Below are 110,871 nucleotides of genomic sequence, written 5' to 3'. Positions count from 1 at the left end.
TCGTCATGGTCTACGGCACCACCTGGAAGGAGCTGATCCAGGAGGAGTTCGGTGATGGCATCATGTCGGCGATCGACTTCAACATGACGATGGAGCGCGAGCCCAACAACAAGGGCGACCGGGTGAAGCTGTCGATGTCGGGCAAGTTCCTGCCCTACAAGTACTACGGCAACGAGGAAGGCGTGCCGGAATACGGCTTCAAGGAGGCGTGAGATCGCGCACGGCGGCGTCTCGCCCGATTCTGCACCCTCCTGGTGAGACAGCCCCTCACGCAGGAGTGGACGAATGAGTGCCAAGACGACGCCGTGCAAGACGACGCAGTGCCTGATCGCCCTCGCGCTCGGCGTCACCGCCGCCGCCGCCATCCCGGCGCAGGCCCGGTCCGGGTCCTACGGCGGCCACGGTCAGGTGGGGGGCTGGACCGGGGGCGGCCATGGCGGTGTCCATCGCCCGGTCGAGTACGGCCGCGGCAGCGGCGGGAAGGTCTGCTACAACATCGTCGGCAAACCCTACGTCCTGAAGGGCCGCGGCCGCTGCCCGATCAGCTGACCTCCGTCGTCCGGAAAGATCCGGCACGGCGGAGCGTCGGCGAGCGGAAGCCCCGCCCGCCGCCGCGTCGGGCGGCCGTCAGGCCGCCTGCCCGGCCTGCAGCGCCGCGTCCTTCTCGCGCACCCGCGCCACCGCCGGGCGCTGCATGTGCCGGCCGACATAAGCCGTGATCTCCGGCGTCTCGGGCACCAGCTTGAACATCGTCGTCCAGGCGAGCGCCGCGCCCCACAGCACGTCGGCGGCGGTGAAACGCTCGCCGAGGAGGTAGGGGCCGCGCCGCAGCTGGGCGTTGACGAGGTCCATCACCGCCTCGTAGCTGCCGTAGGGCGACATCGCCTGCGGGGCGGGTTCGCCGCCGCGGGCCTTGTCCACCACCGCCGGCTCGAACGCGCTGCCGTAATAGACCATCCAGCGCAGGTAGGGGCCGCGCAGCGGATCGTCGATGGCCGGCGCGAGGCCGGCCTGCGGGAAGAGGTCGGCGAGGTAGAGGAACACCGCCGCCTGTTCGGTCACCAGCGCGTCGCCGTGGCGGATCGCCGGCACCTTCCCCATCGGGTTGACGGCGAGGTAGGCCGGGGCCCGGTTCTCGCCCGCCTTCATGTCGAGCACGTGCAAGTCGTAGGGCGCGCCGAGCTCCTCCAGCAGCAGCAGGGCGCTCGACGAGCGGGTATTCGGCGAGTGGTAGAGCGTGACGCGGTCCTGGCTCATGCGAGCGGCCTCCTGGCGCCCCGATTCGGGGCAGCGCCACGGTTGGACCGCCGCGGGGCGAGATCAAGGCCGGGTGCGCGCGAGGCGAGGGGCCGCCTTGCCATCCGGGGTCCGATCCGATAAAGCGCCCGCCATCCCACACGCGGAGCCGGCCTCATGCAGCAATGAGGCGTTTCCGGTGGCCGGCTCTCTGCCGGCTGCACCCTCCGCGGCGGATCGAACCGGAGAGAGTAAACGTCATGGCCCTTCCCGATTTCTCGATGCGTCAGCTCCTCGAAGCCGGCGCGCATTTCGGTCACCAGTCGCACCGCTGGAACCCGAAGATGCAGTCGTACATCTTCGGCACCCGCAACAACATCCACATCATCGACCTCGCCCAGACCGTGCCGGCGCTCTACCAGGCGCTGCAGGCGGTGAGCGACACGGTGGCCAAGGGCGGCCGCGTGCTGTTCGTCGGCACCAAGCGGCAGGCCGCGGACGTGGTGGCGGACTCGGCCCGGCGCTCGGCCCAGTACTTCGTGAACTCCCGCTGGCTCGGCGGTACGCTCACCAACTGGAAGACCATCTCGGGCTCGATCCAGCGCCTGCGCAAGGTGGACGAGATCCTGGCCGGCGGCGGCCAGGGCCTCACCAAGAAGGAGCGCCTGATGCTGGCGCGCGAGAAGGACAAGCTCGAGAAGGCGCTCGGCGGCATCAAGGACATGGGCGGCGTGCCCGACCTGCTGTTCGTGATCGACACCAACAAGGAGCAGCTGGCGATCAAGGAGGCCAAGCGCCTCGGGATCCCGGTGGCCGCCATCGTCGACACCAACTGCGATCCGGACGGGATCACCTACGTGGTGCCGGCCAACGACGACGCGGGCCGCGCCATCGCGCTCTACTGCGACCTCATCGCCCGGGCGGCGATCGACGGCATCTCGCGCGGCCAGGGCGCGATGGGCGTCGATGTCGGCGCCTCCGAGGAGCCGATGGCCGAGGAGCTGCCGGCGAACCTCAACGAGCCCGAGGTCGCGCCGGTCGACATCTCGGAGCCCTACGTGGGCGAGCCCTTCGAGCTGCTCGCCGCCCCGCGCGGCGCGCCCGACGACCTGACCAAGCTCACGGGCGTCGGCCCGCAGCTGGTGCAGAAGCTCAACGACGCGGGCATCTACCACTACTGGCAGGTGGCCGCGATGACCCCCGAGGACGTGGCCAAGGTCGATGCCGACCTGAAGCTCAACGGCCGCATCGACCGCGACGGCTGGCTCAACCAGGCCCGCGCCTTCGTCGAGGCCGCCGCGGCCGCGTAAGCGGCCGGCGCGCCGCGCGGGGCGCCTGCGCGCGCCCGACACGTTGACGGATTGACAGCCCGGCGCTGGCGCAGCGCCGGGCTCCCTTTATCGGTGGAGTGGAAAGGACGTCCCATGGCCAACATCACGGCTGCGATGGTCAAGGACCTGCGCGAGAAGACCGGCGCCGGCATGATGGACTGCAAGTCCGCCCTGAACGAGACGGCGGGCGACATCGAGGCCGCGGTCGACTGGCTGCGCAAGAAGGGTCTCGCCAAGGCCGCCAAGAAGGCCGGGCGCGTGGCCGCCGAGGGTCTGGTCGCGGTGGAATCCGCCGGCCGCCACGCGGCGGTGGTCGAGGTGAACTCCGAGACCGACTTCGTCGCCCGCAACGACGGCTTCCAGGCCTTCGTGCGCGAGGCCGCCAAGATCGCGCTCAACACCGAGGGCGGCGTCGAGGCGCTGGAGGCGGCGCACTTCCCCGGCTCGCAGACGACGGTCAAGGACCGCCTGCAGGAGCTCATCGCCACGATCGGCGAGAACATGACCCTGCGCCGGACCGCGCGGCTCGCGGTCGAGAAGGGCGTGATCGCCTCCTACGTGCACGGGCAGGTCAGCGAGGGCCTGGGCAAGATCGGCGTGCTGGTGGCGCTGGAATCGGCGGGTGATGTCGCCTTCCTGAGCACGCTCGGCCGCCAGATCGCCATGCACGTCGCGGCGACGAACCCGCTCGCCCTCGACGCCTCGGGCATCGACGCGGCCACGGTCGAGCGCGAGAGCAACATCCTGCGCGAGAAGAACGCCGGCAAGCCGGACCACGTGCTGGCCAAGATCGTCGAGAGCGGCCTGAAGAGCTACTACAAGGAGGTCACCCTTCTGGAGCAGCCCTTCGTGCACGACACCTCCAAGACCGTGGCGCAGGTGCTCAAGGAATCCGAGGGCAAGGCCGGCGGCCCGGTGAAGCTCGCGGCCTTCGTGCGCTACGCGCTCGGCGAGGGGATCGAGAAGGAAGAGGGACCGGACTTCGCCAGCGAGGTCGCGGCCGCCGTCAAGGGCTGAGGACCGGCGGGCGCCCCGGCGCCTCCGGCTCGTTCCATTCCGCATCGGGCAACGGCCCGGGACGTCCGCGTCCCGGGCCGTTGCCGTGATGGGCGCCTCGACGGGCCGGGACGGGCGGGGTAGAACCCCGCCGCACCCATACCGTGCCAGGAGGCTCCATGTCGGAAACGACGCCGATTCGCCGCGTGCTCGTGAAGCTGTCCGGCGAGGCGCTCGCGGCCCCGGATGGCTACTGGCTGCACCCGCCGACCCTCGCGGCGCTCGCCGACGACATCGCGCGCGCGATCGGGTCCGGCTTCCAGATCGCCCTGGTGGTGGGCGGCGGCAACGTCATCCGGGGGGCGCGGGTCTCGGCCGCGGGCTGGATCGACCGCGCCACCGGCGATTCGCTGGGCATGATCGCCACGGTAATGAACTCCCTGGCGCTGGAGACCGCGCTCAACGCCGCGGGCGTCACCGCCAGGACCATGTCGGCGGTGTCGATGCCGACCATCTGCGAGACCTACGCGCGCCAGCCCGCCCTGCACCATCTCGACAAGGGGCAGGTCGTGGTGCTGGCCGGCGGCACCGGCAACCCCTACTTCACCACGGACACCGCCGCGGTGCTGCGCGCCGCCGAGCTGAAATGCGATGCGGTGCTGAAGGCCACGCAGGTGGACGGGGTCTACTCGGCCGATCCCAAGCGCGACCCCGAGGCCGTGCGCTACGACCGCCTCACGCACGACGAGGCCATTGCCCGCGACCTCAAGGTAATGGACACGGCGGCGTTCGCGCTGGCGCGGGAGAGCCGGCTCTCCCTGGTGGTCGGCTCGGTCCACGCCCCGAGTTCGGTCACGGCGATCCTCACCGGTGCGGCGCCTTCGACCCGGGTGGTGCCGTAATCCCGGGTCGTCTCGCGGCCGGGGTTCCGGTGTGCTGCTGCGTCGAATGCCCCTGTGTTCGATCGCATTAAGCCTTCTGGCTGCTGCAGGATGGCCGCAGAAGGCTATGTCTGCCGCAACGGACGTGGTAGCGAGAGTGCGGGGGCACTCATCCATCGACCGAAGGGCGATCGACCGCTCGCGCATTGATCGCCATGCTGACCGAGCCGCCGTTTCGCCGTCCAAGGCGCCGGTGTGAGTCACGCGACGACGTCCGCGCCAGCGGACCGGATGTGAGGGGATTGGACATGCCGGCTGAGCCCAGGCGAAGCGATGCGATGCCGCTCGACCCCCTCCCCGATCTGGGACGATCCATGCGGTTCGAAGTGGAGCGGAAGTTCCTGGTGGCGAGTGACGACTGGCGCCGTGCGGCCACCGGGCGCCGGCGCCTGCGCGACGGCCTGATCGTCCAGGCCGGCGGGGGCAAGGTCCGGGTGCGGCTCGACGAGACGCGGGCGTGGCTGACCGTGAAGGGACCGCGCGACGGACTCGGACGGGCCGAGTTCGAGTACGAGATTCCGCCGTCCGACGCCGAGGCGATGATGGAGGCGGTCTGCCCCGGCGACCAGATCCAGAAGGTGCGCCACAGCGTGCCGCATGCCGGCCTCGTCTGGGAGGTCGACGTCTTCGAAGGTGATCTCGCCGGCCTGATCCTGGCCGAGGTCGAGGTGGCGCACGAGACGCAGCCGCTGCTGGTCCCGGGTTGGGCCGGCCCCGAAGTCTCGGCCGACCCCCGCTTCCGACAGAGCGCCCTGCTGCGCCTGCGGGCGGAAACCGGACGACCGCTGACGCTGGACGACGTCCTGGCCGGCACGCCGACGAAGGCCTGACCTGGCTCGGCCGAGGCCACCTGCGCGCGCGATAAGGCCCCCCGACCCCTCCGACGTCACGGCCCGACCCGCCACGCCCTGCGCCTGGGCGGCCGGGCCGATCCGGCTGCCTTGCATGATACCATCGCCCCAGGATGCTGACGCATCGATCTCGATCCCGGGCAAGCCCGGGATCGACGGGGCCGATGACCCATCTCACATTTTCGATGCCAAGCCAGAGGCTTGGCGAGACTTCGAGAACGGAACCAACGGTCGTCTTCAACGACCGTTGGTATGGGCCGGACGGCAGCCGACGCGGCGCGTGCCTCAATAGGGCACCTGCGGTGTGGGCGCCGGCTGGATCGGCAGAGGCTCGCGCGCCGGGGCGGGGCTCTGGCGGGGCGGCGCGGCCGGACGAGCACCCGGCGGCCCGGCGGGACCGCGTGGGCCTGGGGGGCCGGCCGGACCGCGCGCACCGGGCTTGCCTGCCGGACCCGCCGGGCCGGCCTCGCCTGACGGACCCGCAGGTCCGCGTGGACCTGCCGGGCCGGCCGCACCCGGCGGCCCGGGCGGGCCGACGGGGCCGGGCGGCCCGCTGTCACCGGGCTGGCCGATCGGGCCGGCAGGTCCCGGCTCGCCCGGGGATCCAGGCGGGCCGATCGGTCCGGGTTCGCCCTTCGGCCCGACCTCGCCAGCGGCACCGGTCGGGCCGGCGGCGCCCGTCTCTCCTCGCTCTCCGACCGGACCGGCGGGTCCGGTCTCGCCGCGCGGGCCCGGCGGTCCGGCCGGGCCGATCTCGCCCTTCGGTCCCGGCAGGCCGGACGGCCCGGTGTCACCCGGAGGGCCGGGCGGCCCGGCAGCCCCCTGCTGGCCAACTGGGCCCGCCGGGCCAGCCGGTCCCGGAGGCCCGGGCGGCCCGGGCGGGCCGGCGGCCCCCGCCTGCGCGGCGCTGCCGTCCTCGCCCTTCGGACCCGGCGGCCCTTGCGGCCCGGGTGCTCCGGCGGGTCCCTGCTGCCCGCACTCGCCGACCACGGCGCTGCGCTCCTGGCGCCGCGTGCGCAGGGTCACGATGCAGGTGGGCGGGTGGTAGACGATGCGGAACTCGAACTGGCCCCGGCCGTCCGTTCTCGCCGCGAAGCGCTCGTCCAGGGTGATCTCGGCATTCGGCTCATCGGCCGAGCCGAGGACCCAGAGTTCGCCGGCCGCGATCTTGGCCGCGAGGATCTGGATCTCCGCGCGGGCCGGCGGCGCGACGAGGCAGGCCGGCGCGGCTGCGACCAGCAGGAGCCGCTTGATCATCCAATCCGTCCCGACCGGCGCCCTCACGCGGGCGTCGTCCTCGCAGCTTGACGGGTTTCGCACGGGCAGGGAAGCGGGCCGACCTGCCCGCCAACAGCGCAATGGCGCGCGCCGACGGCGCACGGAGCCGGACGCCCGCCGATGCCGCTACGACACGCCCGCAGGGTCGCCGTGCGGGATGGCCGTAGACGCGGTGGCCGAGCCGCCCGCGCCGGCCCGTCTCTCCGCCGGGACCGGAAGGCTCGATGCCCAGGCCGCAAGCAACGCCGCGCGACGTCCCGATGTCGCGGCAGTCTCGGCGCCGAACCCGTGACGGCTCGGAGCGACGATGCTTGCGCCCGATTGGCCGCTGCCGGGACCGGTGCTTCCGCCCCCTTGCGGCACGGCCGGCGAGTTTCTATCAGGCTATACGGTATTTCCTTCTGCATTGTGCTGCCACAGACGCACAGAATGTTTGAATGTGCTGTGCGGAAATGCGCGAAAGAGTAGCAAAGCATTAGATTATCGGCGTCAAGCTGCAGCCTCCACAGCTAGGCAGGGATGGCGCATGTCCATCAGGACACGCATTTTCGGCGGCTTCGGCCTCTCTCTCTTGATGACGCTCGCGGTCGCACTGGTGGGCTGGCAGAGCCTCACGGGCTTCGCCCGTCGGGTCGATGCGGCCAGCGGGGCGCAGGTTCTCGCAGGCGAGATCGGCGAGCTGGCGCTCGCCGCCGATCGGGCCCTCAAGAGCGACGACGGCCGGCACGACGCCGCGCTCACGCGCACCATCGGGCAGGTGCGCGCCACCGCCCGCAGCGTCGCCGAGCGGCTCTCCGGAGAAGCCGGGGCGACCGGCATCGACGGGTCCTTGTCGGCCTTCGAGGAGGCGGTCGGAGCCTATGGCCGCCAGAAGGCCGAGAAGCATGACTTGCAGCAGAAGCACACGGTGCTGCTCGACGAACTGCGGGCCGCCGTTTCGGTGATCGGCGCCGGCCAGGAGCGCCAGCTCACCGAAGCCGGCCAGGCGCTTGAGCGCGGCCTCGCGGACCAGAAGGCGGCCGGCAGCACCGGCATCCTCGTCTCCTTCGCCATGCGCTCGGCGCTGGAGCTGCGGGCGCTGCAATACGGGCTGATGTCCGACCGCGCCGGCGTGACCCGGTCGCAGTTCGAGGCCAAGGCCTCCTCCGTCGGCATCCTGGTCAAGCGGCTCAGCGCCATGACGAGCGACCTCGACCTCGCCCAGGCCGCCGGCAGCCTGCTCGACCGCTATCGCGAGGCCGTGGAGGCCGCGGTGGGTGCGGGAGAGACGCCGGCCGAGCGCCTCACCGAGATCACCGCCGTGTTCGACGACCTCGTCATGACGCTGCGCAAGCTCGAGCAGGCGCAGAACAACGTGCAGTCCGGCGCGCAGACGAAGCTGCGCGAGCAGCAGGACCGCCTCGGCTACGGCATGGCGCTGCTGGCCGCGAGCCACAAGGCGATCGACGCCGTGCGCGACGCGCAGGCGCTCGAACTGCGCCTGCTCGCAGGCCGCGACGACGCGGCGGCGCCCGCCCTCGACGCGACGGCGGGCGTGCTGCTCGAACAGGCGCAGGCCATCCTGTACGGGATGAGCGACGAGGCCACCCAGGCCTCCCTGCGCACGTTGACCGGCAAGGTGCAGGTCTTCCGCGACAGCATCCCGGCCATCGTGGCGGCGAACACCGCGCAGGCCCGCATCCTGACCGACCTCGACCGCCGCGTGGCCGACCTCGTGAGCACGGCACGCCGTCTCGGCGCGGACGAATTGCAGCACCTCGCCACCGAGCGCCAGCGCGCCGTCCTGCTCCTCCTCGCCGGGGTCGCGCTCGCGGCCGCCTTCGGGGCGATGCTGGCGCTGCTGATCGGGCGCAGCGTGGCCGGGCCGGTGGTGGCGCTCGCCGGGGCGATGCGGGCGCTGGCGGGAGGGCATCTCGCCACGGCGGTGCCGGCTCAGGGGCGTCGGGACGAGATCGGCGTCATGGCCCATGCGGTCGAGGTGTTTCGCAACGCCCTCGTCGCCAAGGCGCAGGCCGACGAGGCGGCGGCGCGCGAGGCGGCCGTCAAGGCGCAGCGCGCCGAGCGCCTGAGCGCCGTCACCGATGCCTTCGAGGCCAAGGTCGTCACCCTGACGGAGGATCTGGGCCGCGCGGCCCAGGGCATGAAGGAGGCCGCCCGCACCATGACGGCGGCCGCCGAAACCACGAACGGACGCTCCGTCGAGGTGGCGGGCGCCGCCGCCCAGACGCTGGCCAACGTGCAGATGGTGGCCGCGGCCAGCGAGGAACTGTCCGTGTCGATCGGTGGCCTCTCCGGTCAGGTGGCGCAATCCGCCGACATCGCCCGCAGCGCCGTGGAGCAGGCGCGCCGGACCGACGCGGCGGTGCAGCGGCTGACCCGGTCCGCCGGGCAGATCAGCGACATCGTGGCGCTGATCAACGCGATCGCCGGCCAGACGAACCTGCTCGCGCTCAATGCCACCATCGAGGCGGCGCGCGCCGGCGAGGCGGGCCGCGGCTTCGCGGTGGTCGCCACCGAGGTCAAGGAACTCGCCGGCCAGACCGCGCGGGCGACCGAGGGCATCGCCCAGCAGATCCGGGAGATCCAGGACACCACCGGCGGCGTCGCCGTGGCGATCGGCGAGATCTCGGGGATCATCACCCAGATGGCGGGCATCACGGACGGCATCGCGCTGGCGATCGACCAGCAAGGCGCGGCCACGCAGGAGATCGCCCACAACGTCCAGCACGCCGCCGCCGGCACGCAGACCGTCACCACCGGCATCGGCGACGTGCAGCGGGAGGCGGACGGCACCGGCGCCACCGCGGCCCTCGTGCTCGACGCCGCCGACCGCCTCGGCCGCTACGCCGCGGATCTGGAGCAGCAGGTCGGGGAATTCCTGGCTGGCGTGAAGGCGGCCTGACGGGCGGTTCGGTTCCGGCGATCCAGCGAAGGGGCCGCGCCTGTTCTCAGGCGCGGCCCCTCGTCAGTTCGGGGACTCGACTTCGCTTCGGGACTCGAGTGCGGTTCGAAACTTGGCCGGGGACAATGACGTCAGCCGCCGCTCCGGTGCGGGCTGCGGTGTGGCGGACCGCGAAACCCATTCCGATAAGGACACCCATTGCTGGATCAGCGCGCTGCCCTCTCGGAGCGCGGCATATCCCTCCCCCGCTCGGGACCGGAAATCCTGCGCCTCTCCTGGGATCGGCCGGGCGTCATCGCACCGTCGCGACGATCCGGCTATCGCGTAACGATCTTGGCGCGGGCTCTACGTTGCGGGGTGTCGCGCCCTGCGTCAGGCCACCTTGCGCGGCACGAGGCGCTCGCTGCCCAGCGCCTCCTGCGCGCCGGACGGGCCGGCCTCGCTGTACTCGGCGTCTTCATTCACGCCCCAGACGTCGTAGAGGCGCCGGCCCGCCAGGATGTTCCGCACGGTCAGCATCGCGGTCATCATGGCGTGGTCCTGGTTGTTGTACTTGTGCATCCCGTTGCGGCCGACGAGGTGCAGGTTCGGGCAGTGCAGATCGAGGTCGCGCCGGATGGTCGCCACGGTGTCACGGTAGTGCTCGTCGTAGACCGGATAGGCCTTGGGCTGGCGCACCACGCAGGCATCGACAACGTCCTCGGGCCGGATCAGCCCGATCTTGGCGATCTCGCGCTTGGCGAGGTCGACGAGGTCGGCATCCGGCGCCGTCCACAGCCCGTCGCCCTCGAAGCAGAAATATTCGAGGCCGAGGCAGGTGTAGCCCGCGTCCGGCACCATCTCGGGCGACCACGAGCGGAAGTTCTGCACCCGGCCGACCTTCACGCTCGGATCGTGGATGTAGATCCAGTTGTCGGGAAAGTCCTCGGCCCCGCGGGCGATCAGCGCCACCGTGATGAAGTCGCGGTAGCCGAGCGAACGGGCGTGGAAGGTGCTGAGGGGCGCGGGGCGCAGCGCCCCGACGAGATCCTGGATCGGCGCGGACGAGATGACGTGCCGGGCCGTCACGGTCTCGCGGCGCCCGTCGCCGCGGCGGGCCCCGATCGTCCACAACCCGGTGCCCCGGTCGTAGGACAGGCTGTCGACGCCGTGGTCGAGCAGCACACGGCCTCCGTTGCGGCGCACCTTGGCGGCGGCGGCCTCCCACATCATGCCTGGGCCACGGCGCGGGTAGCGGAAGGACTCGATCAGGGTCTTGATCACCGGCTCGCCCGGTTTCGGCTTGGCCTTCAGGCGCAGCGAGCGCGCGAGCGCGTCGCGGATCGCCGCGCCGAGATCGAGCCCCTTGATGCGCTGGGCCGCCCAATCGGCCGAGATCGCGTCGCAGGACATGCCCCACACCTTCTCGGTGTAGGTCTTGAAGAAGATCGAGAACAGCCGCTCGCCGAACTGGTTGCGCACCCACTCGTGGAAGCTCTTCGGCTCCGGCACCGGCCGGGCGCGGGCGTAGAGATAGGAGGCGATGCAGGCCGCGCTCTGCAGCAGGCCGAGGTTGCGCAAGGCCTCGAACGCCTTGAGCGGATAGGCGTAGTAGCGGCCCTTGTAGTAGATCCGCGACAGGCGCGGCCGCTCGATGAAGTCGTGGGGCAGGATCTCGTCCCAGAGGTCCACCACCTCCTTCGACTTCGAGAAGAAGCGGTGACCGCCGATGTCGAACAGGAAGCCGTTGTGCTCCACGGTGCGGCTGATGCCGCCGACCCGCACCGGGTCGCGCTCCAGCACCACGACGTCGCGCCCCTCCTTGGCGAGGAGGTAGGCGGCGGTGAGACCGGCGGGGCCGGCGCCGATCACCAGCGTCTCGGTGTGAAGGCTCATCGGGGGAAAGCTCCGGGGACGACGGACGCCGCCGGGGCCGATCCTAGGCGCGGGAGGGTAAAGAAGGCTTCATTGCCGAACGCGTGCGCCGGTCTTGCGCTAACCGTGGGGTAAGGCCGGCATGCGACGCCTGGGCGTCAGCCCCGGGACCGTCATGATCGCCGCCTTCCAGGCCCTCGTCCGCCCGAACCCTTCCGCACGCTCGCTCCTCGACAACCCCCTGGTGCTCTGGGGCCTCGTCCTCGTCGGGATCGGCGGCATCTACGGCCAGGCCGCCATCCTGGGAATCGTCCGCGACCTGCGGCTGCCCGACACCGACGACGCCATGCGCCTCGTTCAGGTGCGCGACCTCCTGGCCGGGCAGGGCTGGTTCGACCTCGCCCAGCACCGGCTGCCGCCGGAGGGGGCCTCGATGCACTGGTCGCGCCTCGTGGATCTGCCGATCGCCGCCCTGATCCTTCTGCTCCAGCCCCTGGCCGGTGCGAAGGCCGAGGCCGTCGCGGCCGCCCTCTGGCCGGCCCTGGCCTTCGCCCTCTACGCGGCGATCCTGCATCGCGGCGTGCGCGACCTGTTCGGGCGCCGCGCCGCCCTGCTGGCCCTCTTCGCCGCCACGCAGACCATGCTGATCGGCGCCCTGTTCGCGCCCGGCCGCATCGACCACCACAACCTGCAGATCTGTGCGGTGCTCGGCGTCGCGCTGTGCCTGATGCAGCCCCGGCCGGGCCTGCGCGAAGGCCTCGCGGCGGGTGCGCTGTCCGCCCTCTCCCTGGCGATCGGACTCGAATCCCTGCCCTTCATCGTGGCGGCCGGCCTGTTCACCGCCGGTGCCTGGATCGTCTCGGGCGAGCCGGCGCGCCGCCTCCTCGCGGGATTCGCACTCGCCCTCGGCGGCGTCGCGCCCGCGCTGTTTGCTGTCCAGACCGCCCCCGCGGCGTGGGGCGCCACGGCCTGCGATGCGCTCTCGCCGCCCTGGCTGTGGCTCTGCGCGGCGGCTGGCCTGACCGGGGCTGCCGCTTGCCTGCTCGGGGACCGTCTGTCGCACCCGGCGTCGCGGCTCGCGCTCGCGGCCGGCGGCGGCGTGGTCGCGTCGGCGGGGTTCTGGCTGATCGCGCCGTCCTGCCTCGCGGGTCCGTTCCCGGACATGCCGGAGGCGGTGCGCCGGGGCTGGCTGGAGCAGGTGCGCGAGATGCAGCCGCTCTGGGCGCTGCTGCGGGAGCAGCCCGCCGTGGTGATGGGCACCTACCTGCCGACCGTCGCGGCGGCGGTGGCCGCGCTGGCACCCGCGGTCGCCGGGGGCGCCGAGCGCCGTCGGGCCTGGGGCCTTGCGGGCGGGTTCCTGTGCGTCGGCCTCGCGGTAGCGCTGCTCCAGTTCCGCGGCCTCTACGTGACGACCGCCTTCGTTCCCCTGGTGGCGGGTCCGCTCCTCGACCGGGCCGTGGCGCTGCTGCGCGAACCGGCCGCGACCACGCGGACGCGCCTCCTCGCGCTGCTCGCCGGCCTCGCCACCTTCGGCAAGATCTGGCTCGTCCTCGCTGCGGTGGCGCTTCCCGCCGACCGGAACGGGGCGTCCGACGATCTCGCCGCGTGGTCCGCCTGCACGGGCAGGCCGGCGATGCTGCGCCTCGCCGCGCTCGCCCCCGGCACGGTGCTCGCGCCGATCGATCTCGGCCCGAGCCTCCTCCTCAACACGCCGCACCGGGTGGTGGCGGCGCCCTACCACCGCAATGGCGTCGGGATCGCGGCGGGGCTCGCGGCATTCGGCAACGAGGAGAGCCTGCGCGGGGTGGCCGCGTCACGCGCCGCGGACTACATCGTGCTCTGCCAGGGTGCGGAGATCCCGGGCGGGGACGCGTCGGTCGTCGGACGGCTCCTCGACGGCCGCTTCGCGCCGTCCTGGCTCGAACCGGTGCCGATGCAGACCATGCTCCCGAAGCCGATCGACCTGAGGGTGTGGCGGGTGCGGCCCGACCGATGAGGCGCCGGGCGGCCGGCGCGGCGCTGGCGCTCGGGCTCCTGACGCTCGCGGGCGCGGTCGTGGTGGCGCGGGGGGAGGAGCCGGGCGGCATCGACGACCTCTGGGTGCGGCTCTTCGGCCCGCCCGATCTTGGGCCGGTGGATTTCGCGACCCTGCGGCGCTCCCCGCACGACGCGCTGGCCTGCCCGCCCGACATCTGCCCGAACACCCCGGCCGATCTCGTCGCGCCGGTCTACCCGGTGGCGGGCGCGGCGCTGCGCGAGATCGTGCGGGCGGTGGCGCAGCAGGAGCCGCGCACCGAACCCGTCTTCACCGACCGGTGGGGGGAGCAGGACCGCTACGTGGCGCGGTCCCGGCTGATGCGGTGTCCCGACACGATCACGGTCGAGATCATCGGCCGCGGCGAGGGCGCCTCCACCCTCGCCCTCCACTCCCGCAGCCAGATCGGCTACGGCGACTTCGGCGAGAACCGGGCGCGGCTGGCGCGCTGGCTCGCCGCGATCGGGACACGGACGCGATGAGACCAGCGAGACCCGATCACGCCCGCTTCAGGCCGAGCGTCAGCCCGCGGCTCGCGCCCCTGCCGCGCACACCGGACGTGGTGGTGGTGGGGGCGGGCGCCGCCGGCATCGCGGCGGCGCGCCGCCTTCTCGCCCGCGGCCTCGCGGTGGCCGTGGTGGAGGCGCGCGACCGGGTCGGCGGGCGCACCGTCACCACGCTGCTGCGCGGCCATCCGGTCGATCTCGGAGCGCATTGGCTGCATGCCGGGCCGATCAACCCGCTGGTGCGCCTTGGGCATTCCCGCGGCGAACCCCTGCGCCGGGCCGCGCAGGAGAGCCACCTGATGGTCGGGCGGCGTCGCGCGCGGCGCGACGAGGAGGCCGCCTACGGCCGCGCCTTCGCGGTGGCCGACCGGGCGATGACGGCCAGGGCCGGCAGCGGGCCGGACCGGCCGGCCGCCGCCGTCCTGCCGCCGGGGCTCGGGCCGTGGGGGCACCGGGTCGCGCTCGTGCACGGTCTGGTCTCGGGACGGCCCCTCGCGGAAGTGAGCCTGCACGACTTCCCGAGCATGGAATACGGCGACAACTACTTCATCGCGGGCGGCTACGGGGCCTATCTGGCGCGCCTCGCGCAGGGGCTGCCGATCGCGCTGTCCGCCCCCGTGCGGTCGATCGCGTGGTCGCAGGCCGGCGTCGCGATCGAGGCCGAGGGTTTGGGCCGCCTGCAGGCCCGGGCGGTGCTCCTCACCGTGCCCGTGATGGTGCTGCAGGACGAGGACGCGATCCGCTTCTCCCCTGCCCTGCCGGCGGCAACGGGCGCGGCGATCGACGGCTTCACCCAGGGCATCTACGAACACGTGGTGCTGCACTGGCCCTCTGCGCCGTTCCGCGGGCGCGACCGGCTCGCCGGCCTCACGGGCGGGCGGCTGCAGCCGCCGGGTCTCCTCACGCGGGTCGACGGCACGCCGTTCCACTTCTTCGAACTCGACGCGCCGCTCTGCGCGCGGCTCGATGCGGCGGGGGCGGGGCCGGACGGGGCGCGGCGCCTCGCCCGGGCGATCCTCGCCGAGTATGTCGGGGCGGGACGGCTTGCCGACCTCGCGGTGCCGGCCGTGAGCGAGTGGCGCCACGATCCCTGGTCGCGCGGGTCCTGGGCGGTGGTGCCGCCGGGCCATGCGGCCGCGCGCGACGCCCTCAAGGCGCCGGTGGCCGAGCGGATCTGGTTTGCCGGCGAGGCCCTGTCGCGCCTGCAATGGGGCACCGCGGGGGGCGCCTACGATGAGGGCGAGCGCGCCGCCGATGCGATCGCCGCCGTGCTGGCCGCCCCGCGCTGAGTGGGGGGCCTCAGCCGCGCAGCCGGTCGAGATGCTGGCGGATATGCGCGGCCTCCGCCGCCGTGGTGGCCAGCGCGATCGCCCGGTCGAAGGCGGTGCGGGCCTCGTCCGAGCGGCCGAGCTGGCTCAGCAGCGCGCCCTTCACGCCGAAGAAGTAGAAATAGCCGGAGAGCCGCGGTGCCAGCGGCTCGATCAGCGCGAGCGCCTCGGCCGGCCCGCGCAGCTTGGCCACCGCCACCGCCCGGTTGAGGGTGACGACCGGCGAGCCCTGCATGATCTCCAGCGTGGCGTAGAGCCGGTCGATCTGCGCCCAGTCGGTCTCCTCCGCCGCCGGGCTACGGGCGTGCAGGGCCGCGATCGCCGCCTGGACCTGATAGGGGCCGGGCGCGCGGTGGCGCATCGCCTTGTCGAGCAGCGCCAGCCCCTCGGCGATCATCCGCCCGTCCCACAGGCGTCGGTCCTGGGCGTCGAGGAGCACGACGCTGCCGTCGGGCGAGAAGCGCGCGGCCGCACGGGCGTGCTGGAGCAGCATCAGCGCCACGAGGCCCATGATCTCCGGCTCGGCCGGAAAGAGGCGCAGCAGCAGGCGTCCGAGGCGGATCGCCTCGTCGCAGAGCGGCGCCCGGGCCGGGCTCGACTCGCGATCGGCCGAGTAGCCCTCGTTGAAGACGAGGTAGAGCATGGCGGCGACGGCCGCCACGCGCTCGGCCCGCTCGACCGGACCCGGCGCCTCGAACGGCACGCGGGCCTGCGCCACCCGGGCCTTCGCGCGGGTGATGCGCTGCTCCATCGCAGTCTCGCCGACCAGGAAGGCGCGGGCGATCCGGCGCACGCTCAAGCCCGAGACGATGCGCAGCGCCAGTGCGATCTGCTGCGTCGCCGGCAGGTCGGGATGGCAGCAGATGAACAGGAGGCGCAGGATGTCGTCGCGGTAATGCGACTCGTCGAGCCGCTCCGTCAGGGCCGCCTCGGCGTCGTCGAGGTCGGAGAGGACCTCGTCCGGCGGCAGCGGGGTCTCGCGCCGGCTGCGGCGGCCGGCATCGAGCGCGACGTTGCGCCCGACCAGGATCAGCCACGCCGCCGGATCCCGCGGCGGTCCCTGCCGCGGCCAGTGCGTGAGGGCGCGCAGGCTCGCCTCCTGAAACGCCTCCTCGGCGGTGTCGAGGTCGCGGAAGTAGCGCAGCAGCGCGCCCACCGCCCGCGGCCGGGCGCCGGCGAGCGCCGCGTGCATCCAGTCGAGATCCGTCACGGCGTTCCGCCCCCGGGCTGGAAGTAGGCGATCGGCCGGATCTCGTAGGCGCCGCCCGGGTTGGCGCGGCCCAGCTCACGGGCGGTATCGAGGGCCTGCTCCAGGTTCTCGCACTCGACCACGTAGAAGCCGAGCAGCTGCTCCTTGGTCTCCGCGAACGGCCCGTCGAGGACGATCCCCGGCTCGCGGTCCTTGCGCAGGGTCGTGGCAGCGGTGGTGGGCAGCAGGCGCGCCACCGGCCCGAGCCGGCCGTCGCGGGCGAGCCGCTCCTGCACGACCGCGAGCTTCTCCATCACGGCCGCGTCCTCCTCCCGGCTCCAGGATCCGACGACCTCTTCCGCGTGGTAGCACAGGATGGCGTAGAGCATGCGGGCCCCTCCCCTTGCCGGACACGACGTCCGGACGCGGGCGCAGCCGACAGGCCCGCGGTGAAAAAACTGTGGCGAAGCGGGTCAGGGCCGCGCGGCCAGCGCAGCCCGGATCGCCGCGCGCACGCGCTCGGGTGCCTCGAAGGGCAGGAAATGCGTCGTGCCCGGCAGCGTCTCGACCGCGATCCCGGGCGGGCGGCTCTCCGTCAGGCCGCAGGTGCTGCCCCGCTCCGCGCGCAGGATCACCGCCGGCCGGGCGAGGCGGCGCAGGGCCCCCCAGCTGTCGTGACCCTGCGCGAGGTAGTTCGACGCCTCCCATTCGCCCGTGCAGGCGAGCTCCACCGTGCCGTCGGGACGCGCGCGGAAGCCGTCCGCCACGTAGTCGGCGAGCGGCGCCTCCGGCCACGTGCGAAAGGCCCCGCGCCCGCGATAGGCCGCGAGCGCCGCCTCGCGCGATGGAAACGACGCGCGCCGCCTGAGCGCGCCTTGCGCGAGGGGCGAGTGGCGCCGGTAGAGGCGGGCCAGGAGCGGAATCCGGGCGCCGAGCGCGTAGGCCCGGGACAGGATCACCGGATCGAGCAGCACGAGGTTGCGCACGCGGTCGGGCCGGCGCGCGGCGGCGAGCAGGGCGGCGGTGCCGCCCATCGAGTGTCCGACCAGGGTGAGCGGCGGGCCGTCGAGGCGGTCGAGCACCGCGATCAGGTCGGAGGCGACGTCGGTCCAGCTCCGGCGGCCCCGGGGCTCCGCCGGCAGGGTCGAGGCGCCGTGCCCGCGCTGGTCGTAGGCGACGATGCGGTATTCGCGGCCGAGCGGTTCAATGAGCGTGCGGTAGGCGCGCGCGTTGAAGCCATTGGCGTGGAGCATCAGGGCGTCCACCGGGCGGTCCGCCGGCCCGAAGGCCAGGGCCGCCACGCGGCCGCCCGGCAGATCGACGGTCTCCCGGGTCCAGGTCCGGCCCTCCGCAAGCGGGCTCGCCTCATGCTGCATGGAAACGCCTCTTGGGCCGCGCCGCCCAGGTGCCGACGGCGCCCGCCGCCATCAGGAGCGCGGTGCCGAGAAACACCGAGCGCATGCCGAAATGCCCGCCGGCGAATCCGCCGAGCAGCGGTCCCGCCACCTGCCCGGCATATTGCGACGAGGTCGAGTAGCCGAGCATGGTGCCGGCCACCCGGTCCGGGACGCTGTGGCGGATCACGCTGGCGATGCAGGGCAGGAGCCCGCCGAGGGCCAGCCCCATCAGGAACCGCAGGGCGACGAGCTGCCAGTCGGCGACGACGAGCGCCTGCGGCACGAGGAGCAGGGCCGAGACGGCGAGGCTGCCGGTGATGACCGGCCACGCGCCGATCCGGTCGGCGAGCCGCCCCAGCCGCGGGGCGGACAGGATGCTGCCGAGCGCGGTGGCCGACATGGCGAGGCCCGCCACCAGTGTGACCCGGGCGGGATCGCTCACGAGTTCGGCGACGTAGACCGTGATGATCGGCTCGATCGACATCACGGCGAGCATCAGCAGGAGACCGGTGGCCAGCATGGCGAGGGCCGGCCCCTTGTCGGGCACCTCCGCCCAGCCGCCCGAGGCCCTGCGCCCCTCGCGGGCTGGTCTCGGCGCCTCGCGGATCAGCGCCAGCGTGGCCAGGAAGGCGCCGAAGATCACCGCGCCTGCGGCGAAGAACGTCGCCCGGATGCCGATCAGCGGCGGCAGCACGCCCCCGACGAGCGGTCCGACGAGGTTGCCCGCCATGATGCCCGCCGACAGCACGCCGAGTGCCCAGGCGGAGCGGTCCTTCGGCGTCTGGGTGGCGACGAGCACCATCGAGCCCGAGGCGTAGCCGCCGAGCAGCCCCGCGAGGAGCCGCAGCCCGACGAGCTGCCAGACGTCCTGCGCGAGGCCGATCAGCGACATCGCCACCGCCATGCCGAGGCTCGCGCGCACCAGCATCAGCTTGCGCCCGTAGCGGTCCGCGAGCCGCCCCCAGAGCGGCGCCACCAGCGCGGCGGAGAAGAACGTCGCCCCGAAGGCGATGCCGGACCATTGCACGATCGCGGCCTCGTCCCTCACCCCGAGGTCCCGCACGTAGAGCGGCAGGAACGGCAGGAGCAGCGTCATCGCCACGATGGTGGTGAAGGAGCCGAACACGCAGACGACGAGGTTGCGCCGCCAGTGCGTCTCCGCCGCCATGCCTTCGCTCATCCCGCTCCTCCCCGGCCCTTCGTGTAGCGCGCCGCAGCCGGCGGGCGAAGCCGCCGAGGGGCGCGCACGGCATGTGCGCCGGACATGGCGGGCGGCGGAGGCGGATGTGGCGCAGGGAACCCCTCTCCCGAGTGGGAGAGGGGAGCCCGCGCACGTCCTTCGACGCGGGGGCCGACACGACCTGTGTGTGGCGCAGCGGGCGACGGTCCGCTTCGTCCGGGCGCCCCGTGTTGCCGGCGCGCAGCGCCGGCCGGGCAAGCGCGCCGCAGGCCCGCCGCGGCTCTTGCGCCCGGCGCGCCGCCGGTCCCAGGGTGCGCCGCATGGGCCTCGCGATTCCGCTCCGCCGCGGCCGGTGCGCCGCGGCGCTCGCCGGCCTCCTCGTCGTCCTGTCGGGCGCGGGCGCGCTCGCGCAGAGCGTGACGGTCGATCTGGGCCCGAGCGGCGGCGTCACCGAGCGGGCGCTGCAGCTCGTCGCGCTCATCACCGTGCTGGCGCTGGCGCCCTCCGTGCTGGTGATGGCGACCTCCTTCACCCGCATCGTGGTGGTGCTGTCGATCCTGCGCTCGGCGCTGGGCACCCAGACCGCCCCGCCCAACGCCGTGATCGTGAGCCTCGCGCTGTTCCTCACCGCCTTCGTGATGGCGCCGACCGCCCGCGAGGCCTACCGGGCCGGCATCGAGCCGCTGGTGGCCGGCCAGATCACGCAGGCGCAGGGCTTCGAGCGGGCGGCCGCGCCCTTCAAGACCTTCATGCTGCGCACCGTGCGCGAGAAGGACCTCCAGCTCTTCCTCGACCTGTCCAATGCGCCCCGCCCCGCCACCCCGGAGGCGGTCGGGCTCGAAATCCTCACCCCCGCCTTCATGATCTCGGAACTGCGCCGGGCCTTCGAGATCGGCTTCCTGCTGTTCATCCCGTTCCTGATCATCGACCTCGTGGTGGCCTCGATCCTGATGTCGGTCGGCATGATGATGATGCCGCCCGCGACCGTCGCGCTGCCCTTCAAGCTGATCTTCTTCGTCCTCGTGGACGGCTGGACGCTGGTGGCGGGCTCGCTGGTGCAGAGCTACGGCGGCTGATCCGGCTCACCCCGGCGGCGCGGCGCCGCCGGCCTGCGCGTTCGTGCCGGGCGCCGCCTCCGCGGGGGCTGCGGGGCGCTGCGGCACCGCGCTCTCCGGGTAGCGCTCGCGAAAGGCCTTCAGGAAGGCGGTGAGCGTCTCGGCGCTGATCGCCCGGCCGGCGAGGTCGCGGAAGGCGGCGGTCGCGGTGGCGCCCGGCGCCGAGAGGAGGCCGAAGGCCCGCGCATCGGCGCTCTCGGCCATCTTCGGCATGGTCTTGGTGCGCAGCCGGTCGAGGCTCAGGGACTCGTCGGCGAGCGCGTAGGCGATGGCCGCCCGCATCACGTCGGCGCGCTCGGCCTCCGTGAGCGGCCCAGGCTCGCGCCAGCGCGTGCCGAGCAGCGCCTCGTGCGCCTCCCCGGCCTCGCGCCAACGCCGCGCCCCCCACAGGATGTCGGCGCGCAGCCGCGCCGCGTCCGGCCCCTCCATGCCGTCGAGGAGTTCGAGCGCGAGATCGGTGCGCGACAGGTCGGAGAGCGCCCGCGCTTCGAGCAGCATGCGCGCGTCGCGGATGCGGGCGGGCAGTTCGGGCAGGCGCGTCGCGTGCAGCACCTGCAGGGCCTGGAGCGGGCGCTCGTCCATCAGGCGGATCGCGGCGAGCCGGGCCGCGACGCTCGCCCGGGCCGCCCCGGTGAGGCGCTTGTCGACCTGATGCTGGAGGAGTTCGCCCGCGGCGTCGAGGAGGTCGAGGCCGACCAGCCGGTCGACCAGACCGCGCACGATCTCGTCGCCCTGCCGGTTGACCGGCGTGAACTCCTTGAAGTCGAAGTAGAGCGCCAGGGCCTCGACCCGCCCGAGACTCCCGCCCTTGTCGGTGAGGAAGAGGTCGGCGAACAGGCCGACCATCTCGGGGTGCAGGGAGCGCGTCGCCGGGTGGTCGGGAAACAGGCGGTTGGCCTTGCGGGCGGCCACGAAGGCGTCGCGCCAACGCCCGGCCTCGGCGTAGAGGTGGCTCAGGCGCGCCAGGGTCTCGGCCTCAATGTCGCCGCCGTGCCACGCCACCGCGAGCTGCTCCAGCCGGTCGAGCGCCTCCGCCCGCGCCAGCGTGCCGGCGCCGCGGCCGAGATCGACGAGATGCAGGATCGCCTCGGCGGCGACCGGGCGCTCGCCCGCTTCCGCGAGGCGCTGGTACTCGCGCCGGGCCGCGCCGGTCTCGCCCAGGGCCCCGGCGAGGCGGGCATTGAGCAGCGCGACCTGATCGCGGGTGAGGGCCGAGTCGACGATCGGGGCCGCGGCGGCGAGCGCCTGCTGCGCCGTGGTGAGGTCGCGGGCGTCGAGCGCCACGCCGGCGGTCGTCAGCAGCAGCGGCAGCTGCAGCTCCTCCGGATAGGCCTCGATCACCGGCATCCCGGCCTTGAAGGCGGCGAGCGCCAGCGGGCCGGCGCCCGGCCGGCTGCGGGCATCGAGCATCGCCCGCCACAGCCGCGCTTCCGGGTCCTGCCCGAGCTTGGTGTCGCCGCCGAGAATCGCGGCCGCCTGGGCGTCGCGCCGCAGCCGTACCGCCGCGATCGCCGAGAGGATGCGCGTCGGCCGCTCCACCGCCGTCACCGCATCCTCCTTGGCGGCGAAGGCCAGCACCGTCGCGGCCTCCGCGTCGAAGCCGTTGGCGAGCAGCACCCGGGCGAGGTCGATCCGCGCGGCCGAGCGGCCGGGCCGGTCCGCCCGGGCGATGGCGTCCTGCGCAGCACGGATCCGGGCGCGGACGTCGCCGCGGCGGTCCTCGCGCCAGCGCTCGGGCTGCACCACCAGGCTCGCGCCCGCGAGCGGCGGCGCGGTGTCGGCCCCATCGGCCGGCACCGGGCTCACCGCGACGCCGCCCGGCCGCGAGATCACCACGGCGGCGAGGCCCGGGCGCACCACGAGGTCGTCGGCGAGGGCCAGCACGGCAACGCCCTGGCGGCTCGCCAACAGGTCGAAATCCACGAAGCGCCCCCGCTTGGGCACGCCAGCGATCCGCGGACCCTGGGCCGTCACCACGGCGATGCGCTCCCCGTCGCGGTCGAGCCAGAGCACCTGCCCGGGCCGCGCGAGCGGGAGCGCCACCGCGGGCCGACCCGCGCCGTCCGCGATCCGCCGCGGCGCGAGGAGGTCGCCCGCCGGCACGCCGCCGTCGCCGAAGACCAGCGTCCAGCCCTGCCCCTCCCCCACCGCGAGCTGCGCGAGCAGGCCGCCGTCGAGGGCGAAGCGCAGCACGGTGTGGCCTCCCTCGTGGCGCGGGGCTTCGGCGAGCCGCACGGCACCCGTCGCCAGCCCGGTGGGATCGAGGCGCAGCGGCGCGGTGCCCTCGAAGACCAGGGTGGCGATGCCGCCCCGCTCGAACAGGGCGGCGGCGGGGCGCTGGGCGAAGGGAAAGACGATCCGCACCGCCTCCCCGGCCCGGGTGATCCGCGCCTCGACCGGCCCGGACGGGAGCGGCGCGACCGGGGGTTCCATCCGAACCGGCTCGGGGCGGGCGGGTTCGGCCTTCGCCGGGGCGCCCGGCGTCTCCGCGACGGGTGCGCGCGCCGGCTCGGCCTTGGCGGCGGCCGGCAGCGGTTCGGGGGCGCGCCGCTCGCCGGGCTTGAGGATGTCGAGGGTATAGCCGTCCTCGTCGCGATAGCTCTCGGCCTCGTGGCCCTCCGCGAGGGTGAGGGCGAAGCGGGCGGCCTCCGGCGTCGTCTCGGCGCTCAGCGCCTCCACGGCCGGCTTCAGGCGGGCGCGGGCCTCGCCGATCTGCACCGCATAGGAGCCATCGACCCGCAGGCGCAGGTCGCGGCCGGCCCGCTCCAGCGCCACCTCGGCGCCCGGCGGCAGCCGCAGAGTGAAGCGCGTCAGCGTCGGCAGCTGCGCCACCTCCAGGGGCAGGGGCAGGACGGGCTTGGCGGCGCGGGCGGCCTCGCGGCGCAGCCGCGCCTCGGCCTCCTCGGCCCGGCGGGCGAGGTCGGCCACGACCTCGGGCGGCAAGGCCGGGAGCAGGCCGGTCCAGGATTCGGGCACGAGGTCGATGAACACCCGCTCGGCCGCCTCCAGCACGTTCACCCGGTAGGGCTTCTGCAGCGCGAGGCGCAGGCCGGTGCCGTCGGGGTCGCGGCGCACCTGGGCGATGTAGGCGGGCATCTCGGCGGCGAGGCGCTCGCGCAGGAGGCCGGTCGCCGGCTCGCGGAAGCCGATCAGCAGGACGGTGCCCGAGACCTTGGCGGTGACCTTGACGCTCTGGTCGAAGGTGAGCGCGATGCGCCCGTAGGCGCGCTGCTCGCGGCCCTCGACGGCGACGAGCTTCGCGGCCGCGGCGCCGACCGTGCCGGACAACAGCGCCGCGAGCGCGAGGAGGAGCCTCGCCCCCCGCCGGCCTGTGCCCGTCCGCCCCATCCGCAGCCAATCCCCCTGCCGGCTGCAGAGCGTGGCACGGGCGCGGCTAACGCGGCCTTAATCATGGCGGCAGTCTCGGGCCGCGAGGCCGCGGCACCGCCCGCCTCATGACCTAGCGGCCGAGCGCGCGGATGCCCCTCGCGCGGCCGGGTCACTCGGCCGGAACGTGGCCCGAGCCGTCCGGCGCCCGCGATGCGTGGCGCCGCCCGCGCCGCAGTGAGAGCACGAAGCGGCTCGTGCCGGTCGCGAGGCGGTCCATGTAGATGTAGAGGACGGGCGTGATGTAGAGCGTCAGCAGCTGCGACACGAGGAGGCCGCCCACCACCGCGACGCCGAGCGGCTGGCGCAGCTCCGCGCTGGCGCCGTGCCCGATGGCGATCGGCAGGGTGCCCATCACGGCGGCCGCGGTCGTCATCATGATCGGCCGGAAGCGCAGCGCGCAGGCCTCGCGGATCGCCGCGGCGGGTGTCCAGCCCTGCTCGCGCTGGAGCACCAGCGCCACGTCGATCATCATGATGGCGTTCTTCTTGACGATGCCGATCAGCATCAGGACGCCGATGATCGCGATGACCGAGAGGTCCATCCCGAAGAGTTCGAGGGCGCCGAGCGCGCCCACCGCCGCCGCCGGCAGCCCGGTCAGGATGGTGAGCGGGTGGATGAAGCTCTCGTACAGGATGCCGAGCACGAGATAGATCGTCAGCACCGCGGCGGCGAGCAGCAGGCCCTGGTTGGCGAGCGCGTCCTGGAACACCTGCGCGGTGCCCGCGAAGGTGGCCGTGATGGTGTTGGGCACGCCGAGCGAGGCCTTGATCTGCGCGATGCGGTCGACCGCCTGACCGAGCGCCACGCCGGGCGGCACGTCGAAGGAGATCGTCACGGCCGGCAGCAGGCCCGCTTGGTTGAGCGAGAGCGGCCCGGGCGTGCGGGTGATCGACGCGAAGGCCGACAGGGGCACGAGCTTGCCGTTCGACGAGCGCAGGCGCACGTCGTCGAGCCGGTCGGCCGTCCATTGCAGGCGCGGGTCGAACTCGGTGATGACCTGATAGCTGTCGGTCTGCCCGTAGATGGTCGAGATCTGGCGGGTGCCGAAGCCCGTGTAGAGCGTCTGGCGGATCTGGTCGGACGAGATGCCGATGGCCTGCGCCTTGTCGGTGTCGACCGTGATCCTGGCCTGGAGCGCGGCGTTCTGGAGATCGTTCGTCACCCCCGTGAAGGTGGCCCGGTCCTGCGCCATCGCGTCGGTGATCCGGATCACCCAGCGTTCGAGTTCCGCCCGGTCGAGACCCTGCACCACGTACTGGTACTGGCTCTTCGACTGGCGCCCACCGAGCCGCAGGTTCTGCACCGGCGTGATGAAGGCCGCGAGGCCCGGCAGCTCGCCGAGCTGCTGGCGCAGCTCCGCGATGGTCTTCTGCAGGGGCGGCCGTTCGCTGCGGTCCTTGAGCTCGACGAAGAAGGCGCCCTGGTTGAGCGTGCCCGTGAAGCCGTTCGAGCCCGCGCGGTTGACCACGTGGTCCACGGCCGGGTGGCGCGCCAGCACCTGCTCGGCCTCCGCCTGGAGCGCGGTCATCGCCTCGAACGAGATGTCCTGGCGCGCCTCGGTGGCGATCTGCAGCTGACCGATATCCTCGGAGGGGAAGAAGCCCTTCGGGATCGCGGCGAACATGTAGGCGGTGAGCCCCACCGAGACGAGGAAGGACATCAGCACCGAGATCTTGTGGCGCAGGCACCAGTCGAGGCCGCGCTCGTAGCCGGCTTGGAGGCGCGCGAAGCCGCGCTCGAACAGGTTCTTGTTCGCGCCGTGGCCGGCCGCGTCCGCGGGCAGGCGGGCAGCGAGCATGGGCGTGAGCGTGAGCGAGATCACCGCCGAGGCCACGATGGCGATCGACACCACGATCGCGAACTCGTTGAAGATGCGCCCGACCACCCCGCCCATCAGCAGCACGGGGATGAACACCGCGATCAGCGAGACCGTGATCGACAGGATGGTGAAGCCGATCTCGCCCGCCCCCTTGAGCGCCGCCTCGAAGGGCTTCATCCCCTCCTCGACGTGCCGGACGATGTTCTCCAGCATCACGATGGCGTCGTCGACCACGAGGCCGACCGCCAGCGTGAGGCCGAGCAGCGAGATGTTGTCGATCGAGAAGCCGAGCAGGTACATCGCCCCGAAGGTCGCGATGATCGAGATCGGCACCGCCACCGAGGGGATCAGCGTCGCGGCCAAGCGCCCCAGGAAGAGGTAGATCACCATCACCACGAGGCCGATGGTGAGGACGAGGGTGAACTGCACGTCCTCGACCGCCTCGCGGATCGAGACCGAGCGGTCGTTGACCACCGCGATCGTGCCGCTCGCCCCGAGCTGCTCCTGAAACTTCGGCAGCATGGCGCGCACGCGGTCCACCACCTCGACGGTGTTGGCGTCGGGCTGGCGCTGCACGGCGAGCACGAGCGCGCGCTTGCCGTCCTTCCACGAGGCGATGCGGGCGTTCTCGACCGAATCGATCACGCGCGCGACATCGCCGAGGCGCACCGGGCGGCCGTTGCGCACCGCCACGATGATGTCGCGGAACGCATCCGCGTTCATGAGCTGCGTGTTGGTCTGGATGGTGAGGTTCTGGCCCCGCCCCTCCACCACGCCGACCGGCGTCGAGGTGTTGGCGTTGGAGATCGCCTGCTGCACCTCGTCCACGCCGATGCCGCGGGCGGCCAGCACGTTCGGGTCGAGCTGCACCCGCACGGCGAATTTCTGGCTGCCGTAGACCAGCACCTGACCCACGCCCGTGATGGTGGAGAGCGAGGGCGAGATCACCGTCTGCGCGAAGGCGTCGAGGGTCGGCAGCGGGGTCGTCTCGCTCGACACGGCGAGCAGGATGACCGGCGCATCGGCCGGGTTGAGCTTGCGGAAGCTCGGCGGGATCGTGAGTTCGATCGGCAGGCGCCGCAGGGTCCGGGTGATCGCCGCCTGGATGTCGGCCGCCGCCTGATCGATGTTGCGCGACAGCTCGAACTCGATCGTGATCGAGGTGAAGCCCTGGTAGTTCGTGGCCGAGATCGTGGCGATGGCCGGAACGGTCGAGAATTCCTTGATCAGCGGCGTCGCCACGGAGGCCGCCATCGATTCCGGCGAGGCGCCGGGGAGCTGGGCGGTGACCGAGATGGTCGGGAAGTCGACGGTGGGCAGCGCCGCCACCGGCAGCAGCCGGTAGGCGAACAGGCCCGACAGGGTGAGCGCCAGCGACAGCAGGATCGTGGCGACCGGGCGGCGGATGAAGGGGGCCGAGATGTTCACCGTGCCGGTTCCCCTACTCGATCAGCGTGCGGCGCACCTGGGGACCGGCGGCCTGGGCCTCCGGTGCGCTCGACTGAGGGCGCTCGGTGACCGGCTGGCCGTGGCGCACCCGCACCTGCCCCTCCACCACCACGCGCTCGCCCGCCGCGATGCCGCGGGTGAGCGCGGCGCTGCCCGCGCTCGCGGACAGCACCTCGACGCTGCGGCGCTCCGCGATCCCGTCCGGCCGCACGACCCAGACGAAGCTGCCGTCCTGGCCTGGCTGCACCGCCACCTGGGGCACCGTCACGGTGTTCGGGCGGCGGCCGAGATCGACCTCGACGCGCACGTACTGGCCGGGCCACAGGCGCTCGTCCTCGTTGGGAAACAGCGCCCAGGCGGTGACGGTGCCGGAGGCCTGATCCACGCTCGAATCCACGAAGGAGAGCCGGCCCGACGCCAGAACCGTGTCGGTGCCGCTCGCCGAGACCCGCACGGTGGCCGGCTCCTTGCGGGCGAGCGCCGCGCGCAGGAGATCGAGTTCCCGCTCCGGCAGCGAGAAGGTGGCGCGCAGGGGCTTCATCTGCGTGATGGTGACGAGCCCGGTGCCGGTGGATTCATTGCCCTTGACGAGGTTGCCGGTGGTGACCCGCACGGTGCCGAGCCGGCCGGAGATCGGCGCCCGGATGGTCGTGTAGTCGAGCCGGACCCGGTCGGCCTCCAGCGTCGCCTGGGAGGCCGCCACGTTGGCGCTCGCCACCTTCGCCTCGGCGGTGGCGATGTCGAACTGCGCCTGCGAGGCGGCGCTGCGCGAGAGCAGCTCCGTCACGCGCCGCACGTCGTTCTGGGTCCGGGTCTGGGTGGCCTGGTCGCGGGCGAGCGCGGCCTCGTTGCGGGCGATCTGGGCGCGCAGCTCGCGGTCATCGAGCCGGTAGAGCACGTCGCCCGCCTGCACGGGCTGGCCGTCGCGGGCCATCTGCTCGGTGATCACCCCGTCGATGCGCGGGCGCACCACCACGGTGGCGATGGGCTCGATCCAGCCGACCGCCGTGCGGGTGATCGGCAGATCGGTGCTTCCTGCCGCGACGGTGCCGACCACCGGGCGGGGCGGCACCGCCGGCGCCTTGGGGGCGGCGGGCGCCGCGAGGGCGAGCGGCAGGTGCTCGGCAAGGCGCGGGGGCAGCGCCGAGCGGACCTCAGCCCAGGCGGCCTGCCGGTCGCCCGCATGGCGATGGAGGAGGTAGCCGGCCCCACCCGCGAGCACGGCCGCGACGAGGAGAAGGAGGCGGATCATGCGACGGCTCCGAGCCGCGGCGCCGCGCGGCGCGTCATCGCGCCGGCCCGCAGGCCGTTGAGGAAGAAGGCGGACATCGCCGCGGGCGAAGGAGCCTGCCGGCCGGTGCCGTGTGCGGCCATACGGATGCCGCCGAGGATCATCATCACGGCGAGGTCCACGTCGTCGACGTCGAAGCTGCCGGCCGCGACGCCGTCGCGCAGCAGGTCGGCGAGGGCCCCGCGCAGGCCGTCGAAACCCTCGCGCAGCACGCGCCGGCTGCGCTCGCCGCACTCGCTGCCGCGATTCTCGATCGCATGCAGCGCGGGCGAGAGGCGCCCGACCCGCTCGAGCACCAGCGCCACCGCGGCCTCGACCCGCGCGGCCGGGTCCCGGCGCGGCTCGCGCGTCGCGCCGATGGCCTCGCGCAGATCGGCGAGCGTCCAGGCCAAGCCCTCGATGAACAGGGCTTCCTTGGTGGGGAAGTAGCGGTAGAGGGTGGGCTTGGCCACGCCGGCCGCGGCCGCGACCGCGTCCATGTGGACGTCGGAATAGGGCAGCCCGGAGAACAGCCGCATCCCGGCCTCAAGGATGCGGCGGCGGCGCTTCGGATCGGGGGGACGGGCAGGATCGCTCATTCGCGCACGACTGAACTCGCCAGTTCAGTTGCGCGGATGCGGGAGGCCAATGCAAGCGATGCCAAATGCGGCAGGCTGCCGCATGCTTTGGTGCGGAGCCTCGCGAATTGTGGGTGCGCAACCGCGAATGCAACCATCGTCTGCAGCCGCGGGGCGGAAGGTTACGCCGGGTCCGGCCGCAGACTTGTCGGCCGCACCCTGACCGCAGAACCGGACTCACGCGGAAGGCGATCTGCGGCCCGATTCCTATCCGCGGCCGGCCACGACCACGAGGCGGCGCACCTCGCCCCGCAGGAAGGCCTGGAGGAAGCGGTTGTAGTCGCGGAACGACACGCAGCCGTTCGACTGGCCGCTCGGGCCGAGCATATAGGTGTGGGCGAGCAGGCCGGTCCGGCCGTGGATCGCGCCCGGGCCGCCCACCGGGTTGAGACGGATGGCGCGCACCCCGTGGAAGAGGGCCTCGCGCTCGGTGAGGTCGTAGATGCCGGGCGGCGTCGCGCCGTGCATCCGCACCTGCACGAAGCGGGGATCGTCCATCTTGGGGCCGAGGCCGGAATGGGCTTCGAGCCGCTCGCCGCTCGGCAGCGTCACGGTGCGGGCGGTGATGTCGTAGACCGCCGTGCCTCCGGCGAGGAACGGCGACGGGCTGATCGCGGGGCGCGGGGATTCGGCCAGGGTGCCGTTGCCGGTCGACGCGTAGGCCAGCGCCGGCTGCGGGTCGGCGGGCTGCCCGAAGAGCTTCTCGAAGAACGAGCGCGTATCGGCCATTGCGGTGGCGCTGTCGGCGGCGCGGGCACGCCGCGGCGACAGGCGCAGGGCGAGGCGCGGCGTCTCGGGTCCGCGCGCGAGGCGGAACTCGGTCGGGCGCGGAACCGGCAGCGGCACCGGCTGGATGACCGGCCGGGCGTCGAGGACGAGCGGCGCCGGGGCCTCCGCCAGCGCGGCGGGCGGCGCGGGTGCGGGGATGGGGGCGGGCTCCGCCGCGGCAAGCCGCGACGGCGCAGGCGCCTCGCGTCGCCACGTGAGCCGGGCCGGGTCCATCGACGGGGTGGGATCGAACAGCCACGCATGACGGGCGGGTTCGGCGGGAGCCGGGGCGGACGCGGCCGCCTGGGGCACCGGAGGGGCCGGCGGCGCGGCCGGCAGCAGGAGATCCCGGTTGGACCAGCCGAGCCAGACCGCGCCCGAGAGGGCGAGCAGGCTGCGGATCAGACCGCGGCGCGGCGCCGGCCAGCGCAGACGCGACGCCGGGCGAGCGGAGGGGTACGCAGACTCGGGCATGGGCACGCAACTCGGAGACGCGCTCCCCGCCTCGACGCCGCCGCGACCGCACCGGCGCGCGCCAGCACGGGCTGGCGCGGCACGGGTTCATGCCGCCGCGAAACGGTCGTTGACTGCGGGAAGTGCCGTTTTCGGCTGCGTCTTTTCTCGCAGGTCTTGGTTAAAACTCGCTGAAGGCCGCGTGGGACCTGCAAGAGAGGCTGTATTCAGCGCTGCGGGTCGAGGAGCGGCGACCATGTCGGGTCGGACGCGTAGGAGGGCGTCGGGACCGGCTGCTCGACGCGGCCGGTGATGTCGACCATGTAGAGCTTGCCGCCGGCCTGTCCGCCTGGATCGCGGAAGAACATCACGTACTGCCCGTTCGGCGCCCAGGTCGGCCCCTCGTTGTGGAAGCCCTCCGTCAGCACCCGTTCGCCCGAGCCGTCGGGCTTCATGATGCAGATCGCGAAGGAGCCCTTCCGCTGGCGCGTGAAGGCGATGTAGTCGCCCCGCGGCGACCATGCGGGCTGCGAGGCCGAGCCCTCGCCGAAGGAGATGCGGCGCGCATTGCCGCCGTCCGCGCCCATCACGTAGATCTGCTGCTGCCCGCCGCGGTCGGATTCGAACACGATCTCGCGCCCGTCCGGCGAGAAGGAGGGCGAGGTATCGATGGCGTTGGCGTTGGTGATGCGGGTCTGCGCCTTGGAGCCGAGATCCATGACGTAGATGCTGGCGTTGCCGCCCTCCTGGTCGCTCATGACGAGGCGGCGCCCGTCCGGCGAGAACCGGGGGCTGGTGCTCATCTCGGCATTGGTGGGGATCACCTGCCGGGCGCCGGTTTCGAGGTTGATGACCTGCACCCGCGGCTGCTGGCCGGTGGTCTGCGCCATGTAGGTGATGTCCTGCGTGGCAGGGGAGTAGCGCGGGGCCACCACGGCGGCCTCGCCGCTCGTCAGGTAGCGCACGTTGGCGCCGTCCTGGTCCATGATGGCGAGGCGCTTGCGGCGCCGCTCCTTGGAGCCGGACTCGTCCACGAAGGCGATGCGGGTGTCGAAGAAGCCGCCGATGCCGGTGATCTTGGTGTAGACCGAATCCGAGATCAGGTGACCCATGCGCCGGGCATTGGCGGCATCGCCCGCATATTGCTGGCCGATCATCTGCTGGCCGGCGAGCACGTCCCAGAGGCGGAACTCGGTCTTGAGGCGCCCCGACCCGTCCCGGGTGACGCGCCCGGTGACGAGGCCCTGCACGCCCGCCTCCTTCCAGGCGGAGAAGCGCGGGGCGGCGTCGAAATTCGGCGTTTCGGGAAACTGCGAGCGGTCGAGCGGCACGAAGTAGCCGGAGCGCCGCAGGTTGCTGGCGACGATCCCCGAGACGAGCGGCCCGAGGGACGCATCGCCGGAAAAGTCCGCCACCGCGATCGGCATCGGCTGGAACGCGCCGCCGGGTCCGACCCGCAGGTTGAGCTGCGCCTCGGCCGGCCGCACGAGGACGACGAGGAGGCACAGGAGCGAGGCGAGCGCGCAGGGCCAGCGCACGAGAGGGCGTGTGGGCATGGTCATGTCCGTCAGGTGGTCGGTCACGCGGCGGGGTGGGAGGCCCTCACGCCCGCGGCAACTCGAACTCCGCGTTGATGATCCGCCAGTCGTTGTAGAAGGGCGCGAACTGGGCGGGGATGCGGTAGGGAGCGCAGCGGCGCACCGCGCGCACGGCGGCCTCCGCGATGGAACGGTCGATGGACGAGCCGCCGGCGCGCAGGATGCGCGGGTCGGCGCCGAGGGTGCCGTCCGGGTTGAGGCGGATGTCGAGCTGCGGCAGCACGATGCCCTGCTGCGCCCCGGGCGGGGCGGAGTAGCAGCGCTCGATCTGCTGCTGCAGCAGGCCCACCAGCGCGTCGCGCTGGCTCGGGTTGAGCCGCGCCGCCGTGCCGGTGGCGGTGCCGAGCGCCGCCGTGCGCTGCACCTCGCGGCCCGTCGCCCCGGTCGATTGCGAGGGGCCGTGGGCGTTGAGCGCGTCGCGGATCGAGCCCGCGTTGAACCGGTCGGCCAATTCGGCCTGCCGCCGCGCCCTGGCCTCCGCGGCGGCCTTCGCCTCCGCCCGGGCCTTCGCCTCGGCGGCGGCCTTCGCCTCCGCGATCTTCTCCTCGCGGGCCTTGGCGTCGGCCTCCGCCTTCGCCTCGGCCTCCTCGCGCGCCTTCTCCTGGCGGGCCTTGGCCTCGGCCTTCGCACGTGCCTCCGCCTTGGCCTTCGCTTCGGCGGCAGCCTTTGCTTCAGCGGCAGCCTTGGCCTCGGCGGCAGCCTTGGCTTCGGCCTCCTCGCGGGCGATGAGCTGCGCCAGTTCCTCGCGGCGGGCGGCCTCCGCCTTCTCGGCCGCGGCCTTGGCGGCGGCTCTGGCCGCGGCCGCCTTGGCGGCCTCCGCGGCCTTGGCCGCCTCGGCGGCGGCCTTCTCGGCCTGCACCTTCTCCTCGCGGGCCTTTTCTTCGCGGGCCTTTTCTTCGCGCGCCTTGGCCTCCGCCTTCGCGCGCGCCTCGGCCTCGGCCTTCGCCTGGGATTCGTCCGGACGCGGGGGCGGCGCGGGCTGTTCGAGGGCCGGCCGCAAGGGCGGCATCGGCGGGTCCTCGGCGCTCGCCACCTTCATCTCGGGCGGGCGCGTCGGCGGGGTCGGCACGTCGGTCTTGGCCTCGCCCGGGTCGTTCTCGCGCTGCCGCTCCGCGATCTTGTCGGCCCGCGGCGTGCGGGCGGGCGCGTCGCCGTCCCGCTGGCCCTTGGTGATCTCGGAGAACTGGTTCTCGGTCAGCACCTCGACCGGCACGCCCTCCTCGGCCTGCGGCAGCTCGTGGGCCGCCGCCGCCATCAGGGCGACACCGAGCAGCGCCGCATGCGCGACGCCGGAGATCCAGAACCCGGGCTCTGAGCGTTTGAGGAGTCGCACGGCTGCTCCGCCCGGTTCAGCGCTGGTCGGGCTCGGTCACCAGGGCGACCCGCTTGAAGCCGCCGCCGGTCACGATCCCCATCACCTGCGCGACGCGGCCGTAATCGACGCGCTTGTCGCCGCGCACGAAGACGCGCTCCTCGAACCCCTCGCGGGCCGTGGCGGTCAGGCGCGCCACGATGGCGTCGTCCGTCACCTCGTCCTCGCCGAGGAAGACCTGGCCGGTCTGGCGGATCGACAGCGTCACCGGCTTGGCGTCGGAGTTGAGGGGCGCGGCCCGGCTCTGGGGCAGGTCGAGGGGCACGCCCACCGTCATCATCGGGGCGGCCACCATGAAGATGATGAGGAGCACCAGCACGACGTCGATGAACGGCGTCATGTTGATCTCGTTGATGACGCCGCTGCGTCGCCCGCGCCGGCGGCGTCCGCCGCCCTGTGCCGCTCCGGCCATGCCCATGATGCGTCGTCCCGGGAGGTGGTCGGGTCAGGCCGCGAGCGCGATGCGCTCGTCGATCTGGCGCGAGAGGATGGCGGAGAACTCGTCGGCGAAGCCTTCGAGCCGCCCCTGCGCCTTGGCGACCGAGGCCTGGAGCTTGTTGTAGGCGAGCACCGCGGGGATCGCGGCGAACAGCCCGATGGCGGTGGCGAACAGGGCCTCGGCGATGCCGGGCGCCACCACCGCGAGGCTGGTGTTCTTGGAGGCGGCGATCGACGTGAAGGCCGTCATGATGCCCCAGACGGTGCCGAACAGGCCGATATAGGGGCCGGCCGAGCCGATCGAGGCCAGGAACAGCAGGCGGGATTCGAGCCGCTCCACCTCGCGCTGGATCGTGACGTCGAGCACCTTGTCGATGCGCTGGCCGAGGCTGTGGATCGAGCGGCCCGAGCCCTCGAAGGAGCGCTTCCACTCGCGCATCGCCGCGACGAAGACGGCGGCGAGGCCGGTGGGGGACTTGTCGTTGAAGGAGCGGTAGAGCTCTTCGAGCGAGCGGCCGGACCAGAAGGATTCCTCGAAGGCGTCCATCTCGGCCTTGGTGCGGCGGAACAGCAGCGTCTTGTCGACGATGATCGCCCAGCACCAGACCGAGGCGCCGATCAGCCCGAGCATCACCACCTTGACGACGAAGTGGGCCTGCCAGAACAGCCCGAACATCGTGATCTCGTGGACGGGCATCGCCTGGACGGCATCGGCGGGGTTCATGCAGTCGTCCTCACCCTCGAGGCGGCGCGCGGCGGCCCCTGGTTTCCCTGCAGATTGAGCGGTTTTGACTTCGATCGCGCTCGAATCTGTCGAAAGTAAGGGCCGGCCCACCGCGAGCGGATGGCCCACCCGCTCCGTTTAGGCCGTCGTCAGGGTTAAGGTTCGGTTGAGGCGGTGCCGAACCGGACGGTCAGCCCCGCCCTTCGAGGATCGCCCGCAGGGCGTCCGGGAGCCGCGCCGGGCGCCCGCCGGCCAGCGCCGCCACCCGCACGTCGGCGGTGAGCAGCACCTGCGCGTCCCGCAGGATGCGCTGCGCGATCACGATCGAGGCGCCCCGCACCTCGGCGGTGCGGGTCTCCACCGCCAGCACATCGTCCATGCGCGCCGGCACCAGCCAGTCGATCGTCATGCGGCGCACCGCGAAGAACAGCCCCTCCCCGCCCGCGTGCAGCACGGACTGGTCCACGCCCGCGGCGCGCAGGAGTTCGGTGCGTCCCCGCTCCAGAAAGCGCAGGTAGCTCGCGTGGTAGACGAGGCCCGAGAAATCCGTGTCCTCGTAGTAGACCCGGACCGGGAGGAGATGCGGGGCGCTCATGCGGCGGCCGGCTCGCCGAGATCCACCACCACGATCTCGGGCGGAATGCCGAAGCGGATCGGCGCGATGCTGAGCCCCAGGCCCGCCGACACGATCAGGTCGCTCTGCTCGCGGACGTGGCCATAGGCGTAGCGGTTGCGGTAGCGGGATGGCACCACCGGCGCGTAGCCGAACAGGCGCACCTGCCCGCCGTGGGTGTGGCCCGACAGGGTCAGGGCCACGCGGGCGGGCACCTGCGGGAAGATGTCGGGCTCGTGGGCGAGCAGGATCACGGGCGCGTCCGGCGGGACCTTCGCGAGGGTGGCCGCGAGGTCGTCGAGCCCGATGCGCGTGCCCGCGACGCCACGCGTCCGGTGCATCCAGCGATGGCGGGGGAGCAGCGCGAGCTGGTCGGCGAGCCCCGCCACCCAGACCGGCCCGCCCCGCACCGGCAACGCCGCCGCATCGTTCTCCAGCACCCGGATGCCGGCGGCGGTGAGCGCCGCCCCGGCCCGGGTCGGCCCGCCGGCCCGGGCCTGCGCCGCCTCGTCCTCCCACCAATCGTGGTTGCCGAGCACCGCGTAGACGCCGAGCGGCGCCTTGAGGTCGCCGAGCGGCGCGGCCCATTCCTCCGCCGGCAGGAGCCGGGTGACGAAGCGCTGGCCGGCCACGTAGTCGCCGAGCAAGACAATTACGTCCGGCTTGAGGGCGTTCGTCGCCGCGACGAGGCCGGCGATGCGCTCGGCGCTCATCCAGGGCTCGCAGGCGTGGATGTCCGCGAGCGCGGCGATGCGCAGCCGCAAGCCCGCCGGCCAGGGCGCGCGCGGGCGCAGGTCGTAGCGCGTCACCACCGACCAGAACGGCTCGATGCCGGTGGCGTAGGCGCCGGTGGCGAGGCCCGAGAGCGCGAGCGCGCCCGCCCCCCGCACCACCTGCCGGCGGGTCGGCCAGGACCGCTGCGCCGGGCTCACCGCCTCACTCATCCTCGCCGCCCGCGAAGAGGCCGAATTGCAGCGCCGGGTCGCGGTTCGGCTCGGGCAGCCCGAGATGCCGGAAGGCGTGCGGCGTCAGCACCCGCCCGCGCGGCGTGCGCTGCACGAAGCCCTTCTGGATCAGATAGGGCTCGATGATCTCCTCGATGGCGTCGCGCGGCTCGGAGAGCGCCGCCGCGATGGTCTCGACGCCCACGGGCCCGCCGCCGAACGAGTTCGCGATCAGGCCCAGATACTTCCGGTCCATGGTGTCGAGGCCGGCCGGGTCGACGTCGAGCAGGCGCAGCGCCCGGTCGGCGATGGCGCGCGTCACGGTGGGCGCCTCCTCCACGATGGCGAAGTCGCGCACCCGCCGCAGCAGGCGGCCGGCGATGCGCGGCGTGCCCCGCGCCCGCTTGGCGATCTCGTTGGCGCCGTCCGGCGACATGCCGATGCCCAGCACCCGCGCGCCGCGCGTGACGATGCTCTCCAGTTCGTCGATCTCGTAGAATTCGAGCCGGATCGGGATGCCGAACCGGTCGCGCAGCGGCGTGGTGAGCAGCCCGGCCCGCGTGGTGGCCGCCACCAGCGTGAATTTCGGCAGCTCGATCTTGACCGAGCGGGCCGCCGGCCCCTCGCCGATGATCAGGTCGAGCTGGTAATCCTCCATCGCCGGGTAGAGGATCTCCTCCACCGCCGGATTGAGGCGGTGGATCTCGTCGATGAACAGGACGTCGCGCTCCTCCAGGTTGGTGAGCTGTGCGGCGAGGTCGCCCGCCTTCGCGATCACCGGGCCGGAGGTCGAGCGGAAGTTCACCCCGAGTTCGCGCGCCACGATCTGCGCCAGCGTGGTCTTGCCGAGGCCGGGCGGGCCGACGAACAGCACGTGGTCGAGGGCTTGGCCCGTCTTGCGGGCCGCCTCGATGAAGATCTGGAGATTGGCCCGCGCGGCCCGCTGGCCGGTGAAGTCGGCGAGGCTGAGCGGGCGGATCGAGGCGTCGATGTCGTCTTCGCGGCGCTCGGGGTTCAGGAACGGTCTTGGCTTGCTCACGGGGCACTCGGGCGGGTCGGTGCGGACGGCGCGGCCGCTCCTCGGGGATGTAGTGGTCCTGACGCGGCGCACAACGCGACCGATCGCGCGGCGTCGGGAGCCAGTCTGGCCGCGAAATCCGGCAATTCCAGAGCAGGAAACGGGCTGCGCCGCGGGGCGTCCGGGTTATGGGGAGGGACCGCGTGGAGCCCGCCCGATGCCGCCTCCGATCCTCCGCATGACCTCCGGCGACTGGGGGCTGCTCCTCGTCCTCTCGGTGCTGTGGGGCGGCTCGTTCTTCTTCACGGGCGTCGCGCTCGGCGCGCTGCCGCCCCTCACCCTGGTCGTGCTGCGGGTCGGGCTCGCGGCCCTGGTCCTGCATGCCGTGGTGCGGGCAGCCGGTCTGCCGATGCCGCGCGCCGCCTCGGTCTGGGCGGCGTTCCTGGGCATGGGCCTCCTCAACAACGCCCTGCCCTTCTGCCTGATCGTCTGGGGCCAGACCCGGATCCCGAGCGGGCTCGCGGCGATCCTGAACGCGACGACGCCGCTCTTCACGGTGGTGGTGGCGCATGCGCTGACCACGGACGAACGGATGACGCGCGACCGCCTCGCGGGCGTGCTCCTCGGCGTGTGCGGCGTCGCCGTGATGGTGGGCCCCGCCGTGCTCACCGGCCTCGGCCGCGACGGGCTCGGGCAGCTCGCGATCCTGGCCGCCGCCCTGTCCTATGCCTGTGCGGGCGTCTACGGCCGCCGCTTCCGGGAGATGGGCGTGCCGCCGCTGGTCACGGCCTGCGGGCAGGTGACGGTGTCGAGCCTGCTCATCCTGCCGCTCGCGCTCCTCATCGACCGGCCCTGGACGCTGCCGGTGCCGGGAGCGGCCGTCTGGGGGGCGGTCCTCGGTCTCGCGGTGCTCTCGACCGCCCTCGCCTACGTGCTGTTCTTCCGGCTGCTCGCGCGGGCGGGCGCGACGAACATCGGCCTCGTCACCTTCCTGATTCCGGTCTCGGCCGTCCTGCTCGGAACCCTGATCCTCGGCGAGCGCCTCGACGCGCGCCACGCCCTCGGCATGGCGCTGATCGGGTGCGGCCTCGCCGCCATCGACGGGCGGCTTCCCGCGGCCCTGCGCGCCCGCCTGCACCGTCCGGCCGCGCGCCGGCCGTGACCGGTCAGCGCCAGACCGTGTGCGTGTCGATCCAGTCGTCCGCGCTCGGGACCGTCACCTGCGCGGTGCCGCCGCAGACGGGCAGCCGGATGGTGATGGCGCTGACCTTGGTGTTGCTGCGGGAGGGGGCGTTGACGATGTAGATGTAATCGGTGGTGCGCTCGATCTCGTCGAAGTAGGACACATCGACGTTGCGGTAGGTCGGCACCTCGATCCAGTCCTCGCCGCGGCGCTGGAACGCACCGCCCGGATACATGTAGACGTCGGAATAGCTCAGGCAGTACGGGCGGCCCAGGAACCGGGTCATCCCGACCCATGCCGCCGGTCCGACCTGCGCCAGCACGACGCTGGCGGCGAGGATGCCGCCGGCGATGTAGGTGTGCCGGCTGCGCAGCACCGCGCCCGCGGCGCGCAGACCCCGCCGCCAGCCGAACCGCCGCCCCCGCATCGCTGCTTCGCTCATTCCAGCCTTCCGATCCGCAGGCTGCCCGAGCGCACCCTCGCAAGACCAGATTAGGCGGACACGTCACACGAAGGCGCCAAGGCAAACGTTAGAATTCGCGCGTTCGGAATCGCTCAAACTGCAGGCGTCGCGGCGGGGCGAGGCCGCCGGGACCTCCCGGGGTGCTGCCCGTCGGGCGCCGAAACCCTTCTCCCACACGGGAGAAGGGGTCACCGGGCCTTACTCGGACACGGGCGCGGGGTCTTCGCGCCCGATCCGCCTCAGTGGCTGCCGCCCTCCGGCTCGATCTTGTCGAGGCCGCCGATGTGGCGCTGGGCGTAGAGCGGCAGGCCGATCTGCTTGATCAGCTCGAGCTGCGTTTCCAGGAAGTCGATATGGCCTTCCTCATCCGCCGCCAGATCCTCGAACAGCAGCTTCGACACCCGATCGTTGATCGAGTCGCAGTACTGCGCGGCTTCGAGGTAGAGCGCTCGGGCCTCATTCTCGGCCGCGAGGTCGCACTCGATGATCTCCTGCACGGTCTGGCCGATCCGCAGCGGGTCCAGCTCCTGAAGGTTGGGAAAGCCTTCGAGGAACAGAATGCGGTCGACGAACCGGTCGGCGTGCTGCATCTCTTCGATTGACTCCTTGCGCCAGTACTTCGCAAGGTCGACATAGCCCCAATCGTTCAACATGCGGAAATGCAGCCAGTACTGATTGACTGCGGTCAGCTCGCTGCGCAGGCCGCGATTGAGGTACTCAACAACCTTCGGGTCGCTCTTCATTCCCGATCTCCCGTCTCGGCGTCCGCCACCTGCAGGCGGCGCCGTATCCCTGCGGCACCCGGCCGATCGCCCGGCACGAAGGCACCACATGGCACGGACCTTCGTGCACGCCAAGAGCTAATTTAGAATGGCTACAAGGTAGATCAAGTCCCGGTCGAGGCGGCCTCGCGGATCCGGGCCTCGGGCTGCGGCGCACGGGGTCCCGCGCCGCCCCGCCGCGGCGGCTTGATGCGGTACCAGCCGACATAGAGCGCGGGCAGGAAGAACAGGGTCAGGAAGGTCGCCGCGATGATGCCGCCGATCATCGCGTAGGCCATCGGTCCCCAAAAGACCTCGCGGGCGATCGGCACCATGCCGAGGCTGGCGGCGGCGGCCGTGAGCAGGATCGGGCGCATGCGGTGGCAGGTGGCCTCCACCACCGCGTCCCAGGGCGCCATGCCCTCGCGCTCGTACTCGTCGATCTGCGTCACCAGGATCACCGAGTTGCGGATGATGATGCCGATCAGCGCGAGCACGCCCAGGATCGCCACGAAGCCGAGCGGCGCGCCCGAGGGCAGCAGCGCCGCGACGACGCCGATGAGCCCGAGGGGAGCCACGCTCGCCACCAGGACCATCTTCTGCACGCTCTGGAGCTGCACCATCAGCAGGAAGGCCATGACGAGGAGCATGACCGGCACCACCGCGGCGATCGGCCCCTGGCCCTTGGCGCTCTCCTCCACCGCCCCACCCACCGCGAGGTCGTAGCCGTCGGGCAGTTCGGCGACGAAACGGTCGATCGCGGGCTGGAGCGCCTTGACCACGGTGGCGGGCTGCGTCGCGTCGGTGATCGCCGCCCGGACCGTGATGGTGGGCTGGCGGTCGCGCCGCCAGACGATCGGCTGTTCGAGGTCGTAGCCGATCCGCGCGAAGGCCAAGAGCGGCACCGTGGCGCCGCTCGCCACCGGCACCTGCAGGCTCTGCAGGGTGTCGACGGAGCGCCGCTCCGCCGCCTCGGCGCGCGCGACCACGTTCACGAGGTAGATCGAGTCGCGCACCTGCGTGATCGTGGTGCCGCCGACCACGCCGTTGAGCAGGGTGGCGATGTCCTTCGAGGTCACGCCGAGCTGGCGGGCCTTGTCCTGCAGGATCTCGACCTTGAGCACCTTGCCGGGCTCGTTCCAGTCGAAGGTCGGCACGCCGAGGCTCGGGTTGGCACCGATCACGTTGGCGAGCTTCAGGGCCTGCTGGCGCACCACCTGCAGGTCCGGTCCGCCGAGCCGGTACTGGACCGGCCGGCCCACGGGCGGGCCGAGATCGAGGGGATGCACGAACACGTCGGTGCCGACGAAGTCCCGCCGGGCGAGGTCCTGCAGCCGCGCGATGGTCCGGTCGCGCGCCTCCAGCGACACGGTCTCGATCACGATCTGGCCGTAGAAGGCGTTGCCGAGCTGCTGGTCGAGGGGCAGGTAGAAGCGGATCGCCCCCTGACCGACGTAGGAACTCCAGTGGCGGATCGCCGGGTCGTCGCGCAAGGCGGCCTCGAACCGGTCCATCTGCGCCTTGGTCTCGCTGATGCTGGCGTTCTGCGGCAGCGTCAGGTCGACCAGCACCTCGCTGCGGTCGGAAGAGGGGAAGAACTGCTGCTGCACGAAGCCCATGCCGACGACAGAGAGCGCGAGCAGCCCGAAGGTCGCCGCGACCGTGAGCCAGCGCCAGCGCATGGCCGGCAGCAGCATCGCCCGGAAGACGGCCAGCATTCGGCTCGGCTTCTCGTGGTGGCCCTTCATGGCGGCGGGCAGAATCTTCACGCCGAGCAGCGGCGCGAACAGCACCGCCACCACCCACGAGACGAGCAGCGAGGCCGCCAGCACCACGAACAGCGAGTAGGTGTACTCGCCCGCCGCCGACCCGTTGAAGCCGATCGGCAGGAAGCCCGCCACGGTGACGAGCGTGCCGGTGAGCATCGGGAAGGCCGTCGAGGTGTAGGCGAAGGTCGCCGCCTTGTGCAGGCTGTCACCGGCTTCGAGCCGCGCCACCATCATCTCGACGGTGATCATGGCGTCGTCGACGAGGAGCCCGAGCGCGATGATCAGCGCGCCGAGCGAGATGCGCTGCAGCGTCACCCCCATCGCGTCCATGATCACGAACACGATGGCGAGCACGAGCGGGATCGACAGCGAGACGACGAGCCCCGCCCGCAGGCCGAGGCTGAGGAACGAGACCACCAGCACGATCACCACCGCCTCGACCAGCGCCTTGGTGAAGCCGCCCACCGCCTCCTCGACGATCTTGGGCTGGTCGGAGACGAGGTGGATGCCCACGCCCACCGGCAGCTCCGCCTCGACCTGGCGCATGCGGGCCTTCAGGTCCTGGCCGAATTGCAGGATGTTGCCGCTCGGCTGCATGGCGATGGCGAGCGCGATGGCCGGCTGGCCGTTGTAGCGGAACAGGGCCTGGGGCGGGTCTGTGTAGCCGCGGTGGATCTCGGCCACGTCCGAGAGCCGGAAGAAGCGGTCGTTGATCCGCAGGTTGATCGCCTCGAGGCTCGTCTCGTCGGCGAACTGGCCGCCGACCCGCACCGAGACGCGCTCCGGCCCGGCCTGGATCACCCCGGAGGGCTCGACCGCGTTCTGCGCCTGCAGCGTGCCGATCACCGCCTGCGAATCGATCCCGAGCCCGGCGAGCTTGCGGGTCGAGAAGTCGAGGTAGATGACCTCGTCCTGCGCACCCACGATCTGGGTCTTGCCGATGTTCTTGACCTTGAGGATGCGGGTGCGCGCGGTCTCGACGTAGTCGCGCAGCTGGCGCAGCGAGAGCCCGTCCGCCGTGAAGGCGTAGACGTTGCCGAAGACGTCGCCGAACTCGTCGTTGAACACCGGCCCCTGCACCCCCTGCGGGAAGCTGCCCCGGATGTCGCCGATGCGCTTGCGGACCTGGTAGAACAGCCACGGGATGGTCTTGGGCGGCGTCGTCTCGCGCAGCTGCACGAACACCGTGGTCTGGCCCGGGGTCGTGTAGCTGCGGGTGTAGTCCACCGCGTTGATCTGCTGGACCTCCTTCTCGATCCGGTCCGTGACCTGCTGGAGCGTGTCGCCGATGGTGGCGCCGGGCCAGCTCGCCTGCACCACCATGGTCTTGATCGCGAAGGCCGGATCCTCCTCGCGGCCGAGCTTGCCGTAGGACATCGTCCCGGCGACGATCACGACCGCCATCAGGAACCAGACGAAGGACCGGTGGGCGAGCGCCCATTCCGAGAGGTTGAAGCGGGTCATCGGCGCGTCCTGGCGCGGGGTGTGGTCGGGCTGGAATGGCGGCTCGGCGGCGTCGGACGGGGGCGCGGCCTCACAGGCCCGTCTCCGGCAGCCGCACCGCCTGCCCCTCCGCGAGGCTGTGGACGCCCGCCACCACCACGGCCTCGCCGTCCTGCAGGCCCGCGGCGACCAGGATCGCGTCGGCCTCGCGGCCCGCGACGCGCACGTCGCGCCGGGCCACCGCCTTGCCGTCCGGGCGCACCACCCACACGGCGGTCCGGCCGTCCCGCTCCAGCAGCGCGGTCGCGGGCAGGCGGATGCGCGGCTCGGTTGGCCGCTCCAGCGCCACCGTCACGGTGGTGCCGAGCCGGAAGGCGTCCGGCGGCGAGACGAGCGTCATGCGGATGCGCCGCGTGCGCGTCGCGGCCTCGGCGAGCGGACCGATCTCGCGCACCCGGCCGCGGGCGACCACCGACGGGGCGGCAAGCAGGCGGACGGTGAACTCGGCGTCCCGCCGCACCTCGCCCATCAGCGTGTCGGGGATGTCGACCACCGCCTCGCGCACATCCGGACGCGCCAGGGTGACGACGGCTTGGCCCGCCGGCACCACCTGCCCGACCTCGGCGCTCCAGGCCGTGACCACGCCGTCGAAATCCGCCGTGAGCGTGGTGTAGCCCCGCTCGTCCTCCGCCCGCTGGCGGGCGGCCTTCGCCTGCGCGAGGCGCGCCGCCGCGGTGTCGCGGTTGGCGACCGCGGCGTCGAGCTGGGCCTGCGTGACGTTGCCGCCCTCGAACAGGGTGCGCTGGCGCGCCTCGGTGGCGCTGGCGTTGGCGAACTGGGCCTCCGCATCCGCCACGTCGGCCCGCGCCCGCAGCAGCGCGAATTCCTGCACGGTCGGATCGAGGGCGGCCAGCCGCGCGCCCTTCGCCACGAGGTCGCCCACGAAGACATCGCGCGCGACGATGCGCCCGCCGACCCGGAAGCCGGCCTGGGTCTGGTAGCGCGGCTCGACGGTGCCGGCGAAGGGGCCGAAGGTCTCCGTCGTGCGGGACACCGCCGTGACGGTGAGCACGGGGCGCACCGGCGGGGGCGGCGCGGCCTTCTCCTCGCAGGCCGACAGCGCGAGGGCGAGGAAGACCGGGAGGAGCGTGCGGAGCCTCACGGCGTGCCCTCCCCCACCACCGCCACCTTCTGGCCGGGCCGCAGCAGCTGGATCCCGGCCGTGACCACCTGTTCGCCGGCCTCGACGCCGGAGGAGAGCACGATGGCGGAGCCGGCGTAGCGGGCGATCTCCACCGGCTTCGGGGTGACGGTGCGGCTCTGCGGGTCGAGCACCCAGACGGCCGGGGCGTCGCGCCAGCGAAACAGCGCGCTCCAGGGCAGGCTCACCGCCTCCTGGGGCCGGAAGCGCCCGCGCCCGATCACCACCGCGCCGAGGCTCACGCCCGGCGGGACGCTCCTGAGGCCGATCTTGACCCGCACCCCGCCCGAGGCCGGATCGACTGAGGGCGAGATCTCCCGCACCGTCCCGGTGGTGCGCACGCGCGGGTCGGCCTGCAGGGTGATCTCCACCTCCGGGCTGCCGGGGGGCTGCGCCAGCAGGCTCTCGGAGACGAGAAAGACCGCATCGCGCGGCCCGTCCTGCGCGAGGGTGAACACGGTCTGGCCGGACTGCACCACCTGCCCGGCCTCCGCGTTGCGTGCCGTGATGATGCCCGCCACCCCGGGCTTGAGGTCGGTGTAGGAGAATTGCTCGCGCGCGGAGCCGAGCGCCGCGCGGGCGGAATCGACGGAGGCCTGCGTGGTGCGCAGCTGCTGCTCGGCCTGATCGTAGGTGCTGCGCGTCGTGTAGCCGTTGCGCATCAGCGCCTGCTGGCGCTCGAAAGTGACCTTGGCCTGGGCGAGCAGCGCCTCGGCGGAGGCGAGCGCCGCCTGTGCGGTGTCGAGCGCGACCTGCTGCTCCTGCGGTTCGAGCCGGGCCAGCACGTCGTCGGCACCCACATGGTCGCCCACCTCGACGCGGCGCTCGGCGATCTTGCCGTTGATCCGGAAGGCGATGTTGCTGAGGTACTTGGCCTGGACGTCGCCGGTCAGCACCACCTCGCCGGCCACCGGCGTGCGGGTCGCCGTCACGGTCTTGACCCGCGCCAGATGAGGGTCCGCGCCCGGCTCGCCAGTCCGGGCGGCGGGCGGCGTCTCGGCCAGGGCCGGCGCTGCCGGGACGTGCGCCGCCAGGGCGGCCCAGACGGCAGCCGAGAGCGCAGCGAAGTGCCGGAGAGGGTGAAGCATCCTGACCTCGAAGGACGAGCGCGTCGCGGGACGACCGGGGGACGCGTGAAGGAGCGGCCGCGAGGGGGCGGGTGCGGCCGCTCCTTCCAGGCTCCGGGCCGGTGGCGCCGGCTCAGAGCCTGTGACAACGCCCGGCCGGGCGGCGGGGCAACGAAATTCCGGCGGCACGCGACCGATCCGACGCGGCATCGGCGTTACTCTTCCGATGCACCGGGCGCGGATCCCTTGCCGGAGCCGCCGCTCACGTACTAATTACTGACCAGTCAGTCAATAGGGAGAGCGATGGCCCAGGGTACGGCCAGGCCGCGGCAGCGGCGCAAAGAGGAACGGCCCGGGGAGATCCTGGAGGCGGCGTTCGACGAGTTCACCCTGCACGGCTTCGCGGCGACCCGGCTCGACGCCGTGGCGGCGCGCGCCGGCATCACCAAGGGGACGATCTACATCTACTTCCCGAGCAAGGAGGACCTGTTCGTCGCCGCCGTCAGCGAGCGCGTGCGGCCGGTGAACGAGCACATGGCGGCGCTCTCCGCCAACCCGCAGGGCTCCGCGATGGCGATCCTGCGACGGCATTTCGAGTTCGTGTACGCCCACATGGTGCACGAGCGCGGCGGGCGCGACCTGATCCGGATGGTGGTGGCCGAGGCGGGGCGCTTCCCGGACATCGCCGAGCGCTGGCACGACGCGGTGATTGGCCCCTCGGTCGAGATGCTGCGCCGGGTGGTGCGCTACGGCGTGGGGCGTGGCGAGTTCCGGGCGAGCGCCGCGGAAGAATTTCCCCACCTGCTGTTCTCGCCCGTGATGATGGCCGCGACGTGGTGCAGCCTGTTCGGCGCCGTGCGCCCGCTCGATCTCGACCGCTACCGCGCGGCGCATCTCGACTTGATGGAGCAGAGCCTGCGCGCCGGCCCCGAGCGAGCCTCGGACTGAACCCGCGGGCTCAGCCGTCGCGGGCAAGCTCCAGCGCCGCAAGGTCGCTTCCGGTCAGGCCCGTCAGCACCGCCATCGGGGACGCGGATCCCGGCACCGCCGGGACGCCCCTCGTCAGGACCGGCGCGCGGGCATCCGCTCGCCGAGCCCGTCCTCGACGTAGAGCCGGTCGAGCAGGACCTTCGCCACCGCCATCAGCGGCAGTGCGAGGGCCAAGCCCCAGAGCCCGAACAGAACCCCGAGCAGGATCTGCCCGGCGAAGATCGTCGCGGGCGGAATGTCGAGGGCGCGCTTCTGGATGAAGGGCGTGAGCACGTAGCTCTCCAGCGCCTGCACCACGAGATAGACCGCGAGGCCGCCGAGCGCGCCGGTCCAGCCCTGGGCGAGGCCCGCCAGCACGATGACGAGGCCGGCGACCAGCGCCCCGATGGTCGGCACGAAGCAGAACAGCCCGGCCTGCAGCCCGAGCACCAGGGCGCCGTCGAGGCCGAGCAGGGTCAGGCCGAGCCAGACGCAGACGAAGATCGCCGCCATGATGACGAGCTGGCCGAACAGCCAGTGGCGCAGCGTCTCGCCGAGTTCGTCCATGATGGCGCCCGCCCGCGCGCGGCGTTGCGGCGGCACGAAGTGCAGCAGGCCGTCGCGATAGGCGCGGGGATCCGCCGCCGCGAACAGGCCGAGCGCCAGGATCACGAAGACGTTGCCCACCGCCCCGAAGACCTGCACGGCGATGGCGGTCGCCTGTCCGAGCACGCTGCCGGCGTCCGACAGCAGCGCCCCGGGGCTCGGCAGGTTGCCGCCCGCGCCGGATTCGCTCGCGCCGCCCTTCCCCTCGTCGCCGAATCGGAAGGCGCGGGTGTCGACCCCCTTCTCCTTCAGCCAGTCGCGCACGCTCACGGCTTGGTTGCGCAGGGTCCGGCTGACCGTGTCGGCCTCCCGCACCAGCGTGGCGCCCCCGAACGCGACCCCGCCAAGGACTAGGCCGGCGAGCACGAGGCTGATTGCGGCGAGCGAGGCGCCATGCCCGAGCGGCACCACCCGGCGCAACGCGCGGGCGAGCCCATCGAGGAAGACCCCGAACAGGATGCCGGCGAAGATCAGCAGCAGCGTGTCGGCCGCGTGCCAGGCCAGCGCCAGGGCCGCCACGAACGCGACCGTGCCGATTCCCGCGACCAGGAGAGGCCGCGCTCCCGTGCCCTGCATGCCGCTGCCCCCGTTGCCGCGACCGCGCGAAGTTTCTCCCGCGGGCGTCACCAGCGATCCGCCGCCGCCGCGTCGTGGTCCGTCGCCTCGACCCAGCCGCCGACCGCGCCGTCCGCGAGGTGCTCGCGCTTCCAGAACGGGGCGCGGGTCTTGAGGTAATCCATCAGGAAGGTCGCGGCCTCGAAGGCGGCCGTGCGGTGCGCCGAGGCCGTGAGCACGAGGACGATCCCCTCTCCCGGCCGGATCAGGCCGTGGCGATGGATCACCGTCGCGGCGGCGAGCGGCCAGCGCGCGGCAGCCGCATCGAGCACCCGCCCGACCTCCCCCTCGGCCATGCCGGGGTAATGCTCCAGTTCGAGGGCGGCGAGGCGCCCGCCCTCGTCGCGGCACAGGCCGGTGAAGGTCACCACCGCGCCGATGCCCGGACCCGCCCGGGCCGAGAGCGCCGCGATCTCGGCCGCGACATCGAAGGGCTCGGGCTGGATGCTCAGGCGCAGGCTCATGGCGGCCTGCCTACCATGCCGCAGGCCCCCGCCGCCACGGCCCCGGGCTCGCACCGAGAGTCGGGCTTGACGCCGTCCCGTTGACGCGGCCCCCTTGATGCCGCCTCGTTGACGCCCCCTCCTTGGCGATGCCCCTGCGTCGGGTGCATGAACCGGCCGCGAACCGGAGACCCGCCCCGTGACGCCCGACCTGCTGCTCCCCTTCGCCGGCACCGCGCCGGATTTCGCGACGCCGCCCCTCTGGTGCGGGCGTGGCAGCACCGTGATCGGCCGCACGACGCTGGGGGCCGAGGCATGGCTCGGGGACGAGGCGGTGATCCGCGGCGACGGCCACGACGTGATCGCGGGGGACCGGCTCTGGCTCGGCGCGCGCGCGACGCTGCACATCGCGCAGGACATGTACCCCTGCATCCTCGGCGACCGGGTCACGGTCGGGCGCGACGCCTGCGTGCACGCCTGCACGGTCGGCGATGACTGCGTGATCGAGGACGACGTGGTGGTGCTCGACGGCACGGTGATCGAGGACGGGGTGCTGGTGGAGGCGGGCAGCACCGTCTTCCCGCGCTCGGTCCTGCCGGCGGGCTTCGTCTGCGCGGGCTCGCCCGCCGTGCCGGTGCGGCGGCTCGCGCCCAGCGAACTCGCCGCGCGCGCGTCGCGCCTGCGCGAGGCCGCTTCCCCGCCCCCGCCGCCCGGCGACGCGCGGGACGATCCCGCCTCGGTCTTCGTCGCCCGCACGGCCCGCCTGCGCGGCGCGGTCAGGCTCGAGGCCGGCGCGAGCGTCTTCTTCGGCTGCGATCTCGCGGCCGGCGCCGGGCCGATCGCTGTGGGCGCGAACGCGAACGTGCAGGACAACTGCGCCCTCCATGCGGCGGGCGCGGGCCTGGAGATCGCGCGGGACACCACGCTCGGCCACAACGTGCGAACGGCCGACGGGCGCATCGGCCCGCGCAGCCTCGTCGGCATCGGCAGCCGGCTCGCGCCGGGGACGGTGGTGGAGGAGGATGTGCTGGTCGCGGCCGGCACCGTGACGCAGCCCGGCCAGCGGCTCGAAACCGGCTGGCTCTGGGGCGGGCGCCCGGCGCGGGCCCTGGCCCGGCTGGACGAGGGCAAGCGCGAGATGATGCGCCGGATCGTCCAGCAATATGCCGGCTACGGCCGGGCCTACCGCAAGGCCCAGGACAGCCTCGCAAAGGCCCGCCCCGGCAGCTGAGCCCTCAGATGGCCGCGGCGGCGGGCGGAACGTCGCGGGCGCGGCGGGCGGCCTCGGCGGTGTCGAGGAGATGGGCGAGTTCGGTCGCCGCCGCCGCGACGCGCGCGGCGACGCGCGGGTCCGTCACCACCCCGTCCCGGATCTCGCCCTCGCCGGCATAGACGGCGGTCGGCGTGACATGGGCGGTGAAGAAGCCGAAGAGCGGCCGTAACTGGTGCTCGACCATCAGCGCGTGACGGGGCCCGCCGCCCGTCGCGGCGATCGCCACCGGCTTGCCGGCGAGCGCGGCGGGATCGAGGAAGTCGATCACGTGCTTGAACAGACCCGAGTACGAGCCCTTGTAGACCGGCGAGGCGACGATCAGGCCGTCGGCGCTCTCCATCGCCTCGATCAGACGGGCGGCCGGCAGCGGCAGCGCCTCGCGCTGGCTCACGCCGAGGCCGGGCCCGGCATCGACGAGGTCGAACACCTTGAGGTCGATGCGGCGCTGGCGCGCAAGATCCGCCGCGATGGCCTCGACCAGCGTCCGGGTGCGGGAGGGCCGGCCAGGATTACCCGAGAAGGCGACGATGCGGGGAAGTCTCACGACGCAACTCCGGTTCGCCGGACCGCCCGGCTTCGCTGGTGATCTCCTGCGGAGGCAACCCTGCCCGCCCGCTCCGGTTCGGCCGCGACGGCGCCGCACCCCCCGCGCCGCTTCGTGACACCCCTCAGTTCGGCATGGCAGGCGTCCGCGTCAAGCATCTCGTCCTGTCGGTACCGGGATCTTGAGCAGCGCTGGTTAAGTCGGTCGGAACGGGATCGTCATCCTCTTCGGCATGGCGAACTGTTCGTTTGCGGAGCCTCACGCGTCTTCTGCGTGATCCGCAATCAAGCCCGGCAGGCGGTGGAAATCGGTGAAGACGAGCGCGGCGCCGGCCGCGACGAGGTCCTGGGCCGCCGGATCGTGCCGCCAATGGCCGCCGCCCGCGAAGCCGAACACCCGCATGCCCGCGGCGCGCGCCGCCGTGACGCCCGGCACGCTGTCCTCGATCACGAGGCAGCGCGCGGGATCCGCGCCCATCCGCTCGGCCGCGTACAGGAAGAGGTCGGGATGCGGCTTGCCGCGCGCCACCATGCTGGCGCTGAAGACGTGCCCGTGGAAGAGGGGCAGCAGGCCCGTGAGGGTGAGCGCGTGGGTAAGACGCGCCGGGTCGCTGCTGGAGGCCACGCAGCGACGGTCCGGCAGGGCTTCCAGCACGTCGCCGGCCCCCGCGATGGCGGTGAGTTCCGCCTCGAAGGCCCGCAGCGTGTCCGCCCGGACCGCGTCCACGAAGCCGTCGGGGGCGGCGACGCCGTAATCGGCCGCGATATGGGCCATGATGGAGGTCATGCTGGTGCCGGTGAAGCGGCGCGCCACCGTGTCGAGGTCGATCGGGACGCCGATCCGCACGAGATTGGCGGTCAGACGCGCGAGGCTGATCGGCTCGCTGTCGATCAGCACCCCGTCGCAATCGAAGATCACCAAGTCCGGCCGCCGCTGTCCGCCCATGCCTGCTCCCATCCGTGAGCTCAGGCCCTGGCACGCCGCTGGCCGGGGGATCAAGGCGGCGCAGGGCCACGCTTGCGCCGGCCGGGAGGGCTGTCTACTGCGGACTCTCGCCAGACGACGGTGGTCGTCCGCCGCGCGGACCGGAGCCCCGCATGATCCGTTTCCTGGCCCGCTTTCTCGGGCTCCTACTTCTCGCCGCCGGGTTCGTCGGGATCGTCTATGACGGCGCGCGCTCGATCGCCAACAACACGGTGGCGGTCTCCTCGGTGAGCGAGGTGGCGTCGGCGCTGCTCAAGGACCGCGCCGCGAGCCTCCAGGCGGCGGTGGAGGGCAGCCAGCCGGCCCTGTGGAAGCTTCTGGGCGCACCGCTCACGGTGTTTCCGGCCGCCCCGATCGCCCTGGTGCTGGGCCTTGTGCTGCTGTGGATCGGCCAACCGCCGCGGGCCGGGATCGGCACCCTGATCCGCCCCTGAGGCGGGCCTCCGCCAGACGCAGGATCCCGGCCTGACGCTGGGGCGTCGCCCTGGAGCCGGACGGCGCGCATCCCCATATCCCGGCGTGGATGGTACGAGGCGGCCGCGTGGCCGCCCGAGACGGAGCGAGCCGATGCTTCTTTTCCGCAAGCGCGCCGAGATGCCGAGCCCGGACCGGATCCTGCCCGGCCGGCCGACGCCGCTCCCCACCGCCGAGCGTCACTTCGTCAACGGGCGGCCGCTGAAGGGCCCCTATCCCGAGGGGACCGAGACCGTGATCTTCGGGCTCGGCTGCTTCTGGGGCGCGGAGCGCAAGTTCTGGCAGCTCGGCGACGGGATCTGGGTGACGGCGGTGGGCTACGCCGCCGGGACGACGCCGAACCCGACTTACGAGGAGGTCTGCTCGGGCCTCACCGGCCACAACGAGGTGGTGCTGGTGGCCTACGACCCCGCCGTGATGCCGTTCGGGCGCCTGCTCCAAACCTTCTGGGAGAGCCACGACCCGACTCAGGGCATGCGCCAGGGCAACGACGTCGGCACGCAGTACCGCTCGGGCGTCTACCTGACCGATCCGCAGCGGCGGGCCGAGGCCGAGGCCTCGCGCGACGCCTACGCGGCGGCGCTCGCCGCGCAGGGCTACGGGCCGATCACCACCGAGATCCGCGACGCCGGCCCGTTCTACTTCGCCGAGGATTACCACCAGCAATACCTCGCCAAGAATCCGGGCGGCTATTGCGGGCTCGGCGGCACGGGCGTGGCCTGCCCGATCGGCACGGGCGTGCGCAGCGCCGCCGAGTAGGTCCTCTTCCTGGGCCTTCTACTTGGCCTTCAGCACCGCCCGGCAGGCCTCCGGCAGGCCCGCCAGGGTGATCGGCGGGCGCGGCTTGCCCGGGGGCCGCGGCGGCGGGTTGAGCACCGCGTCGCTGAACCAGTAGTCGAGTTCGCCGCTGCAGCCGTCGCCGCTCGGCGGCGGGTCCTGGTCCTTGCAGGCGCGCTCGCCCGACGGGCAGTCGAGCCGGATATGGAAGTGGTAGTTGTGGCCGTACATCGGCCGCACCTTGCTGAGCCAGCCCCGGTTGCCTCCCGCCTCGCGGCAGAGGGCGAGCTTGATCGCCGGGTTGACGAAGATCCGCGCCACCTCGGGCTGCTGCGCCACCATCTGGATCAGCCGGCCGTGTTCGGGGCGCCAGACCGCGGGGTCGATGTCGCGGCGGTCGGCGCGCACCACGTTGGTGGCCGACATCTCCTCGCGCTCCGCCCGCGAGAGGCGCCGGTCCGGCATCGGGGTGAGCCAGATGTCGGCGTCGAGGCCGAGCTGGTGCGAGGCGTGCCCGGTCAGCATCGGGCCGCCGCGGGGCTGCGAGAGGTCGCCGACGAGCAGGCCCGGCCAGCCCGCCTGCACCGGCGCCTTGGCGGCCATTTTCTCCACGAAGGCGATGAGGCGCGGGTGGCCCCACATGCGGTTGCGCGACAGGCGCATCACCTGCCAGGTCGGGCCATCGGTGGCGAGGGCCTCGGCCCCGGCGACGCAGCCGCGCGAATAGCTGCCGATCGCCTGCGGGGCCATCTGGGCCGCCGTGGTGGCGCGGCCGAACAGCGCCTTGGCGGGCGTTGCAGGATCGTCCGGGTTGGCGAGCGGCGGCAGCGGCTTCGGGTTGACGCTGCCGCGATCCTGGGAGAGCGCGGGCGGCGCGGAGAGGGCCAGGGCGGCGAGGATCAGGGCGAGGAGACGAATCGACATGGGCGGAGGCTAGACCGGCGCGGGGCCGCGCGAAACCGCCGGCCGGAACAGGGCCGTGCGGACCGCGTTGCTCGCGCATCAGTTTCGAGTCTGGAGGCCGCGATGACCACCGAAGCGCCGACCGTGGGCGACCGCTCCGACATGGGCAGCACGAGCACCAACGAGACCAGCGCGCTGATCGCCAGCGATCGGGTCGAAGGCACGGCGGTGCGCCGCCGGAACGGCGACAGCCTGGGGCGCATCGAGCGCCTGATGATCGAGAAGCGCAGCGGCCGGGTCGCCTACGCGGTGATGAGCTTCGGTGGCTTCCTCGGGATGGGAGAGGGCTACCACACGATCCCGTGGGGCGCGCTGACCTTCAACCCGGAGCTCGATGCCTACGAGGTCGACATCAGCGAGGAGCAGCTCCGCAACGCGCCGCAGCGCTCGGCCGAAGGCGGCGATCCCTCCTCCGACCGTGCCTGGGAGGAGCACGTCCACCGCTACTACAACGCCCATCCCTACTGGACGGTCTGACGTCCCGCTTCGGGTCTCCTCCGGGCCTCATTTGGCGGGCTCGGCCCAGCGGCACACCGTGCTGTCCTTCACGGTGAGGCAATCGTAGCCGGTGCCGCCCACCACCACGTGGTCGGCCACACCGCCGAGGCGATCCCGCGGCGTGGCGGCACAGCCGAGATGGTCGGCCTTCGGGTCGGCGAACAGGCGGGCGATGGCGGCGGCCTCGCCCTTGGTGTCGCGCAGGAGCATACGCAGATTGGCGAGCGACCCGCAGGTCACGACCGGCGGGCCGGATTTGGCCGCCGCACCCTTCTCGGCTGCCGCACAGGGCAGCGCGGTCAGTGCGGCCGCCAGCGCGAAGACCGCCCGATCGGCCCATCCGCTTGCCGGGCGCGACCGGCTCACAGGCCCCCCATCGCCCGCACGATCGCCCATTCGTCGTCCGTCACCGGCTGCACCGACAGGCGCGAATTGTTGACGAGGATCATGTCCTTGAGCCGGGGCTCGGCCTTGATCGCCTCCAGGGTGACCGGGCGCGGCAGGGCCGCCACCGCCTTCACGTCGACCATGCCGAAGCGGCCGCTCGGATCCGTATGGTCGGGATAATAGGTGCGGATCACCTCGACGATGCCGACCACCGCCTTGCCCTCGTTGGAATGGTAGAAGAAGCCCTGGTCGTGCAGGCGCATCGCCTGGAGGTGCTGCTTGGCGAGGTGGTTGCGCACGCCGTTCCAGAACGTGCCGGCCTCGCCCGCCGCGACCTGCTGCTCCCACGACCACGTCGACGGCTCGGACTTGAAGAGCCAGTGCGCCATCCCCTCGCCCTCCCCTCACGCCGCGGCGCCGCGCCGGACCCCGGCATTGTCGCGCCTCGCCTCAGGCCCTGCAGCCGGATCGGCGGCCGGGAGAGCCTGACTCGATGCGGCGTGTCGTCTCGCGCTGCTCATGCGGTCAGGCGTCCGTCAGCGGGTGGAGGTCGCGCACCATGCTCTTCAGGCGCTCGTCCAGCACGTGGGTGTAGATCTGCGTCGTCGAGATGTCGGCGTGGCCGAGCAGTTCCTGCACCACCCGCAGGTCGGCGCCGTTCTGCAGCAGGTGGCTGGCGAAGGCGTGGCGCAGCACGTGCGGGCTCACCCGGTCGGCCCGGATGCCGGCCGCCGCGGCGGCCAGCTTCAGGTCGCGCGCGAAGGCCTGCCGCGTCAGGTGCCCGCTCTCGCTGTCGGCGGGAAACAGCCAGGGTCCGCCCGCCGGCAGGTTCGCCTCATGGGCCGTCATCGCGGCGCGGGCGAGATCGGTGAGCGGTACCAGGCGCTCGCGCCCGCCCTTGCCGCGCACCACCAGACACCGCTCGCGGGTGCGCGCGGCGCTGCGCGGCAGCGCCACGAGTTCCGAGACGCGCAGGCCCGTGGCGTAGAGGAGTTCGAGCAGGCAGTGCAGGCGCGCGGCCCGGGCGGCCTCGCCGGGACCCGCTGCGGCGCCCGCCTGCTTGGTCACGGCGAGGAGCCGGTCGACCTCGTCGACCGAGAGCACCTTCGGCAGCGGGCGCCCGCGCTTGGGGCCGGCGACGGGCGCGGTGGGATCGCTCTCCGCCAGCCCTTCCGCGTAGAGGAAGCGGTGGAAGCCGCGGACGCACGAGAGGCGCCGCGCCGCCGAGGAGGCCTTGAGGCCCCGCTCGCTCAGATCGGCCAGATAGGCGCGCACCGCCGGCGGTGCCACCGATGCGGGATCGAGCCCCGCGGCGGCGAGGTGCGCGAGGTAGTCGTCGAGGTCGCGCCGGTAGGCCGCCAGCGTGTTGGCCGAGGCGCCGCGCTCGGCCGCCAGCATGTCGAGATAGGATTGCATCAGTCCGGCACGGGCCGCGCCGCCGGCCTGGATGCGCCCGCGGCTCATCGGTTCCCGGGCTGGAGCTTCGAGTTGGGGATCGTCACGGTGATCTCCCGCGGCGTCGGCTCGACGAAGGTGGCCATCGCGAACATCGCCGCATAGGCGAGCCCGGCCAGCAGCGCGACGACGGCCAGGAAGCGAAACAGGGTGGGCACGTCGGACGGGCCTCTCGGGGCTCTGGGTGACCGGAATGCGCGCGGTCGGTTGCGGTGCGGCACGGTTCGACCATGCGGCCGGGCCGGTGGCAAGGGCGCCCGGTGCCGCTCCCGCCCGAATGCCGGCGCCTGTTGCGCGGTGGACCCGCGGCCGGGATCGTTCCCGCCGCCTCGAAATCAGGCTAAGAACGCATCATGATTGAGCCTTCGCCCCCGGACGAACCGATCGAGGCCCGCGTGCGGCGCGGCGTCGGCCAGCGCTCGATCGTCCTCGTCGGGCTGATGGGCGCGGGCAAGAGCACGGTGGGCAAGCGGCTCGCCGGCCGCCTCGGCATGATCTTCAAGGACGCCGACCACGAGATCGAGGCGGCGGCGGGCCTGACCATCCCGGACATCTTCGCGATCTACGGCGAGGCGAGCTTTCGCGATGGCGAGGAGCGGGTGATCACCCGGCTGCTGCGCGAGGGGCCGATGGTGCTGGCCACCGGCGGCGGCGCCTTCATGCGGCCCGAGACGCGCGAGCGCATCGCCGCCTCCGGGGTATCGGTGTGGCTGAAGGCCGATCTCGACCTGCTGATGCGCCGCGTGCGCCGCCGCCCCGGCCGCCCGCTGCTCCAGAACGAGGACCCCGAGGGCACGATGCGACGGCTGATGGATATCCGCCACCCGGTCTACGGCGGCGCCGACGTGGTGGCGGTCTCCCGCGACGTCTCCCACGACCGCGTGGTGCAGGACGTGCTCGAAGCGATCGACGCCTACCTGTCGGGCGATCCGTCGAGCCGCGGGGTGGCGGCCCAATGAGCCTGGAGACCGTCCACGTCCCCCTCGACCAGGGCCGGGCCTATGACATCCTGGTCGGGCGCGGCCTGCTGGCGGAGGTCGGCGCGCGCCTCGCGCCGCTGGGCGCACGCGCCGTCGCCGTGGTGAGCGACACCACCGTGGCGGGGCTCTACGGCGAGGCGGTGCTGGCGAGCCTGCGGGAGGCCGGCCTGCGCGCCGCCCTCGTGACGGTGGAGCCGGGCGAGGGCTCGAAGAGCTACGCCACCTTCGCGCAGGTCTGCGACGGGCTGCTCGCCCACCGGATCGAGCGGCGCGACCTCGTGCTGGCGCTGGGCGGCGGCGTGGTGGGCGACCTCGCGGGCTTCGCGGCCGCCGTGCTGCGCCGCGGGGTGCGCTTCGTCCAGGCCCCGACCACGCTGCTGGCGCAGGTCGATTCCTCGGTGGGCGGCAAGACCGGCATCAACTCGGGCCTGGGCAAGAACCTGATCGGCGCCTTCCACCAGCCGAACCTAGTCCTTGCTGACACCGCCGCGCTCGATTCCCTCTCGGCCCGCGAGATGCGGGCGGGCTACGCCGAGGTGGCGAAGTACGGGCTGATCGACGATCCCGGCTTCTTCGCGTGGTGCGAGGCGAACTTTTCCGAGATTTTTTCCGGCGGACAGGCCCGCGAGCGGGCCGTGGCGGCCTGCTGCCGCGCCAAGGCCGGCGTAGTGGTGCGCGACGAGCGCGAGGATGGCGAGCGGGCGCTGCTCAACCTCGGCCACACCTTCGCGCACGCGCTGGAGCGCCTGACGGCCTACGACTCCGCCCGGCTCGTCCACGGCGAGGCGGTGGCGATCGGGCTGGCGCTCGCCTTCCGCTTCTCGGCCCGCCTCGGCCTCTGCCCCGGCCAGGATGCCGGCCGCGTCGCCAACCACCTCGCGCTGGCGGGGCTGCCCACCCGCCTGCGGCAGGTCCCGGGCGGCTGCGGCGACGCCGACCAGCTCCTCGACGCCATGCGTCAGGACAAGAAGGTGCGCGACGGCGCGCTCACCTTCATCCTGGCCCGCGGCATCGGCCAGAGCTTCATCGCGCCGGGGATCGAGCCGGGGGCGGTGCGGGACTTCCTCGCCGAGGAGCTGGCGGCCTGACGCAGGCGCGGACTCCCCTCTCCCGCGTGCGACGGGGCCCGCGCTAGCCCGGCTCCGGCACGGGTTCCTGCGGTGCAGCCTCCCCCTGCCCCGCCATCATCAGCCCGAGCCGCGTGGCATCCAGCGTCTCGGCGGGCAGGGCCGCCGAGAGGCGCGAGCGGGCCATCACGGCGATGCGGTCGCTGAGCGCGAAGAGTTCGTCGAGGTCCTCCGAGATCAGCAGCACGGCGGCCCCGCGGGCGCGGGCGTCGAGGAGCCGGCGGTGCACCTCCGCCACGGCGCCGATGTCGAGGCCGCGCGTCGGCTGGGCCGCCACGATCAGCGCGGGCGCCCGGTCGAGGGTGCGGGCGAGAACGACCTTCTGCATGTTGCCGCCCGAGAGGAGCCGGACCGGGGTCTCGGGACCCGGGCAGCGGATGTCGTGGTCGCGGATCGCCGCGAGCGCCCGCGCGCGGATGGCCGCGAGGCGCAGGAAGCCGCCGCGCTGGAAACGGGTGCGGATCTCCTCCGCCGCCAGCGTCTCGGCCACCGACATCGCGGCGACCACGCCCTCGTGATGGCGGTCCTCCGGGATGCGGCCGATGCCGAGCCGCACGAAGAGGCCCGGATCGAACCGCCGGACCGCCTCGCCGCGCAGCCGCACGCGGCCGGCCGCCGGCCGCACGAGGCCGAAGAGCAGGCGGGCCAGCGCCGCCTGCCCGTTGCCGGCGACCCCGGCGATGCCGACGATCTCGCCCTCGCGGACGCTGAGGCTCGCCTCCTCCAGGCGGTCGCGGGCGTGGTGGCCGGCCACCGACACGGCATCGAGCGCCAGCACCTCGCGACCCGGCGGCCGGGCCGAGCGGCGCGAGGGCGGGACCGCGCGCCCGACCATCAGGGCGGCGAGCATCCCGCGGTCGGCGCCCGCGGTCTCGCGCTCGGCCACCTTGCGCCCCGCCCGCAGCACGGCGATGCGGTCGCTGGCGGCCATCACCTCGCCGAGCTTGTGCGAGATGAAGGCCACCGCGAGGCCTCGGTCGGCGAGCGTCCGCAGGGTCGCGAACAGCCCCTCGCTCTCGGCGGGGGTCAGCACCGCGGTTGGCTCGTCGAGGATCAGCACCCGCACGTCGCGGTAGAGGGCCTTGAGGATCTCGATGCGCTGGCGCTCACCCACCGTCAGCCGTCCGACCGGTAGGTCGAGATCGACCGCGAGGCCGGAGCGGTGCATCAGGTCGTCGAGCCGGCGGCGCGCCGGCCCGGTGCGGCGGCGCAGCCGCCACAGCGGCTCGGTGCCGAGCATCACGTTGTCGAGGCCCGTGAGCGCGTCCGCGAGCGTGAAATGCTGGTGCACCATGCCGATGCCGGCCCGCAGCGCCGCCCGCGGCCGGCCCGGCGGCAGCGCGACGAGGCGCCCCGCCCCGTCCGCCACGCGCACCTCGCCCGCATCGGCCGTGTAGTGGCCGAACAGGATGTTCATCAGCGTGGTCTTGCCCGCGCCGTTCTCGCCCAGGAGCGCCAGGATCTCGCCGGAGCGCAGGTCGAGGTCGATGGCGTCGTTGGCGACGAGCGCGCCGAAGCGCTTGGTGATGCCCCGCAAGGCGAGGAGGACGGGCCGGGGCTCGGGGGGCACGCGGGATCAGGCGGTGGATTTGGGCTCGGAATCGTTCACCGCCACCGTGAAGGTGCCGGCGCGGATCTCCCGCTCCTTGGCCAGCACGAGGTCGATCACGGCCTGGGGCACCAGCGCGGGATCGAGGGGCGCGAGCGAGCAGCCGCCCTTCGCCATGTGGCTCCACGGCCCGTAATCCTCGGCCGTGAAGCTGCCTTCGATGACCTTGCCCACGGTCCGGTCGATGGTGGGCTCCATGTGCCAGAGCGCGGAGGCGATCACCGTGCCCGGGTACTGCGCGGCGGTGTCGATGACGTTGCCGATCGCCTTGACGCCACGCTCCTTGGCGGCGTCCGAAACGCCGAAGCGCTCGGCGTAGAGCACGTCGGCCCGGCGCTCGATCATGGCGAGCGCCGTCTCCTTGGCCTTGGGCGGGTCGTACCAGGAATTGATGAAGGAGACGAGGAACTTGACGTCCGGATTGACGGAGCGTGCCCCCGCCATGAAGGCATGCATCAGCCGGTTGACCTCCGGAATCGCGTAGCCGCCGACCATCCCGATCAGGTTCGTCCTGGTCGCCTTGCCGGCCACGATGCCGGTGAGGTAGGAGGCGTCCTGGATGTAGTTGTCGAAGACCGATAGGTTGGGCGCCTGGGCCGGGAAGGACGAGCCCATCAGGAAGCCGGTGGACTTGTAGTCCTGCGCGATGCGGCGGGCCGGGCGCTCCAGCCCGAAGGCCTCGCCGACGATCAGGTCCTTCTTCGCCTCGGCATATTCGCGGATCACCCGCTCGGCGTCGGTGTTGGCGACGTTCTCGGAATACACGTAGGTGATGTCGCCCCGGCCCTCGGCGGCCTTGAGGGCGCGGTGGATGCGGCTGATCCACTGCTGCTCGATCGGCACCGAGGCCACCAGCGCCACCGCCACCGGCCGGGCCTTGGCGGCCCAGGCCGGCCCGCCGAGGGCGGCTCCCGCGAGCGACGCCGCTCCTCCCGCCAGCACTCCCCGCCGATCGACTCCCCGCCCGCCCGTCGTCATCCGTCCGCGCTCCCATCCTGCGCCCGCAGGCGACCACGCCCGGACGCGGGAGGCAAGCCGTTTCGGCGGGCAGACGGGCGCGGTGGAGGCCCGGACCGGCGACAGCAAGGGCGGGTCCGCGCCGCGGCACCCGCCTCAGGTCGGTCTCACCTCCCTCGCGAACAACGCCTGATCCGGCTCGGCAGCGGCGGCATGCGGAGATCGAACCGGCCGGCGACAACCCATGCGCGGAGGCCTGTCGGGTAGCCCTGATACTCGCGTCACGGGACCGCGTCCGCAAGCTTCACGACCGCGACAGCGCCGTTGCTCAGGGGAAGGAAGCCGATACCCGCCTCCTGCAGCGCCTCGGCGGCCAACCTGCGGTTGCAGGCGAGCACACTCTCGGCGTCCTGTTCGAGGCGGCGGACCGTCGAGAGCGAGAGCCCGCTGGCTTTGGCCAGATCGGTCATCGACCAATCGATTAGAGCACGGCCGGCGCGGAGGTGATGCCCGCACACGACCGCACCGAGATCGGTGATCGCCGGCCTCATGGTGATCCCGGCCGGCTCCCACGTCGCGTCGCTTTCGCCGGAGGCTCGGTCATAGCCTGCCTCGTTGCGCTCCGCGATCTGGGCAACGAAAGACCCGATGGCGCCGCATATCTCCATCAGGAGCTGTTCGACGGCGGCTTGGCGGTCCGGCGGCATGTAATATGTGGGATTTGCGAGCATGGGTCGACTGCGTATGGTTCTGGATGAGAAGGTCTCTGTTTCCTGATTTGCACGACCGTGCGGCCCGTCATGCACGGGTTGCAACCAGCGTGAAACAAAACACCTTTTCCCCCGAAGCGAATATTATCGCCACCACGGAGTGCGCGGGATGCGTATATTCCGCTGATTCGGTGGCGGCGACTGAGCTCTGGACGTGGCCATACTGAAGCTGGGAATGCGATAGTGTCAACGCATGCGGAAAAATGATAGAGTAATTCGCAAAAATGACTGCGACGCGCAGCCCGCACGTCGTTGCGGGCCGGCGAACACTCTGGACATCGTCAGGTCAAGAATGCCCCGTGCCGTGCGGCAGAGCGGCTTCGCGCGTCCGAGCGTCGCTCCCTGCGGTTCGGCTAGGCTGGGGGCCGACTTGTGCGCCGTCACTCCGTGGTCGCGTCAAACCGTCGTCCGGCCGCTTCTCGGCCTTGGCGTCGGGTTTCGGACGGCGTGCAGCCGAATTGCCGGCGGTAGCGCTGGCCGAAGTCACTCGCGTGGGCAAAACCCCAGCGCTTGGCGAGTTCGGCGATCGGCACGTCGAGGTCGCGGATATCGAGAAGGTCCCGGCGCGCGCGCTCCAGACGCCGGCCGATGATGAACTGGGTCGGCGCCTGGCCGACCTCCCGGTGGAAGGCGAGCTGGAGGGTCCGCACGCTCACGCCGGCCACGGCCGCGATCTCGGACAGCGTCAGCGGGTTCGTCAGGTTGGCTTCGATGTAGTTCAGGGCGAGACGCAGGTAACGGGGTGACGGGGTGGTGAGGGGTGCGGCCTCGCGCGGCGACCGGACGGGCCAAGCCGACAGCAGCTGGTAGCTCATGATCTCCTCCAGCAGCGGGAGGACGAGATCGCCGTGCCGGCCCGCCACCTGCATCCGGCGATGGATCTGCGTCACCGTGCAGGCCAGGGCCTTCATGCCCGGGCTCTCAACCTCGGCGATCGGCTTGAGATGCGGCAGCTGCGCGGTATCGTCCCCGGTCAGGGCCCGCTGGGCGCGCAGCAGGGTCGCGACGAGGATCGTCGCGCTGACGGCGGTGAAGCCCGGCGCGGCCTCCATCTGGCGGATGCCGTCGAACCCGATCAGCGTCGCGAAGGTCGGCGCCCCGAGGAAATCGCCGCCCTGGTGGCGGTAAAGAACGTGCCCGCCGGTCACGAATCGCATGGTGATCAGGTTGGCGTTGAATTTCGGCTGGCTCACGAACCCGCTCGGGGAATGCGTGTGCCACAGGGCGATCCCGTCCTCCTGGCTGCCGCTGATCTGGATCTCCGGCGAGGTCGCGCGCATGACGTCGAAGGCGACCGCGATCCCGCCGGAGTCGTTGAAGGACTGGAGCTGCTTGCGCGAGGCGATGTTCGCCAGAAAGCCGCTCTGGGGGCGCCAGATGCTCTCGTCCGGGTAGAATCGTCTCGTCATCGTGTCCGATCGCAGATGTCAGGTCCGAGGGTTCGGCATGATGAGTGCCGCCGAACTCTGCTGCCACGGCTTCACCTCTTGCGAAACCCTGGGGAGCACAAGAACCGCCCTGCCGTCCGGATAAGCACGCAGTCGGGATGTCGTTCGTTGGGCGATCCATGCGCAGGTGCGGCGAGTTGTGGATCTGCGCCGTCGTATTCCCGTCAGCTGATATCCGCTGGACCAGTTCACGACCGATCGGCCGCCGGCTCGTCGAAGATGATGCGATAGACCGAAGATCAGGAGCGGAATCCGATTGCACGCCACGGTAGACGACAGCGACGTGGTACAGAGGGCGCAGAGGCGTCGAAGGCTTCAGGGTGTCGCCCGCGAGACCTATCGCCCGGTCACTTCCGGATGACAAAGGGAGAAGCTTGACGCTGACAAGACGGTCCAACTGCTGCCCGCGGGTGCACGCAGGTGCTGCCCGCGGGTGCACGCAGGCGGCCCGGCGGCGGCGCGACGAGGCGCTCCGCCTCGTCCGCCACCCGCACCTCGCCCGCGTCGGCCGTGTCGTGGCCGAACAGGATGTTCATCAGCGTGGTCTTGCGGGCGCCGTTCTCGCCCAGGAGCGCCGGGATCTCGCCAGAGCGCAGGTCGGCTTCGGCAGGCAGACGGGCGCGAGGGCTCGCGCTCCGGTCAGATCTTCTTCACCTCGCCCAAGAACAGGCTGATCGCCGTTGTGATCGCCTCCATCTGCTTCTCCATCTTGGCGGTCGCGTGGATCGCGTCCTCGGCGGCGGCGGAGGAGGTGCGTGCGCTCTGCGCCACGGAGGCGATGCTGTCGCCGACAGTGGCGGTCTGGTCGGAGGCGATGCGGACGCTGCGGCCGATCTCCGCGACGGTGGCCGCCTGTTCGTCGGACGCGGCTGAGGTCGCCAGGGCGTTCTGGTTGACGGTGTTGATCACCTCGGCGATCCGGTTGATGGCCTCGACCGTCCCGGACGTGGCGCCCTGGATGCCGGTGATGTGCTGCGCGATCTCGGCCGTTGCCTTGGCGGTCTGGTTGGCGAGTTCCTTGACCTCGGCGGCGACCACGGCGAAGCCCCGCCCCGCCTCGCCGGCGCGCGCCGCCTCGATGGTGGCGTTCAGCGCCAGAAGGTTCGTCTGCCCGGCGATGGCCGAGATCATGCCCACGACCTCGCCGATCTTCTGGGAGATCACCGACAGGGCCTGGACGCTGGCGCGTGCCTGATCGGCCTCGACCACCGCCTGCTGCGTCGCCTGGCTGGTGACGCTCATCTGGCGGGCGATCTCGTTGTTGGCCGCGTTCATCTCCTCGACGGCGGCCGCGACCGATTGCACGTTGGCGTTCGTCTCGGTCGCGCCCGACGAGGCGCTGGCGGCCGACTGCGACGTCTCCGCGGTCGCGGCATGCACGCGCTCGGCGGAGCCGCGCAGGCCCTGGGTGGCATTGGTCATCTCGGCGAAGGCGGCTGCGGTCGACCGGTCGAAATCCTTGATGGCGTCCGCGAGCGTCGTCACGTCGCTCCAGGACAGCGCCGCTGCGAGGTACTCCCCGCTCGGCGAGCGGACCGCCGACACGTGAAGATCCAGGGTCTTGGGGCCGAGCGCGATCTTCGTGCGCCAGGGCAGCCGGTCGGGATTGCCGACGATCGCGCGCTGATGGGCGGGATTCCTGTGGAAGACGTCCATCGAGGTGCCGACCATCGCGTCCGGCCTCACGCTCGGCGGCAGGTACGCCTGCAGCGCCTTGAGCGTCTCGACGCTCTTCCGGTTCGCGTAGGTGATCGCCGCCGTCGCCGGGTCGAGGACCAGGACATTCACCGGCAGCGCATCCAGCAGGGCTTCGAAGGCGATCGGCGCCGCCGTTTCGGCCTTAATGACATCTACCCTCTTTGCACGCAGCGCTCTCAGCATTGGATATTCCCCCTCGATCTCAGATCATTTGCTTGAAATTTGTGAAAATTTCGTTAAGGACGCAGGGTAGTGTAGCAGATCTGGGAGATCCTGTTCTCTGAACTAGCTGCGTCAGCGGCCGGGCACGATTTTGCAACTGCCAGAACTTTGATGGTTGTTGATTGATATTGATTAGTTTAAGCTGCACACCTTGCAGAAGAAGGCGTTCAGACATTGCGGGAAAATTGTCCACAATTGAAGAATGGGCGGCTTAAAACGCGACCGGCGGTCCGATCGGTTCACAGTGGCGGCACGGCGGGTGCTTCCGGCAGCGATGGCTCCCGCGTGAGCCGAGGTCGCGCGTGCGCGATGCCGCGGGGCTCTTCAGGAACCCGGGCCCCCGACCGCTTCGCACGCCGGTCGTCGAACCGGGGACCCAGTCTTCGGTCGCTGCGCTACAGACCGCCGTCGCTGATCCGGTACCACGCGATTACCGCCGAGACGTAGAGCCGGTGCAGCCCGTGGAGGGGCAGCGGCGCGATGGGGCTCGTCGGGATCGGCAGCGCGTCGGCCGCGCCTGTCGCCAGATAGGCGGCGATCGCCCGGCCCATGCTCGTCTGCAGGCCGACGCCGCGCCCCTGGCAGCCGATATCGATGAGCAGGCCCGGGGCCGGTTCGTGCAGATGGGGCAGGAAATCCCGCGTGATGGCCACGCGTCCGCACCAGCGGTGGTCGAAGCCGACATCCGCCGCCTGCGGAAACAGCTTGGCGACGATCCGCTCCAGATGCGCCCAGTCGCCGGGGCCCTTCGGCTCGCGGAACGGGCCGCGCCCGCCCATCAGCAGCCGGCCCGTGTGGTCGAGGCGGAAATAGAGCAGGAGCTTGCGGGTGTCCGAGGAGACCTGTCCCTCCGGCAGGATAGAGCGGCGCAGGTTGTCGGTGAGGGGCGCAGTGGCGACCTGGAAGGAGTTCGCCGCGATGACCGTGCGGGCCAGGCCCGGCCACAGCCCGCCCGTGTAGCCGTTGGTGCAGATCACCACCCGCTCGGCGCGGATCTCCGGCCCGTGGGCGCTGCGCAGCACCCAGTCGCGGCCCTGGCGCGCGATCGCCGTCACGGGCGTGTCCGTGTGGATGACGGCGCCGGCGCGGAGCGCCGCCCGGGCAAGCCCGCGGGCATAGGAGAGCGGCTGGATCGCGCCGCCGCGCCCATCGAGCCAGCCGCCGCGATAGCGCGCGGTGCCGAGCAGCCGGTCCGTCTGAGCCTTGTCGAGCAGCCGCGTCGGCGCGCCGCGGCGCGCCCATTGCGCGGCGCGTCTCTCGGCCTGGACCAGCCCCTCGTCGGTGTGGGCGCCCTGGATCCAGCCCGTGCGCGTGTGGGGCACGTCCATGCGGTGGCGGTCGATCAGGTCGAACACCGCGTCCGCCGTCCCGCCCGCGAAGGCGACGAGGCGCTCGCCGCGCTCGGGCCCGAAGCGCTGCACCAGGTCGTCCGGGTCGTACTTGAGCCCCGGAATCACCTGCCCGCCGTTGCGGCCCGAGCCCCCGAAGCCGATCTCGCGCGCCTCCAGCACCACGGGACGCAAGCCCGCCTCGGCGAGATGCAGCGCCGTCGACAGGCCGGCGAAGCCCGCCCCGATCACCGCGACGTCGGCCCGGGTGGAGGCGCCGAGGGGCGCCGTGGCGGGCGCGGGCGCGGCGGTGCTGGCCCAGAGCGAAGGCTGGAGCGGAAAGGGTTCGGCCATTGCGACGCCCAGGCGGGTTGCGGGTCAAGGGGTACCGGTTTCCCGACGAAAACGCCGGAGAAACAGAGACCTAGAGCGGATGCAGCACCCGGCGCAGGAAGTCGCGGGTGCGCGCCTGCCCGGGATCGGTGAGGACGGCGCGGGCCGGCCCCTCCTCGACGATCACGCCGTGATCGAGGAACAGCACGCGGTCGGCGACCTCCCGGGCGAAGCCGATCTCGTGCGTGACGACCAGCATCGTCATGCCTTCCTCGGCGAGCGCCCGCATGACGCCCAGCACCTCGCCGACGAGTTCGGGATCGAGCGCCGAGGTCGGCTCGTCGAACAGGATCGCGTCCGGCCGCATGGCCAGCGCCCGGGCGATGGCGACGCGCTGCTGCTGCCCGCCCGAGAGCTGGGCCGGCCGCGCCGCCTCCCGGCCGGCGAGGCCGACGCGGGCGAGCAGCGCCCGCCCGCGCTCGGCGGCATCCGCCTTCGGCTCGCCCTTCACGTAGACGGGTCCCTCGATGACGTTCTCGAGCGCGGTGCGGTGCGGAAACAGGTTGAAGCGCTGGAACACCATCGAGACCTGGGTGCGCACCGTGCGGATCTCCCGCTTGGTGCGGTCCACGCGCGTTCCGTTCACCCGGATCTCGCCGCCGTCGTAGGATTCGAGCCCGTTGATGCAGCGCAGGAGCGTCGACTTGCCCGAGCCGGACGGCCCGATGACGCAGACCACCTCACCCTTCGCCACCCGCGCGGTGATGCCCTTGAGCACCGGCACCGCCCCGAAATGCTTGCGGACGCCGTCGAGTTCGATCATGGCCGCCCGGCCCGCTTCTCGAGGTGGCGCACGATCAGGATCAGGGGCAGGCTGAGCACGAGGTACATCAGCGCCACCAGGGTGAAGACGCTGGTGTTCTTGAAGGTCGCGGAGGCGATCAGCTTGCCCTGCAGCGCCAGCTCGGCCACCGTGATGGTGGAAGCCTGCGAGGAATCCTTCAGCATCATGATCATCACGTTGCCGTAGGGCGGCAGGGCGATCGTGAGCGCCTGCGGCAGCACCACGCGCCGCATGGTGAGGCCCCAGCCCATGCCGATGGTCTGGGCGGCCTCGATCTGCCCCTTGTCGATCGCCTCGATGGCGGCACGGAAGTTCTCCGCCTGATAGGCCGAGTAGGCGAGGCCGAGCCCGAGCACGCCGGCCTGCACGGCCGTGAGCGCGATCCCGAAATCCGGCAGCACGAAGTAGATGTAGAACAGCTGGACGATGATCGGGATGCCGCGGATCACGTTGATGAACAGAGAAGCCGCCCCCGACAGCAGCGGGATCCCGGAAACCCGCATCATCGCCCAGACGAGGCCGAGCGCGGTGGAGACGACGAGCGAGCCGAGCGTGATCAGGATGGTGAGCTGCACCCCTTGCAGCAGGATCGGCACGAACTCGCGGGCATCGGCGAGGAAGCTCTCCATCGCGCGGCGCGCCGGCTCACGACGGGTTCACGGAGGGCTTGAGGCCCCACTTCTCCAGGATGCGCGCGAGTTCGCCGCTCTCCTTGATCTTGGCGAGCCCGGCATCGATCTTGGCCTTGAGCGCCGCGTCGTCCTTGCGCAGGCCGATTCCTACAGAGCCCACCACCGTGGGCTTGTAGGATTCCACCAGCCGCACGTTCGGGAACAGGCCCTGCTTGAGGTTGTAGGCGAGGATCGGCCCGTCCGCGAAGCCGGCCTTCAGGCGCCCGGAATTCACGTCGCGCAGGACGTCGGGAATCGTGTCGTAGATCTTCACCTCGGGGAAGAGCCCGGACTTCTTCAGCGGCTCGACGAAGGCGGTGCCGACCTGCGCGCCCACCGTCTCGCCCTTGAGGTCGGCGAAGGCTGCGTAGTCGCGCCCGTCGGCCTTCGGCACGATCAGCGCCTCGCCGTAGGTGTAGACCGGTTCGGAGAAGTCGATCACCTCCTTGCGGGCCGGCGTGATGAACATCGCGGCCGAGATGATGTCGATCTTCTTGGCGGTGAGCGCCGCGATCAGGGTCGAGAATTGCAGCGGCTCGACCTGCACGGCGAAGCCCGCCTCGCGCCCGACCGCCGTGATGACGTCCACCATGACGCCCTGGATGGTGTTGGTCTTGGTGTCGAGGAAGGTGAACGGGATGCCGGTCGGGGTCGAACCGACCTTCAGCGTTGTCTGCGCCGTGGCCGGCGAGACGAGGCCGAGCGCGACGGCCGCCAGGGCCGCCTGAACGAGACGCTTCATCGTCGTGCTCCTGGTCGGGGCGGACCCGCTGGTGCCGGGACCCGCGGCGGAAATTTCATTGACATGAACATCTGGGCATAATCCACTCGCGAACGCAATCCAGATTTCATGCACATGAAACAGGCCGAGGACGGGCGACGGAACGGGCGGGCCGGGCCCGAGGGGATCGCGGCAGACCTCGCGGTGGGCCGTCGCGTGCGGGCGCTGCGGCGCGCACGCGGGCTGTCGCTCAAGGCGGTGGCGGCGCGCGCCGAGCTGTCGATCGGCTTCCTCAGCCAGGTCGAGCGCGGTCTGTCCTCGCCCTCGCTGCGGGTGCTCACGGCGATCGCCGACGTGCTGGAGGTCGGCCTCTCCGGCCTGTTCGGCGCCGCGGCGCCGGCCCCGGACGCGATCGTCACCCGGCCGCACGAACGGGCGGAGCTGACCCTCTGGCGCTCCGGCATCGCCAAGCAGTTGCTGACGCGTCCGGACGGCGACGGGCGGCTCAGCCTCTTCCTGATGCGGCTCTCGCCGGGCGCGAGCACCGGCGACGAGTTCTTCGCGCATGACGGCGAGGAGGCCGGGTTGGTGCTGGAGGGCCGCCTCGTCCTGGCGGTGGAGGACGCGACGATGCGGCTCGACGCCGGCGACAGCTTCCGCTTCGCCAGCCGCCGCCCGCACCGCTACGGCAATCCCTCCGAGAGCGACGAGACGGTGGTGCTGTGGGTGAACGCCGTGCCGGCGGCCGCCCGCGGCGAGGGCTGAGACCCCGGCGCACCGACCGCAACGGGCGATCGGAGGGCGCGGACCGGCGGGTCTCGTCGCCCGTCTCCGTCGAACGCGGCGCAAGATGTGGTGTAGTCGATCCAGCGCTGAGAAGAACGGCATTCTGACGCAGCAAACCGGCGCTCATGATGATTAAAAATTCCTGAGCTCAGCCTTTTCGCCGCCGGAGCGCGTCCACATGTTCCACTACTCGGGTGATGCCTGGGTCGATGGACGTGTCACGAATCGGACGAATGCTGCGTCGGGCGGTCGTCTCGGCGGGCGTGGTCGCGGTCCTGGCGGTGGCACTCGTGGGGGCCCTCGTCGCCCGGCGCATCGCGGCGCTCCCCGACGACCCGACCCTGCGGATGCGGCTGACCTCGGCCCACCTGCTCGCGGTGCCGCGGCCCGGCGATCCGGGAGGCTTGGACGTCCATTGCCATTGCCCGCTGCCCGTCCGGCTGGAGCAGGTGCCGCTCGACCTGCCCTATGCGGTGATCAGGCGGGAGGACCGCAGGTTCCTCAAGCACGGCGGCGTCGATCTCAAGGGCCTGCTCAGCGCGGCCAAGGACACCGTCCGGGGCCGCCCGCGCGGCGGATCGACCATCACCATGCAGCTTGCCAAGAACACCCTGCTGGACCCGAACGACCGCGGCCACGTCCGCAAGCTGGTGGAGATCTGGGCGGCGTTGCGCATCGAGCGCGTCCTCTCGAAGCGCGAGATCCTGGAAGCCTACCTCAACATCGTGCCCTTTCCGGGCAACCGGACCGGGATCGAGCAGGGCGCGCAGTACCTGTTCAACAAGAGCGCCGCGAGCCTGACGCAGGTCGAGGCGGCCGCGATGGCCGCGACGCTGCACGGCCCGAACCGCTACGACGTCTGGCGGCCGGAACCCCGGGGCTCGGCGCTGCGCCTGTCCGAGATCCGCCGGATCCAGGAGTACAGCCGGAAGGAACGGTTCGGGCCGGAGGGATGCGCGCGCTACAAGCGCGACCTCGAACGCAGCTTCCTCCGGTCCCGGCATCCCGGCCGCTCCTCGCTCGCGGAGCTGACCCGGGACGAGCGCCAGCCGCTGCTGGCGGCCTTCCGGCAGGTGAACGCGCTCAGCATCTGCCGCCGCCAGCGGCTGCGCGCCCAGACGATGCTGGTGCTCGACACCTTTCCGGCGCCCGCCACCCGTGCCGGGCGCGAGCAGCGCCGCGCCGGCCTCGACCGGCTCGTGACGTTGCGCCAGCGGCCCGCGGCCGAGCCCCCGCGCCTGGAGACGCGGTGGTACGTGGAGGTCGCCCTGCGCGAACTGGCCCGGCGCGGCCTCGTCCGCGAGGAGCGGATCGGCGACGCGCTGGTCTACCGCCCGGGGGCGACCGACCGGTTCCGCGCCTACCTCGCCCTCGGCGGGCGCCAGCAACGCGCGGCGGATCTCGTGGTGCAGCGCGCCGCGGCCGAGGACCGGGCCGCCGCCCTGGTCGATCTCACGCCGGACGGCTTCCTCGTGGCGCTGGCGAGCCGCGCCGTCTATCCGGACAAGGCCCACCTGAACCTCGCGAGCGGCGAGCCGCGCCCGATCGCGTCGCTGGCCAAGGCGGTTGTTCTCGCCACCGCGCTCGCCGACAAGCGCAGGCTCTCCTCACCCGCCTTCGATGAAGACAGCGCGGAATACGCCAACGAACGCTGCCTCGTGAAAGGCGGGCGCCGGCCGGCCGCCGACCTCGCACGGGCCGGCCGGGCCGAGGGGCGGGTCGACCTGCGCACCGCCTTCGCGGCCTCGCTCAACTGCGCCTTCGTCAACCTCGCTTTCGAGCCCGGCCGGGGGCGCAGGATCAAGGCGCTGTGGGGGGATCTCGGCTTGGCCGACATGGCCGCCGACAACCTGCAGTTGGCGCTGGGCGGGATCTCGGCCACCCCCCTGCAGATGGCCGCGGTCTACGCCACGCTGGTGCGGGGCGGGGCCCGGGTGGTGCCCAGGGCCGTTCGCGAGGTCGCCGGTCTCGACGGGGCCGCGATTCCCGCCCGCGCTCCGCCGCAGCCCGGGCCGTCTGTCATCGGCGCCGCCGTGGCGGCCGGCATGCAGGAGGCGCTGCGGCACGTCGCCATGATGGAGCCGACCCGCATCGGCGGCCACGCCGTGCACTCGACCGTGGCCGGCCTCTTCCAGCGCATGCAGGAGCGCAAGCGTCTGTTCGGAAAGACCGGCACCCATGACGGGCAGCACCGCTACGACCCCCGGCACGCGGCGTTCGTACGGGACGGCTGGTTCGTCGGCGGCGTGCGGGGCCGCTCGGTCAGCGCGCACTGGACCGGCCAGAGCACCGACAGGAGTATATCGGGCGCGACCGCCGCCAGGGATTTCCGCGACTACCGCGAGATCCTGCAGAGCCTCGACGCTGCACCGCACAAGGCACCCCGCCCCGGCCGTCCCCCGGCCATGCGGCAGGTGGCCGACGCCGAATGAGCCTGCGACGGGCGCCCTGCCCGTTCTTCAAACGGGGCGCCGCCGCCAAATTGACAACGCCTCCCCCTTGATTAATTTACCGGACGGTTGGTCATAAAAATGCCGGCCGCCGCGCGGCCCGGCACCACGCAGGGAGGCCGCCTTGGCGGAGGAAGTCGTTCTGAGCGAACGGCGCGACGGCTATCGGGTGATCACGCTCAACCGGCCGGACCGCCTCAACAGCTTCAACGTCGCCATGCACGCGGCGCTGCGCAACGCCCTCGCGGCGGCGGCCGCGGACGAGACCTGCCGGGCGCTGATCCTCACCGGGGCGGGCCGCGGCTTCTGCGCCGGCCAGGACCTGTCCGACCGGGTGTTCGAGCCCGGCCGGGTGCCGGACCTCTCGCAGACGCTCGACACCCTCTACAACCCGCTGGTGCGCCAGATCCGCGACCTGCCCATGCCGGTGGTCTGCGCCGTGAACGGGGTGGCGGCGGGGGCGGGCGCCAACCTCGCGCTCGGCTGCGACATCGTCGTGGCGGCGCGTTCGGCGAAGTTCATCCAGGCCTTCGCCAAGCTCGGCCTCGTGCCGGATTCCGGCGGCACATGGCTGCTGCCGCGCCTGCTCGGGCGGGCACGGGCGCGGGCGCTGGCGCTCCTGGCCGAGCCGGTGCCGGCGCCGCAGGCCGAGGCCTGGGGCCTGATCTGGAAGGCCGTGGACGACGAGGTTCTGATGGAGGAGGCGCACCGCCTCGCCGCGCATTTCGCCACCCAGCCCACGGCCGGCCTCGCGCTGATCAAGCGGGCGCTCGACGCCGCCGAGACCAACGACCTCGACGCGCAGCTCGACCTGGAGCGCGACCTCCAGGGCCAGGCCGGCCGCACGCCGGACTATGCCGAGGGCGTCGCCGCCTTCTTCGAGAAGCGCCCGCCCCGCTTCACCGGGAGGGCGTGATGGCGGGGGAGCGGTCACCCGAGGCGCTGGCGCAGGCCTGCGCCGCCGCGATGTGGGCGCAGGACCGGGCGAGCCAGGGCCTCGGCATGCGCATCGAGCGCGTGGGCCCGGGCGAGGCCGTGCTGTCGATGCGGGTGCGCGAGGACATGACGAACGGCCACGGCCTGTGCCACGGCGGCTTCATCTTCGCGCTCGCTGATTCGGCCTTCGCCTTCGCCTGCAATGCCTACGACGCGGTGACGGTGGCGCAGCACTGCGCCGTCACCTTCCTGCGCCCGGGCCGCCTGGACGAGACCCTGATCGCGCACGCCGTCGAGCGCGCGCGGGGCGGCCGGTCGGGCCTCTACGACGTCACGGTGCGGGGCGCAGAGGATCGGGTGGTGGCGGAATTCCGCGGGCACTCGCGCACCATCGGCGGCAGCTTCGTGCCGCCGGACGACGGGGAGCGGCCCTCCCCCGCAGGGCGCGAACCCGCCGGCTCCTGAGACAAACACCGACAACCCGACCGTCAGGGAGGTTTCGTTGCTGCAGATCACGCCCCGGAAGCTCGCCGAGCTGAAACCCGATCCGCAGATCCTCGACCGCGCCGAGGTCGCCGCCCGCGCCGACCTCGCGGCGCTCCAGCGCGAGCGCTTGGCCTGGACGCTGCGCCACGCCTACGAGAACGTGCCGCATTACCGCGCCGCCTTCGACGCGGCCGGCGTGCACCCGTCCGACTTCCGCGACCTGCCCGACCTCGCCCGCTTCCCATTCACCAGCAAGGCGGACCTGCGCGACAATTACCCGTTCGGGCTGTTCGCGGTGCCGCGCGAGCGCGTGGCGCGCCTCCACGCCTCGTCGGGCACCACCGGCAAGCCCACCGTCGTCGGCTACACCAAGGCCGATCTCGATGTCTGGGCCGAGGCGGTGGCGCGCTCCATCCGCGCGGCGGGCGGACGGCCGGGCATGAGCGTGCACATCGCCTACGGGTACGGGCTGTTCACCGGGGGATTGGGCGCGCATTACGGCGCGGAGCGCCTCGGCTGCACGGTGATCCCGGTCTCGGGCGGCATGACCGAGCGCCAAGTCCAGCTGATCCAGGACTTCAAGCCCGACATCATCATGGTGACGCCCTCCTACATGCTCGCGATCCTCGACGAATTCCGCAAGCAGGGCCTCGATCCGCGCGCCTCCTCGCTGAAGATCGGCATCTTCGGGGCCGAGCCCTGGACCAACGCCATGCGCCAGGAGATCGAGGAGGCGTTCGACCTGCACGCGGTGGACATCTACGGCCTCTCGGAGGTGATGGGGCCCGGGGTGGCCAGCGAGTGCGTCGAGACCAAGGACGGCCTGCACATCTGGGAGGACCATTTCTACCCGGAGGTCATCGACCCGGCGACCGGTGCCGTGCTGCCGGACGGCGAGCGGGGCGAACTCGTCTTCACCTCCCTGACCAAGGAGGCGATGCCGGTGATCCGCTACCGCACCCGCGACCTCACCCGGCTCCTGCCCGGCACCGCCCGCAGCATGCGGCGCATGGAGAAGGTCACCGGGCGCTCCGACGACATGATGATCGTGCGCGGGGTGAACGTCTTCCCGAGCCAGATCGAGGAGGCGATCCTGAAGGTGCCGGCCCTCTCGGCCCATTACCAGATCGTGCTCACGCGCGAGGCGCGCCTCGATGCCATGACGGTGACGGTGGAGATCCGGCCGGATGCCGACGCGCCGGAGGTGCGCGAGGCCGCCGGCGGCCGGCTCGCCCACCTCATCAAGGACACGATCGGCGTGACGGCGAGCGTCGCGGTGCTCGACCCCGAGGCGATCGAGCGCTCGCTCGGCAAGGCCAAGCGCGTCATCGACCGCCGCCCGAAGGACTGATCCCCGCGATGGCCCGCACCCGCGCCAGCGACTACGACGACAAGCGCCGGACGATCCTCGATCGCTCGGCCGAACTCTTCGCCGCCCACGGCTTCGACCGCGCCTCGATGAGCCGGATCGCGGATGCCTGCGGTGTGTCGAAGGCCAACCTCTATCACTATTACCGGGACAAGGAGGCGATCCTCTTCGACGTGATCCGCGTTCACCTGGAGGTGCTGCTGGAGGCCGTGGAGGCGGCCGACCTGCCAGGCCTCCCCCCGCAGGAGCGCCTGCGCCGCCTCGTCGGCGCGCTGCTGGAGGCCTACCGGGACGCGGACGCCCAGCACAAGGTGCAGATCAACGACCTCGCGCTGCTGCCCCCGGCGCGGCAGGACGAGGTACGGGCGATCGAGCGGGAACTCGTGCGGCTGTTCGCGGAGGCCATCGCGGGGGTCGCCCCGCATCTCAGGGGCACGCGGGTGCTCAAACCCGTCACCATGTCGTTCTTCGGGATGGTGAATTGGCACTACCTGTGGTTCCGCGAGGGGGGCGGCTTCACGCGGTCGGACTATGCGGATCTCGTCACGCGGATCATCGCCGACGGGACGCGGGGGATCGCGGCCGAGCCGGAGCCGGCCCGGGCCGTCGCGGCGGGGCGATGAGCCGGCGCGCTGCCCTTTGCGCCTGTCGCCGGCCTGCAACAGCTGTGGCCCTGGCGCACGAAAACGACGCATTGCCGCCCTGGCGTTAACCTCTTCGCAATTCCTGGCTGGCCGCGCGCCGGATGGGCACCTATGAATCGGGGTGACGCGAAGGCCCACCGGACACCGCACCCCCAGCCGATGCCGCATTCAGAGAATTCCTTCCCGCCGGATCCCTCCGACCAAGACGCCAAGCGCGCTGCGCTGTCCTACGTTTCGGAAGCCTTCGCCGAGGGCTGCCTCGACGGGATCGACGGCGACTGCATGGCCCAGGCGGCGCTGTTCGCCGCCTTCCAGGAGCTGGTGCAGACCTACGGCGAAGAGGCGACCGCCCGCTACGCCGAGGGGTTTCCGGAGCGCATCCGGGGCGGCGCCTACACGGTCAACCCGCAGCCGCATCATTGAGCGGCCGGCGATGAGCGTGGCATCCGTGCGGGCGGATCTGGCCGCGCGCGCTCCCGACCTCGTGGTGATCGAAACCCAGGCGAGTTCGGCCACCGTTGCGCTCGCCGCCGAGGCGCATGGGGTCGAGCCGGCGCGCATCGCCAAGACGCTGTCGCTGCGGGTCGGCGAGCGCGTCCTGCTCGTGGTAGCGCGCGGCGATGCGCGGCTCGACAACCGCAAGGTCAGGGCCGCGTTCGGCGGCAAGGGGCGGATGCTCGGCGCGGAGGAGGTCGAGCGCCTCACCGGCCATCCGGTCGGTGGCGTGTGCCCGTTCGGGCTCGCGACGCCGCTGCCGGTCTATTGCGACGTGTCGCTGCGCGCCTTCGACGAGGTGGTGCCGGCGGCCGGCTCGCCGAACAGCGCCGTGCGCGTGGCGCCCGAGCGCATGGCCGAGATCGTCGGAGCCGCCTGGGTGGATGTGTGCGAGCCGCCCGCGGCGTGACGGACGGGTCCGGGCCGATCCCTTCCGGCGCAGGCAGCGTCGGCGGAACGCGACCCGGCAAGCCGGGGTGAGACGGGCCGCGAATGGGTCCGGAATTCAGGGATGGAGGGCCCCGCCCGGAGGCGGGGCGCCCTCCCCTATTCGAGGCTCAGCGCCACGAACCGCACCTCGCCCTGGCTGTTCGAGACCAGCAGCAGCGCGGACTTGCGGCCGTCCTTCTTGATCTGCTCGATGCGGCGCGTGACCTCGGTCGGCGTCGTCACCGGTTCCTGGCCCACCTCGACGATCAGGTCGCCCGCCTTGATGTTCTTGTCGGCGGCGTTGGAGTTCGGATCGACCCGCGTGACGACGACGCCCTTGAGCCCGTCCTTGATGCTGAAGCGGCGGCGCGTCTCGTCGGTGATGCCCGAGAGGTTGAGGCCGAGCGCCTGACGGGTGACGTCGGGCTCCGCCTGCGGCCGGTTGAGGGCGGCGGGCTGCGGCTTGTCGTTGTCCTCCAGGCGGCCGAGCGTCACCTGCCGGGTCTGCTCCTGGCCCTTGCGCACGGTCAGGACGTCGACGGTCTTGCCCACCGGCGTCGTCGCCACGATGCGCGGCAGGTCGCTCGACGACTTCACCTCGACGTTGTTGAAGCGCGTGATCACGTCGCCGACCTCGAAGCCCGCGGCCTTGGCGGGCCCCTTGTCGTCGATGCCGGCGATCAGCGCGCCGCGGGCGCCGCCCTTGAGGCCGAGCGCCTCGGCGGTGGTGTCGTCGACGTTCTGGATGCGCACGCCGAGCCAGCCGCGGCGGGTCTCGCCGAACTGGCGCAGTTGCTCGATCACCGGGCCGGCGGTGGCCGAGGGTACCGCGAAGCCGATGCCCACCGAGCCGCCGGTCGGCGACAGGATGGCGGTGTTGATGCCGATGACCTCGCCGTTCATGTTGAACAGCGGCCCGCCCGAATTGCCCTTGTTGATGGCCGCGTCGGTCTGGATGTAGTTGTCGTAGGGGCCGGATTCGATGTTGCGGCCCCGCGCCGAGACGATGCCGGCCGAGACCGATCCGCCGAGGCCGAACGGGTTGCCGATCGCGATCACCCAGTCGCCCGGCCGCATCTTCTCCGAATCGCCGAGCGGCACCGCCTTCAGCGGCCGGTCGGGATCGGGCTTGACCCGCAGCACGGCGAGATCGGTCTTGGGATCCTTGCCGACGATCTCGGCCTTCAGCTTGCGGCCGTCGTGCAGGATGACCTGGATGTCGTTGGCATCGCCGATCACGTGGTTGTTGGTGATGACGATGCCGGAGGCGTCGAGGATGAAGCCGGAGCCGAGCGAGTTCGAGCGGCGCGGCGACGGGCGCTGCTGCTGCTGATTCTCGCCGCCCTGGCCGCGGCGGTTGAAGAACTCCTCGAACAGGTCCTCGAACGGCGTCCCCGGCGGCAATTGCGGCAGGGTGCGGTTGCGGGTCTCGACCGTCGTCGAGGCGGAGATGTTCACCACCGCGTCCGTCACCTGCTCGGCGAGATCGGCGAGCGATGCCGGCCCCTTGGCGAAGGCCGCGGGCGGCAGGGCGGCGGTTCCAACCGACAGGGCCAGCAAGGCCCCGGCGAGGGCCGGCAGCCGCCGTTTCGCGAACGCTGGGGAACGGCGCGCGGGCGCGGACTCGACTGCGGGCATCGGAAACCTCGTTCGGTCAAGAAGCATCATGCGAGAAGCGGCGTGGATCATCCGCGATGCTGCCAGATCGGCCCGGCGGCGGAAAGCCGATGCCAAAAGCCGATGCCCTGGCCGCACCCTCTCTTACAGATCGTGGTGGCGCGGGGCCGTTCAAGGTGCTGCGACCATCACCGCATCAGCAGGCGCACCGCGCCCACCACGGCGACCCCCGCCACCGCCGAGACGACGCCGACGAGGCGCATGCGCTCCGTCGGCGTGTGCGCGGCCTCCAGCATCGCCCGGCGCATGGCCCGCGGGAAGGCCGCGCAGAGCAGCCCCTCGATCGCGAGCGCAAGCCCGAGAGCGGCGGCAAGGTCCCGCACGGCGTCTGCTCCCTGTCAGGCCGGCTGACGGCCGGTCCGGCGGTTACTGGCCGCTGGGCGCGGCGGCGGCGGCCGGCCGTGCCCGGCCCTGCGGGTCGTTGAAGTAGCGGAAGAACTCCGAGGAGGGGCTGATCACCAGGCGCGTGTCGCTCCCGGTCAGTCCCTTCTCGTAGGCCTGCATCGAGCGGTAGAAGGCGAAGAAGTCCTGATCCTGGCCGAAGGCCTCGGCGAGGATGCGGTTGCGGTCCGCGTCGCCGGCGCCGCGCAGCTGGTCGGCCTTCTGGCCGGCCTCGGCGATCAGCACCGTCACGTCGCGGTCGGCCCGCGCCCGGATGGTGGCCGCGTCGCGCTCGCCGTTGGCCCGCAGGTCGGCGGCCTCGCGCTGGCGCTCGGTCTGCATCCGGCCGTAGACCGCCTGGCTGTTGGCCGCCGGCAGGTCCACCCGGGTCAGGCGCAGGTCGATGATCTCGATGCCGAGATTCTTCGCCTGCCGGTTCACTTCCTCCTGGATCCGGTTCATCAGCGCTTCGCGCTGCGTGCGCACGATCGCGTCGCGCGAGGCGCTGGCCAGCACGTTGCGGGTCGCCGCGTTGGTGAAGCTCGACAGGCGCTGGTTGGCCGTCGGGATGTTGTTCACCGCCTGATAGAAGCGCAGCGGATCGCTGATCTTGTAGCGCGCGAACGCGTCCACTTCGAGGTTCTGCCGGTCGGCGGACAGCACGGTCTGCACCGGCAGGTCGAGGTCGAGCAGACGCTTCTCGAAATACACCACCGTCTCGACGAACGGGATCTTGAAGTAGAGGCCCGGGCGGTCGGTGCCGGCTTGGTTGAGCACGCTGCGCACGCGCCCGACCTGCAGCACCAGCGCCTGCTGGGTCTGGCTCACCGTGAAGGCGGCGGCGTAGACAAGGAGGGCGCCGAGCGCGACCAGCACCAGGAGGATGGTGCGGAGGGTCTGGGCGTTCATCGGGTGGCTCCCTGGGCCTGGGCGGCCGGACGGGCCGGGGCGAATTCGTTCAGCGGCAGGACCGGCAGGACACCCGCCGCGGCGGTGCCGGGGGCCGCGCCGGGGCCGCCCTGGTCGACGATCACCTTGTTCACGCTGCCCAGCACCTTCTCCATCGTGTCGAGGAACATCCGCTCTCGGCTGACCGCGGGGGCGACCTTGTAGGATTCGTAGACCTCGCGGAACCGGGCCGCCTGGCCGGTCGCCTCGGCGGTCGCCTGCGACTTGTAGCCCTCGGCCTGCTGGACCATCTGCGACGCGCGGCCTTCCGCCTGCGGCACCACGCGGCTGGCATAGGTGCGGGCCTCGTTGCGGGCGCGCTCGGCGTCCTGCTGCGCGGCGTTCACGTCGATGAAGGCTTGGCGCACCTCCTGCGGCGGGCTCACGCCCTGGAGCTGCACGACGTTGATCAGCACGCCCGCGCCGTAGGAGTCGAGCGCCCGCTGGATGATCTCCTGCACCTCCTGGGCGACGCTGGTCTGCTCGGTGGTGAGGATCGGCTGGATCTTGCGCCGGCCGACCACCTCGCGCATCGCGCTCTCGGCCACCGACTTGATGGTGCCCTCAGGGTTCTGGAGGTTGAACACGAACTCGTCGGCCTTGGCCGGGTTTACGCGCCACTGCACGTCGAAGTCGATGTCGACGATGTTGTCGTCGCCGGTGAGCATCAGGCTCTCCTCCGGCACGTCGCGCACCCGCTGCGCCCCCCCGGAGCGATAGCCCACCTGGATCGAGTTCACCTGCCCCACGTTCGGCTTCACCACGGCGCCGACCGGATAGGGGAAGTTGTAGCGCAGGCCCTCGCCCACCTGTCCGGTGTAGCGGCCGAACACCGTGTTGATGCCGACCTGGTTCGGCGCCACGACGTAGAATCCGGTGAGGAGCCAGAGCGCGGCGGCGATCACCACCGCCAGCACCACGCCGCGCCCGCCCAGCGAGCCGCCGCCGGGCATCAGCGTGCGCAACCGGTCCTGGCCGCGGCGCAGCAGATCCTCGAGATCCGGCGGCTGGCTGCCGCCGCCGCCCCCGCCCCACGGCCCGCCGCCGTTGCCGCCGGGGCGGCCCCACGGCCCTCCCGGGTTGCCGCCACCGCCGCCGCTGTTGTTACCGCCGCCGCCGCCGCCGCTCTGATTACTCCAAGGCATGCTCGCCCATTTCCTTTCCCGGCCGGCACGCCTCTCGAGGGTCGCGTCCCGCGCGGCACCTGGTTGGTGTCACAGATGTCACCGCAGCGATATCGGCTGCGCCTCGCGCGAAAGCAACCTCTGCCGGCCGCTTGGGGCCGCGGTTTGGCCGCTTCCGGCGGGGTTCATCGCCGCAGCGGCGAAGCGGGATGACGCGGCACGTTCAATCGTGGCGGTCCCGAAGTCCGGCGCGCTCCAGCGTCACGAAGCGGAACGCGTGCTGGTCGTCCGGTCCCGCCGGATGCGCCTCCCTCGCCACCTCGCGGAAGCGGCCCTGCGGGATCACGGGAAAGAGCGCATCGCCCTCGGGCGCAGCCTCGACCTCCGTCAGGTGGATACGGTCGGCGAGCGGCAGGGTGAGCGCGTAGATCTGCGCGCCGCCCGCCACCATGATCTCCTCGGCGCCGGCGGCGAGCGCGAGCACCGCCGGCCAGTCCCCGGCGGTCTCGACCCCCGGGACCGACCATGCGGGATCGCGGGTCATCACGATCACCCGCCGGCCAGGGAGCGGGCGGCCGATCGAGTCCCAGGTCCGGCGGCCCATCACCACCGGCTTGCCCATCGTGAGCGCGCGGAAGCGCCGCAGGTCGCTGCGCAGGCGCCAGGCGAGGTCGTTGTCGCGCCCGATGACGCGGTTGCGGGCGACCGCCGCGATGAGGGTGACGAGCGGCATCGCTGCCCTCACACCGCCACCGGCGCCCGGATCGCCGGGTGCGGGTCGTAACCTTCGATGGCGATGTCGTCGTAACGGAAATCGAACAGCGAGCGCACCGATCGATCGAGGCGCAGGCGCGGCAGCGGGCGCGCCTCGCGGCCGAGCTGCAGCTCCGCCTGGGCGACGTGGTTGGAGTAGAGATGCGCGTCGCCCAGCGTGTGCACGAAGTCGCCCGGCGCGAGGTCGAGCACCTGCGCCATCATCGCGGTGAGCAGCGCGTAGCTGGCGATGTTGAACGGCACGCCCAGGAAGGCGTCCGCCGAGCGCTGGTAGAGCTGGCAGGACAGGCGCCCCTGCGCGACGTAGAACTGAAACAGGCAGTGGCAGGGCGCCAGCGCCATGCGGTCGAGGTCGGCCGGATTCCAGGCCGAGACGACGAGGCGGCGCGAATCCGGGTTGCGGCGGATCTCGTCGAGCACCCAGGCGATCTGGTCGACGCTGCCCCCGTCGGGCTTGGCCCAGGAGCGCCATTGCCGGCCGTAGACCGGGCCGAGGTCGCCGTGCTCGTCGGCCCACTCGTCCCAGATCGTCACGCCGTTCGACTGCAGGTAGGCCACGTTGGTGTCCCCGGCCAGGAACCACAGCAGCTCGTGGATGATCGACTTCAGGTGCAGCCGCTTGGTCGTGACGAGCGGGAACCCGTCCCCCAAATCGAAGCGCATCTGGTGGCCGAAGACCGAGCGCGTGCCGGTGCCGGTGCGGTCCTGCTTCTCGACGCCCTCGTCGAGGATGCGCCGGAGGAGGTCGTGGTACGGGCGCATGGCATCTGTCCTCCGCGGGGGCGGGACGATAGCGCATTCGGGTGGGCCGGGTCAGCGCCGGCGCGCGCGCCGTCCCGGCCTTTTTCGGAAGGACCGGCTCTCAGGACCGCGCGAACATCACCAGCACGAGCGCCGCATTGTTGACGGCGTGGAGCGCCATGCAGGCCCACAGGCTGCCGGTGCGCACCCGCACGAGGCCGAGCGCGAGGCCGAGCGGCAGGACGCCGAGCGGCTGGGCGAGACTGGCCCAGCCGTGGCTGAGGGCGAACAGTCCGGCGCTGAGGCCGACCGTCGCGCCCGCGCCGAGCACGCCGCGCGCGCGGGCGAAGAGGTCGCCGCGAAAGACGAGTTCCTCGGCCGCCGGCGCGAGCACCACCAGCCACGCGAGCCAGACGGCGAGGCTGCCCCCGTGCAGCCAGTAGGGGAGCTGGAACGCCGAGGCGGGCGAGCGTCCCGACAGGATCGCGAGCAGCGAGATCCAGGCGAGCTGCAGGACCGGCCAGAGCAGCAGCGCGAGCGGCAGCGCCGCCCCCGGCGGCGGCGCCACGAAGCCCAGCGCCCGCGTCCAGTCGCGCCCGTAGCGCCGCCGGGCGCGCCAGACCACCAGGGCCGCCAGGATCGGCAGCGGCACCACCGCGAAGGCAAGGCCGTAGCGCTCGGTCTCGTCGAACCCCGCAAACGGGAAGCCCCACAGGGTCGCCCCGCGCATCTGCAGCAGGCGGGCGCTGCCGGCGACGAGCGCGAAGGCGGCAAGCCCGGCCGCCAGGAGGAAGAGCGGCGGGCGCAGGCCGAGCGCGACGATCCGCAGCGCGCGGCGGGCGGGCGACGGGTGGGGCACGCCGGACACGGCGGCGATTGAGGGCGCGGAAGGGCGATCGATGGGCTTCAAAAGCGGCGCGCGACCCCCTATATTCGCAAAGCCGGCCGCGAGGTCGGCTATGGCGATAAACGTTCTTCGCAATAAACCTATCGGACCCGGGGGCGGTACCCGGCGCCTCCACCCGAGCCCAGGGCTCCACGCGCTGGGCTTCGGCGGGGGCGAAATAGGATCGACGAGGGCGTAAAAGTTGGACTTTCGCTCGGCATGGTTCCGCCGTTATCGGGCCAATGCAATAGTTGCCAACGACAACTTTGCTCCGGTGGCGGTGGCCGCGTAAGCGGTCCCCAAGACCAAACAAAGTCCTAGCGGTTAGCATCGCATAGGCGGGGTTCGGAGGCACCTGGCAACAGAAGCCTCCACTCATTTCCCGACAGCCGATGGATGCGGCACCAGGCAAGCGACCGCTGATGGCAGACGATCTGATTCGCTACGACCTCCTGGTGCAGGACGCGCTGCGCAGCGTGGTGCGCAAGGTTCTGGGTGACGCGGCCCGCGACGGGCTGGCCGGCGACCACCACTTCTACGTCTCGTTCCGGACGGACTACCCGGGCGTGCGGATCTCGCAGCGCCTGCGCGACAAGTACCCCCAGGACATGACGATCGTGCTCCAGCACCAGTTCTGGGATCTCGGCGTCACCGAGCACACCTTCGAGGTCGGCCTGTCCTTCTCCGGCGTGCCGGAGCGGCTGCTGGTGCCGTTCGAGGCCGTGACCGGGTTCTTCGACCCCTCGGTCCAGTTCGGGCTGAAGTTCGAGCTTAACGACGGGCGGACCACCGAGGAGCCGCCCGCCCCGGCCGCCGGCCTGCGCTCCATCCGCGGCGCCGGGTCGGAGCCGAGCGAGGCGAGCCCGAAGGTTCCGGCGCTCGCCGGCATGCCGAAGATCGCGGCGCAGGCCGACAAGGCCGAGGCGAAGCCAGCGCCGAAGAAGGACGACGAGGACGAGCCGGCCGCTCCGCCAGAGAACGGCGCCTCGGTGGTGAGTCTCGACGCGTTCCGCAAGAAGAGCTGAGGGCCGGTTCCGCGCCGCTCACCCGAAGCCCGCCCCCGCGAGAGGGGCGGGCTCGACGTGTTGTCCTCAGCGGTAGTGGTCGCTGCTCCGGCTCATGCCGCGCGCCACGTAGTCGCCGCTCACGGAGCGCTGGCCGAACATCAGCCATGCGAGGCCGAACCCGATTGCGCCGGCCACGAACCAGCCGGCCATCGTCGTCCCGTCCACCTCGCCGATGACATCCTGGCCGCGCCGCAGGGCCCGCGAGCCGTACTGGGCGGCGTCGTCCCAATGGTCGGATGCCCGGTCTGCGAAGTCGCGCGCCGCGCCGGCCGCCTGCTCGTAGACGCTGCCGCCGTCGGACCCGCCCTGCGCGCCCGGCGAGTGCTGTTTGGCGCCGCCCGAAGCGGGGCCGCCTGCATATGGTCCAGCCATGTCGATTCTCCCGGTTACCGGTCGAGAGCCGTTGACGCCCTCGCGATGGCGACGGTCAAACGCCGGGCGCCGTGGGGTGTTCCGCGGTCGCGCTTGGACGGCCGGCCCACTCCCCAAGGGTATGGGTGTCCGCGGGGTCCAGCACCTCCGGCTCGCCCGGGGCCGCGAGGGCCTGCGCCAGTTCCCGCGGGCCGGCGATCGCCGCGAAGGCAGCCTGCGTCTCCGGGTCGTCGAGCGCGGCGGTGAACAGCGCGGGGTCGAGGCAGCGCAGGGTGCCGCCGTCGAGGCGGGCATAGACCCGCCCCGTCGCGGGATCGGCGAAGCGGATCACCCGCATCCGGCGCGCGCACTGGCGCAGGAACTCGGTGTTGTGGGCCGGCGCCATCTGGGCGGGTCCCGGATAGACCTCCTGCGGCGTGCCCGCATTGACGTTGATCTTGCGGAATCGGTCGACGTCGAGGATCGGCCGCAGGTCGAAGATCGTGATCTCGCCGTTCCAGCCGAAGGCCACGGTGCGCGGGCGGCACCCCTCCGGCACGCTGTTGTCGAGGAACTCCGCGTGGACGCGCTTGTCGTCCTTCAGCGCCCAGGTGAAGAACAGCCGCGGCATGCCGGTGAACGCCTCGACGTTGTGCGCCAGGAGGTCGTCCACCGCCTTGTAGCGGCCGAACAGCTCGCCGCGCAGCCACGCCCGCTCCACCGTCGCGTCCGGCGGCGTGATCATGAACAGCATGTAGACCCGGTCGCCGAACCGGGTGAGGAGCTGACTGCCGTCCTCGGCGCTCGAATCGGCCGCGAAGCTGTCGAAGCGGAAGCGGTCGATCAGGAGGTGCGACATGCGCCCCTCCCGGGCCTTGGCGGCCATGTAGCGGTCGAGCTTCTTGTTGACGATCTCGACCTCGTGCCCGGTCAGGGTGCCGGCGTAGCGCCGGGCCGCCCCGAGGGAGGCGTAATCGAGCAGGAACTTGCGCCAGATGTCGGGGCTGATGAGGGCGAAGTCCGACCACGCGGCGCCGATGCGCCCGGCCAGCGCCCGCTGCAGCGGACGCATCGTGCTCTTGCCGGAGGCCGAGGCGCCCTTGACGTTCATCACCACCGGACGGGCCTGCGGTGCCAACCGATGGTATCCCTCCTGCTCCGCGGCCTCGCGCACCCATGGGTCGATGAGCCGGCCGATGCGCTGGCTGCCGTAGCCGTTCGAGAACAGCGTCAGCCCGAGCCCGGCGAGCAGCCCGGGATCGCGCACGAGCCGCCCGCGCTGCTGGATCACCCCGGCGACGACGCGCTGCAGCGCCCCGATGGCCGCGGCCTCCGCCTCCCGCCCGGCGGCCTCGGCGCCGGCCCGCGCGGCGTCGAGCAGTCGCGCTGCGCGCGCTTCCTGCGGCTCGGCGACGGGCGGGGTGGGCGGCGGACGCGAGAACCAGCGCCGCCGGGTCGGCGGGGGCGGCTCGGGGGCGGAGAAGATCGCCTCCAGGACCTGCTCCATGGCCGCCCTGCCCTCCTGCTGCAGAGCGCGCAGGTGGTCCGTCACCGCGTCGAGACGGGGGGCGACGGCGGTGGCGAGCAGGCGGCTGGTCATCCGGCGGAAATTGACGCCGAGATCCGCGTATTTCTCGCCCACGGGCACCGACAGGTCGGCGGTGACGCGCACCAGCACCTCATGCACCGCCAGACGCTCCGCCCGGAAGGCCACCACGTCGTGGAGCGGCAGCCCGCACAACCCGGAGAGGTCCTGCGCCTCGCCGAGGCCCGTGGCGACGTTCTCCGGCCGGAACACCGTGGCGAGCGGCAGGAATGCCCGGGGCAGCGCCGATTCGATGCCGGGATTCCACGGTCCGTAGGGCGCGGTGTCGGATGTCGGACCGCCGGCCTGCGCGGCGGGGGGCTCGCGAAGCATGCCTGCACCTCCCTGTGGCTGGCCCGAATTTGACACATGGTATCTGGTATGCCAACGTCCTCCGCAACGAGATGCGCCGCCGGCCCGTCGATTGCGAACCGAACCTCCTGCGCAATGGTCCGGCTCGTGCCATGACACCGCGGTTCAGGACAGCGAGGGAACGGTCATGACGAGAGGCTCGACGCGCCGCCGGCCGGCGGTCCGACCCCGCGTCGCCCGTGCGTCCGGACCCGACCGGACGCGGCCCGCCCTCCCGGTTTTCGCCCCCGCCCCGTGCAACCCGATCAGACGGCAGTGTATCCCATGACCAAGGCTCTCGAAGGCGTGAGAATTCTCGATTTCACGCATGTCCAGTCCGGTCCGACCTGCACCCAGCTCCTCGCGTGGTTCGGCGCCGACGTGATCAAGGTCGAGCGGCCCGGTGTGGGCGACATTACCCGCACGCAACTGCAGGACGTGCCGGATGCCGACTCGCTCTACTTCACGATGCTGAATTCGAACAAGCGTTCGATCACGCTCGACACCAAGAACCGGACCGGCATGGAGGTACTCGAAGACCTCGTGCGGGTCTGCGACGTGCTGGTCGAGAACTTCGCGCCCGGCGCGCTGGCCCGTATGGGCCTGACCTGGGAGCGCATCCAGGCCCTCAACCCGCGCATGATCGTGGCCTCCGTGAAGGGCTTCGGCCCCGGCCCCTACGAGGAGTGCAAGGTCTACGAGAACGTGGCGCAATGCGCCGGCGGCGCCGCCTCCACCACCGGCTTCCGGGACGGCATTCCGCTCGTCACCGGCGCGCAGATCGGCGATTCCGGCACCGGTCTCCACCTCGCGCTCGGCATCGTCACGGCTCTCTACCAGCGCACCCATACGGGCCGCGGGCAGCGGGTCGACTGCGCCATGCAGGACGGGGTGCTCAACCTCTGCCGGGTCAAGCTGCGCGACCAACAGCGCCTCACCCACGGCCCGCTCAAGGAATACAGCCAGTACGGCGAGGGCGTCCCCTTCGGCGACGCGGTGCCGCGCGCCGGCAACGATTCCGGCGGCGGGCAGCCCGGCCGCATCGTCAAGTGCAAAGGCTGGGAGACCGACCCGAACGCCTACCTGTACTTCATCACCCAGGCGCCGGTCTGGGAGAAGATCTGCGACGTCATCGGCGAACCGGAGTGGAAGACGCATCCCGACTTCGCCAAGCCGGCGGCCCGCCTGCCCCGCCTCACCCAGATCTTCGAGCGCATCGAACAATGGACGATGACGAAGACGAAGTTCGAGGCCATGGACATCCTCAACCAGTACGACATTCCGTGCGGGCCGATCCTGTCCATGAAGGAACTGGCCGAGGAGCCGTCGCTGCGCGCGACCGGCACCATCGTGGAGGTCGAGCACCCGGTGCGCGGCCCCTACCTCACGGTCGGCAACCCGATCAAGCTCTCGGACAGCCCGACGGAGGTCGTGCGCTCGCCGCTGCTCGGTGAGCACACCGACGAGGTGCTGCGCCGGGTGCTCTCCTACTCGGACGAGCGGATTCTCGAAGTCGCCGGCTCGGGCGCCATCGGCTCGGTCCAGAAGATCGCCGCCGAGTAGCCGGGCCGGATCCATCGCGAGCGCCCGGCCCGGCCGGGCGCCGCCCTCTCACCGCCACCATCATCCGGCCGGACCGCGCGTCCGGCCGCAACGGGAGCGCCTGCGTGCTCGCCGGCGCTTCCCCACGGAGGAGCCATGCGCATCGCACTCATCGGTCAGCAGGATTTCGGCAGGGCGGTGATGGACGCCTTCCTGGCCCGGGGAGATGTCGTGGCAGGCGTCTTCTGCGCCCCCGAGAAGGAGGGCGCCAAGCCCGATGCCCTCAGGAGTGCCGCGCAGGAGCGCGACCTTCCGGTGTTCCAGTTCCCGAGCCTCAAGAGCCAGGAGGCCGCCGACGCCCTGCGGGAGCTCGACGCCGACCTCGGCGTGATGGCCTACGTGCTGCAATTCGCGCCGCAGACCTTCGTGACCATCCCCCGCCACGGCACGATCCAGTACCACCCCTCCCTGCTGCCGCACTATCGCGGCCCCTCCTCGATCAACTGGCCGATCGCCAAGGGTGACACGCGGACGGGGCTGAGCATCTTCCGCCCCACCGACGGCCTCGACGAGGGACCGGTGATCCTCCAGAAGCCCTGCGAGATCGGCCCCGACGACACCCTCGGCGACGTCTATTTCGGCCGCCTGTTCCCGATGGGCGTGGAGGCGATGCTGGAAGCCGCCGACCTGGTGGTGAGCGGACGCCACCGCGAGATGGTGCAGGACGAGGCGGCGGCGAGCTACGAGGGCTGGTTCTCGGCCAAGGCGGCGCGCCTGCACTGGGATGCGCATGTCGACCACCTCTACAACCTGATCCGCGCCGCCAATCCGGCCCCCGGGGCCTGGACGACGCTGGAGGGCCGCAAGCTCCAGATCTACGACGCGCGCAAGCACCCGGTGCGCACCTTCGGGGCCGTGACGGGGGCGCTGGGCGAGGTGACGGAGATCGGCGAGGAGTCGATCCGCATCACCGCGCAGGGCGGCCAGATCGAGGTGTTCAAGCTCAAGCCCGAGGGGGGTGGCAAGATGGCGGCCGCCGCCTTCGCCCGCGAGGCCGGCCTGCGGGTCGGCTCGCTGCTCGGGACCTGACGGCCGGGGGCCAGGGCCTCAGTTCGTCACCCGGGCGCCCCCGCTCGGGTGCTTCGGCAGGGCCACCGCCGGCTGCATGGCGGTCGCATCCGCCGAGGCCGTGGTGTTGCCCGTGAAGGTGATGGTGTCGGCGATGATCGGCATGAAGTCGCTCTGCTGGCCGAAGCTGCCGTTGCCGCGCAGTTCGATCGCCTGCCGGGGCGCGTAGATGGCGCCGACGAGCTTCAGCTCGGCCCCGCCATTGATGACGTTGCCGTTGGCGCCGGTGACCTGCCGGTCCTGCATCAGCACGATGCCCGCATAGGACCCCGTCGTGGCGGCGCTCAAGTCAACGCTCGCCCCTCCGTTGATCCGGAAGCTCGCGTTGGACCCGGTTAGGTAGAGCGTCACGCCCCGTCCGGTGACCTTCGCCTGGGCGCCGATCGTGAGCGGTCCGTTGATGAAGTAGAAACCGGGATTGAGCGTCACCGTCCCCTTCAGGTCGAGACCGCAATAGTCGCCCTGGTCGAGAGTCTGGGACTTGTTCGGCTTGTCGGCCTGCCCGGGATCCCGGCAGCCCGAGCCGGATGCCAAGGGCAGATTGCGGAACGGGTCATCGAGGCGCGGGCAGCCCCTGCGCGGCACCGGCGTGGTGCCGGTCGGGAGGTTCATGCCGCCGACCGCGCAATAGGCCGCCGCCTGCACGCTGGCCGAGCCCTTCACGGAGATGGCCGCCGCATTCGAGGAGTTGCTGTAGATGCTGCATCGGCGCGCGACCACCGACGTGTTGCCGGTGAACAGCACGGCGTCCGCGGCGGTGGTATTGAGGGCCAGGATGCAGATCGGAACGGCCCCCGCCTCGCTGCCCACGGCCGCGCTGGCCCGCACGGCGATCGGCAGGGCCGTGACGCCGAGAATGCCCGCGAAATTCGTCGGCACCCGCTGCGATGCCTCGACCGTCACGACCCCGTTCTCGACCTGCACGGTGGCCGACGGCCCGAGCCCCGCGGTCGCGCCTTCGACCGGAGCCGGGAGAAAGGTGCGCACCACGTCGATCGGTGTCTTGACGTCGTTCGAGGTCAGCACCGCCGCGAGGGCGGCCTGATCGGCCAGGGCCTGCAACCTCAACTTGGCCTCGTAGGCGAGGCTGATGTCGATGCTGGCTCCGATCAGCATCACGAAGGGGATGAACGTCAGCCCGAAGAGAATGGTGCCGGAGCCCGCTTCGTCCGAGACAAGGTTCGTGATCCAGGTCCGCATGACACACCGTTGTTCTGCAACCCGAAGTCGAGCAGACGGATCTGAACGGAGCGTCAGCGGAATCCCTCGAATTGTCGGCAATGGGATGATTCTTGGGACGATCCGGCAAATCACTTGCCGATGGGTGCCCGATCCGGGGCCGAGGCCCGGCAAAAATGCCTTTGACGCCCTTGCGGCGGGCCTGCTACACGGGATCGGCCGAGCGAGGCCTCGCCTCCCGGCCGCCGGAAACCGTCAGGGTTCCGGGCGCGGGCGTAGTTCAGTGGTAGAACGTCAGCTTCCCAAGCTGAATGTCGTCGGTTCGATCCCGATCGCCCGCTCCAATCCCTTTCCCTATAGCTGACAGGCCCTTGCGAGGCGTTCTTCACGCGCTTCGCGCTGCCCCTGAAACGGCGGGATACAACGGGGATACAACGCCCCCTCGAATCACGGCCCCTCTCCGAAGGCCAGGGAAGGGCTAACCGTGCCCCGCGTCGGCTCTTGCCGGGCGGCCCCCGATCCCCGAGGATCGCCCCATGACGCACGCCCCCTCGAAACGCTTGCCGGCCTGAAGGCTAGCCACCCCGTCCGGAAATCCGGACGGCCATGCGTTCCGTTCGAGGGGCCCTGCCCGTGACGACCTACCTGACCTCAGACACCCACGTGGGGCATGCCGGCATGATGTCCGACCGGATGGCCCGGCCCCGCCCGTTCGCCTCGATCGAGGAGCACGACGAGTTCCTCGTCAGCATGTGGAACAACAGGATCCGCCCCGGCGACCGCGTCTTCCACCTCGGCGATTTCGCCTATGGCTGCAGCCTCGCGCACGCCAGATCCGTGTTCGATCGCCTCGCCGGGCACAAGACGCTGATCCGCGGGAACCACGAGCAGAGGGGAGAGCGCCTGCCGTGGGAGGGCGGGATCCACGACGTCCTGCGGCTCTCGATCCAGGACCGGGGCATGCCAGCACCCGTCGACCTCTGGCTGAGCCACTATGCGCATATCACGTGGCCGGACGCCCACCGCGGCCGGATCCACCTCTACGGGCACAGCCACGGCTCGATCCCGCCGACGGCCCGGTCCTGCGACGTCGGCGTCGACGCATGGGGCTTCCGACCCGTGACCATGCCCGAGGTCATGGAGCTGCTCGCCGATGTCGCCCGGCGCGAGGGCGGCCCGGCCGCGGCGGCCGCCCTGGCCGAGGCAGCCTGACATGAGGGGCGGCTACACCTACAGCGAGCCCCCCGAGGGCGCGGTCACGTGCATGACTTGCGGGCGGATGGCTATCGGGATCTCCCGCGCGGAGGCGGAGCGCCGCGTCGAGGCGGCGAACGCGAACCGGCGGCCGGGGGATGCCCGACCTCCGATCACGGTGGCTTATTTCAGCTGCTGCATGCGCCCCCGGTACAGGCTGGCCAGGCTCGGGGATTGCCCGGACGGTGCGACGTACTCGTCGGTCCTGTGCGAGCGCCTGGACGAGGGCGGCTAGCCCGAGCCGCCCCGGTTCCGGCGGTAGAGGTTCACCGTCCGCCAGATCGCCACCCGCACGGCGTCCGCGTCGTCGCCCCGTACGGGCATCGACCAGACCTCGCCCGTATCGTCGCGCCAGAACCGCATCAGAATGTAGCGCTGCCCGACCTCGCACCCGTCCATGACGTCGGGATCCCGGCGCCGGAACAGAAGCGCTCGGCCGTGCTCGACGCCGACCACCTGCCCGAGAAACTCGTCGATCGGCTCGGCGCGCTCCTCGTCGTGCAGATGGAAGGGCGGGCACGCCACCCGGTGCGGCTTGCCGAGGGCCGGCTCGAACTCGATGCGGTCCTCGGCGTGGGCCTTCGTCCAGAAGCCCATGTCGAAGGTCAGCGCGAGGGCGGGTGCCCCGGCCGGCGCGGGGGCGACCTCGCCCGCGGAGGGCGGCGCCTCGGGCTCGGGCGTCGGCTCAGGGGCCGGGACCTCCGCCTCATCCTCCTCCACGCCCTCGGCATCCATGGTCGCGACCACGGCCGCGCCCCGCTCTCGACGAAGCCGGAGCCGCTTCTCCGCGAGAGGCGTCATCGGCTTCGGCGCCGGGATCTTCGGCTTGGCGGCCCGCGCCGCGATCGCGGCCTCGGCCCGCTCGCGTCGGAGCTTGGCTCGCTTCAGTGCGAGAGGTGTCGGCGGCGAGATCGCGCCGCCGAAGTGGTGCCGCAGGACTTCGTCGATCGGGAGCCCCTGCTTCACGTACCAGGGCTTCTCGTCGGCCGGGGCCGGCGCCTCCATCATGTCGACGAGGTCGGGCGCCTTCTCTGCGGGCGGGGCGGGCGCCGGCTTCGGGTGCACCAACCGGGCGAGCTCGCGCGGCCGGTGGAAGGGCGCCGCGACGGTCTCGGCGACCCACGCGCGGTGGGCGGCGACGTCGCCGGCGGGCAAGGGCGGGCGGGCCATGGCTACTCTCCTTGCCTGGCGAGGTCGATGCTGACGAGCGCGGCGACGTCGTCTGCCGGGGCCCGGGTGACGCGGGGGCGGCGACGGCGGAGCTGTCGCGTGCCGAGCATGACGTCGGCGAGGTGACCGAACGCGCGGTCCTCGTCGGCGCCGTTGACGCCGACGACCAGGTCGGGCGTCACGACGAGCAGGCGGTCCGTGTGCCGGAGCGCGACGCGCTCGGGCGCCGCGGAGGCGACCCGGCCGTTGAGGAAGTGCTGGTCGAGACGGAGGACGAGCGCGGCGTGCTCCGCGCTTCCCACGCGGCGGACCCGCCACCCGTGGAGAAGGGCCGGCCCGGCGTCGCCGTAGGAGGGCCGAAGGACGGCGAAGCGTCCTGCGCGCGTGAGGGGCGCGGCTTTCCAGATGCGGTCCTCGGCGAGCTCTTGGGCATCGTCGATCCGGCTCGTCTCGACGACGAGGCCGGGGTCGTACGTCCTGCCGTCCGGCCCGAACGGGAGGTGATGCGGCGTGACGGTGCGGCGGGTCCAGGTCATGGCTACTCCCCCTCGTTCCAGTTGAGGAGCACGGCGGAGTGCCGGCGAGCCATCCCGGCCTGACCTTCGAGCTCCTCGGCGCGCTCGGCGAGGAGCCTGCCGAGGACCGGGGCGACCCACGGCGGGATGGGGCGCCACGCCGGGTTGCGGTCTCCGTTCGGGAGGCGCTCGGGCGCGAGCCACCGGAAGGGCAGCCGCGGATCGAGCGTCGCGCGCGACCCGTCCGGGTGATGCGGCCCGAGCAGGCGGGCGAGCGGCCGCTTGAACTCCTCGCCGAGCAGGAGGCGGGCCGCGAATTCCAGGGCGTCCGGGTGCAGGGGCAGGGCCATCACAGGTTCTCCAGGTTCAGCGTCGGGCCGTTGAGCGTCCGGCGGACGGCCGCCTTGACCCGGCGCCGGCCGACCTCCAGGCCCCGGCGGTAGGCGCGGACGAGGGCGCGGTAGGCCGCGGTCGGGAGTCCCTGCGGCACCTGCAGCTCCGGCCTCACGCTCGCTTCCTGCACGAGATCGTAGTGGCCCGGCTTCACGCAGGGGCGGAGCTCCCAGCCCCCGCCCAAGGAGCCGATCGCCTCGATGGCGACGAGGTCGGCGTGGTGCCGGGCGGCGTCCTGCAGCCGCACGCGGGCGTCGAAAAGCAGGCCGTAGGCTCGGTCGCAGGGGGCATGTCGCCCCTCCTCGTATGCGCCTATCCAGACGAGGGCGGCTCCGTACGCGTCGAGCGCCGCGTGCTCGATCGCGCTGACCGACGTGAGCCACGCCTGCGGCGCGTCGGCGGGCGGGGTGCTCGCGTCGAGCGCGGCACGGACGAGCTCCGCGACCTGAAAGTTGGCCATGGCGTGCGTCGGCACGACGGCGAGCGGGACGATCTTGCCGCCGCCGATCCGGACCGGCTTCGGGGTGGGGGTGCGGGTCGCGCGTGCCTGCTGCTGCTGGGCCGGGAGGGGGACTGGGGCCGGCCCCGGCTCGGGCCCGACTTCTTCCATGGTGAGGACCGCACCCGCCTCCCGCTCGGCCGCGCTGAACTTCGCAGGGTCCCGGCCGCCGAGCAGCGAGACGATCTCGGCGGTCGCGTCCTGCGCCCGCTCGAAGATCATCGGGAACGTGACGGTCTGGAAGACGTCGGCGTCGTCGACCCACGCCTTGACGACGCGGAAGCCGGCGGCGGGCGGGTTCTCCATCGCGACGCGGTCGTGCTCGGAGAGCTGCTCGCCGAGGATTGCGCCGGTCGCGCGGATACCGTCGAGCAGCCAGGTGTCGAGCCTGCTCGGCTTGCCGTTGACAGCCCTGCGCTCGATCTCGGCGACGGCCTCATCGCGCTCCCGGTCGTGAGCCCGGATGCGGGAGAGGATCTCGTCGCGCGAGAGGCGCTGCGGCGCGGCCGAGGCGGCCGGGGCGGCGCAGGCCTGCTGCAACTGCGCGGGCTGGGCCATCGCCGGTGCCGCCTCCTCGGCCGTGCGCTCCAGGATCTCCTCGGCGTCGCGGGCGAGGTGGGTGCGGATCTCGGTGAAGTCGCCGCAGAAGCCGGACGCCTCGCCGTGCCAGATCTGCCAGGCGCCCTGGTGCCGGTGGACCGAGACGTCGCTGCCGCCGAGGGCGGCGTCGTAGGCGCGGACGACCGCGCTCATGTTGGGGGCGCGCTCGATGCGGGAGACGGCCGAGAGGATGGAGGACTTCGTCATGTTCGCGGTGTCCCAGCGAGTGAGGGAGCTGCTCTGAAGAACTGCTCTATGTCCATCAATCTATGGACCACCCCTGCCGGGCGCAAGGGCGGCCAAGCTTTTCAGTACGAGTAGATCCCGTTCGCCCGCCGCATCGCTCTGGGCATCTCGGCTCGGGCCTCCTCGTAGTAGGCGAGCAGCCGCGCGCGGAGATCGATCGCCTCCTCCAAAAGCGGGTGCCGCGCGAATCGGGGGTGCGTCACGATGATGAGGCGGCTGCCCAGGCCGGCCCCGATCGAGGCGCGCTTCCCCCAGACCGCGAGCTCTTCGCCCGGATGGGCTGGCTCGCGTCCCTTGTAGAGGAAGCCGGCGTCGAGCTCGGCGATCGCCCGGCGCGCCTCGATGACGGCCGGGGTCAAGTCGTCGAGGTCTAGGCGCGGAGGAGACCCTTCCAGCTCAGGTTGATCCGATGGCCGGGGGTCAGCCGGGGCCGCGGGCCGCCCTCCCACCAGGGCTCCCCCCGGAGCGGAAAAGGGCGCGGCGCAGCGGCCTCCTCGACCGCCGGGGCAGTGGGCTGCTCGGGAGCGGGAGCGGGCTCGGCCGCGCCGGAGGGCAGCTTCTTCAGCAGGGCGAGTGCCATCTCGCCGGCCTCCGCAACGCCGCCGTGGAGCCGGCAGTAGGCGCGGACCGCCTCGACGGGCATGCCCTTGTACTCGGCGCTCCCGTCGCCCGGCTCGAACCAGGACTGGTGAGGGCCGAGGCCGCTCGTGTCGATCTTGGGGTCTCGGTGCCTCGGCGGGGCGTAGAACATCACCGTATCCGAACCCGGGTCCTTCGAGACGGAGATGTAGACGTTGTCCCTGAGGCGGATCTCGGTGGAGCGGACGGCTCGGGTCACTGGCTTACTCTCCCTGCGTATCTTTCGAGTTCGGCGGCCTGACTTCGATACGAATCGGCCCGCTGCGCGCAGAGCCGGGACAGCCGCGCGTCGATTGAGGCGGCCGCCGCGGCGAGCTTGGCGTGGTGCCGCCACTGCGCCACCAGCGTCCGGCTGCTCGGGCGGCGGAGGTCGCGGAGCGGCGCGCGCTTGACGACGTTGCCGGCATCGAGGCCGCCCGGCAGCCAACCCTAGTAGAGAGTGACCGTGCGGTCCGCGTCGCAGAGGGTCGTGGTCGCGTAGGGGCTCACGATCGCCGCGGCCGCCTCCCGGTGCGGGCTCTGCAGGCGGTCGGCCGCCTCCTCCCTAGCCTGCAGATCGGCGAGGTGACCTCGGCGGAGGCGCCAGCCCAGGCCTCCGCGGGGGCCCGGGGCGTACTCAGTCCACCCGTAGCTCGCGAGGACGTCCATGAAGTTTCGGGACCGCTCGTGCCAGTCCAGCGGCAGGATCCGCCGGGGGCCGTACATCGTGAGGTACAGCTCGCGCGGGCCGAAGCGCTCGCCCCCGCGCTCGGCCACGAGGCGGTCGCGGATGTTGACGTGCCACTCGTCGGGTCGGCTCATCGCGGCCTCCTTCAGAACGGGATGTCGTCGTCGGTCAGGGCGAGCTGCAGCGCGCGCGGGGGCAGCGGCGGGAAAGGCAGTTCCGGCTCGTGCTCCAGGCGCCGCTCGCGCTCGACCTCTCGGGCGTGATCGCGCGCGCAGCCCTCGGGCATCACGGTGCAGTGCCGCGAGACGAAGAACTGGCGGTCTTCGTCGAGGCCGACGTGGATGCGGTAGCGCTCGCCGGCCCGGATCCCGCGGCCGCAGCTGCAGCTGTCGCAGACGTGCGCCTTGCGGGCGACCGCGTCGCGCCAGACGCCGCCGTCGGCGAACGTGGGCTCCGGCGGATCCGGCTCGAAGTCGATGTCGGGCCCGTAGTGATAGCCGGTCAGGTCGATCACGGGCGCGTCTCCCCGGCGGGCACGTAGCTGACGACGCGCTGCAAGCCGAGCGCGTCCAGAACCGCGTCGCCGGGGGCGCGGCGCCCCTTCCGCACGTCTCCGACGTATTGCGCCGACACGCCCGCCGATGCGGCCCACGCCTGCTGCGAGCCGGCCTCCCGGATCGCCTCCTCCAACCGCAGCAGGACGTCCTCGCCCTGCATTTGCCTCACCCCGCCAGACACCACCGCCTCCTGAAAACCAAGCCTCGGATCCGCTCATGCGCTGACCCGCTGATGTGAAGGTCGGCAATTCGCCGGCAGTTGTCCAGAGTGATGGATCGGGTTTTTCAGTGAATCCACTTATTTGTATTTTGCAAGTTACAAGAAACCCGCGGCGGTTGGGAGGTTCGGCAGATTAATTTGGCCTGAAGCGCATATTTCCGAGTACGACCACTTGCGAGATGCTTGCCTGAGTGGGACGCTACGCATGTCAGCGTATTCGCTGACCCGGCCGATAGAGCCGGCCACCCCGGTTTCTGGAGACCCTCTCATGGCCCCGCCGATCGAGTTCGGCACCGTCTGGCGCTGCGTCGGCATCCACCGTCGTTACGGCAACGAGCTCCCGCTCTGGCTCTGCGACGAGCCGACCACCGCGTTCCGCGACGCCTACAAGCGGGCCCGCGGCATGCTCGTCGGCGTCGGCTACAGCTGGACCGATCGCGGGCACGACCAGCCCCGCCTCGTGGCGTGCTGGTGGGACATCGGCGTCACCGTCGACGTCGCCGCCCTGCGCGCGGAGGTCGACCGCGTGGTCGCCGAGGCGGCCTCCGAGCGCGAGGCGAAGGCCCGCCGCGAGGAAGAGCGCCACGTACTCGACGTCGCCCAAACCGAGATCGCGGCTCCCCCGATTCGTTCGGCTCTGCGCACCCTCCTCGCGGAGCGGCCGTGGACCCTTGGGCGCGCGCTCACCGAGGCCCGCGATCTCGCCGCGGCGGAGAGCTGGACGTCGTGGGGGCTCCGCAGCGCCGAGCGCTACCTCGACAACGCCGCGGGCAACATCCGCCGGGCCGAGGAGCGCCTCGGACGGCCGGCCCCGGCGCTGTGGTTCGCCCGGGCCGCGGATCCGGCCGTCCGGGTGGCCGCCCTGGAGGCCTGCCAGCACCTGAGCTCGCTCGACACTGATTGGGCAGCCGATCGCAACTCGATCGGCTGGTCGCAGGCGACGTGCTGGACCGGGCACGTCCTCTCGGAGCGCGAGGCCCTCGACCAGGGCGAAGCCGCGCACGCCCTCGCGCTGCTGCAGGGACACCGGCTGCAACTCGCCGACGAGCTCAACGTCCGCCTGTTCGGCGAGGCCCCGAAGCGGCGCCGGCGGGCCAAACCCGACGCGCCGGCTGGCGCCTTGCTAGTCTGAGGCGGACGATCACCCCGCGAGAGAGGAGGACACGATGCGGTTTCTGGGACGGTTGCTCGCGACGATCCTGCACATGATGCTGGAGATCTTGCTGCTACCGCTGACGCTGCTTGGCTGGCAGCCCAAGCCGACAGCGTCGAGCGTTGCGGCGGCCGCCCTCGACGCCGTCCGCCGCGACGAGCCGGGCGAGCCCCTCGCGCCGGTCGTGCGCAAGCCATGCCCGATGGCGGAGCTCGTGCAACGGCACGCCCGAGCGCGGCTCTTCACGCACGAGCAGCACGCCCCAGTCGATCCGCTCCCGAGCCCCCTCGCGGCATGGGTCGCCGGGCTCGACGCGACGCAGCTCGGCGAAGTTCTCGGCTGCCCCGCGAGCCGGCTGCAGCGCCATATCAACGCCGGCCTTGGCGGGTCTACGGCACTTGGCCCGTTCCGCCTACCGCCGGTCGTCGCGGACGCTGTGCCGGCGGGGATCGCCGGCAAGGGCGCCAAGGGCGGGACCGGGGGGCCGAGCCGCTCGGTCGACGTGGCCGAGCTGCTGGCAGAGCTCGGGACAACGCCCGCATACAGCTACGGCCCGAGCCGCTAGACGCGGGCCACCCCATTTACCCCGAGCCCGCCGGTCACCCCGGCGGGCTTTTTCATGCGCGGTCCCTGACTGCCGCGAGGACGTGCGAGAGGGCGTGCTCCGCTCGATCGGCGCGCTCTCGCTCGGCACCGATCGCCCTCGCGCATGAGGCGAGCTCACGGCGGAGGCGGGCGGTCTCGACCTGCGCCGCGGTGGCCTGCTGGCGCGCGAGGGCGAGTTCGTGGATGAGTTCCGAGACCGCATCGACGCCCCGGCGGCGGTCGGTTTCGACAGCGCGGAAGAGGTCCTGGACCGCGAAATGCCCCATCATCAGGCCTTGAGCCATCCGCCCCGAGACGTCCGCGGTGATGTGGGCGGCGTGGTGCGGCATGGGGACGTCTCCAGTGCGGGGCGATCTCGTGCTCCCAAGGTGGGCCTGGCCGGAGTCCCGGGTCAAGAATCTGGGGAAGCCGTCCACAATCGACGGTAAACGAACCCCTGGCCCCTTGTGCCTTGCCCTGTGCGCCCGAATCGAGCGCACGTCGGGCCGACGTCGGACCAGATGTGCCTGCCGCTCCCGGAGGCCTCCGGGCATGGGGTGTCGGCGCCGTCCCGGGGCGCGCCCCGCACGGGCGCCGAGGGGCCATCGTCCGGACGGCATCCGAATTGGAAACTCGATTCTTAAATCCGCAGCCTCGATTCTGGATCTAGGAGTAACGGGGGGATTAGTCCTCGCCTCGCAAACCACTCCCGAGGGGTCACTGTTTTTGGGGGCCTGGTGTGTTGGCCGTCTCACCGGCTAGGGCGAGCCTCCCGGGCATGGCCAGCACCCGCATCAGGCTCGACGTCTCTGCCCTTCGCCGGGCCGGGATCACGAAGGCGAAGGAACTCCGGTCGGCGCTCGACGAGGCGGTCCTCTACCTGGCGGCCTGCGCCCGGAAGCGCCTGCGCGAGGTCGCCGCCGAGGTCTTCGACCGGCCGACCGCCTTCACCCTCGATGCCTTCCGGTACCGGAAGCTACAGGGCGAGGCGCCGGCCGCGCTCGTCTACGTCCTGCCCACCGCCGCGCGCTACCTTGCCCTGGTGGTATTCGAGGGCGAGCGACGTCCCGGCGATCCGAGGACGGTGTCCCGCGGCATCCTCGTCCCTGGCCGCGATGCCGTCCTCGACCGCTTCGGCAACCTGCCCCGGTCGCAGATCTCCCAGGCCGAGGCGGAGGGGGCCCGGTGGGTCCCGACGCAGGGCAACGCCGAGATCCTGATCCTGCCGGGGCGGGACCACCCCCCGGATCATCGCGGCGGCGGAAGACGTCGCGACCTACGAGCCGAGGCTCCCCTTCTATGACGGCCTCAGACGATAAGGAGGGGGATGGCGCTCTGCACGTCAGCGTAGGGCGCGCCCCGGATCGTCGGCTGCCCGCCGTTCAACTGGCTCCGGAATGCGGTCGCCTGACGCCAGCTAACGCCACCGTCGAACGAGATTTGCACGATCGCGGTGTCGGTGAGCGTGCCGCCCGCCCGGCGCGAAGCCGACGAGCAGCGCCGTGCCGTGCCTCACGGCCCGAGTGATCGCGTGCGGGACGTGCTCACCCCTCAGTTCGCTCGGTCGCACGATGACGCGTGTGTGCGGGTAGCCCACGGGGTTGCACCATCGCCTGCCGGAAGGGGCGCCCGGACGGTGGGGCTTGCCCCAGGCGCCAAGTCGTTCCAGCGAGGGTCAGGCTCTCGGCCCGCCGTGCGACGGACAACACACCACTCATCGCGACGAGGGTGGGTCCGGTCCCCGGGAAGGGCCTGGCGCTAGGCCACGGTGTCACGCGAGATCCGGGCGAAGAGGGCCGGAACGGTCGCGGCGGGCAGGTAGCCCCGGAGCTGCAGGGCGCGAGCGGCCCGGCGTACTAGGCCCTCGACATGGACGGCGTTGGGATGCGTCCGCCCCCGGGCCCCTTGGGAGCCGGTCAGCGGCGCGTCGCGGATCGCGTCGACGATGGCGCGGTCGAGCTCGCGCGGATCCGGCAGGCCAGCGGCCTTGCGATCGGCACGCTCCTTCCGTTTCCGCTCGGCATCCTCGCGCCGGCGCTCATCGGCTGCCATCTGCTCGATGATCGCGCGATGGCCAGGGGTGCGCTTGCGCGCGGGGGAGAGAGCGGCCTCGGACATGCCCGAATGATGCTCGCCCGGGACGCAAGGATCTAGGTCGCCCGCCGTGCAGATCCCCACCACCGGACCAGCTCCATGGCGTGAAGATTTGCACCACCTTACCGCCTCGGCTTCACCCCAGTTTCCCTCTAGGCTCCAGCCTGGGGCGGATGCGGTCTCGCGATACAATACTAATTGGGCTGACCATTCTCACCCGTCCCAGCCGGCCTCCCCGCCCTCTCTACCGCCCGCCGGGTTCTATATTTTAGTATTAGGGGACCGCCGGAGCCTCTGTCCCGAGCCCGTTCGTAGCCGCCTCCGCAGAGGGGAATGGGCTTGTTCCTGCCACGCCGAGTAGTACCTTCCGGTGGTGCAAATCTGCAAGCGTGAGCTCATGCCCGCCTCGCCCGAGCCCTCCGTCCCGTCCGCCCGCTCCCGGCGAGCGCCCTTCGTCCCGGGCGTGCGCGGCGACATGGAGGCGGCGGTCGCCTCGCCGGAGGCCTTCGCCAAGGTCGCTCCGTCCGTGCCGCGCCCGGTCGCCTACCTCCTCGACCGCCGGCTCTGCGCGATCCCCCGGCTCGGCGCGCGGGACGTGGCGCTCTGGGAGTGGGTCGTCTCCTACGCGATCGCGCAGCATCCCGACGGCCTGCCGGAGCGGATCCACGAGCCGGCGATCCCCGTTCGCCCCGCCCTCGTTGCGATGAGCGGGCGCACTCGGCTCGTGCAGCCGCGCGAGCTCGCGGACAGCCTCGTGCGTCTCCTCGGGGGCGAGCGCCAGGAGCTGAGCATCGACGGTGCGTTCCGCGCGTCACTCCCGGAATGGATCACGCCGCTCCTCCGCCGGGACCTCTACGGCTACCTCGACCTGGCCGCGCTCGCGCGCTTCTCCACCAAAGGCGCGCCGCTGCTCTACCGCCACCTCGTTGGGCGCCTCGCCGCCGACCGTGTCCGCTACCTGCCGGACGCGCCTTCTCATGTCGTCACGGTGCCCGTAGCAGAGCTCGGCGAGATCCTCGGCATGCCGGCCCCGCACCGTATGGGGCCGCTCCGGATCCGCTATCTGCAGCCTGCGCTCGACGACATCGCCGACCACGTGACGGCCTTCACGGTCGAGGCCGAGGAGGCCAAGGACGAGCGGGGCCGCAACCTCGCCGTAGCGTTCTCCGTTCGCCTGCGCCCACCGGAAATGCGGACGTCAGCCGCACGGCTACTACCCGCGGAGGACCTCTCGTTCCTGCAGGCGCACCCGGACGCGCCGGCCTTCCAGCTCCGGGCGTCAACCCTGGTGAAGCTCGGAAGCGCGCTCCCCTCTCGCCGGGTGACCCAGCCGAAGGCGGGATCGCGCCGTCGGCCCGTGGCTGCCCTGGGATCGGAGATGCATGCCTGGCGGCGGATCTGGCTCGCCGCCCTGGACGAGGCGCTCACCGGCTCCGCGCTCACGCCGGGCCATGAGACGTCGCCGTACCGGGGGCAGCGCCTGCTCGAAGCGATCACGAGGGACGGCGCCGACCAGGCGTTCTGGGCCTTCGTCATGGCCGAGGTGGAGAGCCCCGACCTGCAGGCGCGCCTCGACACCGGGGCCGGCATCGAGCCCATCCGCATTCTCGCGGCAGCCGAGCGGGCCCGGATCCTGCGCTTCCGGAACGCGCGCGCCGACCGCCGCCGCGCGTTGAGGCATGCGCGGGCCGAGGGCACGCTCCCGCCCTCGACCCCGAAATCGAAAATGACCGATTTGCAGCCGATGACCGCTCCCGTCCCCGTCGCCCCCCCTGTAGCCTCAGCGCCCGAGCCCGCCGTGCCTGAGACCGATGCCGCCCTTGTGGCGCTGCTCTCGACCGAAGAGGCGCGAGCCGAGGCCAAGAAGCTGTGGTGGTATTGGCAGCCCGCATCCGAGTTCCCGCGCCTGCACGCGGCCGCGACGGCCAAGCTGCTGCTCGACGAGGATCTCGACGGGCAGTTCCCGATCTTCGCCAGGGCGGACGAGGCCATGGGGGGCGAGTACCGGGCGAACCTCGCGAAGCTTGTCTCGACCTTCGACCTGCCCCGGCAGCTGCACGAGGATCGCGTCGCGACGCGAGTGCCCGACTTCATCGACGCGGACCTTGCTGAGACGCTCGTCACCTTCCTCGGCCGCACGTTGACGGTGCCGGTGCAGAACGGTGTCACCGCCGACCCGAAGAGCACGCTCCTTCGCGACCGAGCCTTCGTCCGAGAGCGGGTGGTGAAGGCCCGGGCCGAGTGGCAGGAGCGGGCCGCGCGCCGGGGCGATGCGTACGTGCGCGGAAAGCCGCGGACGTTCGAGCAGGTCCAGCGCGAGATCTACGGCGGCGCGCCGTTGTTCGTGGCGACGGTCAAGGATCGCGACGGGTTCAACCGCGCGGCCCCGCCACCGCCGGCCCCTCCACCCCAGCCCGAGGCCAAGCCCCCGGCGAAGGCCGAGTAGGAGCGCCCTTCGGAACCTTGGCCGTGTTGCCGCGTTTGGTCCCTTGGGCCTAGACTGGTCTAGACACTATCACAATCGGTGCACCCTCTCTAAGGCGCGGCGCGCAATAGGCGATTCGGTCCTTCGCGCCGGGGGGCTGCCACATGTTCAGTGTCTCCTCGTTCACCGAGGACATCCCCTCTACGGCTCGGACAATCCAGGCGTCATCATCTTGAAGCGCGCGGTCCAAACCCACTGCGTCCTCAGCTAGCACGCCGACAAGCTCACCGTCGTCGAAATGTGCCGGGTCCGGATCTGCCGGATGGACACCCTCGCCGAGAACATCCACCGGTCCCAGGCGGCCTGGCGCAAGGGCGAGCACTGGCCGCCTCCTCGGCGGCCACTACGATTGCGCACTTCCCCTGTAGCGAGCCTACCAGATCGCCGAGGCGAGCGCCCTGAGGAAGGTCGCCTTCGGGGTCGAGACTCCACACCTTCCCAACATAGCCGCTCCCTCGCCAGCCTCGGCCGCCCAGGTCCCCTAACCCCCGGTGTGTTGTCCGTCGCACGGTTGGGCTGTCTGCTAGCCGGACGCCACCACTCGGCGCCGGCGACGCCTCAAGTCTCCCGTCGAGCGAGGATGTGCCTACCAGAGACCGTGGGTGGCGGCAGCCTCACGCGAGCTGCAGACGCCCCAGCCTACAAAACCGCCCGCGGCCGGCGCCTGGCTCGCCAAGGAGCCTAGCCCCCGCATCCTCCTGGATGCCCGCGGCCTCTACGGTAGCCGCCAGGTCGCGGCACGGCAAGTAACCCCGCCATCCTCCAGTGTACCCGTGAGGTCGGGGTCGACTTCGACTACACGGGGCCAGGTCACCACGGTTGTGGCGCACAGGCAGGTCGCTCGGGGCTGAGGCCGCCCCCGCCTCGAGGGAACTGGGGTGACAACACGTTGAGCTCGTCACCTTAGGTAAGAAGCTCAACCTCAATGTTGTCGTGGCACCAAATCTTTCCAAAAGGAGTATCAACCTCAATGTGAAAAAGATCAACCTGACCAGACCTGTGGAAGTACATCAGATTTTTGTCTTTGAGACAACCATCAACTTCGCAAATGATGTAATCGCGTTTGTCGTATCCATCTTTTGATGACCACGACTTGATGCCGATATACTTTAGAACCCGGCCTTGGTAGTCATCTTCATTTCCAATGAGGTCGCTTGGAGAGAGACGAACCTGCTCCTTCTTCGTCGGCGCGAGTGCCGACTTGGCCTGAGCCCAGGCGCGGCGCATCGCTCCAGCAATGTGAGCCCGTGCGCGTTCACCAGCAATCGAGGCAGCCTCTCTGGCCAAGTTCCAGGCCTGGCGCATGATCGCGCCGAGATCGTATCGAGTGCTCTTTGACATTCTGACGCATCCATCGAATACATAGATTTCATGCACGATGTTGTTGCCAGATTATCGAGATGTCCAGCTAACAGGGTTGTAATTGTTCGGCGCTATATCGCGTGCGGCTCAGAGAGTTGCCACGCGGCAGGGGGCGACATCTCTGTGGCCCTAGCGCGGGTCAGAAGCGGTCTTACGCGCCCGAAGTTGGACGCCTTGGCAGAAAGTGCCAAACCGCCGCCTGATCGCCGAGCGAGGCGCTATCGCGGCTGCAGACCGCTGTTCTTATCCACAGCCAAAGTACGGTTTTCCGTGGCGCCCCCGCTATCGATGTCCCGGCCGAGCCGGGAGTGGCCATTCCGCCGTTATGATGCAGCGCAGCAAGAACGGTGGTGCCTAGTCTCCGAGGAAAGGCCAGGCCGTCGGGCGGCTATCAACAAGGTCCGCTCGGCGACACGGATGAGGGCGCCGCCCTGACCGCGGAGGCCCTGAACGCCGCGATCGAGTTTCTCGACGAGTTGCTCGCGAAGCGCGGTGATGAAGATCCTGCTCCCTAGACCGGTCGTCGCCCTCTGGAAGGGCGAACTGCGGCGCGCCGGACGCCGGGAGATTGGCGGGGTCCTGATGGGCGAGGCTGTCGCCCCGGACACGTTCCGTGGCGTCGAGGCCAGCGTGCAGCGCGCCGGCGGGACCGCGACCAGCTTCGTACGCGACCTCGGGCATCATGGCGACGCGATCGGCGCGCCCTATCGAAGGACGGGCCACGACTAAACGCGGTTCAACTACCTCGGCGAATAGCACTCGCACCCGTCGTTTCCGACGGCGCCCAGCCGCGATGACCTCACCACCATGCATGAGCTTCTCGCGCAGGGCCGGATCAGCGCGACCTTCGCATGCCTGTTGATCGTGCGGCTCCGGCTCTTCCGCCGCCTCGACGTGGGAGCCTACGTCTTCACGCCCGAGGGCGGGATGCAGAGCGTGACGGTCGTGCGCGAGCGGTAGCGGCCGGCGTCGCCGACTACACCGGGGTCGCATCCTCGGCCTTGAGCGCGCCCGTCACGCGGGCCGGGTCGACGCGCAGCCTCTCGATCCAGTCCGCGAGGTTGGGCGGCCGGTACCCGGGATTGTCACGCCAGCGCGCGAAGACGCTGCCGTCGATGGTCTCGTTGATCCGCCAGGTCGTGCGCTCGGAGCCGACCGCGGGCGGCGCCCCTACCGGCCGGTGGAAGCGCGGCGTGAACAGGCGCAGGAGCCTCGGGCCGAAGGCGGCGTAGGAATCCGCGATCTCCGCGTTCGGGGCGGGCGCGTCCAGGGAGAAGCCCGGCCGAAAGGCGAGGCCGTGCTGGGCCGCCTTGTCCAGGATCCACTTCAAGGGGGCCTGGGCGAGGATGTCACTCGGGTAGCCGCCGCCGACGTTGGCGTGGGCCCCGACGAACCAGCGCTGCTCGATCGCATCGAGGCTCCGGCGCGGGCAGGTCGCGACCTTGTCGTTGTCGGCGGTCTGCGTCCAGAAGGTCGGCTCGAAGGCCCGACGCTGCTCGTCGAGGGCGAGCGCGTGGAAGGCGTAGGTGTTTGAGCGGTAGAGGTGGGTGTCGAGGAAGCGGTACTTCGCGACCCGGGTGCGCAGGCTCGACAGCGGGTTGCCGACCGATCCGACCGTGTCCCATATCCCCATGAACTTGACGTCGGCGGGCACGCAGTGGGCGACGAGCCAGCGCTCCTCGATGCCGGCGAGCCGCGCCGGGTCGGTGACGAGCAGCGTGCGGATCGTGGGCTCGGTGCGGCGGCGGTAGCGGGCGTAGAGCTGCTCGATCGAGAGCGGGGCGCCCGGCCGGAGCACGCCGCACTTCGAGATCAGGCCGGACAGGCTGCGCGCCGCGTAGGCGCCACGGCTGAAGCCGAAGATGAAGATCTCGTCTCCCTCCTCGTAGGCCTGGACGAGCCAGGTGTAGGCGTCGACGATCTCGTTATCGAGGCCGTAGCCTACGATCCCGCCGCGCACCTTCTCACCGATGCGGGTGCCGACGCCCTGGCTGTAGTAGACGAGCTGCCCGGGGGCCGTCGGGTCGCACAGCGACTTCAGGCGCCAGACGTTCGTGTTGTTGTTGAGCGTGTTCCAGGTGCCGTCGAGGAAGATGGCGAGACGCTTCATGGCGGATACCCCCCGGTATCGCGGGACGGCGACGTGAGGCGGTCCGGACCGGCCCAGGCGCAGCTCAACGCTCACGGACCGGCGACGTTCCTGATGCGTTCCTGGGCGGGCCCGGCGACGAGCGCCAGCGCCCTATCCCCGTTATCCACAGCCCTCCACCGCGCATGCCGGAGGCCAAGCTCGGCCGCTTGGCGGAACCCGGCCGCCATGTTCCACTTTTGTTCCGTTGGATTCGGAGCACGCGCATGCAGGTCTCGGGCGTCACGATCGGGTTGCCGACACCGATCCCCATCCTGGCGAAACCCGTGCGTGCCGGCTTCCCGAGCCCGGCCGACGACTTCATCGAGGAGGAGATCGACCTGCAGCGGCTGCTCGTCGCCAACCGGCCGGCCACCTTCCTGGTGCGGGTCGCCGGCGACAGCATGATGCTCGCCCGCCTCTTCGACGGCGACCTCGCGGTGGTCGACCGCTCCCTGACCCCGCGCAACGGCGACGTCGTGGTCGTCGACATCGACGGCGAGCGCTCCTTCAAGGTCTGGCGCCGCCAGGGGCCCCGGGTCACGCTCTCCTTCGCCAACCCGCGCTTCCCCGAGTTCCGGCTCTCCCCGGACGCCGTGGTCGAGGTCTGGGGCGTGGTCTCGGGCTCGGTCAACCCGAGGCGCCGGAGCGGCGAATGAGCGCCCGGGCCTACGCGCTCTCGGACGGGAACAGCTTCTACTGCTCGTGCGAGCGCGTCTTCGACGCGAGGCTCGCGCGGGTGCCGGTCATCGTGCTCTCGAACAACGACGGCTGCGCCGTCGCCCGCACCAGCGAGGCCAAGGCGCTCGGCATCCGCATGGGCGAGCCGTACTTCAAGATCCGCGCGCTGTGCCGGGCGCAAGGCGTGCGGGTCTACTCGTCGAACTACGCGCTCTACGGCGACATGTCGGCCCGGGTGAACGCGGTCTACCGGGGGTTCTCCCCGCGCATCGAGGTCTACTCGATCGACGAGAGCTTTTTGGACCTCTCGGACGTGCGCGAGCGCGACCGTGTGCCGCTCGCGCGCGACATGCGCGAGACGGTGCGGGCCTGGACGGGGATCCCGACCTGCGTCGGGATCGGGGCGACGAAGACGCTGGCCAAGCTCGCCAACCACGTCGCCAAGACGGTGCCCGAGCTCGGCGGGGTCTGCGACCTGACCGACCCGGTGCAGTACGACCACTGGATGGCCCGCATCGCGCCCGACGAGATCTGGGGCGTCGGCCCGGCCAACGCGCGCAAGCTGGAGGCGCTCGGCTGCGTCAGCGCGGCGGACGTGCGCGATCTCGACACCCGGGCGGTGCGCAAGGCGATGACGGTGGTGGGCGAGCGCCTAGTGCAGGAGCTGCGCGGGGTGCCCTGCCTCAACCTGGAGGAGCTCGCCCCGACCCGGAAGGGCTGCGCCGTCACCCGCAGCTTCTCCGACCGGGTCGAGGACCGCGCCACCATGGAGCAGGCGGTCGCCGCGCACGCGACCCGGCTCGGGGAGAAGCTGCGGCGCGAGGGGCTCGGGACCGACCACGTCACGGTCTTCTTCCACACCTCCGAGCACGACCGCGACCGGCCGCAGCGCTCGGTCTCGACGGTGGTGACCCTGCCCGAGGCCACGAACGACACCCTGGTGCTGCTGAAGGCGGCGACGCACGGCGTGCGCAAGGTCTGGCGCGACGGCTACCGCTACGCGAAGGCGGGCGTGGTCACGACCGACCTGGTGCCGCTGGCGGCCTCGCAGCGGGCCCTGCCCGGCTTCGGCCAGCTCGACCGGGAGCACGGGGTCGCGTTGATGGCGGCGCTCGACGCCTGCAATCGCCGGTTCGGGCGCGGCGCCGTGGTGCCGGCGACGGCCGGGCTCGCCGAGAAGCGCGACTGGTCGACGAAGTTCGAAATGCGCTCCCCCCGCTACACCACCCGGCTCGACGAGTTGCCGGTCGTCGCGGCGGCCTAGCCGGGCGAGCCCGGCCCCTCCCTTTAATGTGATACAACGTCAGGAGGTTGTGCTACATTAGACGGCGCTCATCCCTCGCGCCTTCGGAGGCTTTCCTCTCCGTGGGCAAAGACCGGCCCTGTTGGTCGCCAGCGCGCGGGGCCCTGCGGCGCGCTCCCCCCGATGCAGTGCGGCCAGATCGACCGGGCGAGGCCCGCAACGCGCCCGCGGTTCCCGCTAGCCGCGCTTGGTCATGTTCATGGGCATGCCCTCGCAGCAGCACCCGCCCTTCTTCCCCTTTATGGCGCCGTGGTTCATGGCCATCCCGGTCTTCATGCCGGGCTTGCCGCACATCATGGCGCCCTTGTCCTTGCCGCCGCCGCAGCAGGACATCGCCATTACCGGGGACGGCGCCATCAGCAGCAGGGCGGCCGAGGCCAGGACGATCCGCTTCATGGTCTTTCCTCCGTTTCCCGCGGGCCCATCATAGCGGTGCTCCCCTCAGCTGCTCCGTAGGGCTTCCCGCGATGGGAAGGTCAAGGCGTAGCGCAAGCCGCCCGAGCTTCCCGCACCGTCTCCGTCAACCAAGCCGCGCCGTCCGCAGGCGCAGGGCGTTGCCGATCACGCTGACCGAGGAGAGCGCCATGGCGGCGGCTGCGATGACCGGTGAGAGCAGGATGCCGAGGAACGGGTAGAGCACCCCCGCCGCGACCGGCACGCCAGCCGCGTTGTAGATGAAGGCGAAGAACAGGTTCTGGCGGATGTTGCCCATCACCGCCCGCGATAGGCGGCGCGCCCGCACGATGCCGAGGAGGTCGCCCTTGAGCAGCGTCAGGCCCGCGCTCTCGATGGCCACGTCCGTGCCGGTGCCCATCGCGATACCGACGTCCGCCGCCGCGAGCGCGGGGGCGTCGTTGACGCCGTCGCCCGCCATGGCGACCACCTGACCCGCCGCCTTGTGGCGCTCGACCACGGCGGCCTTCTGGTCGGGCAGCACCTCCGCCTCGACCTCCTCGATGCCGAGCCGGCGCGCCACCGCTTCTGCCGTGGTGCGGTTGTCGCCGGTCAGCATCACCACCCGGATCCCCTCGGCCCGGAGCGCGGCGAGCGCCTCGGGCGTCGTCGCCTTGACCGGATCGGCGATCGCGATGACGCCCGCAACCTGCCCGTCGACCCCGGCGAAGATCGCGGTGGCCCCGTCGCGCCTCAGATCATCGGCCTCGGCAGCCTGGGCCACCACGTCCACCCCCTGCTCGCGCAGGAAGGCGGCATTGCCGAGCGCCACCCGGCGGCCCTCGACCGTGCCGAGCGCGCCCTTGCCAGTCGGGCTGTCGAAGTCGGCCACGGGGGCCAGGCCGATGCCGCGATCCTCGGCCGCCTTCACGATCGCCACGGCCAGCGGGTGCTCGCTCGCGCGCTCCACGCTCGCCGAGAGGCGCAGCACGGTGGCCTCGTCGAAGCCGCCCGCCGGCACCACCCGCGTCACGGCCGGCTTGCCCTCGGTCAGCGTACCGGTCTTGTCGACCACCAGCGTCGTGACCTTCTCCATGCGCTCCAGGGCTTCGGCGTTCTTGACCAGCACGCCGGCCTGGGCGCCGCGGCCGACGCCGACCATGATCGACATCGGCGTGGCGAGCCCGAGCGCGCAGGGGCAGGCGATGATGAGCACCGCGACCGCCGCCAGCAGTGCGAAGGTGAAGCGCGGTTCCGGCCCGAAGGCCATCCAGGCGACGAAGGCGAGCGCCGCCACTCCGATGACCGCCGGCACGAACCAGCCGGCGACTTGGTCGGCGAGGCGTTGGATGGGGGCGCGCGACCGCTGGGCTTCGGCCACCATCTGGACGATGCGGGCCAGCATGGTGTCGCGCCCGACCTTGGTCGCCTCGACGACGAGCGAGCCGGACTGGTTGAGGCTGCCGCCGATGACAGAGGCGCCGGCCTCTTTGGTGACGGGCATCGATTCTCCCGTCACAAGGCTCTCGTCGACGGAGCTGCGACCCTCCACGACAGCGCCGTCGACCGGCACCTTCTCGCCGGGCCGCACGCGCAGGCGGTCGCCAACGCCGATGGTGTCGAGCTGCACCTCCTCGTCGGTGCCATCCGCCCGGATGCGCCGGGCCGTCTTCGGCGCGAGGTCGAGCAGCGCGCGGAGGGCCCCGCCCGTGCTCTCGCGGGCCCGCAGCTCCAAGACCTGCCCGAGCAGCACCAGCACCGTGATGACGGCGGCCGCCTCGAAATAGGCCGGCACCGCCCCGCCATGCCCACGCAGCGCCTCCGGGAAAAGCCCGGGCGCCACGGTCGCGACCACGCTGTAGAGCCAGGCGACCCCCGTCCCGAGGGCGATCAGGGTGAACATGTTGAGGTTGCGGCTGCGGACGGATGCCCAACCGCGAACGAAGAACGGCCAGCCGGCCCAGAGCACGACCGGGGTCGCCAGCGCGAACTGGATCCAGTTGGACGTCTGCTGCCCGAGGCGCTCCGTCAGGCCGAACAGGTGGCCGCCCATCTCCAGGACGAAAACCGGCAGGGTCAGGACGAGCCCGACCCAGAACCGCCGGGTCATGTCGACGAGCTCCTCGCTCGGGCCTTCGTCGGCGCCGACCATCGCCGGCTCCAGGGCCATGCCGCAGATCGGGCATGCCCCGGGGCCGACCTGCCGAACTTCCGGATGCATCGGGCAGGTGTAGATCGTGCCCTCGGGTACCGGGTCGGCCTTCGTCGCGGCTTGGCCGGGGTCGACATAGCGGACCGGGTCGGCCTCGAACTTGGTCCGGCAGCCGTTCGAGCAGAAGTAGTAGGGGTGGCCGCCGTGCTCAGCCCGGTGCTTCGTGGCGTGCGGGTCGACCATCATCCCACAGACCGGGTCCTTTACACGGTTGGCACCCGCGTCGTTCGCCGCGATGCCGGCCTGGTCGCCGTGCGCATGGCCGTGGGCGTGCCCGTGCCCGTGACCGGCATGGCCGTGGCCGCCCGCGCAGGCATGGCCTCCCGGGGCGGGGTGATGTCCCTGTGGCGCGTCGCTCATGACCGCTCCTTCCGCATGGCCGAGGAGGCACCGCCGGCCCACGAGCGACCCGACGGCAGCCGGCGCCTTACTGGCGGCCTTCCTTCTGGGCGTTCTTGTCGAGCCAGGACTTGAGCTCGGCGATGCTCTTCTCCTGCTCCTGGATGGTCTTCTCGGCGATCTTCTTCGCCTCGGGATTGTCGCCGTTTCTCAGGCCGACCTGGGCCATCGCGATGGCGCCCTGGTGGTGCGGGATCATCGCGCAGATCCAGGCGACGTCGGCGTCCTTGGCCATCATGCCCTGCATCATGGGGCCGTTCATCGACATCATGGCCTGCTGCAGGCCCTTCTGGGCCTCGGTCATCTGGCCGCCCATGCCCTGCATGGCCTGGGACATGTGACCCTGCATGTCCTTCATCGAATCCTCCTTGGCAGCCGACGCCGCCTTGCAGGCCGCGGGCAGCTCGAACGAGGGCCCCTGCATGGAGCCGTGGTCGTGGTCGGCGGCGAAGGCCGCCCCGGTGCCGGCGAGCGCCAAAGTCGCGGCGAGGGTCAGGGTGCGAACGAACAAGATTGCCTCCTCAGGTCGGTTGGCGGGGGCGGCCGGTCGAGCCGCCGCGTCGGGTTCAGGCGGCCATCTTCCGGCAGCTCTCGGCGCAGGCCCGGCACTGCGCGACGCAGTCCTGCATGTCGCCGACCTGCTCGCAGCTCCTGGCGCAGGCCTCGCAGATCTCGGCGCAGGCCCGGCAGGTGTGCTTGTGCTCCGGCAGGCCGATCAGCATGAAGTGCGCCGAGGTCCGGCAGATCTCCGCGCAGGCCAGCATCAGCCGG

General features: G+C 71.8%; 108 protein-coding genes, 1 tRNA gene, 1 other RNA gene and 1 pseudogene (1 of these 111 only partly in view). 41 read left to right on the top strand and 70 right to left on the bottom strand.

What is annotated here, in order from left to right; translation table 11 throughout:
* Nucleotides 1-212 carry the final stretch of a cyanase gene (gene cynS / locus MFF61_RS13465; protein ID WP_238235625.1) on the top strand. 277 nt of this gene lie to the left of the window's left edge, so only the last 212 of its 489 coding nucleotides appear in the window; its start codon lies beyond the left edge, outside the window; it ends in the stop codon at nt 210-212.
* Nucleotides 213-285: 73 nt separating this feature from the next.
* Nucleotides 286-549 (top strand): hypothetical protein, encoded by a 264-nt coding sequence (locus MFF61_RS13460; protein WP_238235624.1) that lies wholly within the window; start codon nt 286-288, stop codon nt 547-549.
* A gap of 78 nt (nt 550-627) precedes the next feature.
* On the opposite strand, the gene MFF61_RS13455 is transcribed toward MFF61_RS13460, so the two are convergent.
* Nucleotides 628-1,257, bottom strand: coding sequence for a glutathione S-transferase family protein (locus MFF61_RS13455; protein ID WP_238235623.1), 630 nt, complete (start codon nt 1,255-1,257; stop codon nt 628-630).
* 239 nt (nt 1,258-1,496) lie between these two features.
* Here MFF61_RS13455 and MFF61_RS13450 point away from each other — a divergent pair, with 239 nt between their 5' ends.
* From MFF61_RS13450 to MFF61_RS13435, 4 genes are all read left to right on the top strand, one after another.
* Nucleotides 1,497-2,546: a 30S ribosomal protein S2 gene (locus MFF61_RS13450; protein ID WP_238235622.1), complete on the top strand. Its 1,050-nt coding sequence runs from the start codon at nt 1,497-1,499 to the stop codon at nt 2,544-2,546.
* Nucleotides 2,547-2,660: 114 nt separating this feature from the next.
* Nucleotides 2,661-3,584 carry a translation elongation factor Ts gene (gene tsf, locus MFF61_RS13445; RefSeq protein WP_238235621.1) on the top strand — a complete coding sequence of 308 codons (924 nt, stop codon included), beginning with the start codon at nt 2,661-2,663 and terminating at the stop codon, nt 3,582-3,584.
* 158 nt (nt 3,585-3,742) lie between these two features.
* The gene (gene pyrH, locus MFF61_RS13440; RefSeq protein ID WP_238235620.1) at nt 3,743-4,465 is read left to right on the top strand and encodes a UMP kinase; all 723 of its coding nucleotides are present in this window, start codon (nt 3,743-3,745) and stop codon (nt 4,463-4,465) included.
* Between the two features lie 353 nt (nt 4,466-4,818).
* A complete protein-coding gene (locus MFF61_RS13435) occupies nt 4,819-5,334 on the top strand; it encodes a CYTH domain-containing protein (RefSeq protein ID WP_238235619.1) in 516 nt (171 codons plus the stop codon).
* Nucleotides 5,335-5,640: 306 nt separating this feature from the next.
* Here MFF61_RS13435 and MFF61_RS13430 read toward each other — a convergent pair whose 3' ends face one another.
* Entirely contained in the window at nt 5,641-6,612 is a 972-nt protein-coding gene (locus MFF61_RS13430) for a hypothetical protein (protein ID WP_238235618.1), read from the bottom strand.
* 547 nt (nt 6,613-7,159) lie between these two features.
* Here MFF61_RS13430 and MFF61_RS13425 point away from each other — a divergent pair.
* A complete protein-coding gene (locus MFF61_RS13425) occupies nt 7,160-9,535 on the top strand; it encodes a methyl-accepting chemotaxis protein (protein ID WP_238235617.1) in 2,376 nt (791 codons plus the stop codon).
* Between the two features lie 372 nt (nt 9,536-9,907).
* Here the strand turns inward: MFF61_RS13425 and MFF61_RS13420 are convergent, their stop codons facing one another.
* The gene (locus MFF61_RS13420) at nt 9,908-11,410 is read right to left on the bottom strand and encodes an NAD(P)/FAD-dependent oxidoreductase (RefSeq protein ID WP_238235616.1); all 1,503 of its coding nucleotides are present in this window, start codon (nt 11,408-11,410) and stop codon (nt 9,908-9,910) included.
* 121 nt (nt 11,411-11,531) lie between these two features.
* Between MFF61_RS13420 and MFF61_RS13415 the strand changes: the two genes are divergently transcribed.
* Genes MFF61_RS13415 through MFF61_RS13405 form a run of 3 tightly spaced genes read left to right on the top strand, consistent with a single transcriptional unit; the run spans nt 11,532 to nt 15,219 of the window.
* On the top strand, nt 11,532-13,385 hold the full coding sequence (locus MFF61_RS13415; protein ID WP_238235615.1) for a hypothetical protein: 1,854 nt from the start codon (nt 11,532-11,534) through the stop codon (nt 13,383-13,385).
* On the top strand, nt 13,382-13,906 hold the full coding sequence (locus MFF61_RS13410; protein ID WP_238235614.1) for a DUF1499 domain-containing protein: 525 nt from the start codon (nt 13,382-13,384) through the stop codon (nt 13,904-13,906). Before MFF61_RS13415 ends, MFF61_RS13410 begins: the two co-directional genes overlap by 4 nt.
* Entirely contained in the window at nt 13,903-15,219 is a 1,317-nt protein-coding gene (locus tag MFF61_RS13405; RefSeq protein ID WP_238235613.1) for a flavin monoamine oxidase family protein, read from the top strand. Before MFF61_RS13410 ends, MFF61_RS13405 begins: the two co-directional genes overlap by 4 nt.
* Before the next feature lie 10 nt (nt 15,220-15,229).
* Here the strand turns inward: MFF61_RS13405 and MFF61_RS13400 are convergent, their stop codons facing one another.
* The 4 genes from MFF61_RS13400 to MFF61_RS13385 form a co-directional block, all read right to left on the bottom strand.
* Complete coding sequence (locus tag MFF61_RS13400) at nt 15,230-16,450, bottom strand: RNA polymerase sigma factor (RefSeq protein WP_373324696.1); 1,221 nt, start codon at nt 16,448-16,450, stop codon at nt 15,230-15,232.
* Between the two features lie 14 nt (nt 16,451-16,464).
* Nucleotides 16,465-16,836: a YciI family protein gene (locus MFF61_RS13395; RefSeq protein WP_238235611.1), complete on the bottom strand. Its 372-nt coding sequence runs from the start codon at nt 16,834-16,836 to the stop codon at nt 16,465-16,467.
* 84 nt (nt 16,837-16,920) lie between these two features.
* Nucleotides 16,921-17,823 carry an alpha/beta fold hydrolase gene (locus MFF61_RS13390; protein WP_238235610.1) on the bottom strand — a complete coding sequence of 301 codons (903 nt, stop codon included), beginning with the start codon at nt 17,821-17,823 and terminating at the stop codon, nt 16,921-16,923.
* On the bottom strand, nt 17,813-19,024 hold the full coding sequence (locus MFF61_RS13385; RefSeq protein ID WP_238235609.1) for an MFS transporter: 1,212 nt from the start codon (nt 19,022-19,024) through the stop codon (nt 17,813-17,815). Before MFF61_RS13385 ends, MFF61_RS13390 begins: the two co-directional genes overlap by 11 nt.
* 320 nt (nt 19,025-19,344) lie before the next feature.
* On the opposite strand from MFF61_RS13385, the gene fliP reads away from it, so the two are divergent.
* Nucleotides 19,345-20,100, top strand: a complete 756-nt coding sequence (fliP, locus tag MFF61_RS13380) for a flagellar type III secretion system pore protein FliP (RefSeq protein WP_238235608.1) — start codon at nt 19,345-19,347, stop codon at nt 20,098-20,100.
* A 6-nt stretch (nt 20,101-20,106) separates the two neighbouring features.
* Here the strand turns inward: fliP and MFF61_RS13375 are convergent, their stop codons facing one another.
* The 12 genes from MFF61_RS13375 to ruvB form a co-directional block, all read right to left on the bottom strand.
* Complete coding sequence (locus MFF61_RS13375) at nt 20,107-23,487, bottom strand: flagellar biosynthesis protein FlhF (RefSeq protein ID WP_238235607.1); 3,381 nt, start codon at nt 23,485-23,487, stop codon at nt 20,107-20,109.
* 151 nt (nt 23,488-23,638) lie between these two features.
* Complete coding sequence (locus MFF61_RS13370) at nt 23,639-26,776, bottom strand: efflux RND transporter permease subunit (RefSeq protein ID WP_238235606.1); 3,138 nt, start codon at nt 26,774-26,776, stop codon at nt 23,639-23,641.
* Between the two features lie 13 nt (nt 26,777-26,789).
* Nucleotides 26,790-28,049, bottom strand: a complete 1,260-nt coding sequence (locus MFF61_RS13365; protein ID WP_238235605.1) for an efflux RND transporter periplasmic adaptor subunit — start codon at nt 28,047-28,049, stop codon at nt 26,790-26,792.
* On the bottom strand, nt 28,046-28,666 hold the full coding sequence (locus MFF61_RS13360) for a TetR/AcrR family transcriptional regulator (protein WP_283205999.1): 621 nt from the start codon (nt 28,664-28,666) through the stop codon (nt 28,046-28,048). Before MFF61_RS13360 ends, MFF61_RS13365 begins: the two co-directional genes overlap by 4 nt.
* 246 nt (nt 28,667-28,912) lie before the next feature.
* Entirely contained in the window at nt 28,913-29,947 is a 1,035-nt protein-coding gene (locus MFF61_RS13355; RefSeq protein WP_238235603.1) for a DUF2778 domain-containing protein, read from the bottom strand.
* Between the two features lie 206 nt (nt 29,948-30,153).
* On the bottom strand, nt 30,154-31,482 hold the full coding sequence (gene tolB / locus MFF61_RS13350) for a Tol-Pal system beta propeller repeat protein TolB (protein ID WP_238235602.1): 1,329 nt from the start codon (nt 31,480-31,482) through the stop codon (nt 30,154-30,156).
* A 46-nt stretch (nt 31,483-31,528) separates the two neighbouring features.
* Complete coding sequence (gene tolA, locus MFF61_RS13345; protein WP_238235601.1) at nt 31,529-32,857, bottom strand: cell envelope integrity protein TolA; 1,329 nt, start codon at nt 32,855-32,857, stop codon at nt 31,529-31,531.
* Between the two features lie 16 nt (nt 32,858-32,873).
* Entirely contained in the window at nt 32,874-33,314 is a 441-nt protein-coding gene (locus MFF61_RS13340) for an ExbD/TolR family protein (RefSeq protein ID WP_238235600.1), read from the bottom strand.
* A 27-nt stretch (nt 33,315-33,341) separates the two neighbouring features.
* Complete coding sequence (gene tolQ / locus MFF61_RS13335; protein ID WP_238235599.1) at nt 33,342-34,058, bottom strand: protein TolQ; 717 nt, start codon at nt 34,056-34,058, stop codon at nt 33,342-33,344.
* A gap of 190 nt (nt 34,059-34,248) precedes the next feature.
* Nucleotides 34,249-34,653: a tol-pal system-associated acyl-CoA thioesterase gene (gene ybgC / locus MFF61_RS13330; RefSeq protein ID WP_238235598.1), complete on the bottom strand. Its 405-nt coding sequence runs from the start codon at nt 34,651-34,653 to the stop codon at nt 34,249-34,251.
* Nucleotides 34,650-35,615 (bottom strand): metallophosphoesterase, encoded by a 966-nt coding sequence (locus MFF61_RS13325; protein ID WP_238235597.1) that lies wholly within the window; start codon nt 35,613-35,615, stop codon nt 34,650-34,652. The genes ybgC and MFF61_RS13325 overlap by 4 nt, the downstream gene beginning before the upstream one ends.
* On the bottom strand, nt 35,608-36,654 hold the full coding sequence (ruvB, locus tag MFF61_RS13320; RefSeq protein WP_238235596.1) for a Holliday junction branch migration DNA helicase RuvB: 1,047 nt from the start codon (nt 36,652-36,654) through the stop codon (nt 35,608-35,610). The genes MFF61_RS13325 and ruvB overlap by 8 nt, the downstream gene beginning before the upstream one ends.
* Before the next feature lie 196 nt (nt 36,655-36,850).
* Here ruvB and MFF61_RS13315 point away from each other — a divergent pair, with 196 nt between their 5' ends.
* Entirely contained in the window at nt 36,851-37,795 is a 945-nt protein-coding gene (locus MFF61_RS13315; RefSeq protein ID WP_238235595.1) for a DMT family transporter, read from the top strand.
* Between the two features lie 4 nt (nt 37,796-37,799).
* Here the strand turns inward: MFF61_RS13315 and MFF61_RS13310 are convergent, their stop codons facing one another.
* The 5 genes from MFF61_RS13310 to MFF61_RS13290 form a co-directional block, all read right to left on the bottom strand.
* The gene (locus tag MFF61_RS13310; protein ID WP_238235594.1) at nt 37,800-38,258 is read right to left on the bottom strand and encodes a hypothetical protein; all 459 of its coding nucleotides are present in this window, start codon (nt 38,256-38,258) and stop codon (nt 37,800-37,802) included.
* A gap of 260 nt (nt 38,259-38,518) precedes the next feature.
* Nucleotides 38,519-39,022 carry a bacterioferritin gene (gene bfr / locus MFF61_RS13305; RefSeq protein WP_238235593.1) on the bottom strand — a complete coding sequence of 168 codons (504 nt, stop codon included), beginning with the start codon at nt 39,020-39,022 and terminating at the stop codon, nt 38,519-38,521.
* Nucleotides 39,023-39,165: 143 nt separating this feature from the next.
* Complete coding sequence (locus MFF61_RS13300) at nt 39,166-42,273, bottom strand: efflux RND transporter permease subunit (RefSeq protein WP_238235592.1); 3,108 nt, start codon at nt 42,271-42,273, stop codon at nt 39,166-39,168.
* Nucleotides 42,274-42,343: 70 nt separating this feature from the next.
* On the bottom strand, nt 42,344-43,414 hold the full coding sequence (locus tag MFF61_RS13295; RefSeq protein WP_238235591.1) for an efflux RND transporter periplasmic adaptor subunit: 1,071 nt from the start codon (nt 43,412-43,414) through the stop codon (nt 42,344-42,346).
* The gene (locus MFF61_RS13290; protein WP_238235590.1) at nt 43,411-44,541 is read right to left on the bottom strand and encodes an efflux RND transporter periplasmic adaptor subunit; all 1,131 of its coding nucleotides are present in this window, start codon (nt 44,539-44,541) and stop codon (nt 43,411-43,413) included. The genes MFF61_RS13295 and MFF61_RS13290 overlap by 4 nt, the downstream gene beginning before the upstream one ends.
* A 282-nt stretch (nt 44,542-44,823) precedes the next feature.
* Here MFF61_RS13290 and MFF61_RS13285 point away from each other — a divergent pair, with 282 nt between their 5' ends.
* Nucleotides 44,824-45,468, top strand: a complete 645-nt coding sequence (locus MFF61_RS13285; protein WP_238235589.1) for a TetR/AcrR family transcriptional regulator — start codon at nt 44,824-44,826, stop codon at nt 45,466-45,468.
* Between the two features lie 114 nt (nt 45,469-45,582).
* Here the strand turns inward: MFF61_RS13285 and MFF61_RS13280 are convergent, their stop codons facing one another.
* Together MFF61_RS13280 and MFF61_RS13275 are read right to left on the bottom strand one after the other, a co-directional pair.
* On the bottom strand, nt 45,583-46,671 hold the full coding sequence (locus tag MFF61_RS13280) for an AI-2E family transporter (RefSeq protein ID WP_238235588.1): 1,089 nt from the start codon (nt 46,669-46,671) through the stop codon (nt 45,583-45,585).
* Nucleotides 46,672-46,718: 47 nt separating this feature from the next.
* Entirely contained in the window at nt 46,719-47,174 is a 456-nt protein-coding gene (locus tag MFF61_RS13275; RefSeq protein ID WP_238235587.1) for a molybdenum cofactor biosynthesis protein MoaE, read from the bottom strand.
* Between the two features lie 178 nt (nt 47,175-47,352).
* Between MFF61_RS13275 and MFF61_RS13270 the strand changes: the two genes are divergently transcribed.
* Nucleotides 47,353-48,384, top strand: a complete 1,032-nt coding sequence (locus MFF61_RS13270; RefSeq protein WP_238235586.1) for a gamma carbonic anhydrase family protein — start codon at nt 47,353-47,355, stop codon at nt 48,382-48,384.
* A gap of 4 nt (nt 48,385-48,388) precedes the next feature.
* On the opposite strand, the gene msuE is transcribed toward MFF61_RS13270, so the two are convergent.
* A complete protein-coding gene (msuE, locus tag MFF61_RS13265) occupies nt 48,389-48,970 on the bottom strand; it encodes an FMN reductase (RefSeq protein WP_238235585.1) in 582 nt (193 codons plus the stop codon).
* A gap of 258 nt (nt 48,971-49,228) precedes the next feature.
* Nucleotides 49,229-49,915: an HAD family hydrolase gene (locus MFF61_RS13260; protein ID WP_238235584.1), complete on the bottom strand. Its 687-nt coding sequence runs from the start codon at nt 49,913-49,915 to the stop codon at nt 49,229-49,231.
* Between the two features lie 152 nt (nt 49,916-50,067).
* On the opposite strand from MFF61_RS13260, the gene MFF61_RS13255 reads away from it, so the two are divergent.
* Together MFF61_RS13255 and msrA are read left to right on the top strand one after the other, a co-directional pair.
* Nucleotides 50,068-50,388, top strand: coding sequence for a PetM family of cytochrome b6f complex subunit 7 (locus MFF61_RS13255; RefSeq protein ID WP_238235583.1), 321 nt, complete (start codon nt 50,068-50,070; stop codon nt 50,386-50,388).
* Between the two features lie 133 nt (nt 50,389-50,521).
* Nucleotides 50,522-51,187: a peptide-methionine (S)-S-oxide reductase MsrA gene (gene msrA / locus MFF61_RS13250; protein WP_238235582.1), complete on the top strand. Its 666-nt coding sequence runs from the start codon at nt 50,522-50,524 to the stop codon at nt 51,185-51,187.
* Between the two features lie 18 nt (nt 51,188-51,205).
* Here the strand turns inward: msrA and mepA are convergent, their stop codons facing one another.
* The gene (gene mepA, locus MFF61_RS13245; RefSeq protein ID WP_373324688.1) at nt 51,206-52,129 is read right to left on the bottom strand and encodes a penicillin-insensitive murein endopeptidase; all 924 of its coding nucleotides are present in this window, start codon (nt 52,127-52,129) and stop codon (nt 51,206-51,208) included.
* 141 nt (nt 52,130-52,270) lie between these two features.
* Between mepA and MFF61_RS13240 the strand changes: the two genes are divergently transcribed.
* Nucleotides 52,271-52,645 (top strand): PRC-barrel domain-containing protein, encoded by a 375-nt coding sequence (locus tag MFF61_RS13240; protein ID WP_238235803.1) that lies wholly within the window; start codon nt 52,271-52,273, stop codon nt 52,643-52,645.
* Nucleotides 52,646-52,672: 27 nt separating this feature from the next.
* Here the strand turns inward: MFF61_RS13240 and MFF61_RS13235 are convergent, their stop codons facing one another.
* From MFF61_RS13235 to MFF61_RS13220, 4 genes are all read right to left on the bottom strand, one after another.
* Complete coding sequence (locus MFF61_RS13235) at nt 52,673-53,032, bottom strand: hypothetical protein (protein ID WP_238235581.1); 360 nt, start codon at nt 53,030-53,032, stop codon at nt 52,673-52,675.
* Complete coding sequence (locus MFF61_RS13230; RefSeq protein ID WP_238235580.1) at nt 53,029-53,442, bottom strand: EVE domain-containing protein; 414 nt, start codon at nt 53,440-53,442, stop codon at nt 53,029-53,031. Before MFF61_RS13230 ends, MFF61_RS13235 begins: the two co-directional genes overlap by 4 nt.
* A 136-nt stretch (nt 53,443-53,578) precedes the next feature.
* Nucleotides 53,579-54,517: a site-specific tyrosine recombinase XerD gene (locus tag MFF61_RS13225; protein ID WP_238235579.1), complete on the bottom strand. Its 939-nt coding sequence runs from the start codon at nt 54,515-54,517 to the stop codon at nt 53,579-53,581.
* Nucleotides 54,514-54,666 carry a histidine kinase gene (locus tag MFF61_RS13220; protein WP_238235578.1) on the bottom strand — a complete coding sequence of 51 codons (153 nt, stop codon included), beginning with the start codon at nt 54,664-54,666 and terminating at the stop codon, nt 54,514-54,516. The genes MFF61_RS13225 and MFF61_RS13220 overlap by 4 nt, the downstream gene beginning before the upstream one ends.
* A gap of 195 nt (nt 54,667-54,861) precedes the next feature.
* Between MFF61_RS13220 and MFF61_RS13215 the strand changes: the two genes are divergently transcribed.
* On the top strand, nt 54,862-55,467 hold the full coding sequence (locus MFF61_RS13215) for a shikimate kinase (RefSeq protein ID WP_238235577.1): 606 nt from the start codon (nt 54,862-54,864) through the stop codon (nt 55,465-55,467).
* On the top strand, nt 55,464-56,576 hold the full coding sequence (gene aroB / locus MFF61_RS13210; protein WP_238235576.1) for a 3-dehydroquinate synthase: 1,113 nt from the start codon (nt 55,464-55,466) through the stop codon (nt 56,574-56,576). Before MFF61_RS13215 ends, aroB begins: the two co-directional genes overlap by 4 nt.
* A 43-nt stretch (nt 56,577-56,619) precedes the next feature.
* Here the strand turns inward: aroB and MFF61_RS13205 are convergent, their stop codons facing one another.
* From MFF61_RS13205 to MFF61_RS13160, 10 genes and pseudogenes are all read right to left on the bottom strand, one after another.
* Nucleotides 56,620-58,185 carry an ABC transporter ATP-binding protein gene (locus MFF61_RS13205; protein WP_238235575.1) on the bottom strand — a complete coding sequence of 522 codons (1,566 nt, stop codon included), beginning with the start codon at nt 58,183-58,185 and terminating at the stop codon, nt 56,620-56,622.
* 6 nt (nt 58,186-58,191) lie between these two features.
* The gene (locus MFF61_RS13200; RefSeq protein ID WP_238235574.1) at nt 58,192-59,202 is read right to left on the bottom strand and encodes a BMP family protein; all 1,011 of its coding nucleotides are present in this window, start codon (nt 59,200-59,202) and stop codon (nt 58,192-58,194) included.
* 260 nt (nt 59,203-59,462) lie between these two features.
* Nucleotides 59,463-59,912, bottom strand: coding sequence for a helix-turn-helix domain-containing protein (locus MFF61_RS13195; protein WP_238235573.1), 450 nt, complete (start codon nt 59,910-59,912; stop codon nt 59,463-59,465).
* A 419-nt stretch (nt 59,913-60,331) separates the two neighbouring features.
* Nucleotides 60,332-61,360, bottom strand: coding sequence for a helix-turn-helix domain-containing protein (locus tag MFF61_RS13190; RefSeq protein ID WP_238235572.1), 1,029 nt, complete (start codon nt 61,358-61,360; stop codon nt 60,332-60,334).
* A 532-nt stretch (nt 61,361-61,892) separates the two neighbouring features.
* Nucleotides 61,893-62,013 (bottom strand): annotated as a pseudogene (locus MFF61_RS13185) (ATP-binding cassette domain-containing protein); the annotation flags it as partial.
* Nucleotides 62,014-62,038: 25 nt separating this feature from the next.
* A complete protein-coding gene (locus MFF61_RS13180; protein ID WP_238235571.1) occupies nt 62,039-63,187 on the bottom strand; it encodes a methyl-accepting chemotaxis protein in 1,149 nt (382 codons plus the stop codon).
* 527 nt (nt 63,188-63,714) lie between these two features.
* Nucleotides 63,715-65,001, bottom strand: coding sequence for an NAD(P)/FAD-dependent oxidoreductase (locus MFF61_RS13175; protein ID WP_238235570.1), 1,287 nt, complete (start codon nt 64,999-65,001; stop codon nt 63,715-63,717).
* A 70-nt stretch (nt 65,002-65,071) separates the two neighbouring features.
* Entirely contained in the window at nt 65,072-65,803 is a 732-nt protein-coding gene (locus MFF61_RS13170) for an amino acid ABC transporter ATP-binding protein (protein ID WP_238235569.1), read from the bottom strand.
* Nucleotides 65,800-66,453, bottom strand: coding sequence for an amino acid ABC transporter permease (locus MFF61_RS13165; protein WP_238235568.1), 654 nt, complete (start codon nt 66,451-66,453; stop codon nt 65,800-65,802). The genes MFF61_RS13170 and MFF61_RS13165 overlap by 4 nt, the downstream gene beginning before the upstream one ends.
* Before the next feature lie 16 nt (nt 66,454-66,469).
* Nucleotides 66,470-67,237: an ABC transporter substrate-binding protein gene (locus tag MFF61_RS13160; RefSeq protein WP_238235567.1), complete on the bottom strand. Its 768-nt coding sequence runs from the start codon at nt 67,235-67,237 to the stop codon at nt 66,470-66,472.
* Between the two features lie 114 nt (nt 67,238-67,351).
* Between MFF61_RS13160 and MFF61_RS13155 the strand changes: the two genes are divergently transcribed.
* From MFF61_RS13155 to MFF61_RS13120, 8 genes are all read left to right on the top strand, one after another.
* Complete coding sequence (locus MFF61_RS13155) at nt 67,352-67,981, top strand: helix-turn-helix domain-containing protein (RefSeq protein WP_238235566.1); 630 nt, start codon at nt 67,352-67,354, stop codon at nt 67,979-67,981.
* 254 nt (nt 67,982-68,235) lie between these two features.
* Nucleotides 68,236-70,434, top strand: a complete 2,199-nt coding sequence (locus MFF61_RS13150; RefSeq protein ID WP_238235565.1) for a transglycosylase domain-containing protein — start codon at nt 68,236-68,238, stop codon at nt 70,432-70,434.
* Nucleotides 70,435-70,576: 142 nt separating this feature from the next.
* A complete protein-coding gene (gene paaG / locus MFF61_RS13145) occupies nt 70,577-71,368 on the top strand; it encodes a 2-(1,2-epoxy-1,2-dihydrophenyl)acetyl-CoA isomerase PaaG (protein ID WP_238235564.1) in 792 nt (263 codons plus the stop codon).
* On the top strand, nt 71,368-71,853 hold the full coding sequence (gene paaI, locus MFF61_RS13140; RefSeq protein ID WP_238235563.1) for a hydroxyphenylacetyl-CoA thioesterase PaaI: 486 nt from the start codon (nt 71,368-71,370) through the stop codon (nt 71,851-71,853). Before paaG ends, paaI begins: the two co-directional genes overlap by 1 nt.
* A gap of 37 nt (nt 71,854-71,890) precedes the next feature.
* Nucleotides 71,891-73,225 (top strand): phenylacetate--CoA ligase PaaK, encoded by a 1,335-nt coding sequence (paaK, locus tag MFF61_RS13135; protein WP_238235562.1) that lies wholly within the window; start codon nt 71,891-71,893, stop codon nt 73,223-73,225.
* A gap of 8 nt (nt 73,226-73,233) precedes the next feature.
* On the top strand, nt 73,234-73,866 hold the full coding sequence (locus MFF61_RS13130) for a TetR/AcrR family transcriptional regulator (protein ID WP_238235561.1): 633 nt from the start codon (nt 73,234-73,236) through the stop codon (nt 73,864-73,866).
* Nucleotides 73,867-74,046: 180 nt separating this feature from the next.
* The gene (locus tag MFF61_RS13125; protein ID WP_238235560.1) at nt 74,047-74,310 is read left to right on the top strand and encodes a hypothetical protein; all 264 of its coding nucleotides are present in this window, start codon (nt 74,047-74,049) and stop codon (nt 74,308-74,310) included.
* Between the two features lie 10 nt (nt 74,311-74,320).
* Nucleotides 74,321-74,791, top strand: a complete 471-nt coding sequence (locus MFF61_RS13120) for a YbaK/EbsC family protein (RefSeq protein WP_238235559.1) — start codon at nt 74,321-74,323, stop codon at nt 74,789-74,791.
* Between the two features lie 137 nt (nt 74,792-74,928).
* Here MFF61_RS13120 and MFF61_RS13115 read toward each other — a convergent pair whose 3' ends face one another.
* The 7 genes from MFF61_RS13115 to MFF61_RS13085 all read right to left on the bottom strand — a co-directional run bounded on the left by MFF61_RS13115 (nt 74,929) and on the right by MFF61_RS13085 (nt 81,315).
* Entirely contained in the window at nt 74,929-76,449 is a 1,521-nt protein-coding gene (locus tag MFF61_RS13115; protein ID WP_238235558.1) for a DegQ family serine endoprotease, read from the bottom strand.
* Between the two features lie 167 nt (nt 76,450-76,616).
* Nucleotides 76,617-76,811 carry a DUF2065 family protein gene (locus MFF61_RS13110; RefSeq protein WP_238235557.1) on the bottom strand — a complete coding sequence of 65 codons (195 nt, stop codon included), beginning with the start codon at nt 76,809-76,811 and terminating at the stop codon, nt 76,617-76,619.
* A 43-nt stretch (nt 76,812-76,854) separates the two neighbouring features.
* Complete coding sequence (gene hflC / locus MFF61_RS13105; protein WP_238235556.1) at nt 76,855-77,778, bottom strand: protease modulator HflC; 924 nt, start codon at nt 77,776-77,778, stop codon at nt 76,855-76,857.
* Nucleotides 77,775-78,962, bottom strand: a complete 1,188-nt coding sequence (gene hflK / locus MFF61_RS13100; RefSeq protein ID WP_238235555.1) for an FtsH protease activity modulator HflK — start codon at nt 78,960-78,962, stop codon at nt 77,775-77,777. The genes hflC and hflK overlap by 4 nt, the downstream gene beginning before the upstream one ends.
* 202 nt (nt 78,963-79,164) lie before the next feature.
* On the bottom strand, nt 79,165-79,674 hold the full coding sequence (locus MFF61_RS13095) for a dihydrofolate reductase (protein ID WP_238235554.1): 510 nt from the start codon (nt 79,672-79,674) through the stop codon (nt 79,165-79,167).
* A gap of 8 nt (nt 79,675-79,682) precedes the next feature.
* Nucleotides 79,683-80,477: a thymidylate synthase gene (locus tag MFF61_RS13090; RefSeq protein ID WP_238235553.1), complete on the bottom strand. Its 795-nt coding sequence runs from the start codon at nt 80,475-80,477 to the stop codon at nt 79,683-79,685.
* A 100-nt stretch (nt 80,478-80,577) separates the two neighbouring features.
* Nucleotides 80,578-81,315, bottom strand: a complete 738-nt coding sequence (locus MFF61_RS13085; RefSeq protein WP_238235552.1) for a CPBP family intramembrane glutamic endopeptidase — start codon at nt 81,313-81,315, stop codon at nt 80,578-80,580.
* 42 nt (nt 81,316-81,357) lie between these two features.
* Between MFF61_RS13085 and ssrA the strand changes: the two genes are divergently transcribed.
* Together ssrA and MFF61_RS13075 are read left to right on the top strand one after the other, a co-directional pair.
* Nucleotides 81,358-81,718: a transfer-messenger RNA gene (gene ssrA, locus MFF61_RS13080) on the top strand.
* 46 nt (nt 81,719-81,764) lie between these two features.
* Nucleotides 81,765-82,367, top strand: a complete 603-nt coding sequence (locus MFF61_RS13075; RefSeq protein WP_238235551.1) for an SspB family protein — start codon at nt 81,765-81,767, stop codon at nt 82,365-82,367.
* Between the two features lie 66 nt (nt 82,368-82,433).
* Here the strand turns inward: MFF61_RS13075 and MFF61_RS13070 are convergent, their stop codons facing one another.
* Both MFF61_RS13070 and MFF61_RS13065 read right to left on the bottom strand, forming a co-directional pair.
* On the bottom strand, nt 82,434-82,781 hold the full coding sequence (locus MFF61_RS13070; protein ID WP_238235550.1) for a hypothetical protein: 348 nt from the start codon (nt 82,779-82,781) through the stop codon (nt 82,434-82,436).
* Between the two features lie 55 nt (nt 82,782-82,836).
* Nucleotides 82,837-84,678, bottom strand: coding sequence for a DEAD/DEAH box helicase family protein (locus tag MFF61_RS13065; RefSeq protein WP_238235549.1), 1,842 nt, complete (start codon nt 84,676-84,678; stop codon nt 82,837-82,839).
* A gap of 303 nt (nt 84,679-84,981) precedes the next feature.
* Between MFF61_RS13065 and frc the strand changes: the two genes are divergently transcribed.
* Together frc and MFF61_RS13055 are read left to right on the top strand one after the other, a co-directional pair.
* The gene (gene frc, locus MFF61_RS13060) at nt 84,982-86,259 is read left to right on the top strand and encodes a formyl-CoA transferase (protein WP_238235548.1); all 1,278 of its coding nucleotides are present in this window, start codon (nt 84,982-84,984) and stop codon (nt 86,257-86,259) included.
* Nucleotides 86,260-86,394: 135 nt separating this feature from the next.
* On the top strand, nt 86,395-87,327 hold the full coding sequence (locus tag MFF61_RS13055) for a methionyl-tRNA formyltransferase (RefSeq protein ID WP_238235547.1): 933 nt from the start codon (nt 86,395-86,397) through the stop codon (nt 87,325-87,327).
* A gap of 18 nt (nt 87,328-87,345) precedes the next feature.
* On the opposite strand, the gene MFF61_RS13050 is transcribed toward MFF61_RS13055, so the two are convergent.
* Nucleotides 87,346-88,566, bottom strand: a complete 1,221-nt coding sequence (locus MFF61_RS13050) for a pilus assembly protein TadG-related protein (protein WP_238235546.1) — start codon at nt 88,564-88,566, stop codon at nt 87,346-87,348.
* Nucleotides 88,567-88,814: 248 nt separating this feature from the next.
* Between MFF61_RS13050 and MFF61_RS13045 the strand changes: the two genes are divergently transcribed.
* Together MFF61_RS13045 and MFF61_RS13040 are read left to right on the top strand one after the other, a co-directional pair.
* Nucleotides 88,815-88,889 (top strand) — tRNA-Gly (locus tag MFF61_RS13045).
* Between the two features lie 262 nt (nt 88,890-89,151).
* Complete coding sequence (locus tag MFF61_RS13040) at nt 89,152-89,757, top strand: metallophosphoesterase (RefSeq protein WP_147025401.1); 606 nt, start codon at nt 89,152-89,154, stop codon at nt 89,755-89,757.
* 273 nt (nt 89,758-90,030) lie between these two features.
* Here MFF61_RS13040 and MFF61_RS13035 read toward each other — a convergent pair whose 3' ends face one another.
* From MFF61_RS13035 to MFF61_RS12995, 9 genes are all read right to left on the bottom strand, one after another.
* Nucleotides 90,031-90,969, bottom strand: coding sequence for a hypothetical protein (locus tag MFF61_RS13035; RefSeq protein WP_174804893.1), 939 nt, complete (start codon nt 90,967-90,969; stop codon nt 90,031-90,033).
* 2 nt (nt 90,970-90,971) lie between these two features.
* Nucleotides 90,972-91,505 (bottom strand): hypothetical protein, encoded by a 534-nt coding sequence (locus tag MFF61_RS13030; protein WP_147025403.1) that lies wholly within the window; start codon nt 91,503-91,505, stop codon nt 90,972-90,974.
* A gap of 2 nt (nt 91,506-91,507) precedes the next feature.
* The gene (locus tag MFF61_RS13025; RefSeq protein ID WP_147025404.1) at nt 91,508-91,834 is read right to left on the bottom strand and encodes a hypothetical protein; all 327 of its coding nucleotides are present in this window, start codon (nt 91,832-91,834) and stop codon (nt 91,508-91,510) included.
* Nucleotides 91,834-93,183, bottom strand: a complete 1,350-nt coding sequence (locus MFF61_RS13020; RefSeq protein WP_238235545.1) for a hypothetical protein — start codon at nt 93,181-93,183, stop codon at nt 91,834-91,836. The genes MFF61_RS13025 and MFF61_RS13020 overlap by 1 nt, the downstream gene beginning before the upstream one ends.
* A 101-nt stretch (nt 93,184-93,284) precedes the next feature.
* Complete coding sequence (locus MFF61_RS13015; RefSeq protein ID WP_147025406.1) at nt 93,285-93,581, bottom strand: iron-containing alcohol dehydrogenase; 297 nt, start codon at nt 93,579-93,581, stop codon at nt 93,285-93,287.
* Nucleotides 93,582-93,592: 11 nt separating this feature from the next.
* Nucleotides 93,593-94,060, bottom strand: a complete 468-nt coding sequence (locus MFF61_RS13010) for a hypothetical protein (protein ID WP_147025407.1) — start codon at nt 94,058-94,060, stop codon at nt 93,593-93,595.
* Between the two features lie 230 nt (nt 94,061-94,290).
* Nucleotides 94,291-94,662: a hypothetical protein gene (locus MFF61_RS13005; RefSeq protein WP_147025408.1), complete on the bottom strand. Its 372-nt coding sequence runs from the start codon at nt 94,660-94,662 to the stop codon at nt 94,291-94,293.
* An 11-nt stretch (nt 94,663-94,673) separates the two neighbouring features.
* Nucleotides 94,674-95,042 carry a hypothetical protein gene (locus MFF61_RS13000; protein WP_147025409.1) on the bottom strand — a complete coding sequence of 123 codons (369 nt, stop codon included), beginning with the start codon at nt 95,040-95,042 and terminating at the stop codon, nt 94,674-94,676.
* Nucleotides 95,039-95,245: a helix-turn-helix domain-containing protein gene (locus MFF61_RS12995; protein ID WP_147025410.1), complete on the bottom strand. Its 207-nt coding sequence runs from the start codon at nt 95,243-95,245 to the stop codon at nt 95,039-95,041. Before MFF61_RS12995 ends, MFF61_RS13000 begins: the two co-directional genes overlap by 4 nt.
* Nucleotides 95,246-95,573: 328 nt before the next feature.
* On the opposite strand from MFF61_RS12995, the gene MFF61_RS12990 reads away from it, so the two are divergent.
* Nucleotides 95,574-96,437: a hypothetical protein gene (locus MFF61_RS12990; RefSeq protein ID WP_147025411.1), complete on the top strand. Its 864-nt coding sequence runs from the start codon at nt 95,574-95,576 to the stop codon at nt 96,435-96,437.
* A 34-nt stretch (nt 96,438-96,471) separates the two neighbouring features.
* Nucleotides 96,472-97,023 (top strand): hypothetical protein, encoded by a 552-nt coding sequence (locus MFF61_RS12985; RefSeq protein WP_147025412.1) that lies wholly within the window; start codon nt 96,472-96,474, stop codon nt 97,021-97,023.
* A gap of 52 nt (nt 97,024-97,075) precedes the next feature.
* On the opposite strand, the gene MFF61_RS12980 is transcribed toward MFF61_RS12985, so the two are convergent.
* A complete protein-coding gene (locus tag MFF61_RS12980) occupies nt 97,076-97,393 on the bottom strand; it encodes a hypothetical protein (RefSeq protein ID WP_147025413.1) in 318 nt (105 codons plus the stop codon).
* Nucleotides 97,394-97,821: 428 nt separating this feature from the next.
* On the opposite strand from MFF61_RS12980, the gene MFF61_RS12975 reads away from it, so the two are divergent.
* Nucleotides 97,822-98,346 (top strand): hypothetical protein, encoded by a 525-nt coding sequence (locus MFF61_RS12975; protein ID WP_147025414.1) that lies wholly within the window; start codon nt 97,822-97,824, stop codon nt 98,344-98,346.
* 455 nt (nt 98,347-98,801) lie between these two features.
* Here the strand turns inward: MFF61_RS12975 and MFF61_RS12970 are convergent, their stop codons facing one another.
* Nucleotides 98,802-99,161, bottom strand: a complete 360-nt coding sequence (locus tag MFF61_RS12970; protein WP_147025415.1) for a hypothetical protein — start codon at nt 99,159-99,161, stop codon at nt 98,802-98,804.
* Nucleotides 99,162-99,534: 373 nt separating this feature from the next.
* Here MFF61_RS12970 and MFF61_RS12965 point away from each other — a divergent pair, with 373 nt between their 5' ends.
* Nucleotides 99,535-101,583 carry a hypothetical protein gene (locus MFF61_RS12965; protein WP_147025416.1) on the top strand — a complete coding sequence of 683 codons (2,049 nt, stop codon included), beginning with the start codon at nt 99,535-99,537 and terminating at the stop codon, nt 101,581-101,583.
* A gap of 942 nt (nt 101,584-102,525) precedes the next feature.
* Here MFF61_RS12965 and MFF61_RS12960 read toward each other — a convergent pair.
* On the bottom strand, nt 102,526-102,963 hold the full coding sequence (locus MFF61_RS12960; RefSeq protein WP_147025417.1) for a hypothetical protein: 438 nt from the start codon (nt 102,961-102,963) through the stop codon (nt 102,526-102,528).
* Nucleotides 102,964-103,479: 516 nt separating this feature from the next.
* Here MFF61_RS12960 and MFF61_RS12955 point away from each other — a divergent pair.
* Nucleotides 103,480-103,713, top strand: a complete 234-nt coding sequence (locus MFF61_RS12955) for a hypothetical protein (protein WP_238235544.1) — start codon at nt 103,480-103,482, stop codon at nt 103,711-103,713.
* 78 nt (nt 103,714-103,791) lie between these two features.
* On the top strand, nt 103,792-103,944 hold the full coding sequence (locus MFF61_RS12950) for a hypothetical protein (RefSeq protein WP_210250374.1): 153 nt from the start codon (nt 103,792-103,794) through the stop codon (nt 103,942-103,944).
* Between the two features lie 16 nt (nt 103,945-103,960).
* Here the strand turns inward: MFF61_RS12950 and MFF61_RS12945 are convergent, their stop codons facing one another.
* Entirely contained in the window at nt 103,961-105,094 is a 1,134-nt protein-coding gene (locus MFF61_RS12945) for a T6SS phospholipase effector Tle1-like catalytic domain-containing protein (RefSeq protein ID WP_147025419.1), read from the bottom strand.
* A 245-nt stretch (nt 105,095-105,339) separates the two neighbouring features.
* On the opposite strand from MFF61_RS12945, the gene MFF61_RS12940 reads away from it, so the two are divergent.
* Together MFF61_RS12940 and MFF61_RS12935 are read left to right on the top strand one after the other, a co-directional pair.
* Nucleotides 105,340-105,771 carry a LexA family protein gene (locus MFF61_RS12940; RefSeq protein ID WP_147025420.1) on the top strand — a complete coding sequence of 144 codons (432 nt, stop codon included), beginning with the start codon at nt 105,340-105,342 and terminating at the stop codon, nt 105,769-105,771.
* A complete protein-coding gene (locus MFF61_RS12935; protein ID WP_147025421.1) occupies nt 105,768-107,057 on the top strand; it encodes a Y-family DNA polymerase in 1,290 nt (429 codons plus the stop codon). The genes MFF61_RS12940 and MFF61_RS12935 overlap by 4 nt, the downstream gene beginning before the upstream one ends.
* 216 nt (nt 107,058-107,273) lie before the next feature.
* Here MFF61_RS12935 and MFF61_RS12930 read toward each other — a convergent pair whose 3' ends face one another.
* The 4 genes from MFF61_RS12930 to MFF61_RS12915 all read right to left on the bottom strand — a co-directional run.
* Nucleotides 107,274-107,492 (bottom strand): hypothetical protein, encoded by a 219-nt coding sequence (locus tag MFF61_RS12930; protein ID WP_147025422.1) that lies wholly within the window; start codon nt 107,490-107,492, stop codon nt 107,274-107,276.
* A 124-nt stretch (nt 107,493-107,616) separates the two neighbouring features.
* A complete protein-coding gene (locus MFF61_RS12925; protein WP_147025423.1) occupies nt 107,617-110,061 on the bottom strand; it encodes a heavy metal translocating P-type ATPase in 2,445 nt (814 codons plus the stop codon).
* A gap of 67 nt (nt 110,062-110,128) precedes the next feature.
* Nucleotides 110,129-110,611 carry a DUF305 domain-containing protein gene (locus MFF61_RS12920; RefSeq protein WP_147025424.1) on the bottom strand — a complete coding sequence of 161 codons (483 nt, stop codon included), beginning with the start codon at nt 110,609-110,611 and terminating at the stop codon, nt 110,129-110,131.
* A 55-nt stretch (nt 110,612-110,666) separates the two neighbouring features.
* Nucleotides 110,667-110,871 (bottom strand): four-helix bundle copper-binding protein (locus MFF61_RS12915; RefSeq protein WP_505744349.1); only part of this gene is annotated, 205 nt, incomplete at its 5' end.

Origin of the sequence: Methylobacterium isbiliense, assembly GCF_022179325.1 — a bacterium.
GTDB lineage: Bacteria > Pseudomonadota > Alphaproteobacteria > Rhizobiales > Beijerinckiaceae > Methylobacterium > Methylobacterium isbiliense.
This window is presented reverse-complemented; position numbering and strand designations above follow the sequence as displayed.

Excerpts from the sequence above, each read along its gene's own strand:
- MFF61_RS13460 (WP_238235624.1), top strand. The coding sequence starts at position 286 with ATGAGTGCCAAGACGACGCCGTGCAAGACGACGCAGTGCCTGATCGCC.
- MFF61_RS13455 (WP_238235623.1), bottom strand. The coding sequence starts at position 1,257 with ATGAGCCAGGACCGCGTCACGCTCTACCACTCGCCGAATACCCGCTCG.
- MFF61_RS13450 (WP_238235622.1), top strand. The coding sequence starts at position 1,497 with ATGGCCCTTCCCGATTTCTCGATGCGTCAGCTCCTCGAAGCCGGCGCG.
- tsf (WP_238235621.1), top strand. The coding sequence starts at position 2,661 with ATGGCCAACATCACGGCTGCGATGGTCAAGGACCTGCGCGAGAAGACC.
- pyrH (WP_238235620.1), top strand. The coding sequence starts at position 3,743 with ATGTCGGAAACGACGCCGATTCGCCGCGTGCTCGTGAAGCTGTCCGGC.
- MFF61_RS13435 (WP_238235619.1), top strand. The coding sequence starts at position 4,819 with ATGCGGTTCGAAGTGGAGCGGAAGTTCCTGGTGGCGAGTGACGACTGG.
- MFF61_RS13430 (WP_238235618.1), bottom strand. The coding sequence starts at position 6,612 with ATGATCAAGCGGCTCCTGCTGGTCGCAGCCGCGCCGGCCTGCCTCGTC.
- MFF61_RS13425 (WP_238235617.1), top strand. The coding sequence starts at position 7,160 with ATGTCCATCAGGACACGCATTTTCGGCGGCTTCGGCCTCTCTCTCTTG.
- MFF61_RS13420 (WP_238235616.1), bottom strand. The coding sequence starts at position 11,410 with ATGAGCCTTCACACCGAGACGCTGGTGATCGGCGCCGGCCCCGCCGGT.
- MFF61_RS13415 (WP_238235615.1), top strand. The coding sequence starts at position 11,532 with ATGCGACGCCTGGGCGTCAGCCCCGGGACCGTCATGATCGCCGCCTTC.
- MFF61_RS13410 (WP_238235614.1), top strand. The coding sequence starts at position 13,382 with ATGAGGCGCCGGGCGGCCGGCGCGGCGCTGGCGCTCGGGCTCCTGACG.
- MFF61_RS13405 (WP_238235613.1), top strand. The coding sequence starts at position 13,903 with ATGAGACCAGCGAGACCCGATCACGCCCGCTTCAGGCCGAGCGTCAGC.
- MFF61_RS13400 (WP_373324696.1), bottom strand. The coding sequence starts at position 16,450 with ATGCACGCGGCGCTCGCCGGCGCCCGGCCGCGGGCGGTGGGCGCGCTG.
- MFF61_RS13395 (WP_238235611.1), bottom strand. The coding sequence starts at position 16,836 with ATGCTCTACGCCATCCTGTGCTACCACGCGGAAGAGGTCGTCGGATCC.
- MFF61_RS13390 (WP_238235610.1), bottom strand. The coding sequence starts at position 17,823 with ATGCAGCATGAGGCGAGCCCGCTTGCGGAGGGCCGGACCTGGACCCGG.
- MFF61_RS13385 (WP_238235609.1), bottom strand. The coding sequence starts at position 19,024 with ATGAGCGAAGGCATGGCGGCGGAGACGCACTGGCGGCGCAACCTCGTC.
- fliP (WP_238235608.1), top strand. The coding sequence starts at position 19,345 with ATGGGCCTCGCGATTCCGCTCCGCCGCGGCCGGTGCGCCGCGGCGCTC.
- MFF61_RS13375 (WP_238235607.1), bottom strand. The coding sequence starts at position 23,487 with ATGGGGCGGACGGGCACAGGCCGGCGGGGGGCGAGGCTCCTCCTCGCG.
- MFF61_RS13365 (WP_238235605.1), bottom strand. The coding sequence starts at position 28,049 with ATGATCCGCCTCCTTCTCCTCGTCGCGGCCGTGCTCGCGGGTGGGGCC.
- MFF61_RS13360 (WP_283205999.1), bottom strand. The coding sequence starts at position 28,666 with ATGAGCGATCCTGCCCGTCCCCCCGATCCGAAGCGCCGCCGCCGCATC.
- MFF61_RS13355 (WP_238235603.1), bottom strand. The coding sequence starts at position 29,947 with ATGCCCGAGTCTGCGTACCCCTCCGCTCGCCCGGCGTCGCGTCTGCGC.
- tolB (WP_238235602.1), bottom strand. The coding sequence starts at position 31,482 with ATGCCCACACGCCCTCTCGTGCGCTGGCCCTGCGCGCTCGCCTCGCTC.
- MFF61_RS13340 (WP_238235600.1), bottom strand. The coding sequence starts at position 33,314 with ATGGGCATGGCCGGAGCGGCACAGGGCGGCGGACGCCGCCGGCGCGGG.
- tolQ (WP_238235599.1), bottom strand. The coding sequence starts at position 34,058 with ATGAACCCCGCCGATGCCGTCCAGGCGATGCCCGTCCACGAGATCACG.
- ybgC (WP_238235598.1), bottom strand. The coding sequence starts at position 34,653 with ATGAGCGCCCCGCATCTCCTCCCGGTCCGGGTCTACTACGAGGACACG.
- MFF61_RS13325 (WP_238235597.1), bottom strand. The coding sequence starts at position 35,615 with ATGAGTGAGGCGGTGAGCCCGGCGCAGCGGTCCTGGCCGACCCGCCGG.
- MFF61_RS13315 (WP_238235595.1), top strand. The coding sequence starts at position 36,851 with ATGCCGCCTCCGATCCTCCGCATGACCTCCGGCGACTGGGGGCTGCTC.
- MFF61_RS13310 (WP_238235594.1), bottom strand. The coding sequence starts at position 38,258 with ATGAGCGAAGCAGCGATGCGGGGGCGGCGGTTCGGCTGGCGGCGGGGT.
- bfr (WP_238235593.1), bottom strand. The coding sequence starts at position 39,022 with ATGAAGAGCGACCCGAAGGTTGTTGAGTACCTCAATCGCGGCCTGCGC.
- MFF61_RS13300 (WP_238235592.1), bottom strand. The coding sequence starts at position 42,273 with ATGACCCGCTTCAACCTCTCGGAATGGGCGCTCGCCCACCGGTCCTTC.
- MFF61_RS13290 (WP_238235590.1), bottom strand. The coding sequence starts at position 44,541 with ATGCTTCACCCTCTCCGGCACTTCGCTGCGCTCTCGGCTGCCGTCTGG.
- MFF61_RS13285 (WP_238235589.1), top strand. The coding sequence starts at position 44,824 with ATGGCCCAGGGTACGGCCAGGCCGCGGCAGCGGCGCAAAGAGGAACGG.
- MFF61_RS13280 (WP_238235588.1), bottom strand. The coding sequence starts at position 46,671 with ATGCAGGGCACGGGAGCGCGGCCTCTCCTGGTCGCGGGAATCGGCACG.
- MFF61_RS13275 (WP_238235587.1), bottom strand. The coding sequence starts at position 47,174 with ATGAGCCTGCGCCTGAGCATCCAGCCCGAGCCCTTCGATGTCGCGGCC.
- MFF61_RS13260 (WP_238235584.1), bottom strand. The coding sequence starts at position 49,915 with ATGGGCGGACAGCGGCGGCCGGACTTGGTGATCTTCGATTGCGACGGG.
- MFF61_RS13255 (WP_238235583.1), top strand. The coding sequence starts at position 50,068 with ATGATCCGTTTCCTGGCCCGCTTTCTCGGGCTCCTACTTCTCGCCGCC.
- msrA (WP_238235582.1), top strand. The coding sequence starts at position 50,522 with ATGCTTCTTTTCCGCAAGCGCGCCGAGATGCCGAGCCCGGACCGGATC.
- mepA (WP_373324688.1), bottom strand. The coding sequence starts at position 52,129 with ATGTCGATTCGTCTCCTCGCCCTGATCCTCGCCGCCCTGGCCCTCTCC.
- MFF61_RS13240 (WP_238235803.1), top strand. The coding sequence starts at position 52,271 with ATGGGCAGCACGAGCACCAACGAGACCAGCGCGCTGATCGCCAGCGAT.
- MFF61_RS13230 (WP_238235580.1), bottom strand. The coding sequence starts at position 53,442 with ATGGCGCACTGGCTCTTCAAGTCCGAGCCGTCGACGTGGTCGTGGGAG.
- MFF61_RS13225 (WP_238235579.1), bottom strand. The coding sequence starts at position 54,517 with ATGAGCCGCGGGCGCATCCAGGCCGGCGGCGCGGCCCGTGCCGGACTG.
- MFF61_RS13215 (WP_238235577.1), top strand. The coding sequence starts at position 54,862 with ATGATTGAGCCTTCGCCCCCGGACGAACCGATCGAGGCCCGCGTGCGG.
- aroB (WP_238235576.1), top strand. The coding sequence starts at position 55,464 with ATGAGCCTGGAGACCGTCCACGTCCCCCTCGACCAGGGCCGGGCCTAT.
- MFF61_RS13200 (WP_238235574.1), bottom strand. The coding sequence starts at position 59,202 with ATGACGACGGGCGGGCGGGGAGTCGATCGGCGGGGAGTGCTGGCGGGA.
- MFF61_RS13195 (WP_238235573.1), bottom strand. The coding sequence starts at position 59,912 with ATGCTCGCAAATCCCACATATTACATGCCGCCGGACCGCCAAGCCGCC.
- MFF61_RS13190 (WP_238235572.1), bottom strand. The coding sequence starts at position 61,360 with ATGACGAGACGATTCTACCCGGACGAGAGCATCTGGCGCCCCCAGAGC.
- MFF61_RS13175 (WP_238235570.1), bottom strand. The coding sequence starts at position 65,001 with ATGGCCGAACCCTTTCCGCTCCAGCCTTCGCTCTGGGCCAGCACCGCC.
- MFF61_RS13170 (WP_238235569.1), bottom strand. The coding sequence starts at position 65,803 with ATGATCGAACTCGACGGCGTCCGCAAGCATTTCGGGGCGGTGCCGGTG.
- MFF61_RS13165 (WP_238235568.1), bottom strand. The coding sequence starts at position 66,453 with ATGGAGAGCTTCCTCGCCGATGCCCGCGAGTTCGTGCCGATCCTGCTG.
- MFF61_RS13160 (WP_238235567.1), bottom strand. The coding sequence starts at position 67,237 with ATGAAGCGTCTCGTTCAGGCGGCCCTGGCGGCCGTCGCGCTCGGCCTC.
- MFF61_RS13155 (WP_238235566.1), top strand. The coding sequence starts at position 67,352 with ATGAAACAGGCCGAGGACGGGCGACGGAACGGGCGGGCCGGGCCCGAG.
- MFF61_RS13150 (WP_238235565.1), top strand. The coding sequence starts at position 68,236 with ATGCTGCGTCGGGCGGTCGTCTCGGCGGGCGTGGTCGCGGTCCTGGCG.
- paaI (WP_238235563.1), top strand. The coding sequence starts at position 71,368 with ATGGCGGGGGAGCGGTCACCCGAGGCGCTGGCGCAGGCCTGCGCCGCC.
- MFF61_RS13130 (WP_238235561.1), top strand. The coding sequence starts at position 73,234 with ATGGCCCGCACCCGCGCCAGCGACTACGACGACAAGCGCCGGACGATC.
- MFF61_RS13125 (WP_238235560.1), top strand. The coding sequence starts at position 74,047 with ATGCCGCATTCAGAGAATTCCTTCCCGCCGGATCCCTCCGACCAAGAC.
- MFF61_RS13120 (WP_238235559.1), top strand. The coding sequence starts at position 74,321 with ATGAGCGTGGCATCCGTGCGGGCGGATCTGGCCGCGCGCGCTCCCGAC.
- MFF61_RS13115 (WP_238235558.1), bottom strand. The coding sequence starts at position 76,449 with ATGCCCGCAGTCGAGTCCGCGCCCGCGCGCCGTTCCCCAGCGTTCGCG.
- hflC (WP_238235556.1), bottom strand. The coding sequence starts at position 77,778 with ATGAACGCCCAGACCCTCCGCACCATCCTCCTGGTGCTGGTCGCGCTC.
- hflK (WP_238235555.1), bottom strand. The coding sequence starts at position 78,962 with ATGCCTTGGAGTAATCAGAGCGGCGGCGGCGGCGGCGGTAACAACAGC.
- MFF61_RS13095 (WP_238235554.1), bottom strand. The coding sequence starts at position 79,674 with ATGCCGCTCGTCACCCTCATCGCGGCGGTCGCCCGCAACCGCGTCATC.
- MFF61_RS13090 (WP_238235553.1), bottom strand. The coding sequence starts at position 80,477 with ATGCGCCCGTACCACGACCTCCTCCGGCGCATCCTCGACGAGGGCGTC.
- MFF61_RS13075 (WP_238235551.1), top strand. The coding sequence starts at position 81,765 with ATGGCAGACGATCTGATTCGCTACGACCTCCTGGTGCAGGACGCGCTG.
- MFF61_RS13070 (WP_238235550.1), bottom strand. The coding sequence starts at position 82,781 with ATGGCTGGACCATATGCAGGCGGCCCCGCTTCGGGCGGCGCCAAACAG.
- MFF61_RS13065 (WP_238235549.1), bottom strand. The coding sequence starts at position 84,678 with ATGCTTCGCGAGCCCCCCGCCGCGCAGGCCGGCGGTCCGACATCCGAC.
- frc (WP_238235548.1), top strand. The coding sequence starts at position 84,982 with ATGACCAAGGCTCTCGAAGGCGTGAGAATTCTCGATTTCACGCATGTC.
- MFF61_RS13055 (WP_238235547.1), top strand. The coding sequence starts at position 86,395 with ATGCGCATCGCACTCATCGGTCAGCAGGATTTCGGCAGGGCGGTGATG.
- MFF61_RS13050 (WP_238235546.1), bottom strand. The coding sequence starts at position 88,566 with ATGCGGACCTGGATCACGAACCTTGTCTCGGACGAAGCGGGCTCCGGC.
- MFF61_RS13040 (WP_147025401.1), top strand. The coding sequence starts at position 89,152 with ATGCGTTCCGTTCGAGGGGCCCTGCCCGTGACGACCTACCTGACCTCA.
- MFF61_RS13035 (WP_174804893.1), bottom strand. The coding sequence starts at position 90,969 with ATGGCCCGCCCGCCCTTGCCCGCCGGCGACGTCGCCGCCCACCGCGCG.
- MFF61_RS13030 (WP_147025403.1), bottom strand. The coding sequence starts at position 91,505 with ATGACCTGGACCCGCCGCACCGTCACGCCGCATCACCTCCCGTTCGGG.
- MFF61_RS13025 (WP_147025404.1), bottom strand. The coding sequence starts at position 91,834 with ATGGCCCTGCCCCTGCACCCGGACGCCCTGGAATTCGCGGCCCGCCTC.
- MFF61_RS13020 (WP_238235545.1), bottom strand. The coding sequence starts at position 93,183 with ATGACGAAGTCCTCCATCCTCTCGGCCGTCTCCCGCATCGAGCGCGCC.
- MFF61_RS13005 (WP_147025408.1), bottom strand. The coding sequence starts at position 94,662 with ATGAGCCGACCCGACGAGTGGCACGTCAACATCCGCGACCGCCTCGTG.
- MFF61_RS12995 (WP_147025410.1), bottom strand. The coding sequence starts at position 95,245 with ATGCAGGGCGAGGACGTCCTGCTGCGGTTGGAGGAGGCGATCCGGGAG.
- MFF61_RS12990 (WP_147025411.1), top strand. The coding sequence starts at position 95,574 with ATGGCCCCGCCGATCGAGTTCGGCACCGTCTGGCGCTGCGTCGGCATC.
- MFF61_RS12985 (WP_147025412.1), top strand. The coding sequence starts at position 96,472 with ATGCGGTTTCTGGGACGGTTGCTCGCGACGATCCTGCACATGATGCTG.
- MFF61_RS12980 (WP_147025413.1), bottom strand. The coding sequence starts at position 97,393 with ATGCCGCACCACGCCGCCCACATCACCGCGGACGTCTCGGGGCGGATG.
- MFF61_RS12975 (WP_147025414.1), top strand. The coding sequence starts at position 97,822 with ATGGCCAGCACCCGCATCAGGCTCGACGTCTCTGCCCTTCGCCGGGCC.
- MFF61_RS12970 (WP_147025415.1), bottom strand. The coding sequence starts at position 99,161 with ATGTCCGAGGCCGCTCTCTCCCCCGCGCGCAAGCGCACCCCTGGCCAT.
- MFF61_RS12965 (WP_147025416.1), top strand. The coding sequence starts at position 99,535 with ATGCCCGCCTCGCCCGAGCCCTCCGTCCCGTCCGCCCGCTCCCGGCGA.
- MFF61_RS12960 (WP_147025417.1), bottom strand. The coding sequence starts at position 102,963 with ATGTCAAAGAGCACTCGATACGATCTCGGCGCGATCATGCGCCAGGCC.
- MFF61_RS12955 (WP_238235544.1), top strand. The coding sequence starts at position 103,480 with ATGAAGATCCTGCTCCCTAGACCGGTCGTCGCCCTCTGGAAGGGCGAA.
- MFF61_RS12950 (WP_210250374.1), top strand. The coding sequence starts at position 103,792 with ATGCATGAGCTTCTCGCGCAGGGCCGGATCAGCGCGACCTTCGCATGC.
- MFF61_RS12945 (WP_147025419.1), bottom strand. The coding sequence starts at position 105,094 with ATGAAGCGTCTCGCCATCTTCCTCGACGGCACCTGGAACACGCTCAAC.
- MFF61_RS12940 (WP_147025420.1), top strand. The coding sequence starts at position 105,340 with ATGCAGGTCTCGGGCGTCACGATCGGGTTGCCGACACCGATCCCCATC.
- MFF61_RS12935 (WP_147025421.1), top strand. The coding sequence starts at position 105,768 with ATGAGCGCCCGGGCCTACGCGCTCTCGGACGGGAACAGCTTCTACTGC.
- MFF61_RS12930 (WP_147025422.1), bottom strand. The coding sequence starts at position 107,492 with ATGAAGCGGATCGTCCTGGCCTCGGCCGCCCTGCTGCTGATGGCGCCG.
- MFF61_RS12925 (WP_147025423.1), bottom strand. The coding sequence starts at position 110,061 with ATGAGCGACGCGCCACAGGGACATCACCCCGCCCCGGGAGGCCATGCC.